The organism is Thalassolituus maritimus, from assembly GCF_900156675.1.
GTDB lineage: Bacteria > Pseudomonadota > Gammaproteobacteria > Pseudomonadales > Oceanobacteraceae > Thalassolituus > Thalassolituus maritimus.
Genome location: NZ_FTOH01000002.1, coordinates 173,014 through 288,356 on the forward strand (window position 1 = coordinate 173,014; position 115,343 = coordinate 288,356).

The following is a 115,343-nucleotide window of genomic DNA, read 5'->3' on the forward strand; positions in this document are numbered from 1 at the left end:
GTGTGGGTCTTCGATGCCCCTGACGCTGAAATGGAAAAGGTCATTACCTTGTTTGGTATGGCACCACGTGGTCTGGCAGTCACACCAGACGGCGAAACGGTCTACGCGGCAATCTATAAGTCGGGCAACCAGACCACCACCGCCGCGCATAATTACCGTCTCTGGGGCAAAACCAGCACCTTAAATGGAAAGCCGGGGCCAAACACGGATGCAGACGGTGTCGTCGCCCCGAATACCGGCGTGATCGTCAAGTACGATGGTGAAAACTGGCGTGATGTCTACGGTACCAAATGGGATCATCAGATCTACTTTGAACTGCCGGATTATGACGTATTCAAGATTGATGCGACGGCCTCTGATCCGAAAGCCGTTGGAGAATACAGCGGCGTTGGTAATGCCCTGTTCAATATGACAGTGAACCCGGCTAACGGCGCTGTGTACGTCAGTAATATGGACGCCCGCAACGAACTGCAGTACGAAGGCCACGGCCATCGTAGTGATAAGCAGACCCTGCGCGGACGCTTTATCAAGAACCAGATTACGGTCATCAAAGACGGCAGTGTCACTCCGCGTGAGCTGAACAGCCACCTGCGCGACAGCAACCCGGACGGCTCACCGTCTGAGAATGCCCGCTCACTGGCAATGCCTCTTGAAATGGTCGTGGATAGCGCCGGTGAAAACCTCTATGTCGCCGCGTACAGCTCGTCGAAGATTGGTATTTTCAATACCCGCGAACTGGAAAACGGCAGTTTCACGCCTTCTGAGGCAAACCACATCGAAGTCTCCGGTGGCGGCCCTGCGGGTATCGCGCTGGATGAAGCACGTGATCGCATGTATGTGCTGACGCGCTTCAATAACTCGGTTGCAGTGATTGATCTGAGTGAACGCCGCGAAACTCAGAGCGTTGCCATGTACAACCCAGAGCCGGACTACATTACCGAAGGCCGCCCCTTTCTGTATGACGCACGCTTCAGCTCAGGCCGTGGCGACTCGTCATGCGGCTCCTGTCACCTGTTCGGCGACATGGATGGCCTCGCGTGGGAACTGGGTAACCCGGACGGTGTGACTACGGAAAACCCGCGTGGCTACGTAAACTTCTTTATGGAGATGAACGCCCTGCCAGTGCACCACCCACTGAAAGGCCCAATGCTTACGCAATCCTTCCGTGGCATGGACTTCCAGGGACCTCTGCACTGGCGCGGTGATAAAACCGGTGCCTACCGTGTAGAAGGTGAATCACTGGAACACGCCGCCTTTAAAGAGTTCCGTGGCGCCTTTACTGAACTGCTGGGCCGTGCCGAAGTGCCGACCGAGGAAGAGATGAACAAGTTCGCTGACTTCGTACTGCAGATGCGTTATCCACCGAATCCTAACCGGAATCTCGACGATACCCTGACCGCCGAAGCGGAGTACGGTGCCAATATCTACTTCAATGAGAAGACCACCGGCTTCGAAGCAGAGAGTACAGGCAACGTCGCCATGATTACCTGTAACGACTGCCACGAAGTAGAGCCCGAGATCGAACGCTTCGGCACCTCTACCTTGATGAGCTTCGAAGGCACAGAAACCACGCAGGATATGAAAGTGGCACACCTGCGTAACGTCTACACCCGCGTCGGCATGTTCGGCCTCAAGCTACGGGAGAGAACGTCAACCGCGAAGGAGATGGGGCCACAGGTCACGGGCTTCGGCCTGTCGCACGACGGCGCGATTGATACGCTGGAAAACTTCCTGTCGCTGAATGTATTCCACGTAGATACCCCGGACATTCCGGAAGTTATGGAATTTGTGACTCAGATGCCGACCGGCCTGGCTCCGATTGTCGGCCAGCAGGCAACCTTCAACCTGAGTTCTCAATCTGACGCAGACCTGGTATCGACCATGATGGCTCAGGCACTGGCGCATACCTTTGACAGCAGCGTGCGTAAACAGAAGTGCGACCTGATCGCCAATGGCGTTGTTGGTGGTGAAGAACGCGCATGGCGCTTTGCCGATACCGGTGCCAACGCCGGGTCATTCGTCGATATGAACGGCGACACCAGCAGCTTCAGCCGCCTGCGTTGGACCAGCCTGATTCCGGGCAACAGCATCACCTTTACCTGTGCAGCTCCGGGCAGCGGCGAGCGCCTCGCTTTCGACCGTGACGAAGACGGTATCTACAACCTTGCCGATGCAGAAACGTCTGGTCGTAAGCCAACGTCCGTTCAGTCTCCTGACCCGGACGCTGAGCCGGTACAGGTTGAGCGGGCTGCTGGTGCTTTCTGGCGCGAGGAATCGCAGAAGAACAGCGGCATCTTCCCGGATTTCGACCACTTCTGGGCGTTTGATTTCTTTAATTAACCCCGCCACTCCCTTCTCGAGAGAGGGAGCGGATGGGCCAGTACAAAAATGATTGGGGTACAGCGAGGTAAGCGTATGCGCCAGGACCGGGGCTGTTCCATACAGCCCTCGGCATTTCCGCCATCCTTGGCGGTCAGATGGCGCATCCGAGCGTACAGGGATGTATTTACCGCGTCTTACCGAGCTTTATCCCAATCACTTAAATTCGCCCCTGCTCCTGACTAACCCCACCTCTACTTCCCTCAAGCGAAGCTGTTAGAATGCTCCCCCTGATTCAAACAGTGAGAGCTTCTCGTGAAATACGCAGACCTGCGCGACTTCATCAAGAAACTGGAAAAACGCGGTGAACTGGTTCGTATCAAAGAGCCTGTTGACCCACACCTCGAAATGACCGAACTGGCCGACCGCGTACTCCGCGCTAAAGGCCCCGCTCTGCTGTTTGAAAACCCCAAAGGTTATGACATGCCCGTACTGGCCAACCTGTTTGGCACACCCGAACGTGTGGCGATGGGGATGGGTGAAGATTCCGTTGAGGCGCTGCGCGAAATCGGCAAGCTGCTCGCTTTCCTGAAAGAACCCGAGCCACCCAAAGGCCTGAAAGATGCCTGGTCGAAGCTGCCAATCTTCAAGAAAGTGCTGGCCATGGGCCCGAAAGAAGTGAAAAAAGCGGCATGTCAGGAAATTGTGATTGAAGGCGACGACGTCGATCTTTCAAAGATTCCGGTTCAGCACTGCTGGCCTGGCGACGCAGGCCCGCTAATTACCTGGCCGTTAGTGATTACCAAAGGCCCGCACAAAGAGCGCCATAATCTAGGTATCTACCGCCAACAGGTCATCGGTAAAAATCGCGTGATCATGCGCTGGTTGAGCCATCGTGGTGGCGCGCTTGATTTCCGTGAATGGCAGCAGGAGCACCCGGGTAAACCCTTCCCGGTAACCGTGGCTCTGGGGGCAGATCCAGCGACGATTCTGGGCGCGGTCACTCCAGTGCCCGATACCCTGAGCGAATACGCCTTTGCTGGCCTGCTGCGTGATTCACGCACGGAACTGGTGAAGAGTATCGGCAACAACCTGATGGTTCCGGCGTCGGCTGAAATCGTGCTGGAGGGTGTGATCCACCCAGACGACATGGCCCCTGAAGGTCCGTTTGGTGACCACACAGGGTATTACAACGAAGTGGATCACTTCCCGGTCTTTACGGTTGAGCGTATTACTCACCGCAAAGACCCGATCTATCACAGTACCTACACCGGCCGTCCACCAGACGAACCCGCGATTCTGGGTGTTGCTCTGAACGAAGTCTTCGTGCCGATTCTGCAAAAGCAGTTTCCGGAAATCGTCGATTTTTATCTGCCGCCAGAAGGTTGTTCCTATCGCATGGCGGTGGTCAGCATGAAGAAACAGTACCCCGGCCACGCCAAGCGCGTAATGATGGGGGTCTGGTCATTCCTGCGACAGTTTATGTACACCAAGTTTGTGATCGTGGTCGACGATGACGTCGACACCCGCAACTGGGAAGACGTGATCTGGGCCATTACCACCCGCATGGACCCCGCACGCGACACCACCATGATTGAAAATACGCCCATCGATTACCTCGACTTTGCGTCGCCGGTGTCCGGGCTCGGCTCGAAAATGGGTTTAGACGCGACCAATAAAATGCCGGGGGAAACCGACCGTGAATGGGGTGTACCGATTGCGATGGACGACGACGTCAAAGACAGCGTCGACCAACTGGTCAGGAAAATCGGTAAAGACATTGGTCTGAAATGAGTGATCCGGCCAACCCGAAGGATGGCAGAACGCACCGGATCACTTTTCAGCCGAACGGTGTCACGATTCGCTGCCGCTCTGATCAGACTATTGCCGATGCGGCCCTCGAACAACGTGTCATTCTGCCCGTAAGTTGCGAGAACGGTATTTGTCATGTGTGCATGGGCGAACGACTGTCCGGTGAACTAGGCTTTCGTAATGAGCTGGGCAACCCAATACTTGAGCAGGATAATCAGGTATTATGCTGCGTAGCTTTTCCCAAATCTGACGTTGAGATTGTTATGACCGATGTATTCGCTCCGGACCACAAACAGCCCGCCACACTTGCATGTCAGGTGCAGTCGGTCGAGCTGCTGGCGGATGACGTTTACCGGGTAATACTTCTCGCACCTGCCGGCAAGGCTCCGGACTTCTGGGCCGGGCAGTATCTGATGCTGCACATCGGAAACGACGCAAACGAGGAGCAGCTGCCGTACTCCATTGCTTCTGCTCCAGGCGCGCTCACAGGCAAAGAACCGCGGGAAATTGAGCTGCACATTGCGGCCAACAGCGACAAGGCAAATGAGGTAGTGAACTTCCTGCAGCAAGCCGTCATCGCCCGTATCACTGTTCCTGCCGGCGACTGCTATATAAACCAGCATTTTCTTGATCAACGCAAAGGGCAACCTTTACTCATGGTGGCTGCTGGTTCAGGGTTCTCACAAATCAAAGCTCTGATAGAAGCGACCCTCGCGCTCGACCCTGAGCGCGAGATTCACCTTTATTGGTCGAACCGCGCAGCAGTCGGCTTCTACCTGCCAGAGTTGCCACAAAGCTGGCAGAACAATTTTTCCAATTTCCATTACCATCCTATTATTCAGCAGCACGCCGATGACTGGAATGGCCGCGCCGGCTGGATTTACGAAGTTATCCACGAAGATTTTGACGACCTGACAAACGTTGATATGTTCGCCTGCGGCTCACCTAACATGGTGTTCGGGACCCTCGATCAATTGGAACCTTTAGGCCTGAAAGAGTCCAATATGCATTCCGACGTATTTGCCTACGCCAATCGGGCCGATTTTTCAGCGAACAGTTAAGCCGCAATAAATCTGTCTGATTTGAGCCCCAGAATGTCAGGGCTCGCTTGCACCAGAATGATTTTGGCGCAATGATCTGGCGAACAAAAAGACTTTCATACTCAATACCTCCTCCGGAGTAAGGATTTATTTGTGAATATCAATTGGGAACAACTGAACCTTGATCCACAGCTACTGTGGGCCGATTACATCCTTCCTTGGGGCACCCAGATCGTACTAGCTATTCTGGTGTTCTTTATCGGCCGCATCATCGCCCGTACCGTCACTAACGGGACGCGTAAGGTTATGGAGAAAGCCAGCCTTGAACCTATGCTGGTTAACTTCCTCGCCAATATTATTGGTAGCGTCCTGCTCCTGCTTGTTATTGTCTTCTCGCTATCGCAGTTAGGCGTTGATACCACCTCTCTGGTCGCTCTTCTTGGTGCCGCCGGTCTGGCTGTTGGTCTGGCCTTGAAAGACTCGCTGTCCCACTTCGCTGCGGGTGTTATGTTGATCCTGTTCCGTCCATTCAAAGTGGGTGACTTCTGTGAGCTCGACAATGAAATGGGTACGGTTGAGCAGATCACTATACTGCATACGCGTCTTAAAACGCCGGACAACAAAGTTATTACGATTCCTAACGGCAATGTGTTCTCCAGCACTATGACCAACTTCTCAGAGCAGCCAACCCGCCGCGTCGACATGGTGTTTGGTATTGGCTACGGTTCGGATCTTCTTAAAGCGAAGAAAATCCTGGAAGAAATGTGTGCCGCCGACGAGCGTATTCTGGCCGACCCAGCACCTAAAATTGCCGTCCATGAACTGGCTGATTCGTCTGTGAATATTATCTGCCGCCCATGGGTAAACGCTGCGGACTTGTGGCCAGTGCACTGGGACATGATGGAAAAAGTGAAACTTCGTTTCGATGAAGAAGGCATTGAAATTCCATTCCCACAGGTATCTGTGCATATGGAAAAAGACGACTGATTTATTATCACACTAAAGAAGACCGGCGAATGCGCCGGTTTTTTTATGGCCGCACCTAAACGCGGGCAGGAAGGTTCACAACTCTGCGGCTGTTCAGGTTGTGTTCGATCAATGGTCCCAGCTCGTACTCAGGCAGCGCCCGGCTGAAATAGAATCCTTGAATTGACATCGCACTGATGGCGTTGAGAGCCGTTAGCTCAGCTTCGGTTTCAACCCCCTCTGCCACCACATCCAGCTCCAGCAATCTTGCCAGGCTGACAATGGTTTCAACAATTGCAGCTTTGCTATCCTGCTGCTCAAGGTCTGTAATAAAACTGCGGTCAATTTTTAACACATCAATCGGTAAATGGCGCAGATAGCTTAGCGATGAGTATCCGGTTCCAAAATCATCCAATGCGATCTTGATACCGGCGTTACGTAATTTACTTAGCTCAGTTTTGGCGATATCTATGTTGCCAACAAATACCGACTCGGTGACTTCAAGACGCAGGAACTCCGGGCTAAGCTGATGCTCGTTAAGAAGTCTGAAGACCGTCGATGCAAAACCTTCCGACAGTAACTGCATCGCTGACACGTTCACGCCGATATAAAAGGGCTCGCCGCGCAGCACACCGGCGGTCAGCGACTTCGCCATAGCAATACTCTGCGACAGGATGCATTCTCCCAACTCCCCCATCAGGCCACTCTGCTCTGCTGCGGGAATAAACTCGGCTGGGGATACAGTCCCAACACCGGGACAATCCATACGTGCCAGAGCTTCAAAGCCCACCAGTGCTTTAGTGCGCCCCGCAAATATTGGTTGAAACCAGGGCGCAATACCTCCGTCGCGAATACCGCTGCGGATTTTCTGCTCAATCAACACACGACGAGCACTGACATCCCGGTGCTGCTGATCATAAAAGCAGATTTCGCCTCGCTTCTTGGCGTAGCGCAATGCTGACCAGGCGGCATTGATCATTTCTTCAGCACTGGTGTTTGCCAGCTCAGTGCTTTCCAACGCGCCAATCGCAGTGTTCATCACGTGATCGCCATATGACTGGATTCGGAAAGGCTCAGAAAAACTCGTTGCTATGGCATCGCACTCGGCTTCCATTAGCTGGGTAGGGTCGTCATTGCCACGTACCTGGCCAAAAACAGCGAACGTATTGCCGGAAATCTTAGCCACCACAGAGCGGACATCGACCGTACCTATGAGCCGACGGGACACGTCGTCCTGCAATGTACTCAAGCCAGAATGATCCAGCGACTCGCTGAGTGAATCTAACTGGTGAAAAGCAATCAGAATCAGATAAAAACTGGCGCCTTTATCCATCACATCTTCCATACGCTCACGCAGGAAATGCTCATTAGGAAGCCCCGTGCGCTGGTCTACAAGACGCATACTGGTAATGTCTGTCTGGGTGCCTGCCAACAGGGTAGGCTCTCCATTTTCATCGCGCTGACAGGCTCCGCGACACAGCATCCAGCGGTAGCCGCCCGAAGCATGGCGTATACGATACTCTGCGGTAAGATTATTCTCCCGACCTTCAAGCAAGGCCTTAATCGCCCCCTGAAGGTCAGCACGATCACGAGGATGAACCCGTTGCAGCCAGTGATTCAGATCCTGAGATTCATCGGTCACTGGCTCGCCAACCATTGCATGCCACTTGGGCGAAAACTCAACACGATCCTGATTAAAAAACCAGATCCAGACACCGTCGTCTGAACCAGAAATCACCAGATCGAGCAATTCCGTTCGTTCTTTTACTTTGTGCTCGAGACGATTATTTAATTGCTCAAGCTGGCTCATGTTTCTGCGTACATTTTCCAGCAGAAAATTCACCAGTAGCGATAACTTCTGCCCTTGCACATCGTCGCTGTCGATCGATACGTGCATGTCGAACTTATTATCAACTGTGTCGCAAAGTTGATCCGCAATACTGGCTATTAACGACTGTAATTCGCTGTCACTCCCGGAATAACTCATACCGGAGCTACCGCCATACCTGAAGAGTGTACAGACCTGGGCGTTTGCCAGTTAATCGCGAAACGGCACTCTGCATCACCGCGTTTCATGCAATGCTCACAACTGATCTGTAGTTTTTCTCCATATAAAGATGCCACTTCGTGTGCCAACGCTTTATACAGCTCGCATAGTTTATTCGCCGAACGATAGCTGACCCGAACAAACCCCGGTCGGACCTGTTCGGCAGAGAATTTATCCGTCACGGCTTTTCTGTCTTCACTGGTCTTGAGACCTGAGGCCATCACCGCGTGGATGGTTGCCTGGCGAAGTAAAAATTCTTCTGACGATGACGACATCTCAAAGAAACGTGGGAATAACTCACGGGCACGGGTAAGAAATGCTTTGGCATAAAGAACACACAATTCACTTTCGGACAGCCCTGTCGCCTCACCACTCGCCTGTAGCAAACGATGAAATTCGTCGTCAGAGTAATTCTGGTCAATACGGTAGGTTACGTCTTCAGGTACCTCAGCACGTCTGAGCACATCGGTGACTAACGGAGCGCCGCCAGTTTCCTCCAGCAGGTCCAGTAATACTTTCTGAATGATACCGATCATGAAGGCTCCATAGAGACAGGAGCCAGGAAGCCCCGATACAACATAAGACGAGTTATAAATTTAGTTGTGCTACGCTCGTTAGCAATTGAAAACAAATATTAATAACAGTAACTTACAGACAGCTACAGAACCTGCTGATGGCAGGGTTATTTCGGCCCGACCGACATCGATTTCTCCTGTTAGAGTCAGCGAGCTGGCCTGAATTCCGGCGAGCATTGCCCCGTCGGAAACTGATAAGCCCTCCTCTGAGCAACACTTTCATCTTTGCTAACGACTATGCTTCGCTCGTCATCTTATCGTCGGCTTATTTAAAATAGGCGCTGCCCTGAGCTATTCGAATCAGAATGACAGCAATCTCTTTATGCAACAGAAGGCGGCCGAATGGCCACTCTCCCTGTTGCACTTCTGCTTCACTCTGACTGTTCAATGCCAAAGAAGAGCAGACTGCCGCGAACTCCGGCGGTACTGTCCGTCATTGTCAGCAGATAATCTCCCGGCTGCGCACTGACCAACTGCCCTTCGAGCAGATAGTCATCGCCTTGGCGTCCGGCGACACTAAGGGCTACTTGCTGCCCAGCGGTGCCTGTTAGCCGAACGGACAGATCACTGGCGCGAGCATGGCGGATAACAAGACTGATGGTCACATCAGAGCCCCGATTAATATCATTCAACGAGACACGCGTGGTACCCGAGCGTGTGAAGAAAAAGGAGCGGCGCGCATCATTGATAGCGATATTGGTAGACCCGCCGTAATTAACGACCTGTGGTTCCGGTTCGGGCTCAGGCTGTGCTTCTGGCTCGGACCGCGAACCATTATCGACCGCGAGCACTGCAGCGGTAGCATCCACGATACCTGCACCGCAGCCAGTACAGGTGCCCGGGAAACTGCGTGCGGTCTCAGACAACGCGGTTTCGACTTCAGCAGGAGTCAGGTCTTTATTCACTGAGCGCATCAGAGCAATCACACCGGCCACTACCGGAGTAGCCATTGACGTCCCCTGATACTCAGCATAAGTCCCGCCTTCGCGTCCTTGTCGGCCACGATCAATGGTAGACAATATCCCACCGCCATTACCGCCGCCCGGTGCCGCGATATCAACGACAGAGCCAAAATTAGAATAACTTGCTCTGGTGCCATCGCGCCCAGTCGAAGCAACGGTAATCACATTCTGACAGTTCGCAGGTGTCGCACCACGGGCATCAACGCTGCTGTTACCAGCGGCGACAACTACCGTCGAACCTGCCGCCACGGCCTGGTTAATCGCAGCCTGCATATACGACGTACAACTCCCGGTTCCGCCAAGGCTAAGGTTAATAACATCCGCGGGATTCTGATTAAGCGGAGCACCTGCTACTGGCAAACCTGCCGACCAGACAACCCCATCGGCAATATCAGACAAAGAGCCACCACAGCGACCAAGCGCCCTCACAGGAACGAACTTCGATAGTGGCGCAATACCGGCAATCCCAGTGCCATTATCGGTAACGGCCGAAGAGATACCGGCCACATGGGCTCCGTGCCACGACGAGTCTGAGCTACCACACCCCGAAAACAGACCGGTGTAGTCACCCTCATCGATGGCGTTGCCATCGCGACCATTACCATCACCGGCTGTTGAGCTGTTCGAAATCATGTCGTAGCCCGGCAGGCGGTTCGTATCAAGATCTGGGTGCGGAACATAACCGGTATCAATGACTGCAATGACAGAGCCCTCTCCCTGTGTAATATCGTGGGCATTCTGCGCACTGACACCACCCGCATCTTCGAAGTGATACCACTGGCGACTGTATAGAGCGTCGTTCGGGACAGCCTGCGCTGTGACCCAGATATCCTCTTCCACCCGCTTAACAAAACTCTGCGACCGGATCGCCGCCATAGCAGAGCGGTGCAGAAGTCCTTTCCCCGGTATATCAATAACCAGGTACTGGCCATTCAGCATGCTTCGTTGAATTGCATCTACCGGTAGAACATCAGTGAGTAATTGCTTTGAATGAGCGACAGAAGGGTCTATTTCAACGACATATTGCTTCGCTGAAGCAATGTCCGAGGCAGCCGCTGCCAGAAAGGCAAGCGGTAACGATTTCTTCAGGTGTTTCAATCCGGGGCCCTCGATCAGGTAATAAAAACATTCAGGCCATCACTTCACATCGCTGTAGTCTGGCCTTCGGGTTTTCAAAACTATCGATTCGGGCAATTAATTTACTAAAGAATTATTGTGTTAAATTGCATCTATTAATGTAACCAGTTTGTACCCCGGTTAAATAACCATGTTTCTCTCATTCTTTAGAATTATTTTGGAGAATTATTCCCAATTTACTCTGTATTTTCTGAGATCAAACAGATACTAATTCAGTGCAGCGCTTCACGTCGGACAGGACTCAGCGACAGTTTCTGCCAAAGAGATTTCTCTGCCGTACTCAAGTCGCCAAAAGTAAGTTCACGGAGTAATGCCAGGCTTTCATTACAGAATGTTCTGACCGAAAGTTGTCCCAACTGATCCAACACTCTGCTGAACAGAAAGCGGCAGCTTTGCTGATCTCCGAGGCGACGAAAGGCAGCCATCATCTGAGCTGCTGCATCCAGATAATGCTGCTGGGCTTTCTTGTCCGGATTCCTCGACAACTCCAGCTCAGCAATTTCAACCGCATTACCAAAACAGACTGTCGCCCTTTGCCACTGCCGTCCAGCCATAGCTTCACAGCCCATGGATGTCGCTCGCAGCCAGCCAGGCTGCAGCTCAGATGGGTTATCCATTAACCACTGGCGATGACCGTCACACATGTATTTCATATCAGGCCGCCGCCAATGCATCGTATTCGCTGATAATCTGAGCTACCCATTTTTCAACGCGGGCATCGGTCAGTTCGAACTGTTGGTCTTCATCGATGGCCAGACCACAGAAAAGCGTCTTATCCTCGTTGACGGCCCGTGATGCCTCAAACTCGTATCCTTCGGTCGGCCAGTAGCCAATAAAGCGCGCCCCGGCTTTTTGCAGATGTTCCTGTAACCACCCCATCGCATCGAGGAAAAAATCACCGTAGCCAAACTGGTCGCCCAGCCCGTAAAGGGCGACGGTTTTGCCCGACATATCCAGAGCCTGAATCATGTCTTCGACATCTTCCCAATCGACCTGAATGCCACCGAAATCCCATGTGGGAATCCCCATGATCGTGAGGTCGTAGCCTTGCAGCTGCTCGGGCTCAGCATCCGTGATGTTAATCAATTCAGCAAGGATTCCCGCGCTTTGCAATTGTTCGGAAATCTTCTCTGCTACGTCCTCTGTATTCCCGGTATCTGTGCCGAATACGATACCGACAGATGCCTGACTCAATGTTGAACCCATGTGTGACTCGCCTCTGAAAATTATTAATGCGAATCATTATCGTTATATTATGAAGAAAGGCAATACTCTTCCGCTGTTGGAGTTTGCAGAAAAGTAAAGAAGAGATCGCGCAGCGAAAAAAGGTCAGGCGTTACCAGCCGCTTTAGCGGCGTGGTTTCGGTTTGAATGCCGACATGATGGCCAGAGGAATGGTCAATGCCAGCCAGATGACAAGCGAAGTGATAAAATATGAGATCTGTAATTCAGCAAACAGATTCGACTGGAGCACGATCTGAAAGACCCCGTATAACGCCATACCACCAAAATAGAACAGGCCAAAAACCAACCAACCGGGCAGGCCGCTGGTGCCGGTTCTGACGATCTTACCTGCGATTTTCACAGAGAGATCCATGAAGAAGTATAACCCCATCACAGTCAGCGTAATCGCAATAGCATGTCGCAGAGGACCATCCCAGTAGGTTTCGGTATCCGCCGCCGCAGAGACATCGCCCCCGGCATACAGTGAGTAAGCTCCACTCAGGATGGTGAACAAACCCGTCAGTATGGTGAGGTAGTCGGCAAGCGCCGAGCGATGTGGCATATCATTCATAACATCCCCCTGATACCAATCCGGCGGCTCGAGGCCGCCGGTTGTTATTATTTTATGTGCTGGTGTCGCGCAGCGAGCGTGGGATCAGTGACCCAGAGCCAGCTGGAAGTGTTCACAGGCCAGCGTCTCATCGCCTTCGGCCAGCATGACCTTACCCATTTCAGCGTGTAGCTCGGCCAGACCTTTGATACTCAGGCCGGTCTGCAGATACTCGCGGGCTTTTTCCAGATCATTCACACGCAGCGCCAGACGACCGAGTGTCAGTAACAGGAGCGGATCATTAGGGCGCTCTTTCAGCTGCTGCTCAGCAAACAACAGCTGCTTGCTGGCGTCTTTACCTTTTAGGCGACCGAAGATTTCTACCAGCTCGTCGTGCCAAACGTGCTTAAGGCCTTCACGCAGCGCTTCTTCTGCTTTCTCTTCCTGCTCGGTCTCAAGCAGAAGATCGATGTATGACTTCATCACATCGCTGGTGTAACGCACGTCGCGGCCGAGACCATCAAACGTTGCTGTCAGGCCCTGTCCACCATTTGCATGGCGGGCGCGGTCGAGCAGTTGCAGAGCAACGTTGCGCTCCAGCTTACGCAACTCTTCATCCGGAATTTTGGTCGCTTTACGCAGGGTTGGCAGAAGCTCATTCAAAGCAACCCAGTCTTCGAGATCCTGCAGCGTTTTTACCAGCAGTTTCAGCAGATAGGCGTGACGCGGATGCTTTTCACGCAGGCTGATCAGCACGGCCAGCGCCTGCTCGTTCTGGTTACGCGATTGCAGCAGCTGTACCTGAGTAATACCCACCGCCAGGTCTGAGCCTTTGGTGCTCAGGCTTGCCTGCTTGAGCCATTCGTCTGTTGCTTCTGACTTATCCTGCTCGTAAGCAGCACGGGCAGCCGCCAGATAGTTAATCAGAGGTTGATCAGAATCTTTAGCACTGCTTGTCAGGTTACGTTCGGCACGGCGCCACTGACCCTGTGCAAGAGCGAGCAGGCCTCGAGTAGTCTGGCGACGGGCACGCAAACTACGACGACGCTGACGCCATTCATTGAAACGACGGTCACTGCCAAACAACACCAGAAGCGCACGCAGCACAATGTACACGGCCAGCAGCGCAATCGCGCCCAGAACTAAGAACATCCACAAGCTGGTTTCTACGGTGTAGTTTTCCCAGCTAAGCATGACATAGCCAGCATCAATATATACGAATGCGCCAACGCCGATGGCACCGGCCGCAATCAGCAACAGGAAAAGAACGATCAGTCTCATGCGTCCTCCTCCGTACCGGCCTCTTCAGCCTCATCCACGTTGGTTTCTGTTGGCTGAACCGTGCCATTGCGGCGCTGCTCTTCAACCAGTTTCTGCAACATCAGAAGTGACGCAGTGATATCCGGACGCTCAGGAGCCACTTCCCACGCCTGCAGTTCAGACAAGGCAGCACGGGCCGCACGAGTACGTGCATCTTCAATAACCAGATAGGCATCTAACCACTCTGAGACGCGCTGAAGGCTGTGCTCATACAGTTCGGTCTGTTCACGCAGAAGTGCAATCTGAGCCTGTTCCAGCATCAGGTGCATGTTCTGCTGCAGGTAATACTGCTGATCGGGCGTCAGTGGCGCCGCGATTGGCTCGTCACGCTCACGGATACGCACCATACGGATCACGTTATCTCTGACTGTATACCAGAGGTTCCAGTACCAGGTCTGCTCATCCAGAGTGAGTGGCTCTTCTTCAGCAACAGGTTCGGCAATCAGTTTTTCTGGCATCCATGGCAGCGCCGTTACCTGCTCCTGCAGAGCCTGCAGGCGGAAGATGGCACCCACACGATCAACGGCGGGCACGGCACGCAGAGCCATCAGCTCACGGGCAATCTGAGCACGGACTTTATCAAAACGCGGGTTACGCGTTTCAATGATGACGTTGTCTGCTGCGGTCAGCATGCTGATCGCACCCTCCCAGTCACGCTCTAGCTCAAGGCGCTGACTGGCAAGGCGCAGCAGGTATTCTGCTTCAGCCAGTAGCCAATCCTGACGCTCTGCACCCGGCAGTTTACCCAGGCGCTCTGTGTTATGAGCCACCTGGGCCGCAAGGTTCTGAGACGCAGTATTCAATGCTTCTGCGCGCTGCATCAATGTTGTTTCACGCGCGTTGCTGGCTTCAATTTTCTGCAGTGCAGTATTGAGGCGATCAGTCAGTACCGCAGTTTCAGCGGTTGCAGCCTGTTGCTGCTGCCAGCCGAAAAAGCCGGCCGCGCCCGCCAGAGCAAACAGGATGATGATCAGGAGCAGGTTAAACCAGGAAAGCACATTGGAACTGCGCTTTTCTTTCTGTCCCTTATCAGCCGGGGCGTTAGTCTGTTGTTCGTTGCTCACGGTGAATTTCCTTCTGAAATTGGCCTTAACGGCGAAATCTTAACGGCCTGCGGCAAACCGCGCGCGCAGGCTGTGCAAAGTATCTTCATTACGGGCGCTGGCCGCAACCACCACGTCAGTGCAGCCATGCTGTCTGGCGTAAGTAGCCACTCGCTCACTTGGCACTATGATGGTGCTTACCCGAGTCGCAATATCTGGTATCTGTTGTTGTGCAATATCGAGCGCCTGCCCACTGCTTAGCAGCAATACTGGAGCACCTTGTAAGGTTTTGTCCCAGTCGGCTTCTGCCCATTCAATCTGCCGACGTTCATAGAGCTCGGCGTAATCGACACGGGCTCCCCGGTCACGCAGAACCGATGCCAGGGCTTCCCGACCGCCGACTCCGCGCCAGATGAGTATTTTCTCACCCTCGACCTGCTGTAACGATGGCAGCGCGAGTACCCCTTCACTGTCGTATCGGTCAACCGGCATTTCCATATCTACGCCATACTCCCGATACACTGCGGCGGTCGTCGGCCCTACCGCATACCAGCGCAGCCCAACAGGCATCTGAGGCCAATAGGCATCCATCCAGCTGAACCCCGCCTCAGCGGCATTCTGACTGATCGCGATGACGGCGTCGTAGTGGTCTATATCGAGGATTTTCTGACGACAGGCACGTGAAGCGGCGCTGTCATCATCTTCAAATCGGCGAATATCAATCAAAGGGTGATGGCGAACCTCAAAGCCGAGCTCCGCCACAGAGCTGATCAATTCACTGGCTTTGTCCGCAGGTCGCGTTACTACAACCGGCGGCAACGGCTCAGTGAACGTCATGACCGTATACAGCGCGCAGGATATCACCCGCACCCTGCGCCAACAGGTCTTCTGCTGCCTTTATCCCCAGTGCTTCGGCATCTTCTGGTGCCCCCCGGAGCTCGGTGCGCAGCATTTGCTGGCCGTCTTCGCTACCCACCAGGCCACGTAGCCACAATTCATCACCATCAATGATGGCGTAACAAGCGATGGGGACCTGACAGCCCCCTTGCAGGCGACGGTTCATGGCACGTTCCGCCAGCACGCAGTGTGCGGTTACTTCGTGGTGCAGTGGCGCGAGCAAGGCATGAATGTCTTTATCAGCACTGCGCCACTCAATTCCAAGGGCGCCCTGTCCACCCGCTGGCAGTGATTCTTCTGCCGGCATGAATGCGGCAATGCGCTCATCCATTTCCATACGCAGCAGACCCGCCGAGGCGAGAATGATGGCATCGTATTCACCAGCATCCATCTTACCCAGACGCGTCTGTACGTTGCCGCGCAGACTCTTGACTTCAAGATCAGGGCGTCGCTCTTTTGCCTGACAGCCACGGCGCAGACTGGATGTACCGAGCACAGCCCCCTCTGGCATCTCGGCCAGAGTCTTGTATTTATTTGAGACGAACGCATCCAGAGGGTTTTCGCGATCGCAGATCACACCGAGTTCAAGCCCTTCCGGAAACTCCATCGGCACGTCTTTCATTGAATGCACAGCGATATCCGCCCGCCCGTCGAGCATGGCGTTTTCAAGCTCCTTTACGAACAACCCTTTGCCACCGATTTTCGCCAGAGGCACATCCAGGATTTTGTCCCCTTGAGTGGTAAATGTAACCAACTCAACCTCCAACCCCGGATACAGCGCTTCCAGGCGGGCCTTAATGTGTTCAGCCTGCCACATGGCCAGTGGGCTTTTGCGGGTCGCAATGCGGAGTAAAGATGGTGTCGGCATGATGTCCTCGAACCTGAAACTGTGCATTTATCAGGCGCGGATAATATCAGGAATTGCGACAGGCTGCCTGCCACCCCAAGGACTATCCTTACAAGGATGCTCTCAATCGTAGGTCAGGTCCCTCGCCTTGCCGTGAAAGACCCGGTAGGCAAACACGGTGTAACCCGCAATCACCGGCAATACGAAAGCCGCTCCATAAAACATGATTAGCAACGAATCCCTTGATGCCGCACTGTCGTAGAGAGTCATCACACCGGGAACGGTGTAAGGATAAAAGCTGTAAGCTAAACCGACAAAGCAGAGAACAAAGAGCATCGCTGTAAGCTGAAACGGACGACGATAGTAGCGATCGTCAGGTAAGGGCATTACCTTGAGCAGCCGGTGCAACGCCAGAATTGAAAGAGCCGTCAATACGGGGATAGGTACGAGGTACCAGACTTCCGGCTGACTGACCCAACGTTCAAATATTCGCTCACTGACATACGGCGTCGCCAGTGATATCAACGCAATACCCGCTGCGGTCAGCCACACCAGGGGGCGGGCCAGGCGAACGGCGCGGGCCTGTAACATTCCCTCTGTTTTCATAATCAGCCAGCACGCACCGATCAGCGCGTAACCTGCTGCAACGGCCACAGCCGTAAGCAATGAAAAAACCAGAGTCTCGGTATTATTCTCAAACCCCATGATGTACTGCCCGAGCATGTAGCCCTGAGTCAGCGCTGCAACCGCAGAACCAATGACAAAACAGGAGTCCCACAGTGCCTTGTGAGAAGACCTGGCCTTAGCCCTGAAGTCGAAAGATACCCCCCGCAGAATCAGAGCAATCAGCATAATAGTCGCGGGTATATAGAGCGCTGTCAGCACGTAGCCATGGGAAGAAGGAAAAGCCACCAGCAGAATACCGACCGCGAACACCAGCCATGTCTCGTTAGCGTCCCAAAAGGGTCCGATGGATGCAATCATCCGGTCCTTTTCTTCCTTCTGCGCAAGAGCCATCAGCATACCGACACCCAGGTCATATCCATCGAGGATGACATAGAGAAGGATAGATAAGCCCATAATGGCTGCGAACACCATTGGCAGCCAGTCGTAGTCAAAGTTCATACTTCTCCCTCCGGCAGGTTCATCGACACTGGGGCCTCGTTGTCCTTGTGCCCAGCTCGCCTCGCCATGTAAAACACAGTAGAAATGAACGCGATCAACAATAGAACGTAGATTAATACGTAGGCAATGAAGGTACCTGCCATGGTTACTCCTGAGTGATGAGCAACAGCATCTTCTGTCAGTAAAACCCCCTGAACCAACCACGGCTGGCGACCAATTTCGGTGGTATACCAACCTGCAACGGTGGCTATCCAGCCAGAGAAGGTCATTGCCACCAACACCCGGGCCGTCCAGACCGCGGGGGCTTTATGCCGCTGAAGTTGCCAGGCTGCCAACCATGACACGATCAGCATCAGAACACCGACAGCGATCATAATTCTGAAAGAGAAAAAAAGAGGTGCCATCGGAGGGTGAGTTTCGAAGCTGTTCAGCCCTCGCACCTCACCCTCAGGGTCATGAGTAAGAATCAGGCTGGCAAGACCCGGCACTGCAATCTCGAAATGATTAGTTCTCTCTTCTTCGTCTGGTATCGCAAAAATACGCAGAGCTGCGCCACGCTCGGTTTCCCAGAGCCCTTCCATCGCCGCAATTTTTTCAGGCTGATGCTCAAGAGTGTTCAGACCGTGCAGATCGCCGGCCAGGATCTGCAGTGGGATAAGAATTGCTGCAAGCCAGGTACCAGTCTTCAGCGCCACAATAACACTGGTTTCACGGTCTCCCCTGAGCCAGCGGTATGCGCTCACGCCTGCGACCAGAAACGCTGCTGTAAGACCCGATGCGAGGAGCATATGAACCAGACGGTAGGGCATAGATGGGTTGAATATAATGGATAGCCAGTCAGTGGCATAAGCAACCCCATCGCGCATTTCGAATCCCGCTGGCGTATGCATCCAGCTATTGAGTACCAGAATCCAGAACGCCGACAAAGTAGTCCCAATCGCTACCAACAAAGTAGCTAAGGTGTGAACCCGCTCAGAAACACGACGACTGCCAAAAAGCATAATTCCGAGGAACACGGCCTCCATGAAAAAGGCGGTCAGAATTTCGTAGGCAAGTAAGGGGCCGGCAATATTCCCGACACTCTCCATGAAGCCCGGCCAGTTAGTACCGAATTGAAAAGACATCGTGATGCCAGACACAACTCCCAGCGCGAAACAGAGCGCAAAGACTTTAACGAAAAAGCGATAAGCGCCCATCCAGTGGTCCGCGCCGGAATATCGATAGCGAAGTTTGAAATAAACCAGTAACCAGCCAAGCGCAATGGTGATGGTTGGAAATAGAATATGAAAAGTGATGTTGGCAGCGAATTGAGCACGAGCCAGAACAAATGGATCAGAGAATTCCATAGAACCTCCCAAGAGTATTTTCTGAACAGAGGTCACTGGATCACCACTGTTCGCAAAACACTCATGAGCGTATTTTACCGCGCCCAGACAAACAGCAGTGGAAAAAGTGGCGTATGGAAACGTCGTATTTTGTCAGGTGCTGGGTTCTCAGTGCTTGTTTTATCAACGGTCGATAAGAACAGCGGCTCTGAGAGGGTTGCCGTGCGCCTTCAGCAGCCGCGCAAGTGCTTCTTCACCCCCGGCGCGTGCCGACGGCTGACGGGCAAGGGGTGATCGCTCCCGCGTAGCCACAAGACAACACCGTCATCCGTGTTTTCAAGTCGCTGAACACGATCGGACGCAACCAGATAGCTGCGGTGGATTCGCATAAACCGCTGCGGGAACTCTTCTTCCAGTTGCTTCAGTGAATCATCTATCAGGGTTTCTCCGTCAGCATGGTGCATACTGACATACTTCTGGTCTGCGCTGAAAAACAGCACATCATCAACCGGAGTTAACACTAAGCCCTGTGACGTACGTGCGCTGATATGTGTCCGCGCAGCTGGGCCTGCCACCTGCCGGCTCAGACGCTCCGCCGCGCGACTCAGCGCCCGGATAAGATCTTCTTTGCGGATGGGCTTCAGCAGATAATCCGCAGCATCGACGTCGAAAGCCGCCAGCGCATGATCATCATAGGCGGTGCAGAATACGATGACAGGCGGATTAGCCAGCGACCTGATTTTCTCTGCGGCCTGCAAGCCATCGAGGCCGGGCATCTGAATATCAAGCAGAACCAGATCTGCCCTGAATTGCGATAACCAGTCTACCGCCGCCTGTCCATCTCCTGCCTCAGCGATACAGGCAAAGTCTTTATGCTCATCGAGAAGACGTTTCAGGCGCTGGCGCGCAAGTGGTTCATCATCGACCACCAGAACGCGGTAACTCATACTCTATCCCCATTCTCTGGTATCAGGATTCGTGCCTCGTAGCGATGTCCCTGATCCTCTACATTAAGTGTGGCACCTTCACCGAAAAGCGCCTCCAGACGTGCGCGGATATTCTGGTGAGCGATACGGTTGCCACTGGACTCAACGGACTCACTACTTTTGCTGTTACTGATCTGCAGCAACCAGCCTTTAGCCATTTGAGTCAGCGACACCCTGATGTCTCCCTGCGCCACAACTGGCTGAATGCCGTGATAAACAGCGTTTTCAAGTAAGGGCTGCAGAATCAATTGTGGCACCCGAATATCTGGCAAAACGTGAGGAAGTTCCCATTCCACCAGCATCCGGTCGCCTAATCGTGTCTGTTCAATATCAAGATACCCCTGCCCAAGTTTGATCTCTTCTGCCAAAGAAGTCGTTTCTTCGCTTCCACGTAAAACCGCGCGGAAAAGCTGTGCCAGCTCAAGCAGCATCTGCTCCGCTTTTTCAGGGTCTATGACGATTAGAGAAGCAACGGTGTTGAGGGTATTAAAAAAGAAATGCGGACGGATATTTGCCTGCAAGGCCGCAAGACGAGCCCGAAGTTCAGCCTGAGTCTGCAAGCGCCACTGGCTCTGCACGTAAAAATAGCGCATCGCCATCGCCGAAAAAATTGCGCTGACCAGTTGGTTGCGGGCAACCCAGTACCAATCCAGCGAGGGCTGAATTGCAGGTAAGAAGGTTTCACCCAACAGGCTGATACACAAGGTCACCAGCTGAATAATGAGCAGGGCTACCGTTGACGCTGCCCACACGGGAAGCCGGGCAAGCTGGCCACGAGCCTGACAGAGCAACGCCACAGACACTAAGGCCACCCACTGTACAAACAGCGAAACCAGCCCGAAGCGCACCCCCGAGAAACCCTCAATGCCACTCTCAATCAACGTCAGTGCCAGTACCAGTGCCTCGCTGACAATCAGCAGAATCAGTACTGCCCTGGCATTGCACAGGTCGGGGAGAAAGAAGCCGTCGAGCAGCTCGTCCTGCGAATGAGTTTGTTTGTCCTTCACATAAATTCCTGTTTCAGTACCGCCAATGCACTCTCAGAGTCTCGCCGCATTCAGCCCCGTCGTAAAGGGCCTAAGCCCCGGTATGAACGCAAAGCCGCAAAGGCTATAATCCCGCCTTCTTTCAATTCAACGAATGTCCGATCAGAGGTGCCTGATGACCGACCAATCCACAAACGCTTCCTGGGGAGGCCGCTTTTCTGAAGCGACCGACGCCTTTGTCGCCCGCTATACCGCCTCTGTGGAGTTTGATCAGCGCATGTACCGCCAGGACATCCAGGGCTCTGTCGCGCATGCGACCATGCTGTGCAAGGTAGGTGTTCTGACTGAGCAGGAACGCGACGACATCATCAATGGCCTGAACGAAATTCAGAGCGACATTGAAAATGGCAAATTCGAGTGGTCCATCGCACTTGAAGACGTGCACATGAATATTGAAGCCGCCCTGACGGCCAAAATTGGTATTACCGGTAAGAAGCTACACACTGGCCGCTCCCGTAACGACCAGGTAGCGACGGACATCCGTCTGTACATGCGTGATGAGATCGACGTTATCTCTGCCGAACTGACGCGCCTCCAACAAGGTCTGGTCGAGCTGGCAGAGCGTGAAGCCGATACCATCATGCCGGGCTTTACTCACCTGCAGACTGCACAGCCAGTGACTTTTGGTCATCACCTGCTGGCCTGGAACGAGATGCTTGAGCGTGATTACGCCCGCCTTCAGGACTGCCGCAAGCGCGTAAACCAGATGCCACTGGGCGCTGCTGCACTCGCTGGTACGACGTATCCCATCGATCGTCATTACACTGCCGAGCTACTGGGCTTTGAAGCACCGACCGAGAACAGTCTCGATTCCGTCTCTGACCGTGACTTCGCCATCGAATTTACCAGCGCAGCGTCTCTGATCATGATGCACATGTCGCGCTTCTCTGAAGAACTGGTGCTGTGGGCGTCTGCTCAGTTCCAGTTTGTCGATCTGCCTGACCGCTTCTGCACCGGCTCATCCATCATGCCGCAGAAGAAAAATCCGGACGTACCTGAACTGGTGCGTGGTAAAACTGGTCGCGTGTATGGCCATATGATCAGCTTGCTGACCCTGATGAAGTCACAGCCACTGGCCTACAACAAAGACAATCAGGAAGACAAAGAGCCACTGTTTGATACCGCAGACACTCTGCGTGACTCACTGCGCGCATTTGCCGACATGGTTCCACACCTGCAGGCGAAGAAAGAGTTTATGCGTGAAGCGGCCATGCGCGGTTTCTCTACCGCCACGGACCTTGCTGACTATGTAGTTCGTAAGGGTATCCCGTTCCGTGATGCCCACGAAATTGTCGGTAAAGCGGTCGCTTACGGTCTGGAAACAGGGAAAGATCTGAGCGAAATGACGTTGGAGGAGCTGAAGCAGTTCTCCAATGAGATCTCTGACGATGTATTTGACGTCCTGACGCTGGAAGGCTCAGTAGCCGCCCGTGACCACATTGGCGGAACCGCGCCTGACCAGGTGCGTGCAGCGGCCGGCAGAGCACGCCAGAAGCTGTCTGCTCGCGGCTAAGCGTAACGTTCAGTTGAAAGGAAAAGGGTAGCTGATCAGCTGCCCTTTTTTTTGAACCAACCCGGTACGTTATTGACCGACACAAAGCGGAATACCAGTACCGCGTGCACCAGACCAATAATCAGCCCCATACCCATTTGCCCGGTTTCCATCAGCTCCCAGACCAGCATTGGCAGAGTCAGAATCGGAAACCACGCGATGTAGCGAAAAAAAACACGCTCAAATCGCGTCGTAGGCAGATCCTGTTTACTCATATCCTGTTTCTGCGTCGTCATACAATACCTCCATCAGAAGCCCAGCTTGGCACCACGACCAGTCTCTGCCTATTAGAGGAAAGTCGAATAAGGTTTGACTTCCTTAGCCAACATGGCGCGAGGAGCGCTTTATTTCGTAACACTTATTCCGGCATACTCCCGCTGCCCTTTCCCTAGGGCGAGGAAACAGGCCCGGCCAGGCGGGCTCGGCCTGTACACAAAACATGGAGAAAAAAATGAAAAAACTTACCCTTGCTGCTGCGCTGTCTGCACTGGTACTCACCCTTCCTGCAACTGCAAAAGATCTACCTCAGGGCACGATCGCTGTATCAGGCACTACTAATGGTGAGCTCGGATTCACAACCACTGAAATTGATGAGTTCGATGCTGAGTACGATACAACAGTACTGAATATTAACCTGGATGCGCGTTACTTTATCCAGGACAACATCGCAATTGGGCTTGGCTATTCTCTCGACAGCACTGAAACAGAATACGAAGGTGGCTTTGAAGAGGAAGATACGACTGTTTTTCTATCGCCGGGGGTATTTTATAACCTTTCGCTTGATGAAGAGAACTCGGTTATTCTTGGCGCCGAATTCGGATTTGGGTCCCAAGAGATTAGCGAAACTGGCGAAGACGACATCGAACTCGATATGACCGGCTTCTCATTCAGAGCCGAATACAATCATTTTATTAATGACTTTGTCGCGCTCAATGCCGGTGCTGCTTATACAATCCTGACCCTGGAAGAAGACTCGACAGGGATTGAAGCTGACACCTCTGGTCTGTTCTTTGGTTTTGGTATTTCTGTTTACCTGTCTAACTAACAGGTTACATTATTCAGCAGCCAGGCAAATAACCGCCTGGCTGCTGGACACACTTACACTCGGCTCACATCCACAGAGACTGTCATTTCAGGCGCTGAGCCCCCACCAAAAATCACACCTTTCAGCGGCGTTACATCGTTAAAGTCACGGCCCCAGGCGGTGATGATATGTTGCTCTCCAGCAAGGCAATTGTTCGTCGGATCAAATTCTACCCAGCCCTCACCCGGCGAAAATACCGATAACCACGCATGCGTTGCATCGGCACCCACTAACTTTTCCTGACCCGGTGGCGGCAGTGTTTCGAGATACCCGGAAACGTATTTAGCAGCAAAACCCAAGGAGCGCAGACAGGCGATCTGCAGGTGAGCAAAATCCTGGCAGACCCCTTTTTTGTTCTGCATAACTTCGGACAGAGGTGTCGCAATGGTTGTCGCAAGCGGCGAATAGCTGAACTCTTCGTAGATTCTCGCCGTCAGTGCAAAGCATGCCGATAACAGAGAACGGTCGGCAGTAAAAAGATCTGCGGCGTAGTCACGGAATTCAGGCGCCGCCGCAATCATGGATGAGTCCAACTGGTATTCGCGAGCGAGCAGTACATCTTCTGATTTCGATTGCTGCATTTTGCTCAGAACTTCTGCACAGGTACTGCCGAGATCGAGATTAGTGTCTGCGATCTGAGGGCGGGTTTCTACCTGACTGGTAGCAGTGATCGTCAGGGCTTTGTGGGGCCGCTGAATTTCAAACTGAAACACCTGATTGCCGAAATAATCTTCCCGGCGCTGCTCCATGGCCAGTTCCGGGGTGACTTCTATCTTGCTGCTGATGCAGGTCTGACGCTGAGTCGTGCGCGGGATCATCTGTGCCAGGTTATAGCAATGAGAGACCCGGCTGGCGTATTTGTAGGCGGTAATATGTTTAATCAGATACTTCATTACAGCCCCTCCCAGCGAGCATCGACCAGCTGTTGCGAGTCTTCTCTGTGATCAAAGTAGCGATCGCCGATCATATCGCTGATGTCCATCAGGGCGTTATCCAGGGTCTGCATCTCTTCGATCAGCACTTTACGCTCACCTTCCGTACTTGCAGACAATTCAGAGAGCGTAAACAAACGCACGCGCGTACTGCATTCGATCAGTGCTTTTTCAGCGGGCGGCAGCTCATGCAGATACCCGGCATGACTTGGAAGCTTACGTAGCTGTCGCAGTATATTGCCGAGCTGATACATCACCGAACGTGGGTTATCCGTATCCAGCAGCACCAGGTCCAGGCCGCTGCGCAGATCCGGGCGAGCCCCGTAGCGACGACGGTAGGTAATCAATCCCTCAAGCGTAAGCAGCAATGCTTCAGCAACGCGGGATTGCTCTGGTTCCATCATCTCAGGACCAAGCAAGGTGCCTGCGAGCCGCCCGGTCTGCATGGCTCGTTCGATTCGACGGCCCAATTCCATAAAGCGCCAACCGTAACCGCGGGTCATGCTCTCGTGAGTCAGGCCCGCCAAGGCCATTAATGCTGTGACCAGAGGGTCGAGTACTTCATCAGGGCTAAGGTAGGCATCCTGCTCATCGCCATCCAGCAGCGGGATGGCATCGCGGATATCGTTGATCACCCGGTAGGTATCAGACGACAGCAGCTCTTTGGCTTCATCGGCACAGAAAAGCATGCTGTTGAGGGTATTCGCAATCGACTGCGGCGCTTCTCCACGACGCAGAGCTTCAATCATTGCTTCATCGCTTTCCGGCGTTTTCATAGGCGCAATAGTCGCCAACTCAGTCACGGCCTTCAGTAACGTCAGGCGCAGATCTGACGACAGAGGATCTTCACCGTTGAGCATGGAATACGCAGTACGGAGCAATCGCAGACAGGCTTCTGCACGCTCAGCGTAGCGCCCCATCCAGAACAGGTTCTCAAGCACGCGGCTAGGTAGGTTGGTCGCTTCACTTTCCCGCGCAGGCGCAACATCTTCGTGCTGATTGGTAACGATGCGCTCGGGCTCGGAAGCTACAACCCAGGTATCTTTGCTGGTTGCTCCCGCCTGACCAGAGATCAGCAGTGCATCTTCTTTCAGGCCAACCCGGGTCAAGCCGCCCGGCATCACACTGTATGAGCCGGTACCCGCAACCGTGAAGGCGCGGAGTATCGCGGGCCGCGGTGCCAGTACTTCATTCTGAAGAGTCGGTAAGAAACTGGATTCCAGCACCGGTTGGCCAACATAGCGCTGGGGATCGCTTTTAATCAGGGCAGCCATTTCAGCCAGCTCGTCAGCGCTGGCTTTGGGCCCGAAGAAGCTGAGCTCACCGGGCTTGCGATACGTGGGTTTCACCACCAGCTTCGCCAGGTTATCTAATACGTAAGCAAGATCAGAAGCATCGCCACACCACCAGGTCTGCACACTGCTCAGGCGCGGTTCACGCCCCAGTAAGGCGCGACCAATATCAGGAAGGTACTTAAGCAATGCCGGGCTCTCAAGAATGCCAGAACCCAGTGAGTTAGCAACGACCAGATTCCCAGCCCGCACCACCTGCAGCAGGCCGGGCACTCCCAGACGGGAGTCTCCGCGAAGCTCAACCGGGTCACAGAACCAGTCGTCTACGCGACGCATGAGTACATCGACCCGGCTCAGTCCGTCGAGCGATTTCATCCAGAGAAATCCACCACGAACGACTAGGTCATCACTCTGAACCAGATAAAACCCGAGGTAATTCGCCAGATAGGCGTGTTCAAAATAGGTTTCATTACGAGGGCCAGGGGTCAACACCGCGATACGAGGCGAGGGCCTGTGAGGGCACAGGCTCTGCATTTTGCTACGCAACTGGCGGAAGTAGCCGGCCAGGCGATGAACGTGACTGTCGCGGAATAAGCTCGGCAAGACACGCGACATCACCGTACGATTTTCGAGTGCGTAACCTGCGCCACTCGGGCTCTGAGTTCTGTCCGCAAGCACCATCATTTTACCGTCTGGGCCACGGGCCATATCAGCAGCGTGAATAATGAGATCATGCTCACCGGGCATACGCAGCCCCTGACAGGCGCGTAGAAAACCACGATTAGCATAGATAACTTCTGGCGGTATCACTCCGGTCCGGATCAACTGGCGCGGGCCGTAGATATCGCGCAATAAGAGGTTCAGTAACTCTGCACGCTCAACCAGCCCACTTTCAATGGCGGCCCAGTCATCGCTGCTGATGATATTCGGGATAAGATCGAGCCCCCAGGTACGGGAGTCGTTCAGCTTGTCGCGAAAATTATCGGTGTAGATGTTGTACGTTGCACCATCATCACGCAGCAGGCGGCGAGCCTTCGCTTGCCGGTCATTAAGAATACTGCCCGGCATACCCGCCAGACTCTCCATGACATAATTCCAGTGTGGAAGCATGTTACCGGTGGCATCGTAGACAGCATCACCGCTGCGTTGCAGCGGTGGATACAGGTCTTCAACGGTCGGCGTGATGGCTGACTCATCAGTCATATTGGCTATCTCAGGTTATCTGGCCGCAATTATGGCAGATTCTCAGCGTTTAGGCTGAGTTCTGAGATCCAGCGTCAGAGGATATTCATCATACGACTCTTCTGCCGGAGCACTCATCGGCCTGACATCTGTATGCGCAGTAAATTCACGTATGGCATCGATCTCAGGACGAGGCGTGTAAGGCCCCTGCGTATGATCTGTGGTCGTAAATCGATTACCCCGCCGGGACTCGGCTTCAGCAGCATTCACTGGGAATACGTCATAGCTGCGCCCTCCCGGATGAGACACATGATAGGTCGCTCCACCCACCGAGCGTCCGTTCCAGGTATCGATCAGATCGAAATGCAGGGGAACGTGAACATCAATGGTCGGATGCAATGCCGATGGCGGCGCCCAGGCCTTATAACGTACACCCGCCACGAATTCACCATGCTTGCCGGTGGCCCGCAGAGGCACCTTGCGACCATTACAGGCCAGAATGTAGCGGCTGCCTGTCATCCCGGTGACGCGAACCTGCAAACGCTCTACAGAGGAATCGACATAACGCGCAGTACCAAAACTGGACACCTCTTCACCGAGTACATTCCACGGCTCAATAGCCCAGCTCAGCTCAAGTGACATATCCCCAAGGTTCACTGTACCGTAGTGTGGGAAGCGGAATTCACGGAAAGGCAATAACCATTCGGCCCTGAAATCCAGACCATGCTCCTGAAGATCCGCTGCCACATCTTTAATGTCCTGCCAGATATAGTGCGGCAACATGAACTGGTCGTGTAGACGAGTGCCCCAACGCTCAAGCTTCTGCTTATAGGGCTTCCGCCAGAACCGAACAACCAGAGCACGAAGCAGAAGCGCCTGAACCAGTGCCATACGGCTATGCGGCGGCATTTCAAATCCACGGAATTCGAGAATACCCAGTCGCCCGGACGGACTGCCTGGAGCGAACAGTTTATCGATACAGAATTCAGCCCGGTGCGTGTTGCCCGTCATATCAATCAGCAGATTGCGTAACAGGCGATCAACTAACCAGGGCTGCGCGACGTCACCGTCAGGCATCTGCTGAAAGGCAATTTCCAATTCATACAGAGCTTCATCCCGACCCTCATCGACTCGTGGGGCCTGACTGGTCGGGCCAATGAAGGCGCCAGAAAACAGATACGACAGTGAAGGGTGGTTCTGCCAGAAGGTAACGAAGCTACGCAGGAGGTCAGGCCGTCGCAGGAACGGGCTGTCGGAAGGTGTCGCTCCACCTAAGGTAATATGATTGCCACCACCGGTTCCCGTGTGACGACCATCCAGCATGAATTTCTCAGTACTCAGGCGGCTTTCTTTGGCAGCCTGATATAACTCAGTCATGTTGCTGACCATGTCGGACCAGTTGTCTGACGGGTGAATATTCACCTCGATCACGCCGGGATCAGGAGTCACCAACAGCTTTTGCATGCGGTGATCTTTGGGAGGTTCGTACCCCTCAATAATGACAGGCAGGTCCAGCTCCATTGCCGTCCGCTCAATCAATGCCAGCAGATTCACATAGCTTTCGAGATACGGCAGCGGCGGCAGAAACAGGTGTAACTTACCGTCGCGGGCTTCAATACCCAGTGCCGTACGCACCAGATTTTTCCAGCGATAATCGTCTTTCTTCTCAGCAGGCTCAGTCTTCTCGTGACCCTCAACCTTCTTCTGAGCACTCTGTTTTTGCACAGGGGGCGTCAATGATGTCGGCGAAAGAGGTTGCGACTGAGCCACCGGGCGGCTGTTACGCGCCAAAGCTTCTTTTACTGCGGCATCGGCGGTTTCCAGAGGTTCGGCTTCGCGGTGCGGGTCAGCCTCCTGAATCAGAGGATCTTCTTCCGCAGGTGGCAGACTCTCCAGCGGCAGACGAAGCCCCATCGGCGAATCGCCCGGGATCAGAGTCAGACGCCCGCGGCGGAACTGCCACTCGCTGGACTGCCAGCAATGTCCGTAGAAATTCCACTCAAGCGGCAGTACGTACCCGGTCGGGGTGTCCAACCCCTGCTCTAACACCCGTGCCAGTCGACGGCGCTCAAGGCTGTCTTTGCTGCTGGCAATCCGGCTATCGATATTCTCCGGTAAATTCTGCTCCTGCAGCAGATAGTGCAGGCCGTCTTCATACGCGGGCTGAGCACAGCGCTGCGGAACGTTCAGCAACTCTGCAAGCCGGCGAGCAAATGCCCGTGCGTCTTCCTCGGTGTGACCGTAATTTTTATCTACGCGGGCAAGCAGGTCTTTGTCCTGCCATAAAGGTTCGCCGTCGGTACGCCAGAATAAACCTAACGCCCAGCGCGGTACTTCTTCTCCCGGATACCACTTGCCCTGGCCATAATGCAGCAGGCCTTTCGGTGCAAAGTGGTCTCGCAGACGGAGCAACAGGGTTTTCGCTAATGCCAGTTTGTCTTTGCCCAGCGCTTCGGTATTCCACTGCGCGGACTCCATGTCATCGACAGAAACAAACGTAGGCTCGCCGCCCATTGTCAGGCGGACGTCTTCATCTTTCAGAATACGATCAACTTTCTCACCCAAGGCCAGAGCGTCTTCCCATTCAGACTCGGTATACGGCTTGGTCACCCGCGGGTCTTCATGGAAACGAGTGACTTCGTTTGAGAAAGTAAACTCGACTTCACACTCATCAGTGAAGCCAGAAATAGGAGCAGCAGAGCTCGGCTCTGGCGTGCAGGCAAGGGGGATATGCCCCTCGGATGCAAACAGCCCAGAGGTCGGGTCGAGCCCCACCCATCCAGCACCCGGCAGATAGACTTCGCACCAGGCATGCAGGTCGGTGAAGTCAGCTTCAGGGCCAGAAGGACCGTCGAGAGATTTCTCATCGGATTTGAGCTGAACCAGATAGCCAGACGCAAAACGGGCGGCCAGCCCCAGGTGACGCAGTAACTGCACCATCAACCAGGCAGAATCCCGGCAAGAACCTTTGCCTTTTTCCAGTGTTTCTTCCGGCGTCTGAACGCCCGGTTCCATGCGCACCAGATAATCGATGTCCTGCTGCAATCGCATATTGATATCGACAAGAAAATCGATGGTACGCTTTTTCTCACGCGGAATACTTTCCAGCATCGTGGTGAACATTTCACCTTCGGTGGTGCAATGCAGGTAGGGTTCCAGCTCTTTCTTCAGGCTCTTTCCGTATTTGAACGGAAATTCCTCAGCGTACTCTTCAATAAAAAAGTCGAACGGGTTGATCACCGTCATATCGGCGATTACTTCAACCTCTACTGATAAGCAGCGACTTTTTTCGGGAAAAACGAGTCGCGCCTGAAAGTTTCCGTACGGGTCCTGCTGCCAGTTAATAAAGTGCTCTTCCGGCTCTATTTTCAGACTGTATGAGCGGATAGGTGTGCGGCAGTGAGGTGCCGGACGCAAACGCACCACGTGCGGAGATAACGATACCGGGCGATCAAAGTCATACCGGGTTTTATGATTAAGCGCGACTGTAATTGTCATTGGGCCACCGCCAGTTGCTCCTGATCATTCAGGAACCAGGTACGACTGATAGAAAAATGAAGATACTGCAATGAGATCTGCAGATCGTTCAGGGCTTCCCGCATTTCAGGGCCGGGAGCGCTATCCTCAGCACGGTCTGTGACAGTCTTATGAAGCTTGCGGATATCCGCGATAATTTTTTCGGCACGCGGCAACGCCTTCACACCCTGAATCATGTCGTTGAGACAATACTCAACAGAACGCGGGAAACGCGGATCTGTTAACAGAAAACTGCACACCAGAGGTGCTTTGACAGAACTGCGCATCGCCCGGCGATACGGCTGATCGGCACTCAAAGAACGCAGGACATTGCCCCAGATAATCTGCTGACTATTGACAGCAAAATCATCGTCTTCGATCTGCATAATGGCCGCAGTCGCAGCATCCAGATTCCGGGTAGTCATATCGGCACGTTCAAGATTCTGACCAAGCTTCAGCATTTCCCAGGCGCTGTCGCGCGGCATATTGACCTGCCACAGACCAATAATCTGCTGACAGGCGCTGATGACATTGCCAAGAAACTCATGACGGTCGCGACGATTAATTCCCTGCTGGAGGTGGTCCTGAACATATTGGCTCAGCTCATTCACCAACTCCCAGGTATCCGCCGGGATAACATCGCGCGTGGTACGGATGTTTTCACGAATGGCTTTGAGCGAGGTCACAATAGAACTGGGGTTCGTGTCGTCGCCGACCAGAAACTTCACCACGTTACGCTCATCCTGCACCGAATAACGCTCGTTGAAATCCTGTTCAAGACTGTTAATTACAATCAGGTTATACCAACCCAGATTAACCTGACGCGGCAGGTCGAAAAGCAGGGTGTCGTAAATACTCAACATACGGGCTGTGCTTTCTACCCGTTCAAGATAGCGGGCGGCCCAGTAAACCCGTTCAGCAACTTTCGATAACATCAGGCTTTCCCCGCAGACGTATCAACAATCCAGGTATCTTTACTGCCACCACCTTGCGATGAATTAACTACCAGAGAGCCTTTTTTCATCGCTACCCGCGTCAGTCCGCCAGTCGTTACGTAACTTGATTCACCCTGAAGGATGAAGGGTCTCAGGTCGAGGTGACGGGGCTCGACTTTACTACGCCCGACAAGTGTTGGCGCTGTTGATAACGCCAACGTTGGCTGAGCAATATAATTTCGCGGATTGGCTTTAATCAGCTCAGCAAATTGCTCTCGTTCTTTTTTAGTACTGTGCGGGCCTACCAGCATGCCGTAACCGCCAGACTCGTTGGCTGGTTTTACGACCAGTTTATCGAGGTTATCCAGCACGTATTCGCGCTGCTTGTCGTCGTAGCAGAGGTAAGTTTCGACATTCGGAATCAAAGGCTCTTCGCTCAGATAATAACGAATGATATCTGGTACGTACGCATACACGACTTTATCATCGGCGACGCCTGCACCCGGCGCATTTGCCAGAGCAACTTTGCCCTTGCGCCATGCACGCATCAGTCCGGGAACCCCCAGTACCGATTCGGGATGAAACACTTCAGGGTCGAGGAACATGTCATCGATGCGACGATAAATAACGTCGACCCGCTCCAGACCAGAGATTGTTTTCATATAGACGCAGTCATCTTTACCGACGACGAGGTCGCTACCCTCGACCAACTCAGCCCCCATGCGTTGAGCCAGGAAGGCATGTTCAAAGTACGCCGAATTAAAAATGCCGGGAGTCAGAACCACGACCACCGGGCTGGAGCTCTGACGTGGCGACAAAGAAGCCAGCATATTAAAGAGAGCTTCTGGATAATCACCAACCGGCGCGATACTGACTTTTTCAAACACCTCAGGCAGAACCCGCTTCATAATGGAACGGTTCTCGAGCATGTAAGAAACGCCGGAAGGCACCCGCAGGTTGTCCTCAAGTACATAAAACTGGCCGTCACCATCGCGGACAAGATCGGTACCACAGATGTGCGCCCAGACCCCAAAGCGCGGATTAACGCCCTCACACTCAGGTCGATAGTTCTTCGACTGCTTCAGTACAAACTCAGGAATGACGCCGTCTTTAATGATCTTCTGTTCATGGTACAGATCATCAATAAACATATTCAGCGCCTTCAGACGCTGACGCAGACCCGCCGCTGTTTTCTCCCACTGCTGGGCCGATATGATCCGGGGCACAATATCAAATGGCCAGGCGCGGTCGATGTTCTCACCCTCACTGTAAACGGTGAAAGAAACCCCCATATCTTTGATGGTGGACTCAGCGGCCAGCTTACGTGACTGTATTTCTTCTTCTGTCAGGCTATTCAGATAATTGGCGAGTTGCCGGGCGGGGACTCTAGGGTTTCCGGGCGAGCTGATCAGCTCATCGTAGAAACCCTCCTGTAATTCGTAGTGCTTCCAATTTATCGACATGCAGAACCGTTCCACGGTGATTCTCGAGTTTTATGCACCTATTCAGGCACTTCATCACCTCTACAGCAATAGACGAACCGGCCGGCCAACACATTGTCCACATTGGCACCACCAGGCTAATAGAGGCCACTCCATGCGTACCCCGGGCAACCCGCTACAGCACTGCTACACTGAATGTCAGTATTAACAAACCGCTATCAGGGAGGCACGCGCGATCGTGCACCATGCAGTGAGTATTCTGCGACAACCACATAAGCAACAGACTGCAGTGTTCGATTTTGGGGCACAGAACCCCCAAAAGCCCAGCAGGGGGTCAGAGTGACGCCTCGGAGATCGCTTGCCCAGCTGTTACTGAACTGGTCCCTGCTGATGCTAGGGCTGATTACCTGTGGGCTTGGCTATCTGTTACTGCAGCTCCAACTGGAACAGTTTTCGAGCAACTGGGAACGACGTATCAGCTTCGAGCTGGAAAGTATCGCCAAAAACGTGGAGTACCACGTCAGCCAAAGCAGTAGCCATGTTGTCGAGAACCAGATCCGGGAGAGTATCGACGATCCATCACTACGTTATCTTGCCGTTCTCTCTGAGGCTGGTGATCGGGTTATCTTCTCAAGTAATGCCGGCGACCGGCTCCACAACACCAAATACCGATTGAGCAGTCATTCGCTGAATACCGGTGTACAGCAACCTCAGATTGAGCGCTATAAATCCGAATTCTATGCCTTGTTTCCCGTCAGCCTCAAATATCCGGCATCGCCAGATTCAGTGGCCAGTACAGCCGATCAGGCCGTAAAGAACGATGTCCGCGGGTGGGTATTTGCGCATTATGATGCACACAACGATTACGACTCCATGCTGCGCTCTCTGGCCAGGAAAACAATTCTGGTTGCCTTGCTCGTGATTATTTTTCTGGTCGTTCAGAGCCAGATACTTCGCAAATATATTCTGATACCGGTCCAACATCTGGTTCAGCTAACAAGCTCAATCAAGCAGGGTAAGTACGCCAGTATTCCCGAGAGCCGCAGCGCAACCGAGATTGCACAACTGGAAGAGGCATTTAACGACCTCAGCGAACACCTGGATGAAACAACCAGCCGGATTGCCCACCAGCAGGCGCTGAACGATGCTTTCACTGCAGGTTTTCCGGATATCGGCTTACTCGTGACCGCCACTGGGGTAATCAACGGACGCTTTGGCAACCCAGACGGACGAATTCAGCGCCTCAATGAAGATCTCACAGGCACGCCTTTTACCGCCTGGCTCAACCTGTCAGCAACCCGAAAAATAGAGGAAGCCCGCAATCAGGCGCTGGATAAGAAAGAACTTGTGATTACTGAGTTCAATCATGATGACCTCTATCTCGAATCGCGGATGATCCCGCTTGAAGAACACGCAAACATGCAGGACGCTCTGATCTGGCTGATTCGTGATATTTCAGAAGTAAAACGTAAGCAGGAGCTCATTGAGTACCAGGCTAACTACGATCCGCTTACCGAGCTGGCGAATCGAAGAATGGCACTGCAGGAGCTGGAGAAGAAAATCGCCTGGTCAGAAGACGATAAGACCTGCGGTAGCGTACTCTTCATCGATCTTGATCACTTCAAAAATATCAACGACTCATTAGGGCACCCGATCGGTGATCGCCTGCTGATCGAAGCGTCACACCGGCTAAAGGCCACCGTAAACGAAGGGGACCTGATCGCTCGCCTGGGGGGCGATGAATTTCTGATTATTCCTGATGAAGTTTTCAGCGCACCTGAGCTTGCCGAAGAAAGCGCGGTTGAGCTGGGTACCGCAGTACTGGATGCTATCCGTAAGCCATTCTGTATCGATATCAATAAATTCCACATGACTGCCAGTATCGGTATTTCAATTTTCCCATCGACGGACTGCGGGGCAAACGATCTGATACGCCAGGCGGATACAGCTATGTACTGGGCGAAACATCAGGGTCGCTCACAACTCTGCCTGTACAACCACAGAATGCAGGAAGAGACTCGCGAACGACTGCACCTGTTTAATGATCTCTATCAGGCCATCCGCGATAACGGCTTCACTCTGGTGTACCAGCCGCAGCACAACGCCGAAGGTGACGTCACCGGAGCGGAAGCACTGTGTCGCTGGGTTAACAATGGTCACTCCGTTTATCCCGATGTATTCATTGCCGCCGCTGAAGAAACGAATCTGATTCTGCCGCTGGGAGATTGGGTTCTTACCCATGCCTGCCAGACATTACGCCAGTGGATCAGAAATAAATCCTTGCCGCCAAGCTTCAGACGTCTGGCAGTAAATATCAGTCCCGCCCAGTTCATGGACCCGGACTTCGAAGCCAAGCTCGATAAAACCATGAAGAGTTGTGACATCGACAGCAGCGTACTGGAGCTGGAGCTGACTGAAAGCCTGTTTATGGGCGATAAAGATCTCATCCGTGACAAGATGCAACGCCTTAGCAACAAGGGCTACACCTTTGCACTGGATGACTTTGGCACAGGCTATTCGTCTCTCAGCTACTTGCAGAAACTTCCGATCGATAAACTCAAGATCGACCGGGCCTTCGTGATGGACATCAATCCGGATAATGAACCCGCCAGTATTGTTGACGCGATTATCCAGCTTGGACAGAACCTGAATATGGATATTATCGCCGAAGGTGTCGAGACCGATCAGCAACAGGTCTATTTAAAAGATCATGGTTGCCGCAGTTATCAGGGCTATTTGTTCAGCCGCCCACTGCGCGAAGATATGTTCGTCAGCTACATACACAAACGCCCAGTCTGATATCTGGCACCAGAGTTGCTCCTCCCCCCTTAGCTCCCGAAAACGGGATCTTAATCAATGATTTTGCACCGAAAAGGCTCACGAGGAGCCCGCGTGCTTTCTGAACAGACAGGGGATAACGATGGATAAGGCAACAATGACTGAGGCGATTATCGCCCGTAAAATTGAGAAAGAGCTGACATGGGAGCAGATGGGTTCTGACCTGGGAATGTCTCCCGTCTGGTTAACCTCTGCCTGTCTGGGTATGAACAGCGCCCCTGCAGAAAAAGCGGCAGCCATCGCTGAATACCTCGGTTTTGATCAAAGTATGGCCACCGCGCTGGAAGCCTACCCGACCAAGATATGGGACCAGGCTGTCCCTACCGACCCTCTGATTTACCGACTCTACGAAATTGTTGGCGTGTACGGTGACACACTGAAAGAAGTGATTCAGGAGAAGTTTGGCGATGGCATTATGAGTGCGATCGACTTCTCGATGGAAGTCGACAAGATTGAGGACCCGAAAGGTGATCGGGTCCTTCTTACCCTCAATGGTAAATTTCTACCATACAAGAGCTGGTAACGGCACTCTTGCTAGCTGCCTGAGCCGCGCAGTACAGCGCTCAGGTTGCGACTCAGTTCCTGTCGTTTAACTTTGCCCATCGCATTACGCGGGATTTCTTTGAGCTGGAAATACTCCGTCGGGACGAGAGTCGCATCAAGCCGCGCCTTCAGAAACTCTGCAATCTCTGACACCGGAATAGTGCTCTCAGCGGTATAAGCCAGCGCAAGCTTCTCCGAGTTATCTGCACGTTCAACCTGACATGCTGCAACATCAGTCAGAGTCGGCATCTGCTCTGCCACTGTCTCGATATCGACCGGATTAATCTTAACGCCACCGAGGTTCACAACCTCCGACTCACGCCCGGTAAGGCAGAGAGCTCCATCACGGAATACACCCCGGTCCCCCGGATAGAACCACCCATCACGGAACTCATTGTTATCCGGGCTACCTTTCATGTAACCGCTTACCATCCCCGAACTGCGTATCCGAACAATACCTTCGGTTCCATCAGGTACCGGGCTGCCCTGATCGTCAATGACTTCCGCTGACGCGCCCGGCTGAACAATCGCTGTTTTCCAGACCAGTTCCGGCCTGGTCACCTGAACCATGCCAACCGCACCGACTTCGGTAGAGCCATAAACATTGAAGATACGCGCCTGAGGACATACCTGTTTAATTCGGCGGATCATCCCCGGTGACAAAGCACTACCCGCCAGACGAATCTCGCGGACACCATTCAGGTCAGCGGCTGACAGCGCATTTGAGTTCACAAGGCGGAAAAGTGCCGTAGAGGAACTTAATATAGAGGTGACATAAAAAGTACGGATCGCTTTGGCAAACGCTTCGGCGCTCGCAGGCAGGAGCACTACCTTGCCCGCCTGTATTGTCTGCAATGACCCCATGAAGCCACCAATGCTGGAGTGCCCCATCAGATTGAGATCATGCCCCGTCGCACTTCCCCAGACCAGATGATTACGATAGAGACGCTGCTCTATCATTGCCGGCGTCAGCCCTACTGCTTTCGGCTTTCCGGTGGTGCCACTGGTCAGAATAATGCGACAGATATCCTCCGCAGAGGAATAGTCCTGCATCGGCTCCAGCCCCGGCATGTTACGAGCTTCATTAAACCACTCCTGACTCAGGGCAATATTGCGGATTCCGGCTATTTCACTCTCAGGCTGCAACGATATAACAAAATCAAATCCAGGCTGCTCTGGAATCTCAGCGCCCTGAATCCCAAGACAACTGACCGCGGCACGATGAAACAGCGCCATAGTTGCAATAAATGCCAGATTCTCCGGGAGCAGCAGATACACGCGATGACCAGAGCCAATTCCGGCCCCCGCCAACTTTTCTGATACCTGCACAACGGTTTTATGCAGTTGTGCATAATTCAGTGTCGACTGACCATCATAAAACGCCGGATAATCAGGAGTTACCATGGCCCGGAAGGCTAAAGGTTCAAATGGGTTATGCATGTAACTACTCTGTTTAAAAAAGCTGCTGTATACCGAAGGATACACTGGTGATAGTGGCATTGGCAGCACTGACCGACTCGCCCGGCTCGTCATCAGGCGCGTCCCACCTCAGATAGCGATAACGGAAGGTAGCGACAAGTTCTGTCGTCTGAGTCAGGTTACCCACCACCGCAAGACCAGCGTTCAGACTGCGCGCGCCATTGTCAGCACCTTCCTCGTCCAGTACCGACGTCTCACCATAGTATCTGTGATAGCCGACCCCAAGGATTAAATAGGGCCGCAATCGTGAGGCGGGGGCTCCATCCAGAGCATAGGGTAACCAGACATCGCCATCGAGGCCGACAATATTCGCACCTTCCCGATCGGCTCTCATGCGCGTCCAACTGATTTCAAATCGCGCATTCATAGGCCCGGTACCACCGACCGTTAACCTCGGATAAGTGGACGACCACGCACCGGTATCAAGAAGATTCTGATCAATTGTCGCCGTTTCATAGGCAGCCCCAAGATGCCAGGACCCATTGCCTGAATAGTCGGCAGCATGAGAGGGCGTGCTGACTAATAGCACACCTGCCACGGCGGAACACACCAATCTAATTATAGAAATGCCACTCATGCTGTCATGGTATCAAACAAGCAAAAAAAAGGTGGAGCCATGCTCCACCTTCTTTTTAAAACGGCAGGATCAGTCTGTTACAGGCCGAGTGCCAGCAGTTCAATCTGCGCCGCAGCACCGTACAGAGCACCCGCTTCTGTTTTCAGGGTCTCTGGTGGAATCAGACCAGGCCAGTGCGGCTTAACATCGGCGAGAATGGCAAGAGTAGCTGCTTTCGCGTCGGTTACCGCTGACTCATCGGACTCAATGCCTTCAACCAAGTCGGTGGCAATCGTAGTGAAACCAAATGCGTCCTGATACTCGTGTGCATTTTCCATTTTGCCGTCCACCACTGCGATAGCGTACTCATCCGCCGCAGTACGCAGAAGCTGTACAACCAGCTTCAGTTTCTCTGCCGGTGTCGCACTGGTTTCAGAAACGGCCATAGCGTTGGTGTCGATAGCGGCAAGCAGGGTATCCAGCGCAGTCTGTACAGCTTCTACACCTTTTTCCTCATTAACCGCATCGGATACGGCAGTCAGCTCTTTCGCGAAGCCAGCGGTACCACGTGCTTCTAAAGCAGGAACCAGATCAGCGTACAACTCGCTTTCTGGGTGCTTCATGTGTGTTTTAGCGTGCTCGATATGGCCAGCCTTGTAGAGCTCGGCGCCGACATACAGGTGACCCTTAATCAGGCTGAGGTGAGTCAGATAAGCAAGATCATCAGACGTCAGCTCTGTTGCTGCTGCGCCTTCGCCCTCACCTTCACCGGCAGAGATCACTTCGCCTTCACCCTCGCCTTCACCAGCAAGTGCAACGGCATCAACGGAGGTCTCAATCGGCGCAACCGCCGCTTCGCCTTCGTTTTCTTCTTCGGTACAAGCACTCAAGCTCATGCCTGCTGCGCCGGCCAGGCCGATCACACTGATGCTTTTCCACAGTTTGTTGCGCTTACCCATTACTCAGGTCTCCTGAAAATTCGTTTTGCGGATACATCTTTATGCTACTATCAATAGCATATACGATCAGTTCTCATTTTCGATACCATGACAATTCTCGTAGATAATCTGTTGGATGTCCACTCTGTAACTGCGGTTCTGAACAGCCTCAGCGACGACCTGTTTGTGGATGGTAAAAAAACAGCAGGCAAGACTGCCCGCGCCGTAAAAAAGAACCTTCAGGCCGACCCTAAGTCGCCCAAAATCATTGCGGCAACAAAGCTCGTTGAACAAGCGCTGCGTAAGCATCCGATGGTCACCAACTCGGCGTTTCCAGATAAACTCAGCAACATCATTATCAGTCGCTATGATGAGGGCATGACTTACGGTTCTCATGTCGACAACGCGTTTATTCACGCAACCAGAACGGATTTGTCGTTCACCTTGTTTCTGTCCGACCCTGATACCTACGATGGCGGCGAACTGATCCTGCAGAAGCACGATGGGGACGACGTGATTAAATTGCCCCAAGGGTCGGTTTACATTTATCCGACTCGCGAACTGCACTATGTCGCCCCCGTCACCCGCGGCGTCCGATACGCAGCCGTTGGTTGGATTCAGAGCCAGGTTCGCTCTGAAGAGCATCGCGGCACGCTGTTTGATCTGTACCTGGCGCTGCAACAGATGGCAGACACGGAAGAAAATAGACAGGCGCGGCTGCATATTTTAAAAGCCAGAAGCAACCTGATGAGAATGTGGGCTGAATAATGTGAACTGAATAAAGCGGGTAAGCGGATTAAATGGTTGATCTTACCTTTGCATGAGAGTGAGACAGACCGGCATCTCATCGGATTATCTGGTTGATGCTTCACCTACTGCTGGTGTATGTTTCCTTCGCTAATTCCAGCAAGAACCCCACACGCCTCAACTTCCCGGTCATCGTTGCAACTCGCTCTCAGTGAAACGAGTTGTTTCTCAAGCGCTTGCAGAGCGGTTATCTGCGACCGCACATGAGAGATGTGATCATCGAGCAAGGTGTTGACGGCGGTACAAGGCTGATGAGGGTCGTCCTGATAGCTCTGTAGTTCGTGAATCTCAGCCAGTGACAGGCCCAGGATTCTGCAGCGACGGATGAAGGCCAGCCCCTCACCATGCTTCTCGGTATAGACACGGTAACCGTTGTCCTGCCGATCAGGCGGCGGCAACAAGCCCTGCTGTTCATAGAAGCGGATCGTCTGTGTTTCGACCCCTACCAACTGCGCCAACTGACCAATGCGCATCAGCCTCCTCCCCAACGGATTCTTTACTCTATTGACCTTATAGTAGCTTTATAGTTTTAAATGGTACCACAACATTGTTCAAGTGGAGTCGTATCATGAGCAAACCCTGTGGTGGCGCCTGTGGCGGTGATGCAACGTCCGCAGCGGATACCGATATACAGGCCTCCTCCGAGGCGCCAGGGAGATGGGTCAGTGTTTATGCCGTGCCGAAGATGGACTGTCCATCAGAAGAACGAATGATTCGCCTAGCCCTGAACGGCTTTGAGGAGATTCGGGCGCTGTCCTTCGACTTGTCGAACCGCCGGCTGAAGGTCGTGCATGACGGCGAGGTCGAGCCCGTCACCTCGAAACTGAAGACCTTGGGGCTAGGCGCCTCGCTTCAGGAAACCGTCGCTGCAAATCCGGAGACCATCAAGGCCGCCGAGTTTTCGGCAGCTTCTGCTAAGCAAGAATCCGGGACCCTGCGCTGGTTGCTCGGCATCAATGCACTTCTGTTCGTGGTGGAAATGACTGCCGGTCTGATCGCCCGGTCCACCGGCCTGATTGGAGAATCCCTGGACAATTTTGCCGATGCGGCGGTGTACGGGCTTGCCCTTTATGCGGTTGGACATAGCGTGAAAATGCAGGTACGTGCCGCGCATCTTGCTGGTGTACTGCAACTGATCTTGGCTGTGGGCGTGCTCGTAGAGGTGGTGAGACGCTTTGTATTCGGTAGTGAGCCTGAATCGCTGGTGATGATGGCTATCGCATTCGTCGCATTGATTGCCAATACCAGTTGTCTGCTGCTCATATCCAAACATCGGGAAGGCGGGGCGCACATGAAGGCAAGCTGGATATTCTCGGCCAACGACGTGGTGATCAACCTGGGGGTCATCACCGCCGGCGCCCTGGTCGCGTGGACCGGTTCCAATTATCCGGATCTGATTATCGGCACCATCGCGGGGGGCATTGTACTTAACGGTGCCAGACGCATTTTGGCGTTGAAGGGTTAAATAATGCTCATTATTGGCAAAAAGCTCTCGCCGTATGCCCTACTGTCCATATCGGGCCTGCTAGCAGCGTCTGATCAGGCTGTAAAGTGGCTGGTGCAGCAATCAATGGCCTATGGCGAGTATGTTTCGGTGACCCCGTTCTTTAACTGGGTGCACCTATGGAACACCGGTGCCGCATTCAGTCTTTTTGCGAATGGTGGAGGCTGGCAGCGCTACTTTTTTATCGGAATCGCGGTAGTGGTCTCGATTTTTCTGATCAAACTGATCCTTGAAAATCGTCATAAAGGAGAAGCCATCGCTTACAGTCTTATCCTCGGTGGCGCCATGGGCAACCTGATTGACCGGGTCTTTCGCGGCTATGTTGTGGATTCCTTTGATTTCTATTGGCGAGACTGGCATTGGCCGGCCTTCAACCTGGCTGATATTGCAATTGTCCTCGGTGCCTTACTTTTCGTTTCCAGCAGCTTGTTGGGTAAAAAAGCAAACACCAATGCCGAGTCGGATGGATCTGACTGACACCTACGCCTATACAACACCATGACCGAACTTCCCGACAACATCCTTCACCTGCCGCAATACCAAGTACTGGGCTGCAAATCAACCGACGACGAAATGCACTTCCAGGTGGACGTGCCCGATCCCATCGCCTGCGAGGAATGCGGCGTGCAGGGTGAGTTCGTACGGTTCGGCAAGCGTGACGTTCCCTATCGTGATCTGCCCATCCACGGCAAGCGGGTCACTCTCTGGGTGGTCCGCCGCCGATACACCTGCCGGGCCTGCAAGACAACATTCAGGCCCCAGCTACCGGAGATGGTGGACGGATTCCGTATGACACTGCGGCTGCATGAGTACGTGGAGAAGGAATCCTTCAACCACCCCTACACCTTTGTGGCGGCACAGACCGGCCTGGACGAGAAGACGGTGCGCGACATCTTCAACGCCCGCGCCGAGTTCCTGGGGCGCTGGCACCGCTTCGAGACGCCCCGCATCCTGGGCATTGACGAGCTATACCTGAACAAGCGCTACCGCTGCATTCTGACCAACATTGAGGAGCGAACCCTGCTCGACCTGCTGGCCACCCGCCGCCAGGACGTGGTGACCAACTACCTGATGAAGCTGAAAGACCGGCAGAAGGTCGAGATCGTCAGCATGGACATGTGGAACCCCTACCGGGCAGCGGTCAAGGCTGTGCTGCCCCAGGCCCGTATCGTGGTCGATAAGTTCCATGTGGTGCGCATGGCCAACGATGCCCTAGAGAGAGTGCGCAAGGGCCTCAGGAAGGAGCTGAAACCGTCCCAGAGCCGGACTCCGGAAAATCCTGCTGAAACGCGCTCACGAAGTCTCAGACCGGGAGCGCCTCATCATGGAGACCTGGACAGGCGCGTTCCCGCAACTGCTGGCCGCCTACGAGCACAAGGAGCGCTTCTACGGCATCTGGGACGCCACCACACGGCTCCAGGCAGAAGCCGCCCTGGACGAGTGGATAGCCACCATCCCGAAGGGCCAAAAGGAAGTCTGGAGCGATCTGGTCAGGGCAGTGGGAAACTGGCGCGAAGAGACCATGACCTACTTCGAGACGGACATGCCCGTCACCAACGCTTACACGGAGTCCATCAACCGACTGGCCAAGGACAAGAACCGTGAAGGGCGCGGTTACTCCTTCGAGGTGATGCGGGCACGAATGCTCTACACCACGAAGCACAAGAAGAAGGCACCGACTGCGAAGGTCTCTCCTTTCTACAAGAAAACCATCGGTTACGGACTGCCGGACTTCGCAGAGGAACTCAACTACGGAGTCGATCTATCAACCATCTGAGGGTGGTATCAGATTGATGGGGTGAAGGTGCCCCATCAACCATTAAATCCGTATACCCAATAAAGCAAAGACAGCAATAACAGTCACAACGAAAAAGGGCGCTCATTGAGCGCCCTTTGACTGGCTGATCTTGCGATCAGTTTTCCTGTGCCGGTGGTCAGTTCCAACCCACGCGGTCAAAGATTTTAACTGCCGTCACCTGATGCTCGCCCAAGGCGCTTGCATTAATGGTGTCTTCTTTGAAGTCTCCCATCGCCTCAAGTACGGAGTCTGTTTCCGCGCCCTCAACCACAGAATATTCGTGGTTTGCTTCGACAAAATACTTCTGTGCCTCAGGCTCCGTCAGGTACTCTAGAAATGCAATTGCATTAGCACGGTTAGGTGCATGCTTTAATACACCCGCACCACTGATGTTAACGTGTGCTCCGTATCCGCCTTCTTCCTGATTCGGGAACAATACACCCACCGCTTTCACGCTTTCATCGCCTTCAGCCTGCAAACGCGCAACATAATAGGTATTTACGATACTGATCCGACACTCACCCGACGCCACTGCACGAATATTAGAAACGTCATTGCCTTGTGGTTTCTTCAGCAGGTTACCCATCACCCCTTGTGCCCACGCCTCTGCGGCTTCTTCACCATCGTGTTCAACCAATGATGCCAGCAATGAAATATTGTAAATGTTAGATGATGAACGAACGCAGATCTGCTTGCTGAACTTTGGGTCAGCCATATCTTCATAGGAATTCAGGCCTTCAGGCAGACCGCGCTCTTTGTTGTAAATAATAATTCGCGCACGCTTCGACAAGCCGTACCACAAGCCATCCGGATGACGGAGGTGAGCGGGAATACGAGCATCCAGCACGTCTGATTCTACCGGACTGAAAATGCCACGCTGCTCCGCGCGAAATAGGCGCCCCGCATCGACCGTTACCAGAATATCGGCTGGAGAGTATTTGCCTTCGTTAACGATTCGTTCAATCAGAGTATCACTTGGTGCTTCGATCAGATTGACCTTCACGCCTGTGCGCTTTTCGAAGTTTTCATACAAAGCGATGTCTGTGTCGTAGTGACGCGCGCTGTAAATATTCACCACGTCAGCAGCAAACACAGGTAGGCTCAGTGCTACAGCCATCGTGCTGGCTAGCAGTTTTCTGCTAAAAGAAATCATACGTTCTCCAGATTTATTTAAATAGAAAGACGCCGGTCTGGTTCGCGATCAAATCCACGCGATCCCCCAGCTGATACTGACTCACATCATCGATCAGTACTCTCAATGGCTCAGTTGCAGATGGCGTATTGTTGTTAGTAAGAAAAGCCAGCCAATCGTGGCCAATATATCTGAGACCGGAAATAACGACGTCCGACTTTTCATTTTTTTTCAAACTTAATCCTTTTGGCCTGACCACAAGGGTGTGTGCGTCGCGATAGCTACTCAATCGCTCAGCCTCTGCCTGAATTCTGCCGAACGCAGTATCAAACCCATGTTCATCTGCTGCAGTAATAGCCAGTCGTTGAGACCCGCCGAACAGTGTCGCCACGGCCACGGTCGCGGGTGACTCAAACACTTCTTGCGGAGTCCCGACCTGCGCAATCACACCCTGATCGAGCACGGCAATGCTGTCTGCCATTTCCATTGCTTCGTCAGGATCATGAGTAACCAGAATGGCCGTCGTACCTTTTTCTTTGATAGTACGGCGAGCCGCTTCCCGTAATGTCCGGCGCAGCGTGATGTCGATACTCGCGTAGGGTTCGTCCATCAGCAGAATTTTTGGTTCCGGTGCCAATGAACGCACCAGTGCAATTCGCTGTTGCTGTCCACCAGACAATTGATGCGGATAGCGCTGTCCATATTCGTCCAAGCCAACCAGCTCGAGAAGCTCTTTCACTTTTTCCTGCTGCTCGCGTCGGCTCAGATCCCGAATACCGAAGGCAATGTTTTCTGCCACTGTCATATTCGGAAACAGTGCATTCTCCTGAAACATCAGCCCCACCGGGCGAGCTTCCGGGGGCGGGTGCAGACCATCATTCGCCAGCACTTCATTATCCACGTGGATCTCACCACGCTGAACTTTCTCCAACCCAGCGGCAAGGCGGAGCAGGGTGCTTTTGCCACCGCCCGATGGCCCCAATAAACAAGTAATCTGACCAGGCTCGACGGCAAAATCCAGCTCGTGAAGTACGGGAGTAGCACCGTAACTGTGGCTTATCTGAGAAAAAACTAACGGCATACAGGCGGGCTCGAATAACAGGTGTCACATATGCGAATGGTTCTTTATACTACACCAACCTCACGCGTAATATTAGAGCCGGCATGCAAAACCAACAGACGCAATGGCGTTGGCTAATCAGCAGTTTTCTTATTTCTGTTTTTACGCTTGTTCCCGTTATTGTCATTCTGACCTCCCTGTTCGCTCCAACGACATCAACATGGTCACATATCAGCAGTAGCGTTCTGCCCGGATACGTAGGTAACACTCTGCTCCTGATGGTTCAGGTCGCGCTCTATACCACTGTAATTGGCGTGGGAACGGCGTGGCTCACCGCTGCAACCGAGTTCCCCGGACGTCGAATTCTGACCTGGGCGTTAATGCTGCCACTCGCCGCCCCTGCTTATATCGTCGCCTATGTTTATACCGATCTGCTGGATTACAGTGGCCCGGTGCAGACCCTGATCAGAAGCCTGACTGGCTTGTATGCTGGTGAGTATTACTTTCCTGAAATACGCTCGTTGAGTGGTGCGGCCTTCATTATCAGTCTGGTGCTGTACCCCTATGTGTACCTACTGGTTCGTGTGGCCTTTATCCAACGCTCGGCGACACTTTATGATGCAGCGCGCACCTTGGGGGCCAGTCCGTTTTATGCATTCTGGCGCATCGCCTTACCAGCAGCCCGACCCGCCTTAGTGGGTGGCCTAGCATTGGTCTTGATGGAAACGCTGGCGGATTACGGCACGGTTGATTACTTCGCCGTACCCACCTTCTCGACGGGCATATTCCGAACCTGGTTTTCAATGGGGGATAAGGCTGCGGCACTGAAGTTAGCGGCGGTCATGTTCAGCTTTGTTGTTCTGCTCATCGTGATCGAAAAGTACAACCGGCGCCCGTCTCAGGCTCAAGCCATCGCCCGCGACGGTAACCTTCAGCGCACCCAGCTGACAGGCCTAGTAGCAGCAGGCGCGACATTACTGTGCGTTCTGCCTGTCGTATTGGGCAGCTTGATCCCTGGTGGCACCCTCGCGTATTTCGCACTGACCACAGGTGATCCACTGCTAGGACATGGCTTTACCGGGTTTATCGGCAATAGCCTGCAAGTGGCTTTGTCAGCGACACTGGCCGCTGTCATCATCGCGCTTGTCCTGACGTACGCTAAGCGTCTGACTGACAGCAAAGCCGTGAACCTTTCTATCCAACTATCAACACTGGGTTATGCGCTACCCGGTGCCTTGCTGGCAGTAGGCTTGTTCGCCCCGGTATCGCAATTCGATCGCGCCATCGCTACCTTCTTTGACGAGCAGTTTGATATTCAGACTGGGCTACTACTGACCGGTACGGTTGCCATCGTTGTATATGCTTATGTCGTGCGCTTTCTCACCGTGGCGTTCAACTCGACCAACAGTGGCATGGAAGCTATTCCTCCGATATACGATCAAGCCGCTCGCAGCCTGGGAGCGACTCCATGGCGCGTATTGAAAAGTATCCACCTGCCATTGATGAGCCGCTCAATACTGGCAGCGGGCATCCTTGTCTTCGTCGACAGTATGCGCGAGCTACCCGCTACCTTGCTGTTGCGCCCGTTCGATTTTGAAACGCTGGCGACCCGCGTCTATAAGCTGGCCAGCGATGAGCGCATCGCCGAGGCCTCCACCGCATCTTTACTCATTGTCGTTATCGGCCTCGTGCCTGTCCTGCTGCTCAACAAGCTATCCGATAAGCGCTGACGAGACTGCCGTTCTGATAGCCGAGTCTCGTCCTGATTGTCAGGAGACACACATAGTATCGAGTTGAATATTGGCCTCTTTGAACTAAACCTTGAGAACAGGCCAACGTTCACGAGAGGCAGCCCCATGTTTCTGAGGCACACGAGCAAACAGCAGCAAGCTGCCTATATACGACCACAAACCATGGTACTCGGCCTGCTTCTCTTGCTCACACTCGTGACAGTCGGCCAATACTACTTGTCTGAACAGCGCGTGTTTGATCAGTATCAGCAGGCTTCAGGCGAGCAGCAGAGCGCCATCATCGATGAACTCGCCAAGCAGTTCGAAAGGGACTATCACCAGCTACGCTTCCTTTATGCGACTCCACCCATACATGGCATAGTGCGGTCCTCAGGCAACGGCGGTATCGATCCGCTCGACAATACCCGGCAGGCACAATGGAAAGCCCGTCTGGAAACCATCTTTCAAGCTTACATTGAAAATAACGCTCACGCGTTGCAGGCGCGCTATCTGATCAATGACGGCAACTGGTCGGAAATTATTCGTGTGCAGCGCACCGGCAGCAGCACCCGGGTTGCAAACAGTACCGAACTTCAGGAGAAGCGGGGCCGCGATTACGTTGAAATACTGCCCTATATCCGAGCCAACGACTTCTACCTATCCGATATTGAACTGAATAAAGAATACGGGCGCGTTTCCTATCCACATCAATCAGTTTACCGACTCGTCATGCCGATATATGCGCAAGATGGCCATCTTTTCGGCGCACTGGTTCTTAACTTTGACGCCTATTTCCTGCTGTCTCGTCTCAGTAACCTGGCAGCCAATACAAGCAAAGTGTACCTGTACGATCACGATGGCCATATCCTTGTGTCACCCACATCGGGAGAGGCCTTCAGCTTTGAATTCGCAAACGCCACGCTCTGGAGCGACCTGTACAGCGCAGAGCAAAACTCTATTCACCGCGGTACCGCACTCGTATCAGCAAACAGCGACGGAGCGCACTACTACCTGACGCAGCGCCAGCTGAACATGCCCGGCTCCAATGGTGATCGGTTTATCAAGGTTGCCATAGCGACCCCAACGCGGCTTATCCAGCAACAAACGATCTCAGACACGTTGCGGTTCAGCGCCGCCGCCTTAGTTGTTTCTTTCGTACTGAGTGTGCTGTTCCTGTTCTACCAGCGGCAGGTACGTAAAACCTTAAATCTGAGTGATACCGAAGCACGCTTCCGTGCCATTGTGGATGACTCAACGGATGCCATCATAGGGATGCGCACGGACGGAACCATAACAAGCTGGAACAGCGCTGCAACCAGCATCCTGGGTTATAGCAGCCGCCAGATTGAAAACAGTGACTTTACCGAGACCTTTGCCACTGGCGAGCATCAGGAATGGGTCAAAGAAGTGATCGCCAGCGTTGCTGAAGGTGGTCAACCTGAGACATTACGCGTACCTCTTGTCTCAAAAAATCAGCACACTCTGACCACCCAACTCAGCGTATCACCCATCAAAACGGCCAAGGGAGCGGCCATCGGTGTTTCTGCAATCATTCGGGACATCAGCGAACAGGAACGAGCAGAACAACGAATCCGCGATTTAAACACTAACCTCGAAGCCGTCGTCGAACAGAGAACCGAAGAACTCGAGCAGGCACGAAATATGGCACTGTCCGCAAGCCGCGCCAAGAGCCAGTTTATTGCTAATGTCAGCCATGAAATCCGGACACCTCTTAATGGCATTATTGGTATGCTTCAGTTGATTCGCCGCGGCGAACTCAGAGTTCAGGAAAAGCGGTATCTTGATCTTGCAGATACCAGCTCACAATTATTGGCAGCGATCGTTAATGATGTCCTCGATTTTTCAAAGATCGAAGCAGGAAAACTCGATATTGATAATATCCCCTACGACCTCAATCGCTTGATCTCAGATCTGGTGCTATCCATGTCAGTCCCGGCGTCAGAAAAAGGTCTGGAGATCATTCTCGATGTTTCAGAAGTACAGTCACCTTCGCTTTCCGGTGATGCAAACCGTATCCGCCAAATACTCACCAACCTGATTAATAACGCGATCAAGTTTACGCTGAAAGGGCATATTCTTGTACGGCTGACTACGCAGAATACAAACGCAGAAAGCACCACATTGAGCATCGAAGTAGAGGATACCGGTGTCGGTATAAGCAAAGAAAAACTGCCAACCATTTTCGACGCCTTTGTTCAGGAGGATGCGGCGGTAACAAGAGAATTTGGTGGTACAGGCTTGGGACTCACTATTACCAATAAACTCTGTAAGTTAATGGGTGGCAGACTGGATGTTCAGAGCGAAAAAGGATCAGGCACTAAATTCACAGCCACTTTTGTTCAGAAATTGGCAGTAGGTTCAGAAGCTGAAAAACAAAACCCCGATTTTTCCGGGCTCAACTTCCATGTCATTGACCGCTCCGATGATTCAGCGGCAAACCTGGTAAAACTTCTCAAAAGCTGGGGTGCTCAAGCAATCAGCTCACGTCACCCACGGCCTGATGCGCATATCCGGAAAGGTAGCTACATAATCATTGATGCCACCCTGGCCGAAAACTTCGTACCTCATGAAAACGTCGCTGGAGTCATCATCACCGTGCCTCACGTAAAGCGCACAGAGATCGAACTTCCCGACTTGCATGGAGCCTTCCGTTTATCGAAACCCATTACTCCGGTGCAACTGGAGTATGCGGTTCGCCGATTAAAAACAGGATCTGCTGACGAAAAAAGTTCCAATCTGGAGAGCAGCGGTAAAACTGCCGCCCTGGCAGGGCGAAGAATTCTCGCGGTTGACGACAACCAGATTAACCTGGCGGTAATAGAGGGAATGGTGCGTCACCTTGGCGCTGAAGTCGTTTCCGCCGGAAATGGCGTAGAAGCCATCGATATGCTGCGTCGCTCCGGCCACCTGATTGATCTTATCCTTATGGATTGTCAGATGCCTTCCATGGACGGCTATGAGTGTACTCGCCAGATTCGCGGGGGATATGCCGGCGATAGTGCCTGCAGAATCCCTGTCATCGCAATGACTGCAAGTGCTATGGCAGGAGATCGTGAGAAATGCCTGCTCTCCGGTATGGACGATTATTTAGCCAAACCGATTGATAACGAAGAGCTGCGGAAAGCACTGACTCAATGGATGTCAGCCGTCACCTCTGCCGAATATCAGCCTGTAGAGCAGCTGGTGGTTGAAAAAAGCACTGACCTGGATATATACCCCGTGTGGGATAAGCCAACCGTCATGAAGCTGGTAAGTAATCAGGAAGAGCGACTAGGAAGATTAATTGATGTATTTCATGAAGCCAGTGAAGAAAAAGTCGCTAAATTGAAGAGCGCGCTGGCGCGGACTGATACCGCAGAGGTCGTGTCGCTCGCTAAGTTCCTGCAAGGCTCGTCGGCCAGTGTTGCGGCGACGCGGTTGCAACATATCTGCAAAACCCTGGAAGCCGAAGCCCGCGAGGGGCACATGGATACGCTGAAGAAATATAAGCACATGTTTGAGGATGAATACGACAAGCTGGAAGAAGCGTTCAGCGAGTTTCTGAGCAAGCGCAATCAGGCGTGAAACAGACAATGGTCGAGAAATGATTGGTAGTAAACTAAAAGACCACCAAAAAGCCCCGCCGTTACGGCTTTTATAGTCGGATAAACTCAGTGCTTACCAAGCTTCTCACGGATCTGATGACCACTGTACGCCGGTCGCAGCTCAGCTGCGTTCAGCAGACATAAAAAAACCCGCCGGAGCGGGTTCTTTCTGATCCGATAAAACTTAGTGCTTACCAAGCTTCTCACGGATCTGCTGAATCGTACGCAGCTGTGCTGCCGCTTCAGCGAGCTGAGACATAGCGCGGGAGTAATCAAAGTCTGCACCCTGATTTTCCATCGCTTGTTCAGCGTGTTTTTTCGCCTCCAGTGCCGCGGCTTCATCGATGTCGTTTGCACGAACAGCGGTATCGGCCAGGATGGACACTGAATTTGGCTGTACTTCGAGATAGCCGCCAGAGACGTAGACAATCTCTTCTTCGCCGCCTTGCTTAACAATGCGGACAGGGCCCGGCTTGAGCGGAGTCAGCAGGGCTGCGTGGCCAGGTTCAACACCCAGGTCACCCAAAGCACCAGCCGCGATTACTCGCTCGACCAGACCAGAGAAGAGGTTCTCTTCAGCGCTGACGATATCGCAGTGGACGGTCATTGCCATGTTCTATTCCTCTGTTCAGAGGAGGCAGAGCGCTGCACAAGTACAGCGCCTGCCCGCCCATTACATGTTGTTGGCTTTCTCGATGGCTTCGTCGATAGTACCGACCATGTAGAACGCTTGTTCTGGCAGGTTATCGTAGTCGCCATTCAGAATACCCGAGAAACCACGGATGGTTTCTTTCAGAGACACGTACTTACCAGGCGCACCTGTGAAGATCTCTGCCACGTGGAATGGCTGAGACAGGAAACGCTCGATCTTACGTGCACGGGCAACCAGCTGCTTATCTTCGTCGGACAGTTCGTCCATACCCAGAATCGCGATGATGTCTTTCAGCTCTTTGTAGCGCTGCAGTACACCCTGAACGCCACGAGCGATTTCGTAGTGTTCGTTACCGATAACCAGTGGGTCCAGCTGACGAGAGGTGGAATCCAGTGGATCGATCGCTGGGTAAATACCTTTAGACGCGATGTCACGTGACAGTACAACAGTAGAGTCAAGGTGCGCGAAGGTCGTTGCTGGAGATGGGTCAGTCAAGTCATCCGCAGGTACGTATACCGCCTGGATCGAGGTGATCGAGCCAGTCTTAGTAGAAGTAATACGCTCCTGAAGAACACCCATCTCTTCTGCCAGTGTAGGCTGGTAACCTACCGCAGATGGCATACGACCCAGCAGTGCAGATACCTCAGTACCAGCAAGGGTGTAACGATAGATGTTATCAACGAACAGCAGTACGTCTTTGCCTTCGTCACGGAACTTCTCAGCCATGGTCAGACCAGTCAGTGCTACACGCAGACGGTTGCCTGGTGGCTCATTCATCTGGCCGTATACCATTGCTACTTTAGACTGTGCTTTGTCGTCCAGGTTTACAACGCCAGACTCAGCCATCTCGTAGTAGAAGTCGTTACCTTCACGAGTACGCTCACCAACACCCGCGAATACAGACAGACCGGAGTGTGCCTTCGCAATGTTGTTGATCAGCTCCATCATGTTTACGGTTTTACCAACACCGGCACCACCGAACAGACCGACTTTACCACCCTTAGCGAATGGGCAGATGAGGTCAATAACCTTGATGCCGGTTTCCAGCAGGTCAGTGCTGTTCGCCTGCTCATCAAAAGATGGGGCATCACGGTGAATTTCGTAACGCTCTTCTTCGCCGATCTCACCACATTCATCGATCGGGCGACCGAGAACGTCCATGATACGACCCAGAGTTGCATTACCAACTGGTACACGGATAGGTGCACCAGTGCTAGTTACTGGAAGGCCACGCTTAAGACCTTCAGTGGAGCCCATCGCAATAGTACGGACAACACCGTCGCCCAGCTGCTGCTGAACTTCGAGGGTGGTCTCAGTACCATCTACGGTCAGGGCGTCGTAGACCTTAGGTACATCTTCGCGTGGGTATTCCACGTCGATGACGGCACCGATGATCTGTACGATACGTCCGCTCATTTTCGGTTCCTCTTAACTTAAAACCTGTTCGTTGCCCGGCTTATACAGCCGCGGCACCGCTGACGATTTCTGAAATTTCCTGAGTAATAGCCGCCTGACGAGCCTTGTTATACAGCAAGTTCAGCTCGGTGATCATGTTGCCGGCGTTATCGGTGGCGTTTTTCATCGCCAGCATACGCGCAGCCTGCTCACAGGCATTGTTTTCTACTACACCCTGGTAGACCTGAGATTCTACGTAACGCACCAGCAGACCTTCGAGGATCTCTTTGGCGTCTGGTTCGTAGATGTAATCCCAGTGACCTTTCAGTTCTTCGTCCTTTTGTGCCTTGAGTGGCAATAACTGCACCGCTTCAGGCGATTGGGTCATGGTGTTCACGAAACGGTTGTAGATGATGTACAGGCGATCGATCTTACCTTCATCGAACGCTTCCAACATCACTTTAACCGCACCGATCAGGCTGGCCAGCTCTGGAGCGTCACCCAGATGAGACTGGGAGGCGACAACATTGCCACCGAAGCTGTTAAAGAAGAGAGATGCTTTTGAACCGATTGCACAGTAATCGACTTCAACACCCTTTTCTTTCCACTCTCCGGCTTGCTGGGCGAGGCGCTTGAACATGTTGTTGTTCAGGCCACCACACAGGCCACGGTCGGAAGACACCACGATATAGCCAACACGCTTGACGTCGCGGTCCTGCAGATAACGATGACGGTATTCAGAAGTCGCATTGGCCAGGTGACCGATCACATCACGGATTTTATCCGCGTATGGACGGCTCTGTTCCATGCGCTGCTGAGCACGACGCATCTTACTCACAGCAACTTTTTCCATTGCTGAGGTAATTTTCTGCGTGCTTTGTACGCTCGAAATCTGCTCTTTAATTTCTTTACCGACTGCCATAATGCAACCTTGTTAGCTGAGTGAATCCAGCTGGCGGTGATTCCCTTTCAGGAGGCCGCCAGCACCGGACTTACCAGGTCTGAGTGCTCTTGAACTTCTCAATACACTCTTTCAGACCTGCCGCGATCTCGTCATTGAAGTCGCCCTTCACGTTGATCTTCGCCATCAGTTCAGCGTATTCGCTGTTGGCGTAGCTCAGCAGAGCAGCTTCGAATGCCTGGATCTTGGCCACTTCAACGTCTTCAAGGAAGCCTTCAGTAGCAGCGAAAATCGACAGACCCATGTCCGCAGTAGACATTGGAGCGTACTGACCCTGTTTCATCAGTTCAGTAACGGCTTTACCGTGCTCCAGCTGCTTACGGGTAGCTTCATCAAGATCAGAAGCAAACTGAGCGAATGCCGCCAGTTCACGGTACTGAGCCAGCGCCAGACGGATACCACCGCCGAGCTTCTTGATGATCTTGGTCTGTGCAGCACCACCTACACGGGATACAGAGATACCCGCGTTCATCGCCGGACGGATACCGGAGTTGAACAGGTTGGTTTCCAGGAAGATCTGACCATCGGTAATGGAGATCACGTTCGTAGGTACGAACGCAGATACGTCACCACCCTGGGTTTCAATGATCGGCAGAGCCGTCAGTGAACCAGTCTTACCTTCAACACCGCTGACCTGCTTAACGTAGTCAGCGTTTACGCGACATGCGCGCTCAAGCAGACGTGAGTGCAGGTAGAATACGTCACCTGGGTATGCTTCACGGCCCGGTGGGCGCTTCAGCAGCAGGGAGATCTGACGGTAAGCCCAAGCTTGTTTCGTCAGGTCATCGTATACGATCAGAGCGTCTTCACCGTTGTCCAGGAAGTACTCACCCATCGCACAACCACCGTATGGAGCCAGGAACTGCATTGCTGCAGGATCAGCGGCGCCAGCGGCTACGATAATGGTGTGCTCCAGGGCACCGTGCTCTTCCAGCTTACGTACAACGTTAGCGATAGAAGACTGCTTCTGACCTACGGCAACGTAGATACATTTAACGCCAGTACCTTTCTGGTTGATGATGGCATCGATCGCCATCGCCGTTTTACCAGTCTGACGGTCACCAATGATCAGCTCACGCTGACCACGACCAACCGGTACCATGGAGTCAACAGCTTTGTAACCAGTCTGCAGAGGCTGATCAACACCCTGACGTGCAATTACGCCCGGTGCAACGCGCTCAACAGGAGCGGTGGTATCAGTCTCAATAGGACCTTTACCATCGATTGGGTTACCCAGTGCGTCAACCACACGACCCAGCAATGCTTTGCCAGTAGGTACTTCAAGAATACGGCCAGTACACTTCGCAGTCTGACCTTCAGCCAGACCTTTGTAGTCACCCAGAACAACAGCACCAACAGAGTCACGCTCCAGGTTCATTGCCAGGCCGAATACGCCGCCTTCAAATTCAATCATCTCACCGTACATAGCGTCGGCAAGACCGTGGATTCGAACGATACCGTCGGATACAGATACGACGGTGCCCTCGTTCTGGGCTTGAGAAGTAACATCAAGGCTTTCAATACGCTTCTTGATTACTTCACTGATCTCAGATGGATTCAGTTGCTGCATGAATCGTCCCTCAAACTAGGATTTCATCGCTTCGGCTAACTTTGACAGTTTGCCAGTTAAGCTACCGTCTATAACCAAGTCCCCGGCACGGATAATGGCGCCACCGATGAGAGACTCATCGACTTCGCTGGTTACCCGTACGTCACATTGCAATTTGGCTTTTAAGGCAGCTGCCAGTTTCTCTGCCTGGGCATCGCTCAGCTCGTATGCTGAAGTGACGACAACATCCACTGCGTTCTGCAGTTTTGCCTTCAGTTCTTCATAGAGTTCAGCGATTTCAGGCAGTAATGCCAAACGCTTGTTTTCGGCCAATACGGCCACCAGGTTTTTGGCTGCTTCGTTCAGCTTGTCGCCACATACGTCAATAAGTGCCTGTGCCTGCTGTTCAGACGTCAGGGAAGGATGCACCAGTACCTTCGCCAGATCGGCGTCGGCTGCGAAAGCCGACAGGACTGCCAGGTCATCAGACCAGGCGTCCAGTGCACTCTTCTCACTTGCTTCAGCAAACACTGCCTTTGCGTATGGCCGAGCGAGAGTTGTTAATTCAGCCATGGAAAACCTCGCTTAGAGCTCTTTGGCCAGTGTATCCAGCAGCTCGTCGTGAGCTGATGCATCTACTGATTTGCCAAGGATTTTCGCTGCACCGGCTACTGCCAGTTCAGACACCTGCTTACGCAGAGCTTCTTTAGCGCGGTTTGCCTCTTGCTCAACTTCAGCTTGAGCAGCAGCTACGATGCGCTCACCTTCGGAACGAGCATTATCTTTTGCTTCGTCCACGATCTGGTTAGCACGCTTGTTCGCCTGTTCGATGATTTCAGCAGCTTTCTCTTTTGCTTCACGCAGCTGGTCCGCGGCTTCTTTCTGAGCCAGTTCCAGATCACGTGCAGCGCGGTTAGCTGCGTCCAGACCATCGGCAATTTTCTTTTCGCGTTCTTGCATAGCCGTCAGCAGGTGAGGCCATACAAACTTCATGCAGAACCACACGAAGACGCCAAAAGTGATGATCTGGCCGATCAGAGTCAAATTTAAGTTCACGCCAGAGCCCTCATGTTCGTTGATTAAGGAAGTTCGTTAAGAAATGAACCCTTAAGCTGCGAACATCAGGTACAGGCCCAGACCAACGCCGATCATAGGTACGGCGTCAAGCAGACCAGCGATCAGGAACATTTTACCCTGAAGCATTGGACCCAGTTCAGGCTGGCGAGCAGTACCTTCCAGCAGACGACCACCCAGCAGACCAAAACCGATAGCTGTACCCAGAGCACCCAGACCAATCATCAGAGCCGCAGCCAGGAATACCAGACCTTGTTCCATAATTTTCTCCAAATAGAAGTTAAGTTAGTTAAGTGAATTTAAGGTTTAAAAATTAATGATCTTCGTGCGCCATGCTCAGATACACGATGGTCAACATCATGAAAATGAACGCTTGCAGTGTGATCACCAAAATGTGGAATACCGCCCACGCCCACTGCAGAACACCAGCCATCAGGCCCAGTGCAATGCCCGCAGAGAACATCAGTGCGATAAGAATAAAGATCATCTCGCCGGCGTACATGTTTCCGAACAGACGCAGACCCAGAGAGATAGGCTTAGCGATCAGGGCAACGATCTCCAGGAAGAAGTTCACTGGGATGAAGATGGCCTGAACGACAGGATTTTTAGCGCTGAATGGCTGCAGCGTCAGCTCAGCAACAAAGCCGCCGATGCCCTTGATCTTGATCGAGTAGAAGATCATCAGAGCGAATACGAAGATTGCCATACCCAGCGTGACGTTAACGTCCGTCGACGGTACGACCTTCATGTAATCGATACCCACGGCCATGGCCAGAGTAGGCAGAACGTCAACCGGGATAAGGTCCATGAAGTTCATCATGAAGACCCAGGTAAAGATGGTCAGAGCCAGCGGTGCGACGAGCGCGCTGCGGCCGTGGAAAGATTCTTTTACAGTGTTGTCGATGAACTCAACAATCATTTCAACGAAGTTCAGGAAGCCGCTTGGCACGCCTGTGGTCGCTTTCTTAGCCATGCGCCAGAACAGGAACATGATCAGGGCGCCCAGACCAAAAGACCAGCCCAGTGAATCAACATGAACCGCGTTGAAACCCATTGCAGACGCTTCAGCGCCGCCGTGAGCGAAAGTCCAGGTTGCTTCAGTCAGCTCAGTAGTTGTGCCGTCTTCGTTTTCACGAACGTAGCCCGCTGGCAGCTTGCCATAGGTCAGGTTCGTAAGGTGGTGCGAAATATACTCTTGGGAGTTACCAGCCATCGTACACTCTCAGATTTTAAGGTTTATAAATTGGCGATTCTTGCTGAAGCAATGTGCCCCAGCTGCACTGTTATGAAACCAGCAAACAGTGCCAGAACATTCAGAGGCTCAACGCGTTGGAAGATGACACCAAAACACAACGCCGTGAGCACAAATTTCCAGGATTCACCCTGGTAAAACGATTGCACCACCTGAGTGGCTGCCCTTGCACCTGTGTAGCGGAACGCTCGCCAGATAAAGTAGGCATTCGGGAGGGCGCATGTCAGTCCTCCGAGCAATGCCGATTTGGCGGCCACATCGCTGTGAATCCAGGCCAGAGCTGCAACTATCAGGGTCAGGACCAGCTGTAAAATAATGATCCTGTAAACCGGTGGACGCGGTATCGAAGACAACCTGTGCTCCACTTCTTTGATGCTGAATTTGCAACGCTCTGTTTGAGCAACCCATTTTCAGGGCGCGAGGATTATAGGGGCTACGGCCCCGCGCATCAACAGCAAGCGGGCCGAATCAATGAGATATTTGTAAGACAGGGCCGACATGGCCGCAGATGATGGGCTGACTGCTGAAATCAACCCCTATAACCGCAGTTAACGAGGGGTGATCTGCACAGAAACCCCTTTCGACGGTAAGGGTATTGAGGTAGGAACAGACCCCGGAGTCACTACCGGAAGCTCACTGCGCACATCTGGCTTCGGCGCTGCGCCGGTTTCCGACTCTTCTTTACCGGTTTCTTCATTCGTTCTCTGTTGTTCCAGACCGGTAAGGTAGTCGACCCGGGTGTTACTCAGAGAGGAATCATCGAGCATCATCATGGGGCGTGGTGTCGCCACCACGGTCGCCGAAAGCAGCAGGGCGCTGCACATCAGAATTTTCATAGGAAAGTCCTCTGTTACTAACAAGTCTAGTAAGCAAAGGCTCGCCTGCAGGGAAGTGTCAGTTAAGGCATGCTCGGTACGCAACCAGACCACATCATGAAATTATCCAGGCTGCCAACCTATTAAGCTCCTATGGTCATCAGGGCAACCATAAATTATCATTCACCCATTGAAAACTAGGACATAAAACAAGATGCTGAAGTCGACGTTTTCACATCTGCCCGGCAAGAGTGCTAAAACAGAACAGAAGCTATGGGCAAGAAACATACTCACTTGGGAAGATTATATAGCTGACTCCACCTCTCAGTATGATCTTTTCAATACAAGTGAACCTTCAATAAAGGCTAGCCTCGACGCCTACCGACGCCAAGATACCGACTATTTCGCACGCCTTATAAAGAAGCAGGACCTCTACCGCATAGCGTTAACCTTCCCTTCTGACACTCTCTTTCTGGATATTGAAACAACAGGCCTTAGCCTGTACTACGACCACATTACTTTAGTCGGATGGAGTCTAAATGGTAAATATGGAGCGTGGATCAACGGCCAACCAGAGGATGCTTTACTCCAAGAGATTTCTAGAGCAAAAGCAATCGTAACGTTCAATGGGACACTCTTCGACCTAAAGTTTCTTAAAAAGCGATTCCCCGACATCAACCTCCCGGAAGCTCACGTTGACTTACGCTATCTCGCCAAACGCGCCGGCCTAACGGGTGGGCAAAAATCCATCGAGGAACAGTTAGGTTTTAACCGTCCGGTCGAAGTAGAAGCCCTCAGAGGAGATAACGCCCCTGTACTGTGGCACGAGTACCGAAGGGGAGATATATCGGCGTTGAAGGATCTCCTCTTATATAACTACTGCGATGTAGAGGGCATGCGATACATCCTCGACAAAGTCGTTAAACTCTTATGTAAATCGAAGGAAATTCCAGAGGCAGCGTTCAATGGACCGTACTTTAGCCAACAAAGCGAATACAAATTTGTTGTTGGTAGTAAATCTTGTACCCCCTACACAATAGCTTTAGAAAAGTTCTCAGGCAATTCCAAGCCTTTGGTCACCTACAGTGAAATTAACCATAACGGCGCGCTTGATACGCTTGTTGTGCTAGGTATAGATCTAGTCTCGAGTGAAGAACGAGAATCTGGTGTGTGTAGACTCGTTGGGAATAGAGCAGAAACATTGCGTTTGAAAACTGATGACGAGCTCATCAGTTTTGCTATTCAAAGTAAAGCCAAAGTAATTTCCATTGATTCACCACTTTCAATACCAGAGGGGCGTACTTCATTTTTCGACGATGATCCTATGCGCAAAAAATATGGGATAACTCGACTGTGCGAAAGAATTCTCAAAAAAAGGGGCGTAAACAGCTACCCTTGTTTGATTCAAAGTATGCAGAAGTTAACCCAAAGGGGCATGATACTGGCGAGTAAGCTTCGAAAGTTAGGCTTTTCGGTAATTGAAAGTTATCCCGGTGCCGCACAAGACATCATGAATATTCCGCGCAAACAGAGCGGTCTCAAGTACCTTACGACAGGGTTAAACGAATTTGGTATTGAGGGAGACTTTGTAAAAAGTTTAGTAACACACGATGAGTTGGACGCAATAACTTCCGCAGTCGTGGCGCACTTCTACTGGTCCGGAAACTTTGAAGGCCTAGGCAACGCTGCAGAAGACTACATGATTATCCCATCATTAGAGGTTAATAACTCGGCATGGATCAATCGCATAGTATTTCTACTGAGTGGCAGATCAGGTACTGGTAAAACAACAATTGCTCAATACCTTGAAAATAAAGGGTTTAAAGTGTCTTCATTCAGCGGAACGGTACGCTCGCGACTAGGCAGTAACGCTGTCACCCGCCATATGCTCATTGATGAAGGAGCTCGGATTCAAAACTCTCCTGGAGAGCAGCGTACATTGGCAAAAGAGGTGACTGCGCAAGTTGAACACGCACAAAGTGGAGTGATTGAAGGAGCTAGGTATGCAGAGGATGTCGCAACGGCGAGGGAAATACTTGGGCCAGCAATAGTTCACGTCCACTTAGCCGTAGATGAAGATGAAAGAACCCTTAGAATATTGAAACGAGATGGGAATCAAGCAGCCCATAGGAGTGATAAGCTCTGTGAGGATCATATCGATAGGCTCATTGAGCTATCTGACGAAGTGATAGACAATAGCGCCTCAATCAGTCAACTTTATACTCAAGTCGATTTACTTCTTGAGAGGTATAAATGCCAGTATCAATAGTGGTCGGAGGTCAATTTGGCTCCGAAGGTAAAGGTAAAACATCGGCCTATTTTGCGGAACAACACCAAGCGAAATACGTGATCAGAGTTGGAGGTACCAACTCTGGACATACCGTTTACTGTAAAGCAGGGAATAAATACGCATTGCGTCAACTCCCTACCGCCTCAATTAATAGTTTTTCTAACTGTATATTACCTGCAGGCTCCTATATTGACCTGAAAATCTTAAAAGAAGAAATAGACTCTACAGGCATCAGTACAGATCGAGTACTCATCGATCCAATGAGCGTTATTATTTCAGATGCCAATTTAAAAGAAGAGAAAGATGACGGACTAATAGAAAATATAGGATCTACTGGCAGCGGCACAGGCGCAGCAGTGAGATCCCGTATTTCGAGAACTGGGCAATGTATCTTTGCCAAAGACATTCCAGAACTAAAGATATTCTTGTGCGATACCAAAAAGGTATTGCGCGACGCACTCAATAAGAATGAACGAGTTATAATAGAGGGTACGCAAGGTTACGGATTATCCTTATATCATTCAGAGTTTTATCCTAATACTACATCCCGTGATACAACTGCTGCCGGATTCCTTTCGGAAGCAGGACTGAGTCCTCTAGATGTCGATGAGGTAGTTATGGTCATTCGGACATACCCCATTAGAGTTGCTGGTAATTCAGGGCCACTCCCAAATGAATTAACTTGGGAGGAGTTATCCGATTCACTGAATCTCAAAAATAGAATCTATGAACACACAACTGCCACGAATAAGTTAAGGCGTGTTGCAAGGTTCGATTCCGATATCGTTAAAAAAGCAATAGATGCCAACAACCCAACTTCAATTGTTTTAAACCATATTGATTATATTCCAGACCAATCTAGGCAAATTTTCATATCTAAACTGGAGTCTCAAATAAACAGAAAGATTGACTACATTGGTAACTCAGCCGAGAGTATCCTTCGCTATGAGTAGTGGCCTGAAGTTTTTCCAAGAAAAAGTAAACAATGGTCAAGATCCATTTCCTCGAATCCCGCCTGCATTGCTAAACTCAAGTGACATTCAGAAGTATGTTCACGTGACATCGATGATCGCTCCTTTTGACTCTCAACATTTAAAGGGTGCATCTTACGAAGCTAAGATTGGCAATGAAGTTATATACTGGGATATTGACACAAAAAAGAAAATCAAAATATCTTTGGAAAGTAAAGGGGACTACTTTACTCTTCCACCAAACTCAATAGCGTACGTTCAGATTCAGGAGGAATTTGACCTGCCACCCTATATAGCACTACGATTCAATTTAAAGATCAAGCACGTATACAGAGGATTACTATTAGGGACAGGCCCTTTAATTGATCCAGGTTACAAGGGTAAGATTAACATTCCTCTCCATAACCTAACCGCAAACTCCTACCAATTTGAGTTCAATGAAGGATTAATATGGATTGAATTCACAAAGCTCAGCCCTCATCCCAAGTGGGACCAGTCAGTTGAAAATTACAATGAACCATCAGAGTTCCCGCTAAAAGAGATAGCTAGTGACAAGACTAAAAAATCGATGGAGTACTTCTTAAGCAGAGCTCATAAGGGGAGTATTATAAGTTCAATTCCTGACACGTTTAGGGCAGCCGAAGAAAAAGCTAATAATGCGGAAAGCACGTTAAAAAGGCTCTATCGAGTCGCAGTTGTCTCTGTTATTGGCGTAGGAGTGGCTATCTGTTCCTTAATCTACCAGGGCTATAGCCTCCAGCATCAAATATTTGACAAGCTGAGGAATGAGATAATAGCGTTGGAAAAGGAGGTTGAGCAGTTGCGAAATACCTCCAGTAAAACCAATGAATAAACGCTCGGTTGAGTAAGAACACCCATTTAAAATTACTTAATGTGATCAAGAATACCGTCCAGCTCATCAAGGCTGGTGTAATTGATCACCAGCTTGCCTTTGCCTTTCGCTGAGTGCTGAATTGCCACTTTTGCCCCAAGGCGTTCGCCTAACATGCGTTCGAGACGCTGAATGTCCGGATTCACCGGCTGCTTACTGTCGGCTTTCTGTTCTTTGCCATCCAACAGGTTACGCACCAGCGCCTCGGTCTGGCGCACGGTCAGAGCACGGGCCACAACATCGGCTGCAGCGCTGCTCTGTTGCTCAACGGGCAAACCAAGCAGCGCTCGGGCGTGACCCATTTCGATATCACCGTGCTCAAGTAATACTTTGACGTCGTCGTTGAGATTCATCAGGCGCAGCAGGTTGGCCACTGTCGCACGGTTTTTGCCCACGGCTTCTGCCACTTCCATCTGAGTCAGTTCAAACTCATGCTGCAGGCGATGCAACGCCATAGCCTCTTCCATCGGATTGAGGTTTTCACGCTGGATGTTCTCAATAAGCGCCATGGCGATGGCTGCTTCATCGGGTACGTCACGGATCAGCGCCGGAACCCTATCCAACTGCGCCAGCTGACTCGCGCGCCAGCGACGTTCACCGGCGATAATTTCGAAACGATCAGTCTGCCCAGGCAGCGGGCGCACAACGATCGGTTGCATCAGGCCCTGCGCCTTAATAGAGGCGGCCAGCTCTTCCAGTGCTTCTGGCTGGATATCACGGCGTGGCTGATAGCGACCCGGCTGAATCCACTCGACCGGAAGGTGGCGCAACTCACTCTGGGCAGAAGAGCTGCCTGTTAGTGAGCCGGCTTCGCTGTTTTCAGCGGTGCCGACCTGCTCGTCTACTTCTACCGAGTCACTGACAGGGACTGCCGCACTGTTGGAGCTTGCCAGCAGGGCATCGAGACCACGGCCTAAGCCACGTTTTTTCTTTGTTGCCATCTATCGTTTCCATCTGCCCTGAGGGCGGTAATTATTTGCTCGCGGTCATACGCCGGTTAAGTTCACCCGCCAAAGCCAGATAGGCCAGAGCGCCTTTTGATACCTTATCGTACATCAACACCGGCAGACCATGACTCGGCGCTTCCGCAAGGCGCACATTGCGCGGAATAACGGAGGTAAAGAGCTTATCGCCAAAATGCTCCGTCAGCTGATCAGACACATCTTTGGTCAGGCTGTTGCGCGGATCGTACATGGTGCGGATCAGACCGGTAATCTCGAGCTGCGGATTCGGGCCAGACTGAATCGAAGTGATGGTCTGCATCAGTGCGCTCAGTCCTTCCAGTGCGTAATACTCACACTGCATCGGAATCAGAATGCCCTGCGCGGCGACCAGCGCATTCAGCGTCAGCATATTCAGCGAAGGCGGGCAGTCGATCAGGATATAGTCGTAATCAGGGAGTAACGCCTTGAGCGCGTTATTCAATTTCTGCTCTCGTCCAGTCACTTCCATCAACTCGACTTCTGCCGCCGTCAGGTCGCCATTCGCAGGAAGTACATCGAAGTTGGCTTCTGGCGCTGGCGTTAAAGCCTGCCCTGCACTGCAGTTAGACACCAGAACGTCGTACATAGAACGTTCGATTTCGTACTTATCCACACCACAACCCATGGTGGCGTTGCCCTGCGGATCGAGATCAATCAGCAACACCCGGCGCTTAGTCGCCGCCAGCGACGCTGCCAGGTTGACCGCCGTCGTCGTTTTACCAACACCACCTTTCTGGTTAGCAATAGCAAAAATGTGAGTCACGCTGTTGATCCTTATGAGACAACCGGTAGCAGGCGCAGCAGATGACGCTCGCCGTCCACGCCCGGTATTCGAAGTTCGGTGACCTGAGTAACCTCAAACTGGCCTTTCAAGTCATCTATTTCCTGCTGTGGATATTGTCCTTTCATGGCCAGAAAACAACCATGGTCAGCCCGAAGGTGCTTACACCAGCCGGTCATATCAGCGAGTGAAGCAAAAGCACGGCTGACAATCATATCGAAAGGTTCCGGGGGATGATATGCCTCGACTCTGTCATTGACGATAGTGACATTTTCGAGTGACAGAGAGGTCTTTGCCTGAAACAGGAAGCGCGTCTTTTTTCCGTTACTGTCGAGCAGGGTAAACCGTTTCTGCGGATTCATAATCGCCAGAACGATACCCGGAAGACCCGGGCCGGTGCCTACATCAATAATGTTGTCGGCATCCTGAACTGCAGGATGCACTGCCAGACTGTCGAGCAGATGCAGCGCCACCATGCCGGACTCATCGCGGATGGCCGTCAGGTTGTAGGCTTTGTTCCACTTCTGCAGAAGCGCCAGATAGTTAAGGAGGACGGTAAACTCATTGTCAGAGACCTCGATACCAAGGGCCTCTGCGCCCGCGCGAAGCTGCTGTTCAGATGTACTCATTGCCGGATTATTCTGGAAGAGGAAAAGGCCGCGAGTTTATCACAGGTTAGCAGTCAGTCAGACTGAGCAATGATAAATCCGGCCGAATGAGCAGAGCGTTGACCGCCTGCGATCGCAGCCAGCCTTCGCCCGACGCCTCTTTCAGCATGGCAATCGTCGAAAGCGTGCCCGCCAGCAGGCAGGACGGCGCAACTACAGTCACAGATGCCCAGTAATCCACCGGAAACCCGCTTTCGGGATTAAGAAGGTGGCAATAGCGCTTGCCGTCTTTTTCGAAGAATCGCTCATAGTCGCCGCTACTGGCCATACCGCCCTGATATACGGGCAAAGATGCGATCGCGTTTTCCGTATCGCGCGGATGACGCACGCCCAACTGCCAGGGGCTGCCGTCCGCGTGCGGCCCGAGAACGCAAAGATCGCCACCCAGATCGACCACACCACGGTTAATGCCTGCCTGACGAGCAATCGCGGCTGCTGCATCGACTGCGTACTCTTTGCCGATACCGCCCAGATCCAGCTCCATATCAGGCGGCATCGTCAGGTGCGCCTCTGATATTTCAATGCGGCCGAGTCCGATCCGGGGGAGTAACCGCGCCAGCGTGACCTCTGAAGGTAACTGCCCTGCGCGGAAATCCCAGGCCTGACGCAGAACGCCAGAAGAAATATCAAACAGGCCATCACTCTGCTCAAAGCAGGCACAGGCATAGTTAATCAACCAGAGCGTTTCGTTATCCAGGCCCACTTTCTGACCTGCGCGCTGGTTAATATCAGAAAGAACGCTGTCATCACGATAGCGACTGTATTTCGCTTCGATACGACGGACTTCGCCTTCCATGGCGTTAATCACATCGGGCGATGTCCCTGCCGGCAAATGAAAACAACACGGCGACGCCATGGCACGAAACTCATGTGCCAGATAGGTCGCTCTGGCGTCAGAGTGTTTTGTACTCAATCCCAAGGCTCACTATTGAATAGTCCACCAGCGCCGGTGCTTCGTCGTCAGGCGTCTGCAGCAACATCATATCTTCGGATGACATGTATTGCTGAATGTCGCCACTGATATGCCAGCGCCCATAACCCGCACTCGCTGCAAGACCGACGTTAAATGCGCCGTAGGAAGACAATCGATAATCCGAACTGCTGTACTCACCGGCTTCAGCGGGCGTCAGCCGATAAAACCTGGCCTGCGTCTGCCGGTAGTAGCGTAACGAAGGGGTCAGCTTAAAACTGAAGCGCCCGGCGTTCAGTGCCTGCGCCCAGCGGGTTTCCAGCGTGTTGGAATAAATGCCCCAGCTGTCGGTGTAAAAGCGATAATCCAGATGCAAAGCAGCACCGCCACCCACCGCAAAGTAGTGGCGCGCCCGCGCATCAATCAGATACTGAGAGCGCTCACCCGGGCGATGGTCGTCCAACTTATAAGGATCAGACAGATATCCGGAGAGTCGGGTGAACCCTGCACCAATCTGTAAAGCCAGATTCTTGTTGATCACCTGAGAGACGCCCTCGTAGAGAGAAACGCTACGTTTCACCCGGCCATCGGCTCTGCGTCTGGCTTCTGACAGAAACTCATCGGTCGGTGCCAGTACGTCATACGACAAGGTCAGTGAGCCCATCAGAGTCGTGTGTTTATTCATCAGATTGAGTGAGCCTTCAGCACCAACGGCCACCGAGTCATAGTCATTCTCGGTCGAGATCGCCAGTAAGCCCCCCAGGGTGCCATCAACACTATCCTCAAAGTAGCGGGTAGGAGCGAGTTTCAGGTCAATCCGACGCTCATCAATACTGGCACCGCTCATCAGCACGGCACTCTGGCCTTCCGAGTTTTTGTAGGTCTGCATAGGCGATGCGCCTGACATCGTCTCGTACTGCAGCTCGCTGTTCAGATACCATTGACCGACTAATGGCCGGCGATAGCCGAGCTGGTGAATATCAATACTGTACCGCGCCGTTTCGTCAGAAAAGGTTCGCGATTCAGGTATATCGGCTTCCTGATACTGGCTGAACCGATAGCTTACCGCCTGCTCTGTGGGTACTGGCTCGGCCTGTCCTGCAAGTGGCGCCGCTGCCGCTGCCAGCGCCGCCAGAGAATTCATGGTTTTCTTCATCAGTTACAGCCGCAGCCGCCTCCTGCCGCTGCGCCACCGCCGGACGAGCCTTCCTTAGAATGGTGAATATGATTATCGAGCGAGGCTTTTAACGGATCGATATCCCAGGCCATCACATCGTGCGCGAGGCGCCCGCGGTCCCAGGGCTCAACGGCAGAGCAGCCCGAAAGAACAGGCAACAACACAGACAGCAGGCCTGTAAACAACAGTGGCTTCATCCAAATATCCTGAAGTCAGGTACGTTAAGAGGGTAATTGTCAGCCAGCGAGGAGCTGCCCACGCCCATCAGATTTCGTATGGCACGGTTAACATGCTGCGGCGTGAGAATCTCGCCTGCGGCATCCGGCTGCCCCGTCGTAAGATTCACCGGCTGAGACAAAAACTCGGTGGTTGATGCACCAAACACGCGGCCGCCGCTCGATTCAGGTCGCAGTACCAACATACTGGTCACTGGCCAGTGATCCTTACCGTTACCTGAGTTGTAGTAGGGCGTTCGTCCAAAGTCAGAGCCGACAACAACCGTCGTGCGATCGGCAATACCGGCGTACTGCAAAGCCACCATCATAAAGTGAATGCCTTCGAGCAGGTCCCCGAGGTCTGGGTAGGCATTGGCGTCGTGATTTCCGTGCGTGTCAAAACCACCAAAGTTCAGGTTGGCACTGGCAGTCAGGCCCGCAGCCATTGAGGCAACGACCACCTCGGCCTGGCTCTTGAGACTGTTGGCGCGGTTGGTGTTCCAGTGATCATCGCGAAGGACATTCGCCTGAAGATCTTCCAGACGCACCGTCAGCTCAGCGAGATTGCTGTCGGTATTACGGATACCAAACAACTGCTGTAGCTGTTTACGTCTGAGTGGCAGTGGCTCGCTATCCAGCTGACGCTGTATGCGTGCCCGCTGTGCTGCCTCAATATGGGAATACTGATCCACCCCACGGTTAGCAGTACGGAAGTGAAAGCCGCGGTCATCGTAGTAGCTGTTCGGGTCAGCAACTTCACTGACAAATCCGGCGCTACTGGCACGGGCTCGCGCAACCAGTGAGTCTGTAAAGTCATACCCACCGTTACTGATATAAGCCATCGGCAGCGTCGGTGCGACCGATGCCGCGAAATACGCGGCCAGGCTGGGGTAGCCGGTCTCATCGTTACCCGACCAGACGAAACGGTTGCCCGTATCGTGATTGTTGGTGCCAGTATCGATGCCGTTAATCACCGTCAGCTTATCGCCATGCGTGGTGAAAAAATCGTCGAACTGATCATTGATGCGCTGACGCACCAGTTCATCATTAGAGACCCCTTCAGGAATGGCGCTCCACTGAATATTCCCGAAGGTTTTATTACTGTCGAGAGCAACCGAATTAGTTGAGCCTTCGTAGCGGTCTGAGCGATCCTGATAGGCTTGATTAAGCCCCTTGGGGTCGCATATCGATGTCGGGTCCCAGCCACCGCTGGCATTCACCACAATCAGAAAACGATCAGGCGCCGCCGCCTGTACTTTGGGTGCCCACAAAGGCGCCTGTGCAGTCAGGCCCGCGGCCGCCATCATCTGCAGAAAATTACGACGTTTCATAGCGGCCTCCTTATTCGTACACGAAACGGTAGTCAGACATGAGATAGGTCAGCACCGCCATCCAGGCACGGATGCTGTAGTACTCATCCTGCTCAATGCGCTCTTCTGATGGCAGGTCGCCATCTGTGCGCCCGTCAGCCTGACGAAGCCAACGCGCCCGGCACTCCCACTCCAGCCAGTTACTCGGCTGAGGATCATACTGCTCCCGGTTGGCCAGCATGTTCTGACCCTCATTCAGTACCGCCAGGAAAAGATCGTAGGTTGCCTGTTCTTCAACACTTCCCGCACTGATGTCTTCACCCAGTAGCACCCAATGCAGATAGCGGATGTTTTCTTTGATGCGATCAACGGCTGAGGGGTTAGCTGCTCCCTCGAGGTCGAATGGCAGCGTCTCAATTTCTACATGCGGAAAGAGGCGACGTTGCGAAGACGCATTAAGAAAATCATACGCCGTTGAACGGCACGCCATCTCGGTCGCCATACGATTCTGAATCGCGATAATCAGGCCGCCCGGCTCACGAATCCGCTCTGTCACACTGTCCGAGTCCATACCACCGTACATAATGCGGTTATCTTCCCAGCGCAGCTCGTCCCAGCCAAAACCAAAGATCGCCTGCAACTTGGTCTGCATCTGTTCCGGACTGATGAACTGACTGGCACCAATATGATCGTTCACCGCCAGCTCTTCCGCATTGACGCTCGCGGCACGGTAGTAAGGGCTCATGATCAAGGCTTTTACTGCGGCCTTGATATCCCAACCATCCGCGACCATGGCATCCGCCACACTATTGAGAATGGCGCGCTGACTGTTATACGCCAGCTTTTCATCGTCGGACGCATCAGCCGGCGGTGCGGGGAGCACCTCCTGGCCAATCATACCCTCATAGAGCGTGCGTACCGTGGCACGGGCAAATCTCGGATCGGCTGCAATCTCGCTGCCGAGCCATTGCAATAAAGTACGGAACTGGCCTTCTGACCCTGACAGTGGCGCCTGCTTACCGCCCAACCCCGGTGGCTCAATATCCGAGCCGTCCCAGTCATTAACAGAAGAGCTGCCCGTTACGATATATCGACCACGATCTGTCCAATGCTGGAATGAAGAAGACACGGGGTCCATAACCTGATGGCAGGCGTAACACGCCGGATCGAGGAGAGTCGGGTTGCTGACACCAGAACCAATACCGTCCTCAGGGCGATCCCCCTCGATGGCCAGAATGTCGGTATCCAGGAAGTAATCGAACACGATACGCGCGCGGTGACGGTTTCTGTTGGTTCGCGTCGTCGGGTAGCGATTCAGAAACATGGGAGAGGTCAGAACACCGGCATGAGGAATCCCCCCTAACTCGTATTCAAGCTGTTTGGTGACACGAGCAGGGCGGAAGTCACTCGGGTCATAATTAATCTGCACACCATTTTCATCACACACGGGTTCAGCCAGCTGACGGAATTCGCCGGACTCAACCAGCTCTGCTTCATACACCTGCTGGCTGTACCAGTTCACCATCATGAAATCGGCAGTCATATAGAGGGTGTGAGGCAAATCATTCATCGCCGCATAACGGATAAGCTCCAGAGGTTCACGAGCCACGGAATCGTTGGTCACAGTACGCACACAGCGACGGATACTGCTCTGTTCATCTCCAGCATATACATTGTCATACCACTTACGATTCGGGTAATCATCGCTGTCAAGCAGGTTGATGCCACCTTCATTCAGGTTGCTGGTGAGGTACTTATCGGTGAGGAGCTGCTCGTTGAAAAAGCTCATCAGGCTATCGTAGAAGCCGGGCTCCAGATGCATAGCATCCAACGAGGTACTGAGACCTGTATCCGCACTCTCCGCAACTTGAGCTAACTCAGTGCCAGTAGGCAAACGCCCCACCAACTGAAGTGATGCTTTGCGCAAAGTCAGTGCCGCAGACTGGTTTTCCACACCCTGAATGGTGGCCAGCGCATCCGCGAGATTCTGGCCATTGAAGGCATATAGAATGTATTCGGCGGTGTCCGAAGCACAATCATCGACGCACGCCTCAACATCGCCAATGGGCATCGTACGGCTGATTTCATCCGTTAACACGGAAAAAGACGAGCAGGTTGCACAGCCAACGAGAGAGGGGCCGACAGAGGTACCGTTACCATCCAGCCCGTGACAGGACGCACACATCTGCTGATAGTGAGCATGCCCGGCGGCGTTGTAGCCATCATCGGCAAGTTCACCGCTGTAATTTTTATCGCACCCGACCAGCCAGAGAATCGCCATCCCGACTGCCAGTAATTTTAGGAGATTCATACCCTGTCCCGCGAGGCATACGCCCAGTTCCTGTTGACCGCCCGATGTTATAGCAGTGGCCCCGTTGAAAAAATGTGACCCGCTACGAAAAACCCTGTTTAGTACAGGGATACTTACTCTCCGATGACACAAATGCGCCAGTCCCATCGATATGCCGTAATCCTGAGACGAATCACGCCGCCGATAAGTTAAATAATGAACAGTGTGTTCATCCAAAGTCGGGATGCTCTGCCTCGGGCGCATCTATATACTGTCGGCCTTAGTAATGAGGACCGTCATGTCAGCCCGTAGCCCCCTCTGGCCTCTAGTCGCCGCCGCCACCACCCTGATCGTCGTTCATGGGTTTGGTCGTTTTATCTATACCCCTTTGATTCCACTGTTAGTAAGTGATGGTTTACTTACTCTTCAGCAGGCGGCACAGCTGGCTACCTGGAACTATGTCGGTTACCTCGCGGGCGCCATGGTCGCACTTTTTGCGTATCAGAGTGGTTGGGGCCGGAGCGCCCTGCTTACCGGCGTGCTCGGCAACGCAGTCATTACGCTGCTGCAGGTGGGCGGCGATTACTTCCCGTATATGGCGGGCCTTCGCCTCTTCAACGGCATCACTAACGGTATTGTTTTTGTACTTGCGCCGGCACTGGTGCTGGAATGGCTGGCGGTACGCAACAAGGCGACGTTGAGTGGCCTCATGTACCTGGGTGTTGGCGCAGGCTTATTGCTCAGCAACCAGATCGTTGAAAGCACCGCTATCTGGCTGCAAGGCAACGACCGCTGGATACCCGCCGCGATGATCAGTATTCCGCTGGCGCTCTGGTCCGGCATTTACCTGTTCCGCCTCAGCTCAGGCGATGCACCTGTCAGCCGCGATGATCACTCTGCTTTATGGGATAAACAGAGTACTCCGTTATTTTTATCCTACTTTGGTGCGGGTCTGGGCTACATATTGCCGATGACCTTCCTGCCTGCGGTCGCGCAGGAATGGAGCATCAATGTCACACCCAGCCCCTGGCTGATCGCAGCGATTGCTTCAGTGCCGTCGATCTTCATCTGGAATTCTCTGGGCAACCGCCTGGGCGACCGTAACGCCCTGATCCTCAATTACGCAGTTCAGGCCGCGTCTATTGTGGCGATTTTCATACTGCCGGCGAGTGAACTGGGCCTCTGGCTATGTGCCGCATTAATGGGGGGCAGCTTCCTCGGCGCCGTCTTCCTGACCCAACGACTGGCCCGTGCAATGCACCCACATCAGGGGCCACGATTGAGCGCCGCCCTGATTGCACTTTACGGCGTGGCCCAGCTGCTCGGACCTATCGTTGCCGAGGCGGGGATTCATATGGGGGCGACCTTGTCATCGACCTTTATCTGGGGCCTCGGCGCCTGTGTGTGGGCATTATTGCTTATGCTCAGAGTTCCGGTGCAGCCTCGCTAACCCCAACTGCAGCCCAAACAGTTTCAGGAGTCGATTAACCGTCTGAATCGTCGGATTGGCTTCATCGGACTCAATCGCAACAAGGGTACGCCTGGAAAGACCACATAGCTTCGCGAATTCTGCTTGATTCTGCGTTGCAATATTGCGGCGTAGCACCCGTATTGCGCCGCCCAGCGACAATTCACCAGAACCAACCGAGGCTTCAACCCAGGTCAGAACCTCTGTACGCGACATCGTTTTAAAATCGGGAATATTTTTTGTCATGACAAAGAAGTTCTCATAGCAATCCCCAGCGCTTCAGGCGGTCAGGCATCGCCTTCAGATTGAGGCCGTGTCGTTCAGTGTTCATCACCTCTGCAGGCACTCCTGATTCACTGGCATACACAGGCAAATCGATGAGTCTTAAGGCAAAATCTCGCAAACCAGCCCATAATCGCGCTGCGTTGAGATTGGTTGCTGCGGCTGCTTCGTCACAGATTTCCCGCCAACGGAAATTACCACCCACTTCATTGTCCACATGCCAACGGCTGGTACGGGTAATACCTGCTTCATCCAGCACCATAGGCGCAAGGTCGTATACAGGGGCAAGACGGATCCCACCCTTAAGCCTCAAGACCGAAGTATTTCGTCCATGGTTATCACTGTTGCCCAAAACCACATTCAGCAGGTCCCTGCGCAGGTATTCCTGCACCATGGTCTCTACTTGATCCGTCTGATCGTAAATATTCCACAGATGCGCAAGCTGCTTCAGGTAGGTCGAGTGCGCCACTGTCGCGCCCGGTTCTATTACGCCGGCGATAGAATAAAGAGATTCGACCGCATATCTTTCCATTCCATCATGGCCCAAAACCCGATCAAATCTTGGCATCCACAGGCTCGCTGTTTTGCTCTGAAGTCGGCCCGATTCAACATATAAATCCGACGAGATAGCATCGAATCCTAACCGTCCAGCCACTTGATAGTAAGCATGTTCGGTCTCCAGAATCAGGCGGTCGCTTTCCAGAGAATTCCCCTGCCTTGAACTGCGGCGCGGGAATTTTACAAGAAAATGCTCTCGAGCCTGCTCATCCGGCAGTGAGCCATCGGGATAATAAAGACCGTCACTAGCGAGAGTCAGCTGGTATTTAGGCGCATCACCGCCGGCACCGGTAGCTCCACCCACCGCAGCTCCATGCGACCTGGCGTAATCAAGAAATTCTGTTGCCTGCTCAAGCACTTCAGACATAGGAAATCCGATCAGCTGAAAATCAGAAGTGTCGGTCACGCTTTCTTTAATACGCAGATTGCCGACAGGGGCGCGGGTACAGTTGGCTAATAACTGAAAATCATATCCGGGCTGCTGGATGTCCGGCAGGTTGAGCTGCTGCCCCCAATAACGGCGGGCGGCTCCCATAGGCATAATATCCAGCAGAAACGCGGGCCAATGGGATGTCTCATGCGGGAAGAAGTCGAGCGGAAAACGGGCGCTAACCAGTGCAGCAGGGTTTCCCTGAAATCGTGCAACATATCCGGCATCGTATTCCAACGTAACCGCACCATGACGGCCAGCCTCCGGATCACTAAAATAGAGTTCGCACGCATCCTGCCAGGCACCACTCAGATAGGTCTGAACTGTTAGTTGCGACATATTTCACCTATCCACAATGAGCATGATAATGCACTATTAATACAGAACCAGCATTAAATGTGCAATATATGACTCATTTAGTCCATTAGACGCAGATAATGTGAATTATAGTGCTCACCATACTTATGCACTGTGTCATCCCAGCATATTCTCCTTCCCACACATAGGAGAAGACGTCGAAACTGATCAACTGATGCTCCACGATCCAAGTATCATAAGTCGAGTGAAGGTTAATCCACAAAGCAACACCGGAGGATACGAAAGAGAGGTGCAAGCTAAGCGCCCGATCAGGCGCTCATTTTGCCTGCGAGATTACGCTTCTTCAGATGAATCAGAATCTGGCTGATGGCTGCAGGCGTAATGCCCGAGATACGTGATGCCACACCCAACGTAGCGGGGCGCACGGTCGCCAGCTTCTGCTTCACTTCGTTCGAGAGACCGCCAATGGCTTCATAGTCGAGGTCTTCTGGCAGCAGGGTGTTTTCGTAGCGACGCAGCTGCTCGATTTCTTCCATCTGTCGGTTGATATAGCCGTCGTATTTGGCCTGAATCTCAACCTGTTCTGCGACCTGAGGGTCAGCAACGGCGTCACCCTTGAGCGGCGCGACCTGTGAGTAAGTCAGACCCGGGCGCTTGAGCAGGTCATGCAGGTTATATTCGCGGGTGATGCCCGCTTCGCCCATGCCTTCCAGCGCGATCGCCTCTTCTGTTTTGGGCTGAACCCAGGTGGTTTTTAAACGCTGAGCCTCGGTTTCGATGGCTTCACGCTTGGCAGTGAACGCCGCCCAGCGCTCATCATTCACAAGACCGAGATCACGGCCGATTTCGGTTAGACGCAGATCCGCATTATCTTCACGCAGCACCAGTCGATATTCAGCACGGGAGGTGAACATGCGATACGGCTCTTTGGTGCCCATGGTGATCAGGTCGTCGACCAAAACACCGATGTAAGACTGGTCACGACGCGGTACCCAGGCGTCTTTCTCGAGCGCGCGCAGGGCCGCATTAGCACCGGCCAGCAAGCCTTGAGCACCGGCCTCTTCATAACCCGTGGTGCCGTTAATCTGGCCCGCAAAATAGAGGTTATTCACAAACTTGGTTTCAAGGCTGTGTTTGAGATCCTGAGGGTCGAAATAATCATATTCGATGGCATAACCCGGACGGGTAATGTGCGCATTCTCGAAGCCCGCCATGCTGTGGATAAGATCCAACTGCACATCAAAGGGCAATGACGTCGAAATACCGTTCGGGTACAGCTCGTTGCTGTTCAGGCCTTCGGGCTCAACAAAAATCTGATGACTGGTTTTATCCGCAAAGCGCGTGACCTTATCTTCAATCGACGGGCAGTAACGCGGGCCAACGCCTTCAATCACGCCCGCAAACATAGGCGAACGGTCCAGATTAGCGCGGATAATGTCGTGGGTACGCTCGTTGGTGTGGGTGATGTAGCAGCTCACCTGCTCTGGGTGTTCATCCACAGAGCCCATAAAAGACATCACTGGCAGCGGTGTATCGCCCGGCTGCTCCTGCATCACAGAGAAATCCACAGAACGACGATCAATACGCGCAGGCGTGCCGGTTTTCAGGCGACCCACATTAAACGGCATTTCACGCAGACGTTTTGCCAGCGCAATCGCGGGCGGATCACCGGCACGGCCACCGGAGTGGTTTTCCATACCAATGTGGATAAGTCCGCCTAAGAAAGTACCCGCGGTCAGAACAACGCTGGTCGCATGAATACGCATATTGGTATTGGTGACCACACCCGCCACGGTAGAACCCACACCGTCACCCTGCATAATCAGGTCGTCACAGGCGGCCTGAAAGATATCAAGGTTCGGCTGGTTTTCCACAATGTGGCGGATGGCGCTGCGATACAGTGCGCGGTCAGCCTGGGCACGAGTAGCACGCACGGCCGGGCCTTTGCGGCTGTTAAGTGTACGGAACTGAATACCGGCTTTGTCGGTAGCACGCGCCATGGCACCGCCCAGTGCATCAATTTCTTTCACCAGGTGGCTTTTGCCGATGCCGCCAATGGCTGGGTTGCAGGACATCACGCCCACGGTGTCTGTGTTATGCGTCAGCAGCAGTGTCTTCGCGCCGGTACGGGCCGACGCCAGCGCCGCCTCGGTTCCGGCGTGTCCACCACCAACAACAATCACGTCATAACGAACGGGATAATCCACAACTCACCTCAGTTCCGGTTCATGGGCAGGCACTTAAAGACCACCCAATGTAAAAAGGGCGCGTATTGTAGCACCCGGGAACTCAACCTGATAGCCAGTGTTTGAATTTTGTACAGATGGTTTATACACAACCGTTTTCAGTCATGTATAAACAGGGATAGTTTTTTCCACAAAGGTGGCACAAACGGATAGAAGCCAGAAACTACAGGGGCTCCGGATGTGGATAACCCTGTACATTAATGTGGATATTTATTGAGTGACCTATCAGCTTTTTAGGTTATCCAGAAACTTAAACATGTTTTCCTGAAACTTTATTCAGGTTTTCTACAGAGTTATTCACAGATATTTGGAGCTATTCTGTCGTTTCTGCAGTCTCGTCTGTTGTTTCATCCGTCGTCGTATCTGTGGTTGTATCTGTTGTGGCCGTTGCCGAGGTGTAGCGCGCATACAGAAGCTCTTCTTCTTTGCGTATGAACAACTCCAGCTCGCCATTGGCGTTAACCGAGGCATAGCCCGGCGCGTTGGTGACGTTAAAACCGGGACAATTCTTACGCTCTGACAACTGCACGGTGTAGAGGTTGACCTCTTCATTGAGAATCCGGATCGTCCCGCGCGTCGTGCAACCGGTTGCCGGGGTCGCAACACTGACCTCACGGAATGAGAGCTCGTCGCCTACCTCGGTGAGATAAAGTTCGTACCCCGTCGACATCCACTTGCCACGCAAGGTCGCCAGCCGCGAGTTCGTATCCCAGGTACCGTCGTTGCTCAGTGTAAAGCCGCCTGGAGCCGTATCACTGTCGTAGTCACCAACGAGCGTGTCATCGGTTGTCGTTGTCGGATAAAGCAGGCCTGAGAGGGTGAAATCTTCCGGTGCGCCCCCTGCAACAAACTGGTTCGCTGCAGTGTCACTGGTGGTGTAGGAGTAACCACTCAAGGTCATTGTCGCTGTAGCACTGTCGTTATCGAGCGCCACTGTGCCGTAAAAGGCGATGGTTTCATCAAAGCCGAACACATTGCCGTTATACATCAGCATCCTCAATGCCCCGGCCTGATCAAGCTGACCATTCCACAAACCATTCAGCCTCAATGTCGGATCGGAGACGCTATCGCCCTGATCGTTAACAATGTCGTCCGATTCCTCTTCCTCCAGGCAGCCAGTCGCAAACAGAGGTAGCAGTATGAAAATAAGCACGCGTAACATGGTCAGTCCTGATCGAGTCAATCTCACCAAAGCTTAGTTCATCTGCCGGATTTTTCCGGTAAAGAACGGGAGACAGGGAGGCACCATGTCCGAGACGCGCGCCCAGCTGAAACATATCGCTATCGACCAGATTCAACAGGCGAATCTGGCCGCAGCCAGCTTTCGTGAACTGGGAAAGGCAGCGGGCATCAAGTCCAGCTCTGTGCACTACCACTTCCAGAGCCGCGAGCGACTCCTCACTGAGCTACTGCAAGATTACGACCTCAAGTTCTTCAGCGAACTGGATGCTGCCACGGCAGGCACCCATCGACCACGTCAACGATTGGGGGCGCTGATCGATGTATTTGAGAGCTTCCATACTCATCGCCGCCAATGCATGAGCCTTGCCTATGCGGCCTCGCCCCACGAACTCAGCGATGCCAGTCTCGGCGCTGTGAATACATTCCTCGAGCACATGGAACGCTGGGTAGAAGACGCGTTGCAGAAAGCGAGCCTGTTACCCATTCCGAAAGATGAACTGGCCTGCGTCATTGTCTCTACTCTCGAAGGCTCATTACTGTTTGACCGCCTGAGCGACAATCCGCGACACCTGCACGCTGCACGCAGCTGGATTGCCTCTCTCAGCAGCTACTGACTCTTTCTGGCACTTTTCATGGCCTGAAACGACACATCTAGCAGGGCAACTTTGTCCGAACTCCACCTGTCACAAGCCTTATACAGCGACTATCGTGGTTAACAAATGCACAGAAAACCACTGAGCTAACCGCAGTAAGGCAGGTAAATCATGACTAAAACAGCACGTGAAATCAGCGCTGATATTGAATTTCCCGGTCGCAAAATGGACTTTGGTTTCGACTTCGAAGACTTGCCTCGTTACTGGAACGATAACGACGCATTCAAGACACACTTTATGAACGCACTCTCATGCCTGTTCCTCGAAGGCGAGCGTATGTTCATCGATGCCGTGCGCGACAGCCAACATCTGGTCAAAGATGAGAAGCTTTTGTCACAGGTGAAAAGCTTCATCAAGCAAGAAGCCATTCACGGGCACGAGCACCACAAATTCAGTGAATACCTGGATTCTATGGGCTACCCGGCGACCAAAGTAGAAGACTTTGAGCGCAAAGAGAAAAAGCTCATGCGTAAGTACATGCCAGCGAAGCGTCGTCTGGCGATTACCTGCGCCGTCGAGCACTTCACCGCCATTCTGGCGCATCAGGTGCTGACCAATCCAGAAGCCACTGAAGGCATGGACCCACGTTTCAAAGAAATGTGGACATGGCACGCCATCGAAGAAACCGAACATAAAGGCGTCTGCTACGACGTTTACGAGCAAACGGGCGGAGGCTATTGGCTGCGCGTCTTTGCCATGTTTAACGTCACCTGGATGTTCTTGTTGCGCACTGCCATAGTGCAGGGGATCTTCCTGTGGAAAGACGGTAAGCTGTTTAAACCGTCTACCTGGAAATCAGGTTTCAAGTTCTTCTGGAAAAAGCCCGGGCTGATCCCGAGCATCTGGAGCGACTACAAAGATTACTACCGCCGCGACTTCCACCCATGGGATCACGACAACCGTGAGCTGCTGGGCGAATGGCAGGCGGGCCACGATAATTATAAGACTGTATAAAACTATGACTGATAAACAAGCGACCGCCCGCAATGTGAGTGCGGGCATTGAATTTCATGGCCGTAAAATGGACTTCGGATTCGAATTCGAAGACCTGCCGCGTTACTGGTACGGCAATGACGCCTTTAAAAGCACCCTGATGAACGCGCTTTCTTGCCTGTTCCTGGAGGGCGAGCGCCTGTTTATCGATGCAGTCCGTGACAACGAACACCTGGTGAAAGACGAACGCCTGCAAAAGCAGGTGAAGAATTTCATCAAACAGGAAGCGATTCACGGTCACGAGCACCATATGCTCAGCGAATACCTCGACACGCTCGGCTATCCGGCGACAAAGGTAGAGGCTCAGGAACGCGCAGTAAGACTCTTCCTCAAAAAACACGTCCCGGCGAAAGACCGTCTGGCCATTACCTGTGCGGTAGAACACTTCACCGCCATGCTGGCTCATCAGATGCTCACCAACAACGAGCTGACCGACGAAATGGACCCACGCATCCGCGAAATGTGGAAGTGGCACGCCATCGAAGAGACCGAGCACAAAGGCGTCTGCTTCGACGTGTATGAAGCCGCTGGCGGAGGCTACTGGAAGCGGGTATTCCACATGGCCACCATCACCATGACCTTCGTCATGCGACTCAGCACAGTGCAGGCGTACTTCCTGTGGAAAGATAAGCAGCTGTTCAAATGGTCGACCTGGAAATCCGCGTTCCGCTTCTACTGGAAAACGCCTGCGCTGATCCCGACCATCTGGAAAGAATACAAAGACTACTACCGTCGCGACTTCCACCCATGGGAGCACGACAACCGCGAACTGCTCGAAGGCTGGGAAGCCGAGCACGACAACTACAAAGCGGTATAACTCTATTCGGCGGCCACCTCAAAGTGGCCGCCAATGTCTTACCTTATTTGCCTTTACCAGACACCCGTTTTAGACTCGCTGCAACCGGGCCAGAACCCGGCACCTCACATGGAAGTATGGATATCCCAGCGTCATGGCCGATTTCGAACTAGAAGACCTTCAGGGCAACCGTTACCGACTCCGACGCGGCTCAGGCCCCGGTCTGTACCACCCAGAGAACCTCTGCACGGGTGGCAACTTTGATGCCGAACGTCTGCTTGGCCACTTCAGCACAAGCAATATCGACGACAGCTTTAATCACTTCTATTTCGACGTACTGTCAAAGTTGGATGACCGTCCGTCATGCCCGCGGCAAGCGCTGACCAAAGCCATTGCAGCCAACTACCTGACGCTCGAGAAAGTCGATACCGCTCGAGCAGTCGACGACGAAGTACCCGATGATCGCCCATTCCTGCGTGTGCAGATTGAAAACGCCCTGCGTCAGATCGTCGAAGGCGAACGCCGCGAAGCCGCCATGCACCAACGTCAGATGGATAAAGAATCCACCGTAATGAAAGGCCTGATCTACACAGGCGCCTTCATGACCGGCATCGGTTCATCCGCCTGGGGCCTTGCAGTACAGGTAAAAGAGCTCAGCGACGTCATCAACCCATTTAAGAAAATGGAACACCATGCCAAAGCACTTCGTGCCGCATGGGAATCGGACAACTTCGCAGACACCTACGCCGAAACTTATCTGAGCGGCGAAAAGCGCGAACTCGTTGAAGCCATCGGCTTCGACCCGAGCCAGATCACCCAGCAGCAGATCGACGAAGCGATTGCCATGACCGACCTGGTGCTCAACGACGAAACCCTGCGCGACATTTTATATCGCTTCGTCAAAGACTACGCCGAAGCCCAGCACGCCATCGAAATCACCGAAGTCGCAGGCTCTGGCGCATTTGAATTGATCCTGACCATCATCGTCGCTGCCGTCACAGGTGGTGCAGGTGTGGTTGCCGCCGTTGGCAGCAAGATGCACCTGGTGCGTAAGTTCAACAAAGTCGGTGACCTGTTAGCTGACTTTGCGAAAGCAACCAAACAAATTAAGAACCGTAAAAAAGCGTTCAATGGTAAGAACACCGGCCCAGGCAAACTGGAATCCGTCGATGGTTCGGTGAAGAAAACCGATGCGCATGGGGCTGAGACGGGAGAGGTGAGTAAGTCTGTAACTGAAAATACATGGCACACCTCAGATGCCGCTCCGAAAATTCAGGGGGTTTTAAACGGTATCGACCCCAAATATCTCAATCCAGATAGCAGGTTTGGTCCCGCGTTCTACGTAGGAGAAGAACCAACAACAACCATTGCAGAATTGGCACATCACAATGTAGATGCCAAATTCAGTATAAGATTTCAACTAAATAAAGATGCAATGAATACCCTAGACTTAACCGATCCTGAGATTGCGAGAGAATGGGGATATTCTGGTGGACCTATATCCTCCGAAACAAAGTCGATTGGCGCAAAGGCGGCGTCATCAGGCTACAATGTGATTCGTTTCCCATCAGAGAGAGCACCTGGTGGGGTCAACAATGCGGTTCTCTCTGACTTCAATGAAATATTAAAACCACAAAGCGTATCTCCGGTGAAATTATGAAACTATATCTATTAGAGTACACGTGTTCAGAGTGCAGCCAAAAATTTAAGTCTCCCACGCTCACAGGAAGTCCATATGGGGAATTTATTTTGCGCAGCTCCACTCCCGGAAAGATTGCATATTTGAATGCGTTAATCGATAAAACATATGATGAAGTCGATGAAATAATGAAGTCATCAGGTAGGGTATACAACATATATGATCTTTATAAGGTATATTCTTACTCTGCCTGTGATCCCGATGAAAACGGAAATTTATACGAAATAGGAAAAAATCCCACCTGCCCTAACTGTGGCTCATTAGACGTGGAGAATTGGATAGGAACATATCCAGAAGAATTCATCGATATAGATGTCCCTTACCTTAGCCACGAGAAATGGAATATAAAAGATAAATCAGAGAAAACATCTATCATCATCGATAAAATGAATAAAATGAATTTGCTTTGATAAATATCAGCCTAGGAGTTTTTAACTGAGCTTCCGATTTTCTTAAAGGTTTCTCAAGTTAGTAGTGTTGCTGTAAATGTAGTAAGGTTTCAAGGATATTTATCACAAAACTAATCTAAATCTTAACGTCTATCTTACTTCACATGGATCAACGGTAGTTCTCCGTAAATTCGATCATTTCTGCACCTACTACTATAACTACTACGTACTTCATCGTTATCTTCTATCTAAGTCACTGAAAAATAGCAACTATAGAAGGAGTTAAGCTCTATGCTATTAAAGTGGAGCAATACTCTAATGCCTCTGTTGAGGTGGCCCTGGCGAGTAGGTTAATTATGCTGGCATGGATGGCAACCTAAACGAAGGTGCACGGAAGTGTATGGAGAATAAGTGGGCGGATGCTTTAAAGGAAGATCCCCGAAATAAGTTGAAGTTGAAGTTGAAGTTGAAATCAATGCATTCTACGATGCAGAAAGCAAACGCACTGAAGCATTTGAAGTAATTTATAAAATTGATGGTGAAAAAACAGAGGCCATCTTCGAGAACATACCTAGTGGTAAATATGAGCTTAACAGTTGATCAAATTTACGAAAAAATAGCTGATAATATAGTTAGTTCGATAGACCAGAAGTGGGAAGCTGCATTTATTGATTTTTTGTACTTTGGAGACGCAGCGGAATATAAAGGAACCTATATACCTGAAGATGGTTCAGAAAAAACTGAATTTAAAGTCGGTTATAAAAATTATAAATTACTGAAAGAATTAAATCTCTTAACTAGTACAACACAGGAACCATGGAATCATGCTAGGTACGTTCTTTCACATAACGGAGAATTTTCAGTAACATTTGAATGGGATCAAGACCTAACCGATGAAATCGAAGCCAACTCCTAAATAAAGTCGGGAAAAATGTTTCATTTTTCGCTTCCCGACCATCATCGTTCGAAGTTATATATCGCATAGGAACAGGCAGGCCAAATCTTACCAACTTTAAGAATCAGCCTGTAGGTTAAATAAGTATGTCTATTGACGATGTATATCTTTCGATAGCAAAAAATATTGTCAATGCCATTCTCGATGATTGGGATGAAGCAGTTGTTGATATTGAGAGGCCTGCAGAAGATGTAATTTCATTTTCAGTGAGTTATTTTTTGAATGGTGATGAAGAGTACTTGGACTTTGACGATATAGATACTCAACAGCTAACTCCAGACGGTAATAAAATGAGTCAGTCATATACGAAATCTAACCAGAAGTTATTTGACGGTTCAGAACAGGAATTTTTTTCAGAAAATTACAAGATGAATATTTCAGATTCATTGATAATTTCTCCTAGTTCTCTTGCTCCTCTCTCTAGACTAGTGAAACTTAGACCTGACGATGTCACAGCGGTTGTAGGGGGCCGAGTAATGTCCTTCGATAATGAAACACTATACAGAGGGACCAAAAAGGGTACCGATTTATATTACTTTACTCCAAATGAAGAAGAAGATTTATACATATTCTCTCTCGGAGAATTTCAGCCGAGTAGGTTTATCTGTATATATAATGGAAAAATTTTTTCCGGCTAGGTAACATCAATTCTATTTTGGTTTGGCTCGCTATGAATAATAAAAGTATCCAAGAATTTTCTTTAAAGATATCAAACCTCGCTAGCCAAGGCCTTTGGTTTCCCAACAGCTCAGAAAAAATGTCTGGCGTTGCTGTCGAGCCCGAAGTCACTGAAATTCAAACTTATATTAACGCCAGAAAGGGGTTTGACCGAGGCCTAATCGATGAAAATCGTCTAAATAACCTCCCCGGCAGTTCACTTAAGCACTCTATTTCTGATCGTGCACGTGGTGCTCTGATTGGTACAGCCGTCGGGGATGCTCTCGGCACAACTATTGAATTTTCTACACCAGGTACCTTTGAACCAGTTACCGAAATTACTGGCGGAGGCCCCTTCAAATTAAAATCTGGCGAATGGACTGACGACTCCAGTATGATGCTATGTCTCGCACACAGCCTGACGCGAAAGGGTACGTTTGATCTAAAAGATCAGATTGATTTGTATGTAAAATGGTGGAAAGAAGGCGCCTTTAGCGTTACAGCCAGCTGCTTTGATATCGGCATGACGGTCCAGTCTGCGTTACAGGAATATCAACAAGCAGGTAATCCAGAAGCTGGCCCTGACGACCCCTACAGTGCAGGAAATGGTTCTCTTATGCGACTGGCTCCGATCCCCGTCTTCTTTCATAGCAACTTTGAAGAAGCTGTATATTATTCAGGAAAGAGCTCTTTAACTACCCATCGTGCTACTGAGGCGGTAGATGCCTGCCGCTACTTTGGAGGATTAATATGGGGAGCACTCAATGGTGCATCTAAAGATGAATTGCTGGATGACCTTTATACTCCTGTTCCCGGTTATTGGGATAAAAAGCCTTTGTGCGACTCCGTGGCTGATCTTATCCGCAACGAAAATTATAAATATAAATCAGCATCAGAGGTTCGCGGGTCTGGGTATGTCATGCACTCGCTTGAAGCAGTTTTATGGGCCTTTTCAACAACGGACACTTTTGAGGAAGGCCTCCTAAAAGCTGTCAACCTTGGTGAAGATGCCGATACAACAGGTGCAATCTTTGGTCAGATTGGTGGGGCATATTATGGTGAACAGGGAATACCTCAGCGCTGGGTTTCTAAAGTAAAACATAATTACTTTTTCTATAAGAAGGCTGATGAGTTAATAAAAATCAGCTCTTAGGCTACTGAGTACTTAGGCAGTGTAGAAATATATAGGCAGACGGTCATCCCTCCGAAAATACTCTAATAATGAGTGGTCCTGCTCAGGGGAAGGTTACACCATCCCTGGTTCAACTGAGTGAGTCGCGTTATCTGTCTTTTTTGAGCACTGCCTTAAGGGCTGAAATATTAGCATGTGCGCCTTCGGCTTCTTTTAAACGGCGGCGTTGCTGAGCAAAGAGATCAAATTCCAATTTCGCCTTCACGAAGATAGTTTTTGGCGATGGTGACATCAGTCTTTCGCACTTCATCGCCTTTATAGCTGGTTAACCCCATATCTGGTTTACTGGCATCCACACGACTAGCAATCAGCTCAGCGGCCGTCATATTTGTACAGGCATAATGCAGTTTATTCTGAATGGTTTGGAAGAAAAGAGTGGTCTCTTTATTGGAAGGCTCGTAGTCTGCCGCCATGGTAAAGATCTCTTTAACTCGCAGATAGACACGACGCTCACTCGCTCGATATCGCGAATGCGTTCCAGCATCTCGTCAAAGTAGTCAGGAACCGCTGAGTGGCCAACGGGGGGATTTTTGAGGCGCTCGTCATCCATGGCAAATCCCTTGATCAGATATTCTTGTAATACCTGTGTTGCCCACTGGCGGAACTGAGTACCACGCTGTGATCGTACTCGGTATCCGACCGCTAGGATAGCTTCCAAGTTGTAATGATCGATTTGGCGATTGACCTGCCTTACCCCTTCTAATCGAACTATCCGGAATTTCCGGATGGTTGCGTTTTGAACAAGTTCTTCCTCGTTATAAATGTTTACAAGGTGCTCATTGATGGTACGGACATCTTTGTCATAAAGCTCAGCCATCGCAGCTTGTGAAACTCGCTCATGTAGTCATCCAGCTCATCCGTTACATCAACAAAACCTACTTCAAAGTCCTCGCTGTCCTGAAACTCACCGTACAGGCACGTTCGCATGTGCCGGGAAGCCTCAATCTTGAGCTCCGGAGTGAGTGATCTACGTTGTCTTCTTGTCATTGAACACCTCTTTGATGGTCAGGCTGCCACCTATCTGGGTGTCCGGGATCATTGAACCACTACAAATCATCTATACAGGGTAATCCGCAAGATTTCAGGAACTCAAAAGTGCCGTCGTAGTATGAACTTTGGCGAGTTAAGTCTGAACTGCACCCTTCAGGTATGTAGATGATCATTCCTTGTCTGGCACGAGTAAGAAGGACACGATAGGCGTTTTCTAGATACTTTCTCGATTGCTGTTGATGCCTGATAGTCCACCTGCTTCCGGAAAAGTTATAGTACTCAAATCCATTTTCCGAGTATCTGAGATCTGCATCCCAGCCAACTATCGCCCAATCTAGTTCCAGTCCTTGCACTTTAAATTCGCTAACCGCTTCTTCTAAAACGTTAGAGCTTCGAATATCACTCTTGTCAGCAAGAAACCAATGTCTCTCATCAACTTGCATAGAATTGAAGACTCCTTCAGCCCTCAATCTTTTACTTGACGAACTCGAGAGGATTCCCATTCTATCTTCACCTCTGCATTGAGCTTTTATCCATGATTTGGCAGCACTCAATTTCCGCGTTAATACGACAGGGTATTTGTTATTTAATTTCTTATACTGAAGCTTCGCTGATTCAGAATCCGAGCCCAGGACTGCATCAATCAATGAAGCTAAGTTTGAAGCTCTGAAAGAACGCTGAGAAGCTGATAAATGAAATTCAGGTCGCTCGTTATATTCCATCAATCGAGTTTCACAGATTTGATCCTTCAACTTCGATGAATAATAGACTTTCCAGTCCGGAAATTTTTCACGAACAGAAGATAACCAAGAAGAAACTCCAGCTTCTCCACTATTGATTTCTTGGCCTGTCCCAACGAGAGCAATAACGACACACCAGTCGGTACGCCTGTTCATACTACTCAAAAGTACATCGGGCTCTGATCCTAAGCCTTTATATTCGGGTTTACTCTTGACGAGATGTTTCTCATCCCATGCCCTTTGAGCCTCATCGAAAATTACAACATGCTCTGCTGGAACTTCTTCACTTAATCCATAGTGTTGCCTGAAGTGATGAACATTTTGAATACTAGTTTTGACTCGAGGCTCTGCTTCGCTCTTTTTTTCTCCGCGAGACATACTGTCTTGTATTAATGCTTGCCTCAGAACATTAACTAACGGGCCATTTCCAGACAAATATACAGCTGTTTCTTTATCATCTTTTGTCGGACGAGTAGCTATGTTTAACCCAACAAGTGTCTTTCCGGCTCCAGGAACACCTGTAACGAAACAAATAGCTTTATTCCTATTTAAATGACACTCATGGATCACTTTCTTGATCTCTCGAGTTGTCGTAGAAAGATTTTTTACTGTAGCATCGCATTGCGCAATATCTTCTACGGCGTTATCAGCATAGAGTGCTCTTGCTGCTTCAATAATCGTTGGCGTGGGCTTATATTTAGATCCTAGCCACGTATTCATATCGATAAGTGGTAGGTCACTTTGAACGTTAGAGAAAAAACTAACGATCTCTTTTATCGATTTACCATTTGTTTTTTGTACTACTGCTATACTCCGATCAATGGTATTGGTTGGTTCGAAGGAGCTTTTAGCTTTTGTAGCGACTAAAACTGGGACTATTAGTCTGTTCTGACTTCCTGCATGAAAATACTGAAAGTCGAGTGCATAGCTTTCTACTTGGCTAATATCACTAGACTTATAACTGGTTTCGCCAACTTTAAACTCTAGAACAAACACTATTCCTTTATACAAGAAAACTACATCGGCTCTCTTCCCCATCCTAGGAATAAGCGCTTCGAAAGCAATATGACTGTCAGCGAAACCAGCTAACTGTTCCCTTAGAATTCGTATTTGCTCTTCCCAAGCCCTTGTCTGCTGATGAACAATTTCTTGCGAGTGTGAGGGAACTATAGATCCAATGATTTTTGCATCAGTATCATTTAAGAAATCTTCAACAGTAGCTGAGTAATACGCTCTATTCATCGTCAACCTCGAAATCAATTAATGACGACATAGAAATATTTAGAGCTTTCGAGAGCCTTGAGATGTTAACTAAAGAAACGTTGCGTTTTCCCCGTTCAACTCCACTGACATAAGTTCGATCAAGATCGGCAAGGCTTGCCAGCTGCTCTTGGCTAAGATGCCTAGCCAAGCGCTCCGTACGCACTCTTTCCCCGAATAAGCTAAGAAGCCGATTTTCCATGATTAGATCCAGCTAAGATTTCTTGACTGGAACTTCATCGTTTAGTTGACTATAAGTCTACGGACTATAAGTCACATTGGGGGTTCTAGAATGAATAATGAGAAATATTTTGCTGAGGTAGAGAGAGAACTACTCTCCCGCTTTCACATAACTCTCGAAGATACCGGCTATGAAAAGCTCGATTGGATAGAAAGGTTTGATTGTGAAGATGCTAAGCAGGACGTAGCTATGTTTGGAATGAAATATGACCTGACTGAGATGGAAAATCTATCACTCACTTCCCAATACAGAAGCTTCCAAAAATCTCACCCAACAAATCATCGGCAGTAAAGGCCCCGGTGATTTCGTTCAGTGCGTTCTGAGCCATGCGCAGGTCTTCCGCGAGTAGCTCGCCTGCTCCCATGCCTTCAAGCTGTTGGCGGCCGTAGGCAAGGGCATCTTTAGCGCGGTTAAGGGCATCAATATGGCGACGGCGGGCAAGAAAGCCGCCTTCATTCGCGGCGTTGTATCCCATCACGTCTTTGAGGTGTTCGCGCAGGGTATCTACGCCGGCGTTCTGTTTTGCAGAGAGGGTGATGGTTGGGTAGTTGGCGTTTGAGCCTTCAGTCGTATCCAGGCCAATGTTCTCAGTCGAGAGATCGGCTTTGTTGCGGATCACGGTAACGCGTCCGCTGGCGAGCAGGTCATCTGTCTGCTGTTCGAGTCCGCGCTCATCGTAGAGGGCGTGCAGGAGCTTCTCAGGGTCGGTTTCGTCTGTGGTTGAGTCGATCATCAGCAGAATGCGATCCGCCTTGCTGATCTCGTCCCAGGCGCGCTGAATACCTATGCGTTCAACTTCGTCGGGTGCATCACGTAAACCTGCGGTGTCGATGATGTGCAGCGGCATACCATCAATGTGAATATGTTCTTTCAGTACATCGCGTGTGGTACCGGCAATGTCAGTGACAATGGCTCGCTCCTGACCTGCCAATGCATTCAGCAGAGAAGATTTGCCGGCGTTCGGGCGCCCTGCGATCACGACGTTCATGCCTTCTCGGAGGATGGCACCCTGATTTGCCTCTCGCAGCACCTTCTCTAACGCCTGTTCAACGTCAGTGAGCATAGCTTCGACTTTGCCATCACTGAGAAAATCGATCTCTTCCTCAGGGAAATCGATCGCGGCTTCGGTATACATCCGCAGATGTATCAGTTGATCGAGAAGCTCATGCACTTTTTTGGAGAATTCACCCTGCATGGAGCGCAACGCGCAACGTGCGGCTTGCTCAGACGCCGAGTCGATCAGGTCGGCAATGGCTTCAGCCTGGGCGAGATCCAGTTTGTCGTTCAGAAAAGCGCGCTCTGAAAATTCGCCGGGGCGGGCCATCCGACAGCCAAGTGCCACGACTTCCTTCAAGAGCAGATCGAGTACAACCGGCCCACCATGACCCTGAAGTTCGAGCACGTCTTCGCCAGTAAACGAATTCGGATTCAGGAAGAAGAGGGCGATACCTTCATCAAGCACGGTACCATCAGCGGCCTTGAAGGGTCCGTAATGTGCGTAACGGGGTTTTGGTTCATAACCCAGAATGGCGCATGCCACATCCCTGGCCTTTTCACCTGACACACGAATAATGCCTACACCGCCGCGCCCTGGGGCAGTTGCGATGGCTGTAATGGTGTCCTGGTGTACCTGGGTCATGGTCTGGCCTTTTGTTTCTTGATAGTCCTTATCTCTCTCTAAGACCATCATGACATCGGAGTGTCGTGTGTGAATGCGCCCATTTTAAGGCAACAAAAAAGGCGCCGCAGCGCCTTTTTAAGATTGGTCAGAGCGTCAGCTCTTCTCAATCTGTTTGGTAATGACGTACTGCTGTGCAATCGAGAGTACGTTGTTCACTACCCAGTACAGTACCAGACCTGCAGGGAACCACAGGAAGAATACTGTGAAGATCACTGGCATAAGCTGCATAACACGCGCCTGCATCGGGTCTGGCGGTGTTGGGTTCAGCTTGAACTGGATGAACATAGATGCGCCCATCAACAATGGCAGGATGAACAGCGGATCTTTGATCGACAGGTCTTCAATCCAGAGGAAGAAAGGCGCCTGACGCAGTTCTACCGATTCCATCAGCACCCAATACAGTGCGATGAATACTGGCATCTGAACCAGAATTGGCAAACAACCACTGAGTGGATTGATCTTCTCGGTCTTGTAGAGCTTCATCATCTCCTGACCAAGTTTCTCGCGGTTATCACCGTAGCGCTCTTTGATTTCCGCCATTTTCGGTGCAACTTTGCGCATATTCGCCATTGAACGGTACGACATCGCCGACAGCTTAAAGAACACAAGTTTGATCAGAACCGTCAGCAGGATGATTGCCACACCCCAGTTACCAACGAAGTCGTGGATGTTATCCAGCAGCCAGAACAGCGGCTGCGCAACCCACCAGAGGATGCCGTAGTCAATCACCAGGTTCAGGTTTGGCGCGATTTCTTCCAGACGGTCCTGGATCTTAGGACCAGTGTAGAGCTGAGCACCCATGGTCGCGGTTTCACCCGGAGCAACGCTGACAGAGTTGTCGTAGAAACCAAAGATGTAGTTTCCTTTCACGTAACGACCGTTGTAGGTGTGCTGCTGATCCTGTGCAGGAATCCACGCAGATACGAAGTAGTGTTGCAGAATGGCAGCCCAGCCACCTTCTTCAACGCTTTTGAATTTGCCTTCTTCGAGGTCATCAAAACTTACTTTCTGGTAACGCTCTTCACTGGTGGTCAGTGCGGCACCCAGGTACGCCTGCATGCCCATGCTGCTTGACTGAGAAGGGTCATCAGAACCGTCACGTTTCAGCTGTGCATAAAACGCACCCTGCCATGGCTCCTGCGAGATGTTGCGTACTTTGTAGCGCACATCCATCAGGTATTCACCGCGCGTGAAGGTGAAGATCTTTTCTACGTACGCTTTTTCAGACTGGTGAGTCAGCACAACTTCAAGTGTGTCTTCGCCTTCGTTCAGCGTGTATTCAGTATTTTCCGTGCTGTACAGCGCACCGTTGTTTTTGTCGATGCCGTCACGTCCAACCAGGCCGCTTTGTGCGATAAAGAGACGAGTGTTGCTGTTTTCGAGCAAGGTAAATGGAACGTCTTTTTGTTTAATCGACTTTGAATACTGCGGTAAACGAACCGAAACAACCTGACCGCCCTTAGGATTGATCTCTACGTTGAGAACATCGGTCTGCACTGTGATGACATCACCCGTCGGTGCGGCAACTTCAGGCATGTCAGCTGCGCTGACCGCTGGTTGATCACTGACATCCGGTACATCTGCATCTACGGCATCGGAAGTGTCTGGGGTGTCAGAACCAAAATCTGGTGCTGATTCGTTGCTGGTTTCAGCAACTGGGGTCGTAACGTTCTCAGTTCCGTAATCCTGATTCCAGGCAAGAATCAGCATATAAGAGGAGATCGCAAGTCCTGCATAAATGACTAAACGGCGGATATCCATGATCAGGGTTTCCGTTGGCAACAATGAGTTGAATGAGTGTGTGTTTCCAGATCTGGTACCAGATCGACACCGTGACCACCCCATGGGTGACAACGGCCAATACGACGAAGTGCTAACCAGCCTCCACGAAGGATTCCGTAACGACGGATGGCTTCTTCAGCGTATGAGGAACAAGTGGGGTAGTATCGACAGCGGCTGGGAAGCATCGGACTGATGGCATACCGATATACAGAAATCAGCGTCAGGGCTATCCTGGCTACAGGATTAACGCCGCGGTTTGCGTTTTCTGCCTTGGTGTTTGCCATGGGGTTTCTTCAGTCTGAACCAGAGGCTGTCGATCATCTCACGAATCTGCTGATTGTCCAGCTGAACGATTCCCGAACGTGCCAAAATGACAAAGTCATGGCTGGCGAGATCATGCTGGTGCTGTCGGAAAGATTCGCGGACCAGGCGTTTAACCCGGTTGCGGTCTACCGCTAGCTTGAGCTGTTTTTTCGCCAGAACAAAACCGACACGAGGTCGGTTCAGTTCGTTGGGAGCAGCCAGTACCAGAAGGTGAGGCGTGCTACCGCGCAGAGCTGTGTTATCGAAAACACGTTTGAATTCTGCCGGTCTCAGCAGCCGTAAGTCTTTACGGAAGCAACGGTCCGGCATACTTCTCTCTGCGCAGATAAGTTACAGCAATTAAGCAGCGAGGCTGTGACGGCCTTTAGCGCGACGACGTGCCAGAACCTGACGGCCGTTTTTGGTTGCCATGCGGGCACGGAAACCATGAGTACGCTTGCGCTTCAGTACGCTTGGTTGAAATGTACGTTTCATATCATCACCCAGTCAGTGTGAACAGGCCCAGATAATCAGGGCAATTTTTAGGGCCGAGAATTGTATGCAAAAGAAACACTTAACGCAACGCTGAGATCGCTTTGTTTATGAACTTTCTGAAAAACGTGAAGACCGGTCATTCTGATGAATATTTATGTTTTAAGTACTGATGATGTGTGATGAAGAAGAGAAGAAATCTGAAGTTATTATTAAAACGGGCGCTTAATTCTGTTGATAACTCAAAAAACTCTATTATTTTCAATGGATTAGACTCGAAATAAGTCTGCGGATAAACGAGGTAAAGACTGTCCGGAAGTTGGGTTCATCTGGTGGACGAAACCATGGGTTATACACAGTGATGACCGGATCGCGAGTTGTTCACAATTTCATTCACCCCTTAAAAGACAAGCTGTTAAGAGACTTATCCACAGGTCAGGTGGTAACTTTGTTCATCAGAATGACGTATTTCTGTGGATAACCAGCACTTCCTCGGGTAGTATGTCCGTCTTCTTTATAGCTATTCATTTCGACGTCAGGATTCAGAGGTGCATGTGACGGGTTTGTGGGAAGACTGCCTGGGGTATCTGCAGCACGAGTTACCCGCACAGCAATACAACACATGGATTCGTCCTCTGACCGCCAGCGCTGATAATGGACAGCTCGTCCTGAGTGCGCCTAACCGGTTTGTAAAAGACTGGGTAAGAGATAAGTACCTTCAGCGTATTCAGGAAATCATCTCAGATCTTAATGGCGGCTTGCTCACGCACGTTAATATAGTCGCGGGTGAGTCCCGTCCTATGTTTCAGCGTCCGACGACACCGCCGCCTCGCCCAGAGCCTCGTTCTATAAAAGACGATACGATGAGCTTTGCCGCGCCACGAGAACCCGCATCTAAGATAGAAACCGCGCCATTGGGCGGCTCTTACAGTGCTGAACCTATGGCGTTTGCTGAAGATTCTGGCCCGTCAGCTGCTGAACTTGCGGTGGTTGATCCGGTAACTGAGCCCGCGCCGGTTGCACCGACTCCGCCACCTAAAAGAAAGGTGCAGGTAGAAGGTGGCTTGCAGCATCAGAGCTTTCTTAATCAGAACTTCACTTTCGATACCTTTGTAGAAGGTAAGTCGAACCAGTTGGCGCATGCCGCTGCGAAACAGGTGTCTGACAATCCTGGTGGCTCGTACAACCCACTCTTTATATATGGTGGTGTTGGTCTGGGTAAGACCCACTTGATGCATGCGGTTGGTAACTACTTACAAACCAAGAACAAGAACGCCCGTGTGCTTTACGTACACTCAGAGCGTTTTGTTCAGGATATGGTGAAAGCACTCCAGCTGGGTGCGATTAACGAATTTAAGCGTTTTTATCGTAGCCTCGATGCTCTGCTGATTGATGACATTCAGTTCTTTGCAGGCAAAGAGCGCTCGCAGGAAGAGTTCTTCCATACCTTTAATGCCTTATTAGAAGGCGGTCAGCAGATGATTCTGACCTGTGATCGGTATCCGAAAGAGATCGCGGGCTTGGAAGAACGTCTGAAGTCACGCTTCGGCTGGGGTCTGACGGTAGCAGTTGAGCCGCCAGAGCTTGAAACGCGTGTGGCAATTCTGATGAAGAAGGCCGAGCAGACAGGGATGAATCTCCCGGATGATGCTGCTTTCTTTATTGCTCAGAAAATTCGTTCTAATGTGCGTGAGCTGGAAGGGGCGCTGAAACGTGTCGCTGCGAATGCTCAGTTCACGGGCAGTGAAATCACTCTACCTTTTATTAAGGAGTCGCTGAAAGACTTATTAGCGCTCCAGGATAAACAGGTCAGCGTTGAAAATATTCAACGTACGGTCGCAGAGTATTACAAAATCAAGATGTCTGATTTATTATCTAAGCGCCGTACACGCTCGATCGCGCGACCTCGTCAGGTCGCCATGGCATTGAGCAAAGAACTGACAAATCACAGTTTGCCTGAGATAGGCGAATTGTTCGGCGGACGAGACCATACAACGGTCTTGCATGCGTGCCGCAAGATTAAAGAATTGCAGGAATCCAGTGCTGATGTGCGGGAAGATTATAAGAACCTGCTGCGCTTACTGACAACCTAACGCCTGTTAGCTCAGGCTCCGGACCGAGTGGAGAACCATGAAATTCGTAATATCCAGGGAAGCCCTTCTGCGCCCACTGCAATTGGTAGCAGGTGTTGTAGAAAAGCGTCAGACTCTGCCAGTACTTTCAAACGTACTGCTTGAAATTGAAGGTCAGCAGCTGTCGCTCACAGGTACCGACCTTGAAGTTGAGCTGGTAGGCCGGGTCACTCTTGATGAAGTCGGCCAGGAAGGTTCGATTACGGTTCCAGCGAAAAAGCTGATGGATATCTGTCGCTCTCTGCCGGATGGCGCTCAGATTGAGATCGAGCAGGATGAAGCGCGCGTTAATGTTCGCTCAGGTCGTTCGCGCTTCACGCTTTCTACTCTGCCAGCGACGGAATTCCCGAACGTGGATGCGATTGCCGACGAGCAGTCTTTCTCTCTGCCACAAGCCAGCCTGCGTCATATTATTGATCGCTCAAGCTTTGCCATGGCTCAGCAGGACGTTCGCTACTACCTGAACGGTATGCTGATGGAAGTTACCGCAGACAGTCTGCGCGCTGTTGCTACCGACGGTCACCGTCTAGCGACCTGTGTTACTGAAGTCTCTGGTCTTGCTGAAACACGTCAGATCATTCTGCCGCGTAAAGGTGTTCTGGAGATGGCGAAACTGCTGACTGATCCAGAAGCTAGCGTGAGCCTCTCTCTGAGCGCCAACCATCTGCGTGCTCAGACTGAAGAGTTTACCTTTACCTCGAAATTGGTCGACGGGAAGTTCCCGGATTACAGCCGCGTGATTCCTAAGGGCGGTAATAACGTGGTTCTGGCTGATCGTACAGATTTGCGTCAGGTATTTAACCGTACTGCGATTCTTTCTAACGAAAAGTACCGTGGTGTTCGCCTGGTACTGGGTACCGATACGCTTCAGGTATTCGCGAATAACCCAGAGCAGGAAGAAGCCGAAGAAACGACAGCGGTTGAGTATCAGGGCGATGCGCTTGAGATCGGCTTTAACGTTTCTTACCTTCAGGACGTTCTTGGCGTTATTTCAACCGAACAGGTTAAGTTCACACTGTCGGATGCAAACAGCAGCGCATTGATCGAAGAGCCAGACAGCTCTGATGCTATGTACGTTGTTATGCCGATGCGTCTGTAGTCTCAGGCGTTTCTGATTTATGCCAGTCAGGCATCTCAGGATCAGTGGTGTGCGTAATCTGCAGCCACTGATCTTTGATCCTCATCCCCACGTCAATTTCATTTACGGAGATAACGGCTCCGGCAAAACCAGCATTCTTGAAGGAATTGCTGTGATGGCCTCCGGTAAGTCATTCCGTACTAATCAGCTAAAGCATGTGCTTGCCCACGATAATGATCGGATGGAAATGCGTTTTTCCATTGAAGATCCGGATATGGGTGTATGCGAAATGGAATCTCTGCGTTTGAAGGCAGGGGACCATCTTCTTAAGTTGAACGGTTCTGTTCTTACAAGCCAGGCTGAAGCAGCGCATTGGTTGCCCGTTCAGATCATTGAGCCGAACACGTTTAAGCTACTCTCGGGTTCGCCGGAAGAGCGCAGGGCGTTTATTGATTGGGGTGTGTTCCACGTGGAACAAAGTTTCATGGAACAGTGGAAAACCTTCAGAAAGCATCTCAAACAGAGAAACGCCGCACTGAAGCAGAAGGAAGAAGAGTGGCTGGATGTCTGGAACGCTGGCTTTATTGAGGCTGCTGAGCACATCGATAATGAACGCCAGGCGTACCTTAAGCGCTTTAAACCAGAATTTAAGCGGATATTGAACGAGCTAGATCCTTCAATATCTGTCACACTGGCTTACTATCCGGGGTGGGAGAAAGACTCTCGCCTGGCGGACGTTCTGAGCCGTCAGCAGGAGCGTGATATGACGCTCGGATATACCCAGTCAGGTCCCCATAGGGCCGAGCTTCGCATTAAGTGCGACAAACAACCTGCTTCTGAGATTTTGTCTCGGGGGCAACAGAAAACAGTGGTCTCAGCGCTTAAGATTGCGCAGGGATCGCTCTTTCAGCAGGAGAGTGGGCGCCGGACTATCTATCTTGTGGATGATCTTGCGTCAGAGCTCGACGAAAAGCACCGTTTTGCTTTATGCAAGCTGCTGGAAGATTTAAAATGTCAGGTCTTTATAACCAGCATCGACAAAGAAAAACTAACCGATGTCTGGCAGCCAGTCGCCAGTAAAGTGTTCCACGTGGAACATGGCAAATTAGAGGAATGCACCGAATGAGTGATCAGAGTTACGATTCGTCCAGTATTAAGGTTCTTAAAGGCCTCGATGCGGTACGGAAGCGTCCAGGGATGTATATCGGCGATACCGACGACGGTACCGGCCTTCACCACATGGTGTTCGAGGTGGTCGATAACTCCATTGACGAGGCGCTGGCTGGTCACTGTGACACAGTTGAGGTTGTTATCCATCAGGACAACTCAATCACGGTCTCCGATAACGGTCGTGGTATTCCTACCGAGCTTCACCCGGAAGAGGGCGTATCGGCTGCAGAGGTTATTCTGACGGTACTCCACGCGGGCGGTAAGTTCGATGACAATTCCTATAAGGTTTCTGGTGGTCTCCACGGTGTGGGTGTCTCAGTAGTAAACGCGCTGTCTGAGAAGCTAAAACTGACAATCCGCCGTAGCGGTAAGCTGTTTGAGCAGGAATACACGCATGGTGTGCCTGATTACCCATTGAAAGAAGTCGGTGTATCTGACACTACGGGTACAGCGATTACCTTCCTGCCGTCGAAAGAGACCTTCACTAAGACAGAATTCAGCTACGACTATCTGGCAAAGCGCCTGCGTGAACTGTCGTTCCTGAACTCAGGTGTGCGCATCCATATGAAGGATGAGCGTTCTGATAAAGAAGATATCTTTGAATTTGAAGGTGGTCTGGGCTCTTTTGTTGGCTTCTTGAACGAAGGCAAAACACCCGTCAGCGAAGTCTTCCACTTTCTAACTGAGCAGCGCGACGATGGCATCGGTGTCGAAGTAGCAATGCAGTGGAACGACGGTTTTCAGGAAAGCATTCACTGCTATACCAACAATATTCCACAGCGTGACGGTGGTACGCACCTCGCGGGTTTCCGCGCCGCGCTGACACGTTCTCTGAACTCTTACATCACTCAGGAAGGCCTGGATAAGAAAGCCAAGGTATCGACCACAGGTGATGACGCTCGTGAGGGCCTTACGGCGATTATTTCGGTTAAGGTGCCTGATCCTAAGTTCAGTTCACAGACCAAAGATAAGTTGGTTTCCAGTGAAGTTAAGCCTGCCGTTGAGCAGGAAATGGGGCGTCAGTTCCAGGACTTCCTGCTGGAAAACCCACAGCAGGCGAAAGAGCTTGTTGGCAAAATGATTGATGCTGCCCGTGCACGTGAAGCGGCGCGTAAGGCACGTGAGATGACCCGCCGTAAGGGCGCGCTCGATATCGCAGGTCTGCCGGGTAAGCTGGCAGACTGTCAGGAAAAAGACCCGGCACTCTCCGAAGTGTACCTGGTGGAGGGTGACTCTGCGGGTGGTTCTGCTAAGCAGGGCCGTGACCGCCGGACTCAGGCTATTCTGCCACTCAAAGGTAAGATCCTTAACGTAGAAAAAGCTCGCTTCGACAAGATGCTGTCTTCCGCCGAAGTCGGCACACTGATTACCGCACTGGGCTGTGGTATTGGTCGTGAAGAGTTTGATCCGGATAAGCTGCGCTATCACCGCATTATTATCATGACGGATGCTGACGTCGATGGTGCGCACATCCGTACGCTGCTGTTGACCTTCTTCTTCCGCCAGATGCCTGAAATCATTGAGCGTGGTCACGTCTACATCGCTCAGCCGCCACTGTACAAGATCAAGCGTGGTAAGCAGGAGCAGTACATCAAAGACGAAGAAGCGATGGAGAGCTACCTCACCCACATCGCACTCGAGAAAGCCGCTCTGCACCCTTCTGAGGGCGCCCCAGCAATCTCTGACGAGGCGTTTGCTCAGATCGTTGATCAGTATCGCTCTGCACAAGAGACGGTCGATCGTATGTCAAACGTTGTGCGTAAAGAGATTCTGCACCTGATGCTGACTCTGCCTCGTGTCACTACCGACATGATGACTAGCGAAGCCGCCATGAATGAATGGGTTGGTAAGCTGCGTGAACAGCTTCCTGATGCAGGCCGCAGTGGTTCGCACTTCGAAGTTGCGACGGTCAAAGATCCAGAGCGCGACAACTACAACGTCGACGTAAAAGTGATCACCCACGGTATGGCACGTGACTACATCCTCGATGTCGACTTCTTCGGTGGCAATGGGTACAACAAGCTGGCGAGCATGAGCGAGAAGCTGGCTGAGACCCTGGAAGAGGGAGCCTACATCCAGCGTGGTGAGCGCGTTCACGTCATCAACGACTTCTGGGATGCCGTGAAGTGGCTACTTCATGAGGCTCAGAAAGGCTTCAACATCCAGCGCTATAAAGGTCTGGGTGAGATGAACCCTGAGCAGCTCTGGGAAACCACTATGGACCCAGAGACTCGTCGCATGCTTCAGGTCAGCATCGAAGATGCCATTGGCGCTGACAAGATGTTCACAACACTGATGGGCGATGACGTAGAGCCACGTCGTGCCTTTATCGAAGCGAACGCACTGAACGTAGCGAACCTGGACTTCTGATTCGCTCTGTCCCTTTGTGTTCCACGTGGAACGCTAGGGGAGGTGATCGTTAGGTACAAGCCCCGGCTGACAGACGACAAAGCTGTTTTTCGGGGCTTTTCTATTTGTTGGTGTATTGTCGAGGCACAGGAATAAAAATGAATTTTTACTGGGCGAAAGACACGACTTATTTAGATACCAGGCTTGATGCTGACCAACTAGATCGAGCAAAGTATGCGGAGTTTCTGACAAATTATTTGGAGAGCTTTTCAGGTAGCAGCCAGGTTTTTAATCTGAACGCAGAGTGGGGGGCTGGTAAGACATATTTCTTAAAACGATGGTGCCAGAGTATCAGTGATGTGCATCCTGCAACTTATATTGATGCATGGCGGAATGACTTTTCGGATGACCCACTTTTAACGGTCGTGGGCGAAATACTTAAAACGCTTGAGAAGTATCCAAATACTAAAGTAGAAAAAAATAGGGCTACTGCTTTGAGAACTACGGGGCGTTTCTTGAAGCAGGCGACTCCCGCGCTGATAAAAGGTGTGGTTCGTACCTACAGTGGTTTCGATACTGATGGTTTTAAACTAGAAGATTTCGATGATTTCTCTGAAAAGTTGATGTCGGCTGCTCTATCTGATCATTCAAAGAAATCGAAAGATTTAGAAGATTTTAAGAAAGTGATAAAAGCTTGGCTGAAGGAAGCAACAGCCTCGGGTCGCTCCCAACTACCGATGTTTATTTTTATTGATGAACTTGATAGGTGCCGACCGACTTATGCCATTGAGCTGTTAGAAATGGTAAAGCATTTATTCGATATACCTGGCCTCGTTTTCGTGATCGCTACAAATACAGAGCAGTTGCAGCATTCTATAAAAGCGGTTTATGGTCAGGATTTCGATGCAAATAGGTATCTTAAACGCTTTTTTAACCGTGGCTTTACGTTAAAAAAACCCAGGTTATCTGACTATATTCGTTCGCGTCGTTCTTTCTATGCGGTGGCTTCCGGTTTTCATACAGCTCTTATGAGAACGGGAGATGGTGCAATATGCATGCAAACAGAGGATGACATATCCGATAGTCTGGGAAGCATAGCAGAATTCTTTCAGTTTGATTTAAGAACTACAGAACAGTGGTTAACTCAGTTATATGCATCTTTCTTAGAAGAAAAGAATAAAAATAAATATTTCTGGCTATGTTTGGCAGTAATGTCGGCTATAAAGTTGCATGACGAAAATTCTTATCAACAACTATTTCACAAGTCTTATCAACATAAATGGAATGATAAGCCCGGGCTAGAAGTAGTAAGAAGTACCTATTCGGACTTGCAGGTGGCAGCAGGTGACTCCCTCAAAAAAATAGAATTTTCTGTTACGCCTAAGCATTTGGGTAGTCAGGAATTCGACAATGGAACTGAGTTTGATGGGACTCTAGAGTATAAATGTGAAGTTTCAGTGTTGGCATTTATCATTCAATTGGTAAGCTTTTTTGATGAACGCCAAAGCTTCAATAAGCATTCATCAATTGCTGAGCAAGCAGCTGATGTCTATCGGCGGAACGAAGTAGATACGTGGGCACGTAAATCTTTTTGTGTGAACTTGGCGATGGATTATTTTGAATCGCAGATAGGCACCAAAAAGATTAACTACTGTTCTTTGGTTGAGCTTGCATCGGATCTAGAGTGATATTTCGCTGGAAGGAAGTGAGTACCTTGTACTCCTCCCGCCTCCAGGTAACCTCTGAATGCACCCTTTTGCCACCAGGTCAGCAAGATGCCTGGTCGCTGTGGCTTTACTTACCTTGGCGACTTTCTGGTACTGAGCCGCACTGATACCATGTTCGAATCCTTTGGGCCCGCCATCTAACAGGCGGTTCAGCACCCTACGTTGTTCGGCAGACAGTGGCATATCACGAAAAGTCTGCCAGAACCTGGCTTTGACGATTGTGCGGTCAATCTGGTTTATGGCGTTGTTGACTGAGGTCAGTAAGGTTTTGAGGAACCACTGACACCATTCGGTGATGTCTGATCCCCGTTCGTCGTCGCGGTGCCATTGAGCCGTCTCAAGAGCGTTGTAATATTCTGAGCGCATATCAAGTATTGCTACCGACATCGCGAACAAGCGAACGCTCTGTGAATCTGACTGAGCCAAGGCCATATCGGTAATAGCGCGGGTCAGGCGGCCGTTGCCGTCGTCGAATGGGTGCAGGGTGACAAACCAGAGGTGTGCAGTGGCAGCTCGCAGAAGCGGGTCAGTGTCCTGACAATCAGCGCCTTGGTTAAACCAGTCACAAAAGTGTTGGAGTTGTGACTCAAGGCCATCTCTGGGCGGCGCTTCGAAATGCACTTTCTGGCGATCAAGGCGGCCGCTGACAACTTGCATAGGTTCCGGGCCTCTTAGCTGTCCGACTCTGATTTTCTGAGTGATTGATAACACGGACTCAGGGAAGAGAAGTTTCTGCCAGTAACACAGACGTTCCTGCGTGAGGGGTGAATCCAGATTCGTGAGCGCATCTATTAATAGTTCAGCCAACCCTTCCGAGCGATCACTGACGGGGTAGGGCTCCGCTTCGCTGATACCAAGATGTCGTGCCAGCGAGGAACGCACGGAGCTTGCATTCAGCTCTTCGCCCTCGATGGCAGATGATGCCAGAAGGTTCTGCAGCAGTGTGTCCAGTGCCTGGTCTTCGGAGTTACTGCTGACACTTTGTTTGCCTTGTAGCAGACCAATGCGTTTGTGGCACTCGCGCAGCAGCGGCTGAAGAACATCGTTGTCCCAGTAGAATTCGGTCCATTGGCTGTTCTGCCATATCCAGCGTTGATTCATTGCCTGCTCACTGTTGTATCAATACTTGCCGATGAGCTGATTATATACTTTATTCGGCTCATAGTATGAGCCGAATAATAGAGCCTATTCGGCTCATTGTCATGCTCCGAGGTATATTCAGGAAATAAGATGAACCCACAACGTCCGCAGTGGCGCGTGAGGACATGCCTCAGCCATTGAGAAAATCGCCGTCCTCAGTAATGATGAAGGCAAGCAGGCGGGCCTGTATGGCCGCTGAACGGGTTTTTAAAGCAAAGGAGTTGTCGTATGTGCATTCAGTGCAGTGTTGGCGCTGGCGGCGTAAATATGAAGTCTGATGTACGTATCGTGCAGGCGGCGTTGAATCAGGCTCTCAGCCCGGAGAATCCTTTAGTAGTTGACGGCCTGATTGGCCCGGCAACCATCAGTGTGATCGATGCTTTTCAGCGTGGGGCAGTGGGTCTTAACCGCCCTGATGGACGGGTCGACCCTAACGGTCGCACGTTACGTACTTTGAAAGGCCTGCAGCCGAAGGCGTTTTCCAGTGATTGCCTGGCAGCAGTTATGCCGACCGCACCTTTATCAAAGATCGAAACCTATTTTCCACTGATGCAGAGTGCCTCTGAACAGACAGAGAGTGTTTCTGGTGCTCGCCGTCTGGCGCACTTTCTCGCTCAGATCGGACACGAGAGTCTGTCGCTCTTTTACACAGAAGAGCTGGCTTCTGGTCAGGCTTACGAAGGGCGCTCTGATCTGGGCAATACTCAGCCGGGTGACGGTGTTCGCTTTAAGGGCCGTGGGTTAATTCAGCTGACAGGACGTTATAACTACGAGCAGTACGCAGAGTACGCCGGCATAGATACGTCGCAGCCGGATTGGCCGGAATTACTGTCCACCCCTGAGCATGCGTTAAAGGTGAGTCTCTGGTTCTGGGAAACCCGGCACCTGCAGGAAAAAGCCGATCATGATGACCTGTTGGGTATTACCCGCAGGGTCAACGGCGGCTATAACGGTCTGTCTGATCGGCAGGCCTACCTGCAGCGGGCGAAGTTCTTTATGGAATAAGCTCGGCTGTCGTCTGGCTGGAGTGACTGTTAACCCGTGTTTAGCCAGCCCGGTACGCTTCAATTTCGGCTTTCCACTTTTCGACCAATGCACGATTGTCGTGGTCGTCAGGGTGGAAGTCTTCCCGATAGAAGTCTTTGAATGGCGCTTTGATGCAGGTGAACATGCCGTCTTCACCAAAGAGCATGCCCCAGGCTTCCTTGATCTGAACCCAGCTGGGCATCCGTCGAGCGGCCCACAGAAGGTAGATGGTGCGGCCAATGGTGAGGGTGGGAAACAGTACCGCAATGGCGCGCATGATACGCAGCAGTGTTTTACGCTGACCGCCGGTGGCCATGTACACATCGAAAGCGACGGACTTGTGCTCGATCTCTTCGATGGCGTGCCAGATCATCATATATTTAATGGAAGGGTGCATCCCCTCAAGCTGTTTGGGGTGAGTAAGTACATACTCAGCCACAATCGCGGTGATGTGTTCAAGGCAGACTGTCGCCGCCAGACGTTCCCGCTTCGAGCGCTTGGCGTTGAGTAATGCGATGGCCTTTTCGACACGCTTTTCGATCTTCTGCGCTTTCCACCCGAGTGACTCAAGCTTCTCATTCGCGAGCTTGTGCTGATTCGTATGGTGGGCTTCCTGGCGGGTGAAGTCTTTGACGTTTTCTAAAAGCTGCGGATCAGTCACACGGTCTTTGTAGTTGCGCACAGACTCTATAAACATCTGCTCGCCCGGCGGGAAGGTACCTGAGAGTACCGCTATGAAGGCAGTAAGGATCGGATTGCCACGGTACCAGTCCATGGTGTCGACCTGATCAAAGCTGAAGTCCATGCGGCGGACTTCAATGCCATTGGTCGATTCTGTCTGGGACATGCTGATATCGGCGGTGGTACTCATGGCCTTCTCCTGCGCAGATAGTTAAAGTCTCGTACCAGTTATAGCCAAGATGGCAGTATTGTCACAATGACTTAATCGCCTGATATAGGCGGCATTATGGCCACTCAGGATGAACCCAGCGCAGATTTGCTGGTCGATAACTTCATAATTTTGTTGGAGAACACTATGCGTTTACTGGCTGCCTGCCTGTTACTACTCTCGTCTTTGTTAGTTTGGGGTGCGCCTGCTTCTCCTGCATCATCCGGGGGCACGAGCGATGGTCAGGCAGTTGACCGGGAGGCCGTTAAGAACCTGATTGGCACGCTGGAGAGTGAAACAGAGCGGCAGGATCTGATTCAGAAGCTGGAACTGATGTTAGAGGCAGAACCAGAGCCAGAACCCGAGCTGGCGTCAGTTTTTGGTCTGGATAGCACCGGCTCAGGCGTACTGAGTGAATTCACAGCACTGACTGATAGCTACGGGCTTCCTGAGAATATTGTTGGCGACGTACTGGCGTTCGGCGTGACTACCTTGTTGGTTCTAGTGGGTATTTTTCTGAATGGTTATCTGAGCCGGTTTCTCGATAAACGCATGAAGCGGGTACGTAAGCGTTTGCACTGGGATAAGGAGCGTTTCAGTTCATTGTTTACCATTCAGCGTGCCATCGGTTACGCGGTAGGTCTTATTCTTGTGGGATACGCAGCACTGGATGTTGCGGCTGTGTATTTTGGTGAAGAGAGCATGTCAGGGCTGGGTAGTCTGCTCGGGACCGTGCTGTCGATCTCTCTCGCTGCTCTGGTGTTTGCTTCTATCTGGGAGGGCACCAATGCCTTATTGGAGACGTTAATGTTCCGTCACGAGCGACTGAACAGCTCGCGCTTCCAGACGATTACTCCAATCATTCGTAATATTCTGCTAATCACCCTGTCGTTGCTGTCGGTGATGGTAATTCTCTCTGAGGTGGGCATCAACATTATGCCGCTATTGGCCGGTGCGGGTGTGCTGGGTATTGCAGTGGGGTTTGGTGCTCAGACTCTGGTGAAGGATTTCCTGACCGGGCTGACAGTGGTGTTCGAGGATCTGCTGCAAATTGGTGACGTCATCAAGATCAATGATCATTTTGGTCTGGTAGAGAAGATCACGCTGCGCAAAATTCAGATGCGTGACCTGGATGGTACCGTGCACACGATTCCATTCGGTGAAGTATCGATCATCTCCAACCTGACTAAAGATTTCAGCTATTACTTGATGGATGTGGGCGTAGCGTATCGTGAGAACACAGACGAAGTCGTTGCGATCATGCGTGAGGTTGATGAAGACCTGCGTGCAGATAAAGATTTCGAAGATCTGATTCTTGAGCCCCTTGAGGTGCTGGGTGTCGACCAGTTTGCCGATAGTGCCGTGATGATTAAGGCACGGATCAAGACTAAACCGATCCAGCAATGGAACGTTGGTCGGGAGTTTAACCGCCGCATGAAGATCGCCTTTGATGAACGGAATATCGAGATTCCATTCCCACACCAGACTATCTACTTTGGTGAAGACAAGCAGGGCAAGGCACCAAACGCCAATGTTCGCCTGGTCGAGGAAGTGGAAAAACGTGCTGAAGAAGCTGCGGGTAAAGAGCGCGCACTTAAGGATGAAGGTGGCTCGGGCACACCAAGTGCCAGCTCCAGCTCAGACAGCGGCGATAATTAAGCCGCTGTCTGTGTAAAAACCTTAACAGAACCCTGGGTTGGTTAGCTGACCTTGGGTTCACGAGGACCAAAGAAATACCAGGCAATCAGGCCTGCGACAGGCAGTAGCAGGATTGCTGCAATCCAGGCCGCTTTTACGCCCAATGTGGTGCGTGCCTGCACGGTGTTAAGGATGGCGTAGATATCGCCAACCAGAATCAGAATGCCAAAAATACCACCCACTTCAATCACCATAGTGTCCCCCCTGTGAATCCCCCGGTAATAGCGGCAATGATCATATCATGCAGAGTGTTGCAGTTATCAGAATCGTTTTCCGCTGGTGAGTTCAGTAATCACAGTACCCTGAAAAGGCGTTGCAGAAATCTCGTCGACGCGATTATTGATCCACTCCTCACATTGCTGATGGAGAAACTTAGTTGGTAAGTCTTTACTATCTAGCGGAGCGCCGATAACGACGGTAATTGTGCCCGGGTAGCGTATCCAGTGGTGGTTCGGCCAGAAGTCTCCGGCGTTATGGGCAACCGGAATCACGGGTGCCTTGACGCGGCTGGCGAGCATACTGCCCCCCTTAGAAAACGCTTTGCGCGCGCCTGCAGGGACACGGCTTCCTTCGGGAAATATCAGTACATGAAAGCCATTGTTCAGGCGTTTGGTTCCTTGCTTAACGAGACCTTTGAGCGCTGTCGTGCGTTGCGTCCGGTCGATCGTAATAGGCCCCATCATGGCGAGGTACCAGCCAAAGATCGGAATACGTGTCAGCTCTTTTTTGATGACCTGAACCTGTGGCGGCAGCAGTGCGGGCAGCATAAAGGTTTCCCAACTACTTTGGTGCTTCGCGACAATTATGGACGGCCGGGAGGGGAGCTCGCCTTCGTAGATGACTTTCCAACGCAGGCCGAGAATCAGACGTGCTGACCAGACGCATGCGATGCAGAAAGGTCGACCTATAAAACGATGTCGGGCGGGTAGATCCATCAATGGCGAAATAATCAGAGCGGGAAGGATCCAGATCAGGGTGAGGAAGGTCATCCAGACCATAAAAATGATGGTGCGGCAGGCGGCGAGTGATGTAGAGCGAGCGGTGGTCTCAGGCAATCGTTTACTCCTTCGGAGTGTGACTAGCACTGTATTCAGAGTACGGCGAAAGCCGCCTTCTGAAAAGTAGCGATTTGCTATCTGGCTCTGGCTTTGTCAGGGTAATACAGGCACGCCGCGCTGAGACGGGGTGCGCTGGACCATACAAACCGGAGTGTTGAATGAATCTCGAACGAAAAGGCCTTCAGGCAACGTTACTTATGCCTGTTGCTGTCCCCACCATTATTGTCGCGGCTCTGTTGATTATAGGCACGGTCAGTAATCCTGAAGCAGCGGGCAATCTGTTCAGCAGTATGCTGGGCTGGATTACCCAGACGTTTGGCTGGTTCTACATGTTAGCGGTGGCGATCTTTCTGATTTTTATTCTTGTGGTTGGCTTCAGCAGTTGGGGCAACATCCGATTGGGTTCTGATCATGCGGAACCCGAGTATTCGTTTCCGGCCTGGTTCGCAATGTTGTTCTCAGCAGGCTACGGTATCGCACTGCTGTTCTTTGGTGTGGCTGAGCCCGTACTTCATTATTCGACGCCTCCGGCCGGTGCCGCAGAGACTGTGCCCGCGGCAAAAGAAGCCATGCAGATTGCCTATTTCCACTGGGGTCTCCACATCTGGGGGATCTACGGTCTGATGGGGTTAGTGTTGGCTTACTTTGCCTACAGGCACGGTCTTCCCTTGTCTGTGCGCTCTGCGTTGTACCCTCTCATTGGTGATCGCATTCATGGTTGGGCTGGGCATATCGTCGATACGTTCGCGGTATTGGGGACTATGTTTGGCCTGGCAACGACGCTGGGGCTGTCGGTATCTCAGATAAATGCAGGCATCAATTATCTCTGGCCAGCGATACCGGTGAGCACGACCGTTCAGGTGATCGCCATTACTGTGATTACTCTGGCTGCGACGGCTTCAGTGGTTGCGGGTATGGACAAGGGCATTAAGAACCTGTCGATGCTGAACATGGGGCTGGCAGTTTTTCTTATGGCCGTTGTTTTCGCCGTAGGCCCGAGCGTTCATATTCTTAATACCCTGTTGCAGAATACAGGTGCTTATCTGGGTGGCGTTGTCGAGCGCACCTTTAATATGCAGGCCTACACACACAGTGACTGGATTGGTAACTGGACACTGTTTATCTTCGCCTGGACGATTGCCTGGGCGCCTTTTGTTGGTCTCTTTATCGCTAAGATCAGCCGTGGACGTACGATCCGTCAGTTTGTGTTTGGTGTCCTGGCGGTTCCGACTCTGTTTACATTTCTGTGGTTCGCCATTTTTGGCGATACGGCACTGCACCTGATTATGGAGCAGGGCAAAGAGGCGTTGATCGGCGAAGTTCAGTCCAATCATGCGGTGGCACTGTTTGAGTTTTATGATCGTCTGCCGATGTCGTTTTTCCTTTCGATTATCACCGTCTTCCTCATCATTACCTTCTTTGTTACCTCATCCGACTCGGGCTCTCTGGTGGTCGACTCACTGGCGTCGGGCGGCTTACTAGAGACGCCAGTTTGGCAACGAGTGTTCTGGGCTTTCCTTGAAGGGGGCATAGCGGCGGCCTTGCTGTTGGCTGGCGGCTTAAGTGCATTGCAGACCATGACTATCGTGAGTGCATTACCATTCGGGATCATCATGCTGCTGGCCGTTGCCGGGCTCTGGCGGGCATTGGTGATTGAGGGTCACCGTGACACCTCTATTAGTGCGATCACTCCTGTCCGCCCGCACAGCGATGGTGGCGACTGGCGCAAGCGCCTGAATGGCATGATGAAATTCCCCGGTGCTAACAAAGTCGAGAAATACATTGAGGGCGTTGTTACGCCCGCGCTGGAAGAAGTCAGTGAAGAATTACGTTCTCACGGTTGGGATGTGCGTGTCAGTGGTGCGACGGGGGAAGTCTCCATGTCTCTGGTGAGAGAGGGCGTTGATGAGTTCTTTTATCAGGTCAAAGCCACCGAGCATGACGCACCGGATTATCGGCCAGCGGGTGCAAAGTCGGCGACCTTCTGGCGTGCCGATGTTCACCTGAGTCATGGTTCGCTGGGTTACGATTTGTTTGGTTGCAGCAAAGAGGAAGTCATCAGGGACCTGGTGGATCACCTTGAGCAGTACCTCAACTTTATCGAGGCTGCGCCCGGCACCTTACCGTGGGAGCCGGTGAACAATTAAGGTTGCTCGGCGATAAGCCAATCAACAAATGCGGCCAGGTCCTCAAACACGGGGGCCTGAGCCAGTGTCGGGTGAGAAGTGAGTTTGTGCTCACTTTTCTCGCCTTTGCCGGTTCTTACAAGCGCAGTTTTGCATCCTGCTGCAACTCCAGCCTCCAGGTCGCGTATCGAGTCACCGACCATCCAGGCACCTTCTGCTGACACCTTCAGCGCATCTTCGATCTGATGAATCAAACCGGGCAGTGGCTTGCGGCAGTCACAGCCGTCGTCCGGGCCGTGCGGACAGAACGCGATATGAGCAAACTCACCGCCTTCAGCAGCGGCGAGCCCCGTCATCTTGTCGTGCATGGCATCAAGATCAGCCTGAGAAAAATAGCCGCGTGCCAGACCACTCTGGTTCGTTGCAACAACAACGGTGAAGCCGGCCTTGCAGAGTTTACCTACGGCTTCTGCGCTGCCTGGAATCGGCAGCCACTCATCAACGGACTTAACGTACGCATCGGAATCCTGATTCAGAACGCCATCGCGGTCGAGAATGATGAGTTTCATAGAGGGGTCTCCGGGCTATAGGTAAAACAAAAGCCCGGAGTATAACGATCTGGGGAATCAGAGAATACGGCTGGTTGGTTTTTGCCGACGGAATAAGGTAACCCCGAGAATCGTCAGCCAGAACATTGAACCACCGCCTGATGACGAGCCAGAGTCTTCATCGGTTTCTTCGGGCTCTTCTTCTGGGGCGGAAGTCTCGGGTGCAGCAGCAACGCTGAAAGAAGCGGTTTCGTAGCTGGCATCGTCACAACGATCCAGAAGGGTTTCACACACACGATACTCGAAGGCATTGGCTCCCTCATCGTAGAAGGTAGCGAGAAAGGCGACCGTTGCAGTTGCTCCGGCTTCGAGCGTGATCTCACAATGCAGGTAGGTGTTGCCTGCGTCAAAGTCCGTGGTGTCGTCACAGTTCTTTATCGCTGCATCGGACGTTGCGTTGTAGTGTTCCGAGAAACGTCCTTCAAGCACCTCAAAGGCATTGAAAGGCAGGCGAATTTCTACAAGTGCCTGCCCGTCATCGCTACCATTGTTCGAGACTTCAAATTCGAACGTTTTTGCTACACTGGCCTGGATATCTGCGGTTGCCGGTGCCGGAAAGGAATAGCTGGTATCAAGACCTGTTGTGAAATAGTTGGGTTCTGACCAGTCAGATTTACGCTCACTGGCGCCTTCGAGCGCAGTGTATCGAACCTGAACAGCATAATCGGTGGCGGGTTCCAGCGTCAGGCCAGGATCTGGCAAAGTAACGTCTGAACCTGTCGCACTGATGTACTCTGGCCACTCATACAAGCCCAAAGAGCCATTCTGGCCGCTACCTGTTGGGCTGATATTTCCTTCGTTATCGGGGTTAAAGATAAGGCCGAAATTACTTGCAGGTGAATCACCTCCGGTAAGAGTAGTTTTCCAGCCGGCCAGTGAATCCCCTGCAACATAAGCAGGGCCATTCCAGTCGATGGAGATGGTGCTGTCCGTACTGTTGAATAATGGCTCGCTCAGGTCGGAAGGTATAGTGAATAGACCGACACCATTTTCAGATGTAAAGGCCGCCTGTAAGACGATATCGCCTGCAACCGCGTCGGAGAGGTAGGTCCATTGAACCGCGAGCGCCACTGTCAGGTCATTTGCAGCTTCCGGAGCAACAATGAGAATTGGGGCTTTATCGTCACTTGGGCGCAGATCGCTGAGCGCCCCGGGAATCATCTCGACGGTTGCGGCGACAGAGTCGTCAGCCGAGAAAAGCTGAACGACGCCAGTATTGGTAACTTCGAGTCGGGTTGTGTACACACCATTAAAGTTGAAGCCGTTCGGAATGTCGTAGATATAAGTCGATTCTGGAATGCTGTCGAGATTGGTGGTCTCGTCCCCGCGTGTGCCACCAGTGATTACAAAGCGTTCATTCGCGTCGGTAAGCCGCCACTCCGCACTGTCGAACACGAGATTAGCGCTGCTACCACCTTTTTCTAACATTGGGCTGCCGCTTAACTCGGGATTGAGTGGAACATCTATGGCACCGTCTGCGGGGCTGTCGATGGTCGGTGTCTCGGGGAAATAAGGGCTCACCGCAAACACGGGTGAACTGATAAAAATCAGCGCTGCTGACCAGTTAATCTTACGGCTCAAGGACAAAGCTCCAGCTTATTCTTATTAGTTAACCAATGGTGACCTATCTCGCTCCCGGACGCGAGAATTTATACCTGCCTTGCAGGGTCTTTACACGAACTCGCCACATGCTTAGACCCAAATAGCCACTATTGGGCAGCGGGCGCTTTAGTGTCGCCACTGTCATATTCCGACATCCGACTTGCTGCGAATCCCGGTATTACCTCAGCGCCCTTCTGCTAATCTCAAGCTCCCCAACAATTCCCATCACAATTAAGGACGATGGATATGGATATAACAATGATAAAACGGCTTATGGCAGCGACCGTATGTGGCTCAGCATTGATGCTGGCAGCTTGCGGAGAATCCCCGAAAGAAGGCGTGGCAACCACTGATTCAATTACCGATTCAACCAGGAATGGAACCTGTACGGGCACTTACCCAAGTTACTGGCAGGACCCAGCATTCCCGGATCAGTGGGTTGGCCAGAAAACCAGCAACGTTCCACCGGCTGATTGGACAGGGCCTGTGTATCAGCTGTCGGATGATTTCCCGCGCTCTCCGGTGGACGACGCGGCAAGCCAGCAATGGCGTGACAGTAAATTCGATGCGTTATTCGAAGAGGGCACGTCTCAGGAAGAAAAAGCGAAGCTGGCATACGAATATGGCTGGCTGGTGATGGAGTATATCCAGGAAGGCAATGTTAACCAGACTGGTATTGAAGACTGGGACGTATGTAACAACAAGGTTCGTCCCTGGTACAACATTCCATTCCAGACGTACGATGCCATGAGCGGACGCGAGTTCACACACGGCTTGACACGCGAGGCGCCGGTGACGTTCTCAACCCCCGAAGGCGATAAGCAAAGCACCATGTGGGCGGTGGGCTTCTTCAATGCCACGGCAGCTTACACTCTCGGCACTGTCTGGCAGGCCGACGGCACCGCGAAAATTCCGCAGGACGACGTCAGCTTTGACGAAGGCGCGGTGATCGGTAAGCCGCTTTTCAATACGCTCAGCCCTGATGTGTTGCCAGTGATGGAGAATCTTCCGAGCTGGAATGCGAATATCTCAGATCCAACGTTCTGTAGTTGCACACCTGCTAACGGTAAAGAATGTACGTTGATTGAAGAGAGCGAGCAGTGTCCTCGCAGTACCACCGAGTGGGGTGACGTGACCTTGCTGCAATTCGATTTTGCTGTAAAAGACAGTCGTGCCAAAGGTACTGAATGGGTGTTTGGTACCTTCGTTGCTGACGGTCAACGCAAGGCCGATGTAGACGATCCGTGGCAGCGTATTGCTCTGCTGGGTGTTATGTGGGGTAACGACACACCACCAGAAGGCCAGCTTGCGTATAACCACCCGGTCGACGTGAAGAAAAATGGCTTTAAAGAGGAAGTTATTTTTTGGGATACCGTTGATGAGCTGAATAAATACGGTGGTAATAACGTCATGAAGCAGATGGGTCATCTGGGCTGTAATTATCGCTTAAATGGCCCTGCGGATAATGCCAACAGCTCATGTATGTCCTGTCATGGCACGGCTTCTGTGCCAGATAAAAATCTGGTGACGCCGCCACTCCTTTCGCAGTTCTCATCTCTGACCAAAGAATGTGTCACGCCAAATGCGGCTAACCCGGCTATTGGTAAAGATCGCAGTGGTGCTGATGCAACAGTGAATAACGGTATCGGCTTTGCTGAAATAGACAGTATCTACTTCGCCAATACGCCAGCAGCTGAGCCATTTAATATGACGGTTGAAACAGGCTCTGGCCCAGTTAACGTGATGGGCGATGGCGTACCGGCTTACGATAGTGGACGCAGCAGCTGGATTTCACTGGATTATTCATTGCAGCTTTCTATTTCGCTGACGCAGTGGATGCAATGGCAGGATCACAGCGATGACCCAATTGAAGGGCGCATTCATATGAAAGAAATCCGACGTGGCTACCCCGCTGGTGTCGGCCATAAAGCGGAATAATTTAAGTACGCTTTAAACAAAAAAGCCCGCCAAGCAGACATGCTTGGCGGGCTTTTGGGGGTCAAGATATCAGGCTTACAGCACCGATATATCCGCAATACCGATAAACAGCCCTTGAAGCTGTTTGAGCAGTGCCAGGCGATTGTTTTTCACGGCTTCGTCATCGGCCATAACCATGACATTGTCGAAGAAGGCATCAACAGATTCTCGCAGGCCAGCCAGCTCGGTCAGTGCGGCGCTGTAGTCGCCAGCGGCCATCAGCGGAGCAACGGCAGCCTGTTTAGCAGCAACCTGTTCAGCCAGTGCTTTTTCTTCAGCCTGTGCCAGCAGAGCGTTGTTTACGTCTGCAGTGACGGCATCGCCGCCGTTCTTGGCGAGGATGTTGGATACACGCTTGTTCGCAGCAGCCAGCGATTCGGCAGCATCGAGCTTGCTGAATTCGAATACGGCTTTCACACGACGGTTCACATCCAGTGCATTCGTTACGCCCAGAGCGCGCACGGCCTGGAATACGCCAGTCGGGATGTGTTCATCCGCGTACCAGGCGCTGAAGCGGTCCAGCATGTATTCGATCAGGGTGGCTTTGGTGTCGGCTTTTGGAGCCGTCTGCCAATTTCCTTCGATAGCCCAGTCGATAAGAGTACCGAGGTCGATGTTGATCTCTTTCTCAACCAAAATGCGCAGCACACCCAGAGACGCACGACGCAGTGCGAACGGGTCTTTAGAGCCCGTTGGGATCTGACCTAAGCCAAACAGGCCGACAAGGCTGTCGAGACGGTCGGCCAGTGCAATCAGAGTACCGGTCTGTGTTGCAGGCAGTTCATCGCCAGCAAACGCAGGCATGTACTGTTCAACCATGGCGGCTGCAACATCGGCGTGCTCGCCATCGTGCTCGGCGTAGTATTTACCGGCCAGACCCTGCAGGTCGGTGAATTCGAACACCATGTTAGACACGAGGTCGTTCTTACACAGCTGCGCTGCACGCTCAACCAGTGCTTTGTCGCCACCGGTTTCGTCAGCGATGCGGGAAGCCAGTGCGCCAATACGGCGGGCTTTATCAGCAACGGAACCGAGTTTGTTCACCCAGACGACGTTTTCGAGCTTGGCGAAACGGCTTTCCAGTTTCTGTTTACGGTCGGTATCCCAGAAGAAGGCGGCATCCGCCAGACGTGGACGGATCACTTTCTCGTTACCTGAAATCACCTGCGCCGGATCTTTCGATTCGATGTTCGATACCGTGATGAAGTTAGGCAGCAGTTTGTCGCCTTTCATCACGTGGAAGTATTTCTGGTGCTCTTTCATAGAGGACACCAGTGCTTCCGGGGGAACGCGCAAGAAGTCTTCGTCGAATGAGCCAGCCAGCGCGACAGGCCACTCGTTAAGTGCGGTAACTTCGTCGAGCAGGTCGTCGTCGATGATGGCTTCGCCACCCAGCTTCAAGCCTTCGGCAGTGACCTGTTCTTTGATCAGGGCTGAACGCTCTGCAAAGCTGGCCATCACGTAGGCGCCACGCAGGGTCTCCTGATACGCCATTGGATTGGCAATCACGATCTCGCCCGGTGCATGGAAACGGTGGCCACGGCTGGTGTTACCGGCTTTCAGGCCCAGCACTTCGCCATCGACCACGTCATCGCCGAGCAGCATAACCAGCCACTGAACCGGACGTACGAATTCGACGCGTGATGCACCCCAGCGCATGCGCTTAGGAATTGGCAGCTTATCGAGGCTGTTCTGAATGATGCCTGCAAGAAGCTCGGTAGTCTGCTGACCTTTGATCGTGCGCTGCAGCATCAGCTTACCGGCGTTTTTGCCATGCGATTCAGGTGCTGTCTGAAGTTCAGATGCATCAGCGCCTGCCCGCGACGCAAAGCCTACTGCCGCTTTGGTTGGGTTGCCGTCGGCATCAAAGGCAATGTTCGCCGGAGGGCCGTAGAGAGTTTCTTCTTTGTCGGCCTGCTCGCACTGCAGTGCTTCAATCGTGATGGCGAGGCGACGCGGCGCAGCGTAGCTGATGACGTTTCCGTGGCTCAGGCCCGCTTCTTTCAGGCCGGCTTCAACGCCAGCAGTGAAGGCGTCAGACAGCGACTTTAATGCCGTTGGTGGCAGCTCTTCGGTACCGAGCTCTACCAGAAAATCTTTATTCGACTGGCTCATCTTACTTCTC

General features: G+C 51.8%; 98 protein-coding genes and 2 pseudogenes (2 of these 100 only partly in view). 35 read left to right on the forward strand and 65 right to left on the reverse strand.

Annotation, left to right across the window (positions count from 1 at the left end):
• The 4 genes from BW941_RS03600 to BW941_RS03615 all read left to right on the forward strand — a co-directional run.
• Positions 1 to 2,340, forward strand: partial view of a beta-propeller fold lactonase family protein gene (locus BW941_RS03600; protein ID WP_139325731.1) — the 3' portion only. It extends 891 nt beyond the left edge of the window; 2,340 of the gene's 3,231 nt are visible here — the last part of the coding sequence; its start codon lies beyond the left edge, outside the window; the stop codon is at positions 2,338 to 2,340.
• Between the two features lie 294 nt (positions 2,341 to 2,634).
• The gene (gene ubiD, locus BW941_RS03605; protein ID WP_076514310.1) at positions 2,635 to 4,113 is read left to right on the forward strand and encodes a 4-hydroxy-3-polyprenylbenzoate decarboxylase; all 1,479 of its coding nucleotides are present in this window, start codon (positions 2,635 to 2,637) and stop codon (positions 4,111 to 4,113) included.
• The gene (locus tag BW941_RS03610) at positions 4,110 to 5,192 is read left to right on the forward strand and encodes a 2Fe-2S iron-sulfur cluster-binding protein (RefSeq protein WP_076514311.1); all 1,083 of its coding nucleotides are present in this window, start codon (positions 4,110 to 4,112) and stop codon (positions 5,190 to 5,192) included. The genes ubiD and BW941_RS03610 overlap by 4 nt, the downstream gene beginning before the upstream one ends.
• Before the next feature lie 132 nt (positions 5,193 to 5,324).
• A complete protein-coding gene (locus BW941_RS03615) occupies positions 5,325 to 6,158 on the forward strand; it encodes a mechanosensitive ion channel family protein (protein WP_436286947.1) in 834 nt (277 codons plus the stop codon).
• Between the two features lie 55 nt (positions 6,159 to 6,213).
• On the opposite strand, the gene BW941_RS03620 is transcribed toward BW941_RS03615, so the two are convergent.
• From BW941_RS03620 to BW941_RS03685, 14 genes are all read right to left on the reverse strand, one after another.
• Complete coding sequence (locus tag BW941_RS03620) at positions 6,214 to 8,124, reverse strand: putative bifunctional diguanylate cyclase/phosphodiesterase (protein ID WP_076514312.1); 1,911 nt, start codon at positions 8,122 to 8,124, stop codon at positions 6,214 to 6,216.
• Positions 8,121 to 8,720, reverse strand: coding sequence for a heme NO-binding domain-containing protein (locus BW941_RS03625; RefSeq protein ID WP_076514313.1), 600 nt, complete (start codon positions 8,718 to 8,720; stop codon positions 8,121 to 8,123). The genes BW941_RS03620 and BW941_RS03625 overlap by 4 nt, the downstream gene beginning before the upstream one ends.
• 410 nt (positions 8,721 to 9,130) lie before the next feature.
• Complete coding sequence (locus BW941_RS03630) at positions 9,131 to 10,819, reverse strand: S8 family peptidase (protein WP_076514314.1); 1,689 nt, start codon at positions 10,817 to 10,819, stop codon at positions 9,131 to 9,133.
• 251 nt (positions 10,820 to 11,070) lie between these two features.
• A complete protein-coding gene (locus BW941_RS03635) occupies positions 11,071 to 11,511 on the reverse strand; it encodes a hypothetical protein (protein WP_076514315.1) in 441 nt (146 codons plus the stop codon).
• Between the two features lies 1 nt (position 11,512).
• Positions 11,513 to 12,064, reverse strand: a complete 552-nt coding sequence (locus tag BW941_RS03640; RefSeq protein WP_076514316.1) for a flavodoxin — start codon at positions 12,062 to 12,064, stop codon at positions 11,513 to 11,515.
• 142 nt (positions 12,065 to 12,206) lie between these two features.
• Positions 12,207 to 12,653 (reverse strand): hypothetical protein, encoded by a 447-nt coding sequence (locus BW941_RS03645; RefSeq protein ID WP_076514317.1) that lies wholly within the window; start codon positions 12,651 to 12,653, stop codon positions 12,207 to 12,209.
• 84 nt (positions 12,654 to 12,737) lie between these two features.
• Complete coding sequence (locus BW941_RS03650; protein ID WP_076514318.1) at positions 12,738 to 13,913, reverse strand: heme biosynthesis HemY N-terminal domain-containing protein; 1,176 nt, start codon at positions 13,911 to 13,913, stop codon at positions 12,738 to 12,740.
• On the reverse strand, positions 13,910 to 15,016 hold the full coding sequence (locus tag BW941_RS03655; RefSeq protein ID WP_076514319.1) for a uroporphyrinogen-III C-methyltransferase: 1,107 nt from the start codon (positions 15,014 to 15,016) through the stop codon (positions 13,910 to 13,912). The genes BW941_RS03650 and BW941_RS03655 overlap by 4 nt, the downstream gene beginning before the upstream one ends.
• Positions 15,017 to 15,055: 39 nt before the next feature.
• Positions 15,056 to 15,832, reverse strand: a complete 777-nt coding sequence (locus BW941_RS03660) for a uroporphyrinogen-III synthase (protein WP_076514320.1) — start codon at positions 15,830 to 15,832, stop codon at positions 15,056 to 15,058.
• Positions 15,819 to 16,760: a hydroxymethylbilane synthase gene (gene hemC, locus BW941_RS03665; RefSeq protein ID WP_084188591.1), complete on the reverse strand. Its 942-nt coding sequence runs from the start codon at positions 16,758 to 16,760 to the stop codon at positions 15,819 to 15,821. The genes BW941_RS03660 and hemC overlap by 14 nt, the downstream gene beginning before the upstream one ends.
• Positions 16,761 to 16,862: 102 nt before the next feature.
• The gene (gene cydB, locus BW941_RS03670) at positions 16,863 to 17,864 is read right to left on the reverse strand and encodes a cytochrome d ubiquinol oxidase subunit II (RefSeq protein ID WP_076514322.1); all 1,002 of its coding nucleotides are present in this window, start codon (positions 17,862 to 17,864) and stop codon (positions 16,863 to 16,865) included.
• Positions 17,861 to 19,210: a cytochrome ubiquinol oxidase subunit I gene (locus BW941_RS03675; RefSeq protein WP_076514323.1), complete on the reverse strand. Its 1,350-nt coding sequence runs from the start codon at positions 19,208 to 19,210 to the stop codon at positions 17,861 to 17,863. Before BW941_RS03675 ends, cydB begins: the two co-directional genes overlap by 4 nt.
• Positions 19,211 to 19,419: 209 nt before the next feature.
• The gene (locus BW941_RS03680; protein WP_076514324.1) at positions 19,420 to 20,136 is read right to left on the reverse strand and encodes a LytR/AlgR family response regulator transcription factor; all 717 of its coding nucleotides are present in this window, start codon (positions 20,134 to 20,136) and stop codon (positions 19,420 to 19,422) included.
• Positions 20,133 to 21,182 carry a sensor histidine kinase gene (locus tag BW941_RS03685; RefSeq protein ID WP_076514325.1) on the reverse strand — a complete coding sequence of 350 codons (1,050 nt, stop codon included), beginning with the start codon at positions 21,180 to 21,182 and terminating at the stop codon, positions 20,133 to 20,135. The genes BW941_RS03680 and BW941_RS03685 overlap by 4 nt, the downstream gene beginning before the upstream one ends.
• Before the next feature lie 154 nt (positions 21,183 to 21,336).
• Between BW941_RS03685 and argH the strand changes: the two genes are divergently transcribed.
• Positions 21,337 to 22,734 carry an argininosuccinate lyase gene (argH, locus tag BW941_RS03690; protein WP_076514326.1) on the forward strand — a complete coding sequence of 466 codons (1,398 nt, stop codon included), beginning with the start codon at positions 21,337 to 21,339 and terminating at the stop codon, positions 22,732 to 22,734.
• 35 nt (positions 22,735 to 22,769) lie between these two features.
• On the opposite strand, the gene BW941_RS03695 is transcribed toward argH, so the two are convergent.
• On the reverse strand, positions 22,770 to 23,009 hold the full coding sequence (locus BW941_RS03695) for a hypothetical protein (protein WP_068436887.1): 240 nt from the start codon (positions 23,007 to 23,009) through the stop codon (positions 22,770 to 22,772).
• A 215-nt stretch (positions 23,010 to 23,224) separates the two neighbouring features.
• Here BW941_RS03695 and BW941_RS03700 point away from each other — a divergent pair, with 215 nt between their 5' ends.
• Complete coding sequence (locus BW941_RS03700; protein ID WP_175607859.1) at positions 23,225 to 23,818, forward strand: putative outer membrane beta-barrel protein; 594 nt, start codon at positions 23,225 to 23,227, stop codon at positions 23,816 to 23,818.
• Between the two features lie 53 nt (positions 23,819 to 23,871).
• Here BW941_RS03700 and BW941_RS03705 read toward each other — a convergent pair whose 3' ends face one another.
• From BW941_RS03705 to BW941_RS03725, 5 genes are read right to left on the reverse strand one after another with little or no spacing between them, the layout of a single operon-like run.
• The gene (locus BW941_RS03705; protein ID WP_076514328.1) at positions 23,872 to 24,750 is read right to left on the reverse strand and encodes a transglutaminase family protein; all 879 of its coding nucleotides are present in this window, start codon (positions 24,748 to 24,750) and stop codon (positions 23,872 to 23,874) included.
• On the reverse strand, positions 24,750 to 27,284 hold the full coding sequence (locus tag BW941_RS03710; protein ID WP_076514329.1) for a circularly permuted type 2 ATP-grasp protein: 2,535 nt from the start codon (positions 27,282 to 27,284) through the stop codon (positions 24,750 to 24,752). The genes BW941_RS03705 and BW941_RS03710 overlap by 1 nt, the downstream gene beginning before the upstream one ends.
• 42 nt (positions 27,285 to 27,326) lie before the next feature.
• On the reverse strand, positions 27,327 to 30,761 hold the full coding sequence (locus tag BW941_RS03715) for a transglutaminase family protein (RefSeq protein ID WP_076514330.1): 3,435 nt from the start codon (positions 30,759 to 30,761) through the stop codon (positions 27,327 to 27,329).
• On the reverse strand, positions 30,758 to 31,714 hold the full coding sequence (locus tag BW941_RS03720) for an alpha-E domain-containing protein (RefSeq protein ID WP_068436879.1): 957 nt from the start codon (positions 31,712 to 31,714) through the stop codon (positions 30,758 to 30,760). The genes BW941_RS03715 and BW941_RS03720 overlap by 4 nt, the downstream gene beginning before the upstream one ends.
• Entirely contained in the window at positions 31,714 to 33,177 is a 1,464-nt protein-coding gene (locus BW941_RS03725) for a circularly permuted type 2 ATP-grasp protein (protein WP_076514331.1), read from the reverse strand. The genes BW941_RS03720 and BW941_RS03725 overlap by 1 nt, the downstream gene beginning before the upstream one ends.
• Positions 33,178 to 33,495: 318 nt before the next feature.
• Between BW941_RS03725 and BW941_RS03730 the strand changes: the two genes are divergently transcribed.
• On the forward strand, positions 33,496 to 35,955 hold the full coding sequence (locus BW941_RS03730; protein ID WP_076514332.1) for a putative bifunctional diguanylate cyclase/phosphodiesterase: 2,460 nt from the start codon (positions 33,496 to 33,498) through the stop codon (positions 35,953 to 35,955).
• A gap of 121 nt (positions 35,956 to 36,076) precedes the next feature.
• Positions 36,077 to 36,517 (forward strand): cyanase, encoded by a 441-nt coding sequence (cynS, locus tag BW941_RS03735; RefSeq protein WP_068436874.1) that lies wholly within the window; start codon positions 36,077 to 36,079, stop codon positions 36,515 to 36,517.
• A gap of 11 nt (positions 36,518 to 36,528) precedes the next feature.
• On the opposite strand, the gene BW941_RS03740 is transcribed toward cynS, so the two are convergent.
• From BW941_RS03740 to BW941_RS03750, 3 genes are all read right to left on the reverse strand, one after another.
• Complete coding sequence (locus BW941_RS03740; RefSeq protein WP_076514333.1) at positions 36,529 to 37,977, reverse strand: class I adenylate-forming enzyme family protein; 1,449 nt, start codon at positions 37,975 to 37,977, stop codon at positions 36,529 to 36,531.
• A 13-nt stretch (positions 37,978 to 37,990) separates the two neighbouring features.
• The gene (locus tag BW941_RS03745; protein ID WP_068436870.1) at positions 37,991 to 38,554 is read right to left on the reverse strand and encodes a hypothetical protein; all 564 of its coding nucleotides are present in this window, start codon (positions 38,552 to 38,554) and stop codon (positions 37,991 to 37,993) included.
• Positions 38,555 to 38,670: 116 nt separating this feature from the next.
• The gene (locus BW941_RS03750; RefSeq protein WP_068436868.1) at positions 38,671 to 39,531 is read right to left on the reverse strand and encodes a 4-helix bundle domain-containing protein; all 861 of its coding nucleotides are present in this window, start codon (positions 39,529 to 39,531) and stop codon (positions 38,671 to 38,673) included.
• A gap of 87 nt (positions 39,532 to 39,618) precedes the next feature.
• On the opposite strand from BW941_RS03750, the gene BW941_RS03755 reads away from it, so the two are divergent.
• Complete coding sequence (locus BW941_RS03755; protein ID WP_068436084.1) at positions 39,619 to 40,278, forward strand: Fe2+-dependent dioxygenase; 660 nt, start codon at positions 39,619 to 39,621, stop codon at positions 40,276 to 40,278.
• 104 nt (positions 40,279 to 40,382) lie between these two features.
• Here BW941_RS03755 and cadR read toward each other — a convergent pair whose 3' ends face one another.
• A complete protein-coding gene (gene cadR, locus BW941_RS03760) occupies positions 40,383 to 40,790 on the reverse strand; it encodes a Cd(II)/Pb(II)-responsive transcriptional regulator (protein ID WP_068436866.1) in 408 nt (135 codons plus the stop codon).
• 95 nt (positions 40,791 to 40,885) lie between these two features.
• Here cadR and BW941_RS03765 point away from each other — a divergent pair, with 95 nt between their 5' ends.
• The 3 genes and pseudogenes from BW941_RS03765 (at position 40,886) to BW941_RS03775 (ending at position 43,598) form a co-directional block, all read left to right on the forward strand.
• A complete protein-coding gene (locus BW941_RS03765) occupies positions 40,886 to 41,782 on the forward strand; it encodes a cation efflux transmembrane domain-containing protein (protein WP_076514334.1) in 897 nt (298 codons plus the stop codon).
• Between the two features lie 3 nt (positions 41,783 to 41,785).
• Positions 41,786 to 42,298 carry a signal peptidase II gene (gene lspA / locus BW941_RS03770; RefSeq protein WP_003821921.1) on the forward strand — a complete coding sequence of 171 codons (513 nt, stop codon included), beginning with the start codon at positions 41,786 to 41,788 and terminating at the stop codon, positions 42,296 to 42,298.
• Positions 42,299 to 42,319: 21 nt separating this feature from the next.
• Positions 42,320 to 43,598, forward strand: a pseudogene (locus tag BW941_RS03775) (ISL3-like element ISPpu12 family transposase).
• A gap of 157 nt (positions 43,599 to 43,755) precedes the next feature.
• On the opposite strand, the gene BW941_RS03785 reads toward BW941_RS03775, so the two are convergent.
• Both BW941_RS03785 and BW941_RS03790 read right to left on the reverse strand, forming a co-directional pair.
• Positions 43,756 to 44,772, reverse strand: coding sequence for a Fe(3+) ABC transporter substrate-binding protein (locus BW941_RS03785; RefSeq protein ID WP_076514335.1), 1,017 nt, complete (start codon positions 44,770 to 44,772; stop codon positions 43,756 to 43,758).
• A 13-nt stretch (positions 44,773 to 44,785) separates the two neighbouring features.
• On the reverse strand, positions 44,786 to 45,832 hold the full coding sequence (locus BW941_RS03790) for an ABC transporter ATP-binding protein (RefSeq protein WP_068436752.1): 1,047 nt from the start codon (positions 45,830 to 45,832) through the stop codon (positions 44,786 to 44,788).
• A gap of 83 nt (positions 45,833 to 45,915) precedes the next feature.
• On the opposite strand from BW941_RS03790, the gene BW941_RS03795 reads away from it, so the two are divergent.
• Complete coding sequence (locus tag BW941_RS03795) at positions 45,916 to 47,541, forward strand: ABC transporter permease (protein ID WP_076514336.1); 1,626 nt, start codon at positions 45,916 to 45,918, stop codon at positions 47,539 to 47,541.
• A gap of 126 nt (positions 47,542 to 47,667) precedes the next feature.
• A complete protein-coding gene (locus BW941_RS03800; protein WP_076514337.1) occupies positions 47,668 to 51,126 on the forward strand; it encodes an ATP-binding protein in 3,459 nt (1,152 codons plus the stop codon).
• Between the two features lie 204 nt (positions 51,127 to 51,330).
• On the opposite strand, the gene BW941_RS03805 is transcribed toward BW941_RS03800, so the two are convergent.
• The 10 genes from BW941_RS03805 to BW941_RS03850 form a co-directional block, all read right to left on the reverse strand.
• Positions 51,331 to 51,759 carry a F0F1 ATP synthase subunit epsilon gene (locus BW941_RS03805; RefSeq protein ID WP_076514338.1) on the reverse strand — a complete coding sequence of 143 codons (429 nt, stop codon included), beginning with the start codon at positions 51,757 to 51,759 and terminating at the stop codon, positions 51,331 to 51,333.
• A gap of 60 nt (positions 51,760 to 51,819) precedes the next feature.
• Entirely contained in the window at positions 51,820 to 53,214 is a 1,395-nt protein-coding gene (atpD, locus tag BW941_RS03810; protein WP_076514339.1) for a F0F1 ATP synthase subunit beta, read from the reverse strand.
• Between the two features lie 40 nt (positions 53,215 to 53,254).
• Positions 53,255 to 54,115, reverse strand: a complete 861-nt coding sequence (atpG, locus tag BW941_RS03815) for a F0F1 ATP synthase subunit gamma (RefSeq protein WP_068435183.1) — start codon at positions 54,113 to 54,115, stop codon at positions 53,255 to 53,257.
• Positions 54,116 to 54,185: 70 nt separating this feature from the next.
• On the reverse strand, positions 54,186 to 55,724 hold the full coding sequence (gene atpA, locus BW941_RS03820; RefSeq protein ID WP_076514340.1) for a F0F1 ATP synthase subunit alpha: 1,539 nt from the start codon (positions 55,722 to 55,724) through the stop codon (positions 54,186 to 54,188).
• 15 nt (positions 55,725 to 55,739) lie between these two features.
• On the reverse strand, positions 55,740 to 56,276 hold the full coding sequence (locus BW941_RS03825) for a F0F1 ATP synthase subunit delta (RefSeq protein WP_076514341.1): 537 nt from the start codon (positions 56,274 to 56,276) through the stop codon (positions 55,740 to 55,742).
• A 12-nt stretch (positions 56,277 to 56,288) separates the two neighbouring features.
• On the reverse strand, positions 56,289 to 56,759 hold the full coding sequence (locus tag BW941_RS03830) for a F0F1 ATP synthase subunit B (protein ID WP_076514342.1): 471 nt from the start codon (positions 56,757 to 56,759) through the stop codon (positions 56,289 to 56,291).
• 51 nt (positions 56,760 to 56,810) lie between these two features.
• Positions 56,811 to 57,038, reverse strand: coding sequence for a F0F1 ATP synthase subunit C (atpE, locus tag BW941_RS03835; protein ID WP_015488783.1), 228 nt, complete (start codon positions 57,036 to 57,038; stop codon positions 56,811 to 56,813).
• Between the two features lie 52 nt (positions 57,039 to 57,090).
• Positions 57,091 to 57,990 carry a F0F1 ATP synthase subunit A gene (atpB, locus tag BW941_RS03840; RefSeq protein ID WP_068435191.1) on the reverse strand — a complete coding sequence of 300 codons (900 nt, stop codon included), beginning with the start codon at positions 57,988 to 57,990 and terminating at the stop codon, positions 57,091 to 57,093.
• A 23-nt stretch (positions 57,991 to 58,013) separates the two neighbouring features.
• Positions 58,014 to 58,382 carry a F0F1 ATP synthase subunit I gene (locus BW941_RS03845; protein WP_245820034.1) on the reverse strand — a complete coding sequence of 123 codons (369 nt, stop codon included), beginning with the start codon at positions 58,380 to 58,382 and terminating at the stop codon, positions 58,014 to 58,016.
• Positions 58,383 to 58,577: 195 nt separating this feature from the next.
• Positions 58,578 to 58,865, reverse strand: a complete 288-nt coding sequence (locus BW941_RS03850) for a hypothetical protein (protein ID WP_076514344.1) — start codon at positions 58,863 to 58,865, stop codon at positions 58,578 to 58,580.
• A 193-nt stretch (positions 58,866 to 59,058) separates the two neighbouring features.
• Here BW941_RS03850 and BW941_RS03855 point away from each other — a divergent pair, with 193 nt between their 5' ends.
• Genes BW941_RS03855 through BW941_RS03865 form a run of 3 tightly spaced genes read left to right on the forward strand, consistent with a single transcriptional unit; the run spans position 59,059 to position 62,958 of the window.
• Entirely contained in the window at positions 59,059 to 61,113 is a 2,055-nt protein-coding gene (locus tag BW941_RS03855) for a ribonuclease H-like domain-containing protein (RefSeq protein WP_076514345.1), read from the forward strand.
• The gene (locus BW941_RS03860) at positions 61,098 to 62,087 is read left to right on the forward strand and encodes an adenylosuccinate synthetase (protein WP_076514346.1); all 990 of its coding nucleotides are present in this window, start codon (positions 61,098 to 61,100) and stop codon (positions 62,085 to 62,087) included. Before BW941_RS03855 ends, BW941_RS03860 begins: the two co-directional genes overlap by 16 nt.
• Positions 62,080 to 62,958 (forward strand): dCTP deaminase domain-containing protein, encoded by an 879-nt coding sequence (locus BW941_RS03865; RefSeq protein WP_076514347.1) that lies wholly within the window; start codon positions 62,080 to 62,082, stop codon positions 62,956 to 62,958. The genes BW941_RS03860 and BW941_RS03865 overlap by 8 nt, the downstream gene beginning before the upstream one ends.
• A 32-nt stretch (positions 62,959 to 62,990) precedes the next feature.
• Here the strand turns inward: BW941_RS03865 and BW941_RS03870 are convergent, their stop codons facing one another.
• The 8 genes from BW941_RS03870 to BW941_RS03905 are packed head-to-tail and all read right to left on the reverse strand — an operon-like array spanning position 62,991 to position 71,352.
• Complete coding sequence (locus BW941_RS03870) at positions 62,991 to 63,938, reverse strand: ParB/RepB/Spo0J family partition protein (RefSeq protein ID WP_076514348.1); 948 nt, start codon at positions 63,936 to 63,938, stop codon at positions 62,991 to 62,993.
• 31 nt (positions 63,939 to 63,969) lie between these two features.
• Positions 63,970 to 64,743 carry a ParA family protein gene (locus BW941_RS03875; RefSeq protein ID WP_076514349.1) on the reverse strand — a complete coding sequence of 258 codons (774 nt, stop codon included), beginning with the start codon at positions 64,741 to 64,743 and terminating at the stop codon, positions 63,970 to 63,972.
• Between the two features lie 11 nt (positions 64,744 to 64,754).
• Positions 64,755 to 65,390: a 16S rRNA (guanine(527)-N(7))-methyltransferase RsmG gene (gene rsmG / locus BW941_RS03880; RefSeq protein WP_076514350.1), complete on the reverse strand. Its 636-nt coding sequence runs from the start codon at positions 65,388 to 65,390 to the stop codon at positions 64,755 to 64,757.
• A gap of 46 nt (positions 65,391 to 65,436) precedes the next feature.
• The gene (locus BW941_RS03885; RefSeq protein ID WP_139325732.1) at positions 65,437 to 66,342 is read right to left on the reverse strand and encodes an FAD:protein FMN transferase; all 906 of its coding nucleotides are present in this window, start codon (positions 66,340 to 66,342) and stop codon (positions 65,437 to 65,439) included.
• Positions 66,323 to 67,495, reverse strand: coding sequence for a DUF3570 domain-containing protein (locus BW941_RS03890; RefSeq protein WP_076514351.1), 1,173 nt, complete (start codon positions 67,493 to 67,495; stop codon positions 66,323 to 66,325). The genes BW941_RS03885 and BW941_RS03890 overlap by 20 nt, the downstream gene beginning before the upstream one ends.
• Positions 67,495 to 67,713, reverse strand: a complete 219-nt coding sequence (locus BW941_RS03895; protein ID WP_076514352.1) for a DUF4266 domain-containing protein — start codon at positions 67,711 to 67,713, stop codon at positions 67,495 to 67,497. Before BW941_RS03895 ends, BW941_RS03890 begins: the two co-directional genes overlap by 1 nt.
• Positions 67,710 to 69,062, reverse strand: a complete 1,353-nt coding sequence (locus tag BW941_RS03900; protein ID WP_076514353.1) for a DUF1501 domain-containing protein — start codon at positions 69,060 to 69,062, stop codon at positions 67,710 to 67,712. The genes BW941_RS03895 and BW941_RS03900 overlap by 4 nt, the downstream gene beginning before the upstream one ends.
• Positions 69,063 to 69,072: 10 nt before the next feature.
• Complete coding sequence (locus tag BW941_RS03905; RefSeq protein ID WP_076514354.1) at positions 69,073 to 71,352, reverse strand: c-type cytochrome; 2,280 nt, start codon at positions 71,350 to 71,352, stop codon at positions 69,073 to 69,075.
• A gap of 277 nt (positions 71,353 to 71,629) precedes the next feature.
• On the opposite strand from BW941_RS03905, the gene BW941_RS03910 reads away from it, so the two are divergent.
• Entirely contained in the window at positions 71,630 to 72,781 is a 1,152-nt protein-coding gene (locus BW941_RS03910) for a YbfB/YjiJ family MFS transporter (protein WP_076514355.1), read from the forward strand.
• Here the strand turns inward: BW941_RS03910 and BW941_RS03915 are convergent.
• From BW941_RS03915 to BW941_RS03930, 4 genes are all read right to left on the reverse strand, one after another.
• Positions 72,743 to 73,045 carry a helix-turn-helix transcriptional regulator gene (locus tag BW941_RS03915; RefSeq protein WP_084188595.1) on the reverse strand — a complete coding sequence of 101 codons (303 nt, stop codon included), beginning with the start codon at positions 73,043 to 73,045 and terminating at the stop codon, positions 72,743 to 72,745. The genes BW941_RS03910 and BW941_RS03915 overlap by 39 nt on opposite strands.
• Positions 73,046 to 73,058: 13 nt before the next feature.
• Positions 73,059 to 74,408 carry a type II toxin-antitoxin system HipA family toxin gene (locus BW941_RS03920; protein WP_076514356.1) on the reverse strand — a complete coding sequence of 450 codons (1,350 nt, stop codon included), beginning with the start codon at positions 74,406 to 74,408 and terminating at the stop codon, positions 73,059 to 73,061.
• 287 nt (positions 74,409 to 74,695) lie between these two features.
• Positions 74,696 to 76,594 carry a tRNA uridine-5-carboxymethylaminomethyl(34) synthesis enzyme MnmG gene (mnmG, locus tag BW941_RS03925; protein WP_076514357.1) on the reverse strand — a complete coding sequence of 633 codons (1,899 nt, stop codon included), beginning with the start codon at positions 76,592 to 76,594 and terminating at the stop codon, positions 74,696 to 74,698.
• 352 nt (positions 76,595 to 76,946) lie between these two features.
• On the reverse strand, positions 76,947 to 77,795 hold the full coding sequence (locus BW941_RS03930; RefSeq protein WP_076514358.1) for a hypothetical protein: 849 nt from the start codon (positions 77,793 to 77,795) through the stop codon (positions 76,947 to 76,949).
• A gap of 85 nt (positions 77,796 to 77,880) precedes the next feature.
• Between BW941_RS03930 and BW941_RS03935 the strand changes: the two genes are divergently transcribed.
• The 8 genes from BW941_RS03935 (at position 77,881) to BW941_RS03970 (ending at position 85,110) form a co-directional block, all read left to right on the forward strand.
• Positions 77,881 to 78,429 (forward strand): TetR/AcrR family transcriptional regulator, encoded by a 549-nt coding sequence (locus BW941_RS03935; RefSeq protein ID WP_076514359.1) that lies wholly within the window; start codon positions 77,881 to 77,883, stop codon positions 78,427 to 78,429.
• 150 nt (positions 78,430 to 78,579) lie between these two features.
• A complete protein-coding gene (locus tag BW941_RS03940; RefSeq protein ID WP_076514360.1) occupies positions 78,580 to 79,422 on the forward strand; it encodes a metal-dependent hydrolase in 843 nt (280 codons plus the stop codon).
• Between the two features lie 4 nt (positions 79,423 to 79,426).
• On the forward strand, positions 79,427 to 80,278 hold the full coding sequence (locus BW941_RS03945; protein ID WP_076514361.1) for a metal-dependent hydrolase: 852 nt from the start codon (positions 79,427 to 79,429) through the stop codon (positions 80,276 to 80,278).
• Between the two features lie 133 nt (positions 80,279 to 80,411).
• The gene (locus tag BW941_RS03950; RefSeq protein ID WP_076514362.1) at positions 80,412 to 81,917 is read left to right on the forward strand and encodes an RES family NAD+ phosphorylase; all 1,506 of its coding nucleotides are present in this window, start codon (positions 80,412 to 80,414) and stop codon (positions 81,915 to 81,917) included.
• Positions 81,914 to 82,366 (forward strand): hypothetical protein, encoded by a 453-nt coding sequence (locus BW941_RS03955; RefSeq protein ID WP_076514363.1) that lies wholly within the window; start codon positions 81,914 to 81,916, stop codon positions 82,364 to 82,366. The genes BW941_RS03950 and BW941_RS03955 overlap by 4 nt, the downstream gene beginning before the upstream one ends.
• A 562-nt stretch (positions 82,367 to 82,928) precedes the next feature.
• A complete protein-coding gene (locus tag BW941_RS03960; protein ID WP_139325735.1) occupies positions 82,929 to 83,261 on the forward strand; it encodes an antitoxin YezG family protein in 333 nt (110 codons plus the stop codon).
• Positions 83,262 to 83,386: 125 nt separating this feature from the next.
• On the forward strand, positions 83,387 to 83,938 hold the full coding sequence (locus tag BW941_RS03965) for a hypothetical protein (protein ID WP_076514365.1): 552 nt from the start codon (positions 83,387 to 83,389) through the stop codon (positions 83,936 to 83,938).
• A gap of 32 nt (positions 83,939 to 83,970) precedes the next feature.
• Positions 83,971 to 85,110, forward strand: coding sequence for an ADP-ribosylglycohydrolase family protein (locus BW941_RS03970; RefSeq protein WP_217693563.1), 1,140 nt, complete (start codon positions 83,971 to 83,973; stop codon positions 85,108 to 85,110).
• A 221-nt stretch (positions 85,111 to 85,331) separates the two neighbouring features.
• Here the strand turns inward: BW941_RS03970 and rhuM are convergent.
• The 9 genes and pseudogenes from rhuM to rpmH all read right to left on the reverse strand — a co-directional run bounded on the left by rhuM (position 85,332) and on the right by rpmH (position 92,641).
• A pseudogene (gene rhuM, locus BW941_RS17710) lies at positions 85,332 to 85,966 on the reverse strand (RhuM family protein).
• Positions 85,915 to 86,136, reverse strand: a complete 222-nt coding sequence (locus BW941_RS17715; protein ID WP_139325736.1) for a hypothetical protein — start codon at positions 86,134 to 86,136, stop codon at positions 85,915 to 85,917. The pseudogene rhuM and the gene BW941_RS17715 overlap by 52 nt, the downstream one beginning before the upstream one ends.
• Before the next feature lie 59 nt (positions 86,137 to 86,195).
• Positions 86,196 to 88,121, reverse strand: a complete 1,926-nt coding sequence (locus tag BW941_RS03980; RefSeq protein ID WP_076514366.1) for a DUF2075 domain-containing protein — start codon at positions 88,119 to 88,121, stop codon at positions 86,196 to 86,198.
• Entirely contained in the window at positions 88,114 to 88,341 is a 228-nt protein-coding gene (locus tag BW941_RS03985; protein WP_076514367.1) for a helix-turn-helix domain-containing protein, read from the reverse strand. The genes BW941_RS03980 and BW941_RS03985 overlap by 8 nt, the downstream gene beginning before the upstream one ends.
• A gap of 274 nt (positions 88,342 to 88,615) precedes the next feature.
• The gene (mnmE, locus tag BW941_RS03990; RefSeq protein WP_076514553.1) at positions 88,616 to 90,019 is read right to left on the reverse strand and encodes a tRNA uridine-5-carboxymethylaminomethyl(34) synthesis GTPase MnmE; all 1,404 of its coding nucleotides are present in this window, start codon (positions 90,017 to 90,019) and stop codon (positions 88,616 to 88,618) included.
• Between the two features lie 135 nt (positions 90,020 to 90,154).
• Positions 90,155 to 91,822, reverse strand: coding sequence for a membrane protein insertase YidC (gene yidC / locus BW941_RS03995; protein WP_076514368.1), 1,668 nt, complete (start codon positions 91,820 to 91,822; stop codon positions 90,155 to 90,157).
• A gap of 2 nt (positions 91,823 to 91,824) precedes the next feature.
• Positions 91,825 to 92,127, reverse strand: a complete 303-nt coding sequence (gene yidD / locus BW941_RS04000; protein ID WP_076514369.1) for a membrane protein insertion efficiency factor YidD — start codon at positions 92,125 to 92,127, stop codon at positions 91,825 to 91,827.
• On the reverse strand, positions 92,087 to 92,476 hold the full coding sequence (gene rnpA, locus BW941_RS04005) for a ribonuclease P protein component (RefSeq protein ID WP_068435450.1): 390 nt from the start codon (positions 92,474 to 92,476) through the stop codon (positions 92,087 to 92,089). Before rnpA ends, yidD begins: the two co-directional genes overlap by 41 nt.
• A gap of 30 nt (positions 92,477 to 92,506) precedes the next feature.
• Positions 92,507 to 92,641, reverse strand: a complete 135-nt coding sequence (gene rpmH / locus BW941_RS04010) for a 50S ribosomal protein L34 (protein WP_068435451.1) — start codon at positions 92,639 to 92,641, stop codon at positions 92,507 to 92,509.
• 551 nt (positions 92,642 to 93,192) lie between these two features.
• On the opposite strand from rpmH, the gene dnaA reads away from it, so the two are divergent.
• The 5 genes from dnaA to BW941_RS04035 all read left to right on the forward strand — a co-directional run bounded on the left by dnaA (position 93,193) and on the right by BW941_RS04035 (position 101,055).
• On the forward strand, positions 93,193 to 94,731 hold the full coding sequence (gene dnaA, locus BW941_RS04015) for a chromosomal replication initiator protein DnaA (protein WP_217693564.1): 1,539 nt from the start codon (positions 93,193 to 93,195) through the stop codon (positions 94,729 to 94,731).
• A 37-nt stretch (positions 94,732 to 94,768) separates the two neighbouring features.
• Positions 94,769 to 95,869: a DNA polymerase III subunit beta gene (dnaN, locus tag BW941_RS04020; RefSeq protein ID WP_076514371.1), complete on the forward strand. Its 1,101-nt coding sequence runs from the start codon at positions 94,769 to 94,771 to the stop codon at positions 95,867 to 95,869.
• 19 nt (positions 95,870 to 95,888) lie between these two features.
• The gene (gene recF / locus BW941_RS04025) at positions 95,889 to 96,974 is read left to right on the forward strand and encodes a DNA replication/repair protein RecF (protein WP_076514372.1); all 1,086 of its coding nucleotides are present in this window, start codon (positions 95,889 to 95,891) and stop codon (positions 96,972 to 96,974) included.
• A complete protein-coding gene (gyrB, locus tag BW941_RS04030; RefSeq protein WP_076514373.1) occupies positions 96,971 to 99,388 on the forward strand; it encodes a DNA topoisomerase (ATP-hydrolyzing) subunit B in 2,418 nt (805 codons plus the stop codon). Before recF ends, gyrB begins: the two co-directional genes overlap by 4 nt.
• A 137-nt stretch (positions 99,389 to 99,525) precedes the next feature.
• Positions 99,526 to 101,055 (forward strand): KAP family P-loop NTPase fold protein, encoded by a 1,530-nt coding sequence (locus BW941_RS04035; protein WP_076514374.1) that lies wholly within the window; start codon positions 99,526 to 99,528, stop codon positions 101,053 to 101,055.
• On the opposite strand, the gene BW941_RS04040 is transcribed toward BW941_RS04035, so the two are convergent.
• Positions 101,047 to 102,195, reverse strand: coding sequence for a Fic family protein (locus tag BW941_RS04040; RefSeq protein ID WP_076514375.1), 1,149 nt, complete (start codon positions 102,193 to 102,195; stop codon positions 101,047 to 101,049). The genes BW941_RS04035 and BW941_RS04040 overlap by 9 nt on opposite strands.
• 267 nt (positions 102,196 to 102,462) lie before the next feature.
• Here BW941_RS04040 and BW941_RS04045 point away from each other — a divergent pair, with 267 nt between their 5' ends.
• Positions 102,463 to 103,239: a glycoside hydrolase family 19 protein gene (locus tag BW941_RS04045; protein ID WP_076514376.1), complete on the forward strand. Its 777-nt coding sequence runs from the start codon at positions 102,463 to 102,465 to the stop codon at positions 103,237 to 103,239.
• A gap of 40 nt (positions 103,240 to 103,279) precedes the next feature.
• Here the strand turns inward: BW941_RS04045 and BW941_RS04050 are convergent, their stop codons facing one another.
• On the reverse strand, positions 103,280 to 104,131 hold the full coding sequence (locus tag BW941_RS04050) for a metal-dependent hydrolase (protein WP_084188599.1): 852 nt from the start codon (positions 104,129 to 104,131) through the stop codon (positions 103,280 to 103,282).
• A gap of 165 nt (positions 104,132 to 104,296) precedes the next feature.
• Between BW941_RS04050 and BW941_RS04055 the strand changes: the two genes are divergently transcribed.
• Positions 104,297 to 105,808 (forward strand): mechanosensitive ion channel family protein, encoded by a 1,512-nt coding sequence (locus BW941_RS04055; RefSeq protein ID WP_175607861.1) that lies wholly within the window; start codon positions 104,297 to 104,299, stop codon positions 105,806 to 105,808.
• 41 nt (positions 105,809 to 105,849) lie between these two features.
• On the opposite strand, the gene BW941_RS04060 is transcribed toward BW941_RS04055, so the two are convergent.
• Entirely contained in the window at positions 105,850 to 106,041 is a 192-nt protein-coding gene (locus BW941_RS04060) for a PLDc N-terminal domain-containing protein (protein ID WP_068442368.1), read from the reverse strand.
• A 66-nt stretch (positions 106,042 to 106,107) separates the two neighbouring features.
• Complete coding sequence (locus BW941_RS04065; protein WP_084188601.1) at positions 106,108 to 106,902, reverse strand: lysophospholipid acyltransferase family protein; 795 nt, start codon at positions 106,900 to 106,902, stop codon at positions 106,108 to 106,110.
• A gap of 161 nt (positions 106,903 to 107,063) precedes the next feature.
• Between BW941_RS04065 and BW941_RS04070 the strand changes: the two genes are divergently transcribed.
• Complete coding sequence (locus BW941_RS04070) at positions 107,064 to 109,052, forward strand: BCCT family transporter (RefSeq protein WP_076514378.1); 1,989 nt, start codon at positions 107,064 to 107,066, stop codon at positions 109,050 to 109,052.
• On the opposite strand, the gene gmhB is transcribed toward BW941_RS04070, so the two are convergent.
• On the reverse strand, positions 109,049 to 109,600 hold the full coding sequence (gene gmhB, locus BW941_RS04075; RefSeq protein ID WP_076514379.1) for a D-glycero-beta-D-manno-heptose 1,7-bisphosphate 7-phosphatase: 552 nt from the start codon (positions 109,598 to 109,600) through the stop codon (positions 109,049 to 109,051). The two genes, BW941_RS04070 and gmhB, sit on opposite strands and share 4 nt — an antisense overlap.
• Before the next feature lie 57 nt (positions 109,601 to 109,657).
• Positions 109,658 to 111,220 (reverse strand): hypothetical protein, encoded by a 1,563-nt coding sequence (locus tag BW941_RS04080; protein ID WP_076514380.1) that lies wholly within the window; start codon positions 111,218 to 111,220, stop codon positions 109,658 to 109,660.
• Between the two features lie 279 nt (positions 111,221 to 111,499).
• On the opposite strand from BW941_RS04080, the gene BW941_RS04085 reads away from it, so the two are divergent.
• Positions 111,500 to 113,179, forward strand: a complete 1,680-nt coding sequence (locus tag BW941_RS04085) for a hypothetical protein (protein ID WP_139325737.1) — start codon at positions 111,500 to 111,502, stop codon at positions 113,177 to 113,179.
• A 75-nt stretch (positions 113,180 to 113,254) separates the two neighbouring features.
• Here BW941_RS04085 and glyS read toward each other — a convergent pair whose 3' ends face one another.
• The gene (glyS, locus tag BW941_RS04090) at positions 113,255 to 115,333 is read right to left on the reverse strand and encodes a glycine--tRNA ligase subunit beta (protein ID WP_076514381.1); all 2,079 of its coding nucleotides are present in this window, start codon (positions 115,331 to 115,333) and stop codon (positions 113,255 to 113,257) included.
• A 1-nt stretch (position 115,334) separates the two neighbouring features.
• Positions 115,335 to 115,343, reverse strand: partial view of a glycine--tRNA ligase subunit alpha gene (glyQ, locus tag BW941_RS04095; RefSeq protein ID WP_436286948.1) — the 3' portion only. It continues 981 nt past the right edge of the window; 9 of the gene's 990 nt are visible here — the last part of the coding sequence; its start codon lies off the right edge, out of view; the stop codon is at positions 115,335 to 115,337.

Bases quoted from the DNA above. Each gene is read 5' to 3' on its own strand.
- BW941_RS03610 (WP_076514311.1), top strand. From the start codon at position 4,110: ATGAGTGATCCGGCCAACCCGAAGGATGGCAGAACGCACCGGATCACT.
- BW941_RS03620 (WP_076514312.1), bottom strand. From the start codon at position 8,124: ATGAGTTATTCCGGGAGTGACAGCGAATTACAGTCGTTAATAGCCAGT.
- BW941_RS03625 (WP_076514313.1), bottom strand. From the start codon at position 8,720: ATGATCGGTATCATTCAGAAAGTATTACTGGACCTGCTGGAGGAAACT.
- BW941_RS03635 (WP_076514315.1), bottom strand. From the start codon at position 11,511: ATGAAATACATGTGTGACGGTCATCGCCAGTGGTTAATGGATAACCCA.
- BW941_RS03640 (WP_076514316.1), bottom strand. From the start codon at position 12,064: ATGGGTTCAACATTGAGTCAGGCATCTGTCGGTATCGTATTCGGCACA.
- BW941_RS03645 (WP_076514317.1), bottom strand. From the start codon at position 12,653: ATGAATGATATGCCACATCGCTCGGCGCTTGCCGACTACCTCACCATA.
- BW941_RS03650 (WP_076514318.1), bottom strand. From the start codon at position 13,913: ATGAGACTGATCGTTCTTTTCCTGTTGCTGATTGCGGCCGGTGCCATC.
- BW941_RS03660 (WP_076514320.1), bottom strand. From the start codon at position 15,832: ATGACGTTCACTGAGCCGTTGCCGCCGGTTGTAGTAACGCGACCTGCG.
- hemC (WP_084188591.1), bottom strand. From the start codon at position 16,760: ATGCCGACACCATCTTTACTCCGCATTGCGACCCGCAAAAGCCCACTG.
- cydB (WP_076514322.1), bottom strand. From the start codon at position 17,864: ATGAACTTTGACTACGACTGGCTGCCAATGGTGTTCGCAGCCATTATG.
- BW941_RS03675 (WP_076514323.1), bottom strand. From the start codon at position 19,210: ATGGAATTCTCTGATCCATTTGTTCTGGCTCGTGCTCAATTCGCTGCC.
- BW941_RS03680 (WP_076514324.1), bottom strand. From the start codon at position 20,136: ATGAGTTACCGCGTTCTGGTGGTCGATGATGAACCACTTGCGCGCCAG.
- argH (WP_076514326.1), top strand. From the start codon at position 21,337: ATGACCGACCAATCCACAAACGCTTCCTGGGGAGGCCGCTTTTCTGAA.
- BW941_RS03695 (WP_068436887.1), bottom strand. From the start codon at position 23,009: ATGACGACGCAGAAACAGGATATGAGTAAACAGGATCTGCCTACGACG.
- BW941_RS03700 (WP_175607859.1), top strand. From the start codon at position 23,225: ATGAAAAAACTTACCCTTGCTGCTGCGCTGTCTGCACTGGTACTCACC.
- BW941_RS03705 (WP_076514328.1), bottom strand. From the start codon at position 24,750: ATGAAGTATCTGATTAAACATATTACCGCCTACAAATACGCCAGCCGG.
- BW941_RS03710 (WP_076514329.1), bottom strand. From the start codon at position 27,284: ATGACTGATGAGTCAGCCATCACGCCGACCGTTGAAGACCTGTATCCA.
- BW941_RS03715 (WP_076514330.1), bottom strand. From the start codon at position 30,761: ATGACAATTACAGTCGCGCTTAATCATAAAACCCGGTATGACTTTGAT.
- BW941_RS03720 (WP_068436879.1), bottom strand. From the start codon at position 31,714: ATGTTATCGAAAGTTGCTGAACGGGTTTACTGGGCCGCCCGCTATCTT.
- BW941_RS03725 (WP_076514331.1), bottom strand. From the start codon at position 33,177: ATGTCGATAAATTGGAAGCACTACGAATTACAGGAGGGTTTCTACGAT.
- cynS (WP_068436874.1), top strand. From the start codon at position 36,077: ATGGATAAGGCAACAATGACTGAGGCGATTATCGCCCGTAAAATTGAG.
- BW941_RS03740 (WP_076514333.1), bottom strand. From the start codon at position 37,977: ATGCATAACCCATTTGAACCTTTAGCCTTCCGGGCCATGGTAACTCCT.
- BW941_RS03750 (WP_068436868.1), bottom strand. From the start codon at position 39,531: ATGGGTAAGCGCAACAAACTGTGGAAAAGCATCAGTGTGATCGGCCTG.
- BW941_RS03755 (WP_068436084.1), top strand. From the start codon at position 39,619: ATGACAATTCTCGTAGATAATCTGTTGGATGTCCACTCTGTAACTGCG.
- cadR (WP_068436866.1), bottom strand. From the start codon at position 40,790: ATGCGCATTGGTCAGTTGGCGCAGTTGGTAGGGGTCGAAACACAGACG.
- BW941_RS03765 (WP_076514334.1), top strand. From the start codon at position 40,886: ATGAGCAAACCCTGTGGTGGCGCCTGTGGCGGTGATGCAACGTCCGCA.
- lspA (WP_003821921.1), top strand. From the start codon at position 41,786: ATGCTCATTATTGGCAAAAAGCTCTCGCCGTATGCCCTACTGTCCATA.
- BW941_RS03785 (WP_076514335.1), bottom strand. From the start codon at position 44,772: ATGATTTCTTTTAGCAGAAAACTGCTAGCCAGCACGATGGCTGTAGCA.
- BW941_RS03790 (WP_068436752.1), bottom strand. From the start codon at position 45,832: ATGCCGTTAGTTTTTTCTCAGATAAGCCACAGTTACGGTGCTACTCCC.
- BW941_RS03795 (WP_076514336.1), top strand. From the start codon at position 45,916: ATGCAAAACCAACAGACGCAATGGCGTTGGCTAATCAGCAGTTTTCTT.
- BW941_RS03800 (WP_076514337.1), top strand. From the start codon at position 47,668: ATGTTTCTGAGGCACACGAGCAAACAGCAGCAAGCTGCCTATATACGA.
- BW941_RS03805 (WP_076514338.1), bottom strand. From the start codon at position 51,759: ATGGCAATGACCGTCCACTGCGATATCGTCAGCGCTGAAGAGAACCTC.
- atpD (WP_076514339.1), bottom strand. From the start codon at position 53,214: ATGAGCGGACGTATCGTACAGATCATCGGTGCCGTCATCGACGTGGAA.
- atpG (WP_068435183.1), bottom strand. From the start codon at position 54,115: ATGGCAGTCGGTAAAGAAATTAAAGAGCAGATTTCGAGCGTACAAAGC.
- atpA (WP_076514340.1), bottom strand. From the start codon at position 55,724: ATGCAGCAACTGAATCCATCTGAGATCAGTGAAGTAATCAAGAAGCGT.
- BW941_RS03825 (WP_076514341.1), bottom strand. From the start codon at position 56,276: ATGGCTGAATTAACAACTCTCGCTCGGCCATACGCAAAGGCAGTGTTT.
- atpE (WP_015488783.1), bottom strand. From the start codon at position 57,038: ATGGAACAAGGTCTGGTATTCCTGGCTGCGGCTCTGATGATTGGTCTG.
- atpB (WP_068435191.1), bottom strand. From the start codon at position 57,990: ATGGCTGGTAACTCCCAAGAGTATATTTCGCACCACCTTACGAACCTG.
- BW941_RS03850 (WP_076514344.1), bottom strand. From the start codon at position 58,865: ATGAAAATTCTGATGTGCAGCGCCCTGCTGCTTTCGGCGACCGTGGTG.
- BW941_RS03855 (WP_076514345.1), top strand. From the start codon at position 59,059: ATGCTGAAGTCGACGTTTTCACATCTGCCCGGCAAGAGTGCTAAAACA.
- BW941_RS03860 (WP_076514346.1), top strand. From the start codon at position 61,098: ATGCCAGTATCAATAGTGGTCGGAGGTCAATTTGGCTCCGAAGGTAAA.
- BW941_RS03865 (WP_076514347.1), top strand. From the start codon at position 62,080: ATGAGTAGTGGCCTGAAGTTTTTCCAAGAAAAAGTAAACAATGGTCAA.
- BW941_RS03870 (WP_076514348.1), bottom strand. From the start codon at position 63,938: ATGGCAACAAAGAAAAAACGTGGCTTAGGCCGTGGTCTCGATGCCCTG.
- rsmG (WP_076514350.1), bottom strand. From the start codon at position 65,390: ATGAGTACATCTGAACAGCAGCTTCGCGCGGGCGCAGAGGCCCTTGGT.
- BW941_RS03890 (WP_076514351.1), bottom strand. From the start codon at position 67,495: ATGAAGAAAACCATGAATTCTCTGGCGGCGCTGGCAGCGGCAGCGGCG.
- BW941_RS03895 (WP_076514352.1), bottom strand. From the start codon at position 67,713: ATGAAGCCACTGTTGTTTACAGGCCTGCTGTCTGTGTTGTTGCCTGTT.
- BW941_RS03900 (WP_076514353.1), bottom strand. From the start codon at position 69,062: ATGAAACGTCGTAATTTTCTGCAGATGATGGCGGCCGCGGGCCTGACT.
- BW941_RS03905 (WP_076514354.1), bottom strand. From the start codon at position 71,352: ATGAATCTCCTAAAATTACTGGCAGTCGGGATGGCGATTCTCTGGCTG.
- BW941_RS03910 (WP_076514355.1), top strand. From the start codon at position 71,630: ATGTCAGCCCGTAGCCCCCTCTGGCCTCTAGTCGCCGCCGCCACCACC.
- BW941_RS03915 (WP_084188595.1), bottom strand. From the start codon at position 73,045: ATGACAAAAAATATTCCCGATTTTAAAACGATGTCGCGTACAGAGGTT.
- BW941_RS03920 (WP_076514356.1), bottom strand. From the start codon at position 74,408: ATGTCGCAACTAACAGTTCAGACCTATCTGAGTGGTGCCTGGCAGGAT.
- BW941_RS03930 (WP_076514358.1), bottom strand. From the start codon at position 77,795: ATGTTACGCGTGCTTATTTTCATACTGCTACCTCTGTTTGCGACTGGC.
- BW941_RS03935 (WP_076514359.1), top strand. From the start codon at position 77,881: ATGTCCGAGACGCGCGCCCAGCTGAAACATATCGCTATCGACCAGATT.
- BW941_RS03940 (WP_076514360.1), top strand. From the start codon at position 78,580: ATGACTAAAACAGCACGTGAAATCAGCGCTGATATTGAATTTCCCGGT.
- BW941_RS03945 (WP_076514361.1), top strand. From the start codon at position 79,427: ATGACTGATAAACAAGCGACCGCCCGCAATGTGAGTGCGGGCATTGAA.
- BW941_RS03950 (WP_076514362.1), top strand. From the start codon at position 80,412: ATGGCCGATTTCGAACTAGAAGACCTTCAGGGCAACCGTTACCGACTC.
- BW941_RS03955 (WP_076514363.1), top strand. From the start codon at position 81,914: ATGAAACTATATCTATTAGAGTACACGTGTTCAGAGTGCAGCCAAAAA.
- BW941_RS03960 (WP_139325735.1), top strand. From the start codon at position 82,929: ATGAGCTTAACAGTTGATCAAATTTACGAAAAAATAGCTGATAATATA.
- BW941_RS03965 (WP_076514365.1), top strand. From the start codon at position 83,387: ATGTCTATTGACGATGTATATCTTTCGATAGCAAAAAATATTGTCAAT.
- BW941_RS03970 (WP_217693563.1), top strand. From the start codon at position 83,971: ATGAATAATAAAAGTATCCAAGAATTTTCTTTAAAGATATCAAACCTC.
- BW941_RS17715 (WP_139325736.1), bottom strand. From the start codon at position 86,136: ATGACAAGAAGACAACGTAGATCACTCACTCCGGAGCTCAAGATTGAG.
- BW941_RS03980 (WP_076514366.1), bottom strand. From the start codon at position 88,121: ATGAATAGAGCGTATTACTCAGCTACTGTTGAAGATTTCTTAAATGAT.
- BW941_RS03985 (WP_076514367.1), bottom strand. From the start codon at position 88,341: ATGGAAAATCGGCTTCTTAGCTTATTCGGGGAAAGAGTGCGTACGGAG.
- mnmE (WP_076514553.1), bottom strand. From the start codon at position 90,019: ATGACCCAGGTACACCAGGACACCATTACAGCCATCGCAACTGCCCCA.
- yidC (WP_076514368.1), bottom strand. From the start codon at position 91,822: ATGGATATCCGCCGTTTAGTCATTTATGCAGGACTTGCGATCTCCTCT.
- yidD (WP_076514369.1), bottom strand. From the start codon at position 92,127: ATGGCAAACACCAAGGCAGAAAACGCAAACCGCGGCGTTAATCCTGTA.
- rnpA (WP_068435450.1), bottom strand. From the start codon at position 92,476: ATGCCGGACCGTTGCTTCCGTAAAGACTTACGGCTGCTGAGACCGGCA.
- rpmH (WP_068435451.1), bottom strand. From the start codon at position 92,641: ATGAAACGTACATTTCAACCAAGCGTACTGAAGCGCAAGCGTACTCAT.
- dnaN (WP_076514371.1), top strand. From the start codon at position 94,769: ATGAAATTCGTAATATCCAGGGAAGCCCTTCTGCGCCCACTGCAATTG.
- recF (WP_076514372.1), top strand. From the start codon at position 95,889: ATGCCAGTCAGGCATCTCAGGATCAGTGGTGTGCGTAATCTGCAGCCA.
- gyrB (WP_076514373.1), top strand. From the start codon at position 96,971: ATGAGTGATCAGAGTTACGATTCGTCCAGTATTAAGGTTCTTAAAGGC.
- BW941_RS04035 (WP_076514374.1), top strand. From the start codon at position 99,526: ATGAATTTTTACTGGGCGAAAGACACGACTTATTTAGATACCAGGCTT.
- BW941_RS04040 (WP_076514375.1), bottom strand. From the start codon at position 102,195: ATGAATCAACGCTGGATATGGCAGAACAGCCAATGGACCGAATTCTAC.
- BW941_RS04045 (WP_076514376.1), top strand. From the start codon at position 102,463: ATGTGCATTCAGTGCAGTGTTGGCGCTGGCGGCGTAAATATGAAGTCT.
- BW941_RS04050 (WP_084188599.1), bottom strand. From the start codon at position 104,131: ATGAGTACCACCGCCGATATCAGCATGTCCCAGACAGAATCGACCAAT.
- BW941_RS04055 (WP_175607861.1), top strand. From the start codon at position 104,297: ATGCGTTTACTGGCTGCCTGCCTGTTACTACTCTCGTCTTTGTTAGTT.
- BW941_RS04060 (WP_068442368.1), bottom strand. From the start codon at position 106,041: ATGGTGATTGAAGTGGGTGGTATTTTTGGCATTCTGATTCTGGTTGGC.
- BW941_RS04070 (WP_076514378.1), top strand. From the start codon at position 107,064: ATGAATCTCGAACGAAAAGGCCTTCAGGCAACGTTACTTATGCCTGTT.
- gmhB (WP_076514379.1), bottom strand. From the start codon at position 109,600: ATGAAACTCATCATTCTCGACCGCGATGGCGTTCTGAATCAGGATTCC.
- BW941_RS04085 (WP_139325737.1), top strand. From the start codon at position 111,500: ATGATAAAACGGCTTATGGCAGCGACCGTATGTGGCTCAGCATTGATG.
- glyS (WP_076514381.1), bottom strand. From the start codon at position 115,333: ATGAGCCAGTCGAATAAAGATTTTCTGGTAGAGCTCGGTACCGAAGAG.